100 protein-coding genes, 2 tRNA genes and 4 pseudogenes (2 of these 106 cut by a window edge) are annotated in these 115064 nt (G+C 62.2%); 65 read left to right on the forward strand and 41 right to left on the reverse strand.

The genetic code is table 11. The features are described from left to right. From tolQ to CCR96_RS04480, 10 genes are all read left to right on the forward strand, one after another. On the forward strand, positions 1-243 hold the 3' end of the coding sequence (gene tolQ / locus CCR96_RS04435) for a protein TolQ (RefSeq protein WP_201217828.1). The gene continues 432 nt to the left of window position 1, outside the view; only the last 243 of its 675 coding nucleotides appear in the window; its start codon lies beyond the left edge, outside the window; its stop codon occupies positions 241-243. Between the two features lie 254 nt (positions 244-497). Then, positions 498-950 (forward strand): protein TolR, encoded by a 453-nt coding sequence (tolR, locus tag CCR96_RS04440; protein ID WP_201217829.1) that lies wholly within the window; start codon positions 498-500, stop codon positions 948-950. A gap of 10 nt (positions 951-960) precedes the next feature. Beyond that, a complete protein-coding gene (gene tolA / locus CCR96_RS04445) occupies positions 961-2796 on the forward strand; it encodes a cell envelope integrity protein TolA (protein ID WP_201217831.1) in 1836 nt (611 codons plus the stop codon). Between the two features lie 24 nt (positions 2797-2820). Further along, entirely contained in the window at positions 2821-4128 is a 1308-nt protein-coding gene (gene tolB, locus CCR96_RS04450) for a Tol-Pal system beta propeller repeat protein TolB (protein WP_201217833.1), read from the forward strand. Positions 4129-4242: 114 nt separating this feature from the next. Further along, positions 4243-4767, forward strand: a complete 525-nt coding sequence (gene pal, locus CCR96_RS04455; protein WP_201217836.1) for a peptidoglycan-associated lipoprotein Pal — start codon at positions 4243-4245, stop codon at positions 4765-4767. A 136-nt stretch (positions 4768-4903) separates the two neighbouring features. After that, on the forward strand, positions 4904-5722 hold the full coding sequence (ybgF, locus tag CCR96_RS04460; protein WP_207191855.1) for a tol-pal system protein YbgF: 819 nt from the start codon (positions 4904-4906) through the stop codon (positions 5720-5722). A gap of 88 nt (positions 5723-5810) precedes the next feature. Next, positions 5811-6716: a D-hexose-6-phosphate mutarotase gene (locus CCR96_RS04465; RefSeq protein ID WP_201217837.1), complete on the forward strand. Its 906-nt coding sequence runs from the start codon at positions 5811-5813 to the stop codon at positions 6714-6716. 1 nt (position 6717) lies between these two features. Then, positions 6718-9573 carry a bifunctional [glutamate--ammonia ligase]-adenylyl-L-tyrosine phosphorylase/[glutamate--ammonia-ligase] adenylyltransferase gene (glnE, locus tag CCR96_RS04470; protein WP_201217842.1) on the forward strand — a complete coding sequence of 952 codons (2856 nt, stop codon included), beginning with the start codon at positions 6718-6720 and terminating at the stop codon, positions 9571-9573. Between the two features lie 132 nt (positions 9574-9705). Next, the gene (locus CCR96_RS04475; RefSeq protein ID WP_201218209.1) at positions 9706-10626 is read left to right on the forward strand and encodes a branched-chain amino acid transaminase; all 921 of its coding nucleotides are present in this window, start codon (positions 9706-9708) and stop codon (positions 10624-10626) included. Positions 10627-10654: 28 nt separating this feature from the next. Continuing rightward, positions 10655-10885: a zinc-finger domain-containing protein gene (locus CCR96_RS04480; RefSeq protein WP_201217844.1), complete on the forward strand. Its 231-nt coding sequence runs from the start codon at positions 10655-10657 to the stop codon at positions 10883-10885. 6 nt (positions 10886-10891) lie between these two features. On the opposite strand, the gene CCR96_RS04485 is transcribed toward CCR96_RS04480, so the two are convergent. Next, on the reverse strand, positions 10892-11305 hold the full coding sequence (locus tag CCR96_RS04485) for a DUF2177 family protein (protein ID WP_338035808.1): 414 nt from the start codon (positions 11303-11305) through the stop codon (positions 10892-10894). Between the two features lie 426 nt (positions 11306-11731). Here CCR96_RS04485 and CCR96_RS04490 point away from each other — a divergent pair, with 426 nt between their 5' ends. Further along, positions 11732-12139, forward strand: a complete 408-nt coding sequence (locus CCR96_RS04490; protein WP_201217850.1) for an H-NS family nucleoid-associated regulatory protein — start codon at positions 11732-11734, stop codon at positions 12137-12139. A gap of 12 nt (positions 12140-12151) precedes the next feature. Here CCR96_RS04490 and CCR96_RS04495 read toward each other — a convergent pair whose 3' ends face one another. Continuing rightward, positions 12152-13027, reverse strand: a complete 876-nt coding sequence (locus CCR96_RS04495; protein ID WP_201217852.1) for a sirohydrochlorin chelatase — start codon at positions 13025-13027, stop codon at positions 12152-12154. A gap of 206 nt (positions 13028-13233) precedes the next feature. Next, a complete protein-coding gene (locus tag CCR96_RS04500) occupies positions 13234-13545 on the reverse strand; it encodes a cupin domain-containing protein (RefSeq protein WP_201217855.1) in 312 nt (103 codons plus the stop codon). A gap of 144 nt (positions 13546-13689) precedes the next feature. Here CCR96_RS04500 and CCR96_RS04505 point away from each other — a divergent pair, with 144 nt between their 5' ends. The 3 genes from CCR96_RS04505 to CCR96_RS04515 all read left to right on the forward strand — a co-directional run bounded on the left by CCR96_RS04505 (position 13690) and on the right by CCR96_RS04515 (position 16474). Next, complete coding sequence (locus tag CCR96_RS04505) at positions 13690-14688, forward strand: zinc-dependent alcohol dehydrogenase family protein (RefSeq protein WP_201217857.1); 999 nt, start codon at positions 13690-13692, stop codon at positions 14686-14688. Between the two features lie 7 nt (positions 14689-14695). Then, on the forward strand, positions 14696-15616 hold the full coding sequence (locus CCR96_RS04510) for a PP-loop family protein (protein WP_338035809.1): 921 nt from the start codon (positions 14696-14698) through the stop codon (positions 15614-15616). Positions 15617-15856: 240 nt separating this feature from the next. Continuing rightward, the gene (locus CCR96_RS04515) at positions 15857-16474 is read left to right on the forward strand and encodes a chemotaxis protein CheW (RefSeq protein ID WP_201217860.1); all 618 of its coding nucleotides are present in this window, start codon (positions 15857-15859) and stop codon (positions 16472-16474) included. A gap of 77 nt (positions 16475-16551) precedes the next feature. Here CCR96_RS04515 and CCR96_RS04520 read toward each other — a convergent pair whose 3' ends face one another. Further along, entirely contained in the window at positions 16552-18039 is a 1488-nt protein-coding gene (locus CCR96_RS04520; RefSeq protein ID WP_201217862.1) for a phosphomannomutase, read from the reverse strand. A gap of 193 nt (positions 18040-18232) precedes the next feature. Between CCR96_RS04520 and CCR96_RS04525 the strand changes: the two genes are divergently transcribed. Both CCR96_RS04525 and CCR96_RS04530 read left to right on the forward strand, forming a co-directional pair. Beyond that, on the forward strand, positions 18233-18919 hold the full coding sequence (locus CCR96_RS04525; protein ID WP_201217864.1) for a hypothetical protein: 687 nt from the start codon (positions 18233-18235) through the stop codon (positions 18917-18919). A 129-nt stretch (positions 18920-19048) separates the two neighbouring features. Then, a complete protein-coding gene (locus CCR96_RS04530; protein ID WP_201217866.1) occupies positions 19049-19627 on the forward strand; it encodes a DUF302 domain-containing protein in 579 nt (192 codons plus the stop codon). A 179-nt stretch (positions 19628-19806) separates the two neighbouring features. Here CCR96_RS04530 and yihA read toward each other — a convergent pair whose 3' ends face one another. Both yihA and moaC read right to left on the reverse strand, forming a co-directional pair. Beyond that, on the reverse strand, positions 19807-20475 hold the full coding sequence (gene yihA, locus CCR96_RS04535; RefSeq protein WP_201217868.1) for a ribosome biogenesis GTP-binding protein YihA/YsxC: 669 nt from the start codon (positions 20473-20475) through the stop codon (positions 19807-19809). Further along, entirely contained in the window at positions 20472-20963 is a 492-nt protein-coding gene (gene moaC, locus CCR96_RS04540) for a cyclic pyranopterin monophosphate synthase MoaC (protein WP_201217871.1), read from the reverse strand. The genes yihA and moaC overlap by 4 nt, the downstream gene beginning before the upstream one ends. Before the next feature lie 208 nt (positions 20964-21171). On the opposite strand from moaC, the gene CCR96_RS04545 reads away from it, so the two are divergent. Together CCR96_RS04545 and CCR96_RS04550 are read left to right on the forward strand one after the other, a co-directional pair. Next, on the forward strand, positions 21172-21747 hold the full coding sequence (locus CCR96_RS04545) for a LemA family protein (protein WP_201217873.1): 576 nt from the start codon (positions 21172-21174) through the stop codon (positions 21745-21747). Positions 21748-21798: 51 nt separating this feature from the next. Further along, entirely contained in the window at positions 21799-22725 is a 927-nt protein-coding gene (locus CCR96_RS04550; RefSeq protein ID WP_201217876.1) for a GIDE domain-containing protein, read from the forward strand. A gap of 67 nt (positions 22726-22792) precedes the next feature. Here the strand turns inward: CCR96_RS04550 and CCR96_RS04555 are convergent. After that, positions 22793-22866, reverse strand: a tRNA-Cys gene (locus tag CCR96_RS04555). A 153-nt stretch (positions 22867-23019) separates the two neighbouring features. Between CCR96_RS04555 and CCR96_RS04560 the strand changes: the two genes are divergently transcribed. Together CCR96_RS04560 and CCR96_RS04565 are read left to right on the forward strand one after the other, a co-directional pair. After that, positions 23020-23096: transfer RNA gene (locus tag CCR96_RS04560), tRNA-Arg, on the forward strand. Between the two features lie 158 nt (positions 23097-23254). Continuing rightward, positions 23255-24520 (forward strand): hypothetical protein, encoded by a 1266-nt coding sequence (locus tag CCR96_RS04565; RefSeq protein ID WP_201217878.1) that lies wholly within the window; start codon positions 23255-23257, stop codon positions 24518-24520. A 25-nt stretch (positions 24521-24545) separates the two neighbouring features. On the opposite strand, the gene CCR96_RS04570 is transcribed toward CCR96_RS04565, so the two are convergent. Continuing rightward, the gene (locus CCR96_RS04570; protein ID WP_201217881.1) at positions 24546-25298 is read right to left on the reverse strand and encodes a thiol:disulfide interchange protein DsbA/DsbL; all 753 of its coding nucleotides are present in this window, start codon (positions 25296-25298) and stop codon (positions 24546-24548) included. Between the two features lie 174 nt (positions 25299-25472). Between CCR96_RS04570 and CCR96_RS04575 the strand changes: the two genes are divergently transcribed. From CCR96_RS04575 to CCR96_RS04595, 5 genes are all read left to right on the forward strand, one after another. Then, positions 25473-27809: an ABC transporter substrate binding protein gene (locus tag CCR96_RS04575; protein ID WP_201217883.1), complete on the forward strand. Its 2337-nt coding sequence runs from the start codon at positions 25473-25475 to the stop codon at positions 27807-27809. Between the two features lie 8 nt (positions 27810-27817). Beyond that, positions 27818-29215: an SLC13 family permease gene (locus CCR96_RS04580; RefSeq protein ID WP_201217885.1), complete on the forward strand. Its 1398-nt coding sequence runs from the start codon at positions 27818-27820 to the stop codon at positions 29213-29215. Further along, positions 29212-30279: an ABC transporter substrate-binding protein gene (locus CCR96_RS04585; RefSeq protein WP_201217887.1), complete on the forward strand. Its 1068-nt coding sequence runs from the start codon at positions 29212-29214 to the stop codon at positions 30277-30279. The genes CCR96_RS04580 and CCR96_RS04585 overlap by 4 nt, the downstream gene beginning before the upstream one ends. A 44-nt stretch (positions 30280-30323) precedes the next feature. Next, positions 30324-31163, forward strand: coding sequence for a sulfotransferase family protein (locus CCR96_RS04590; protein ID WP_201217889.1), 840 nt, complete (start codon positions 30324-30326; stop codon positions 31161-31163). Between the two features lie 142 nt (positions 31164-31305). Then, a complete protein-coding gene (locus tag CCR96_RS04595; RefSeq protein WP_201217892.1) occupies positions 31306-31734 on the forward strand; it encodes an ATP-binding protein in 429 nt (142 codons plus the stop codon). 77 nt (positions 31735-31811) lie between these two features. On the opposite strand, the gene CCR96_RS04600 is transcribed toward CCR96_RS04595, so the two are convergent. Beyond that, positions 31812-32144, reverse strand: coding sequence for an anti-sigma factor antagonist (locus CCR96_RS04600; protein ID WP_201217894.1), 333 nt, complete (start codon positions 32142-32144; stop codon positions 31812-31814). 173 nt (positions 32145-32317) lie between these two features. Between CCR96_RS04600 and CCR96_RS04605 the strand changes: the two genes are divergently transcribed. Then, positions 32318-32917: a hypothetical protein gene (locus tag CCR96_RS04605; RefSeq protein ID WP_201217896.1), complete on the forward strand. Its 600-nt coding sequence runs from the start codon at positions 32318-32320 to the stop codon at positions 32915-32917. 62 nt (positions 32918-32979) lie between these two features. Next, positions 32980-33546 (forward strand): hypothetical protein, encoded by a 567-nt coding sequence (locus CCR96_RS04610; RefSeq protein ID WP_201217899.1) that lies wholly within the window; start codon positions 32980-32982, stop codon positions 33544-33546. A gap of 9 nt (positions 33547-33555) precedes the next feature. Here CCR96_RS04610 and CCR96_RS04615 read toward each other — a convergent pair whose 3' ends face one another. Beyond that, positions 33556-35067, reverse strand: a complete 1512-nt coding sequence (locus CCR96_RS04615) for a L,D-transpeptidase (RefSeq protein ID WP_201217906.1) — start codon at positions 35065-35067, stop codon at positions 33556-33558. A gap of 221 nt (positions 35068-35288) precedes the next feature. Between CCR96_RS04615 and CCR96_RS04620 the strand changes: the two genes are divergently transcribed. After that, on the forward strand, positions 35289-36086 hold the full coding sequence (locus CCR96_RS04620) for a DUF4198 domain-containing protein (protein ID WP_201217908.1): 798 nt from the start codon (positions 35289-35291) through the stop codon (positions 36084-36086). Positions 36087-36159: 73 nt separating this feature from the next. On the opposite strand, the gene CCR96_RS04625 is transcribed toward CCR96_RS04620, so the two are convergent. From CCR96_RS04625 to CCR96_RS04635, 3 genes are read right to left on the reverse strand one after another with little or no spacing between them, the layout of a single operon-like run. Continuing rightward, on the reverse strand, positions 36160-37974 hold the full coding sequence (locus CCR96_RS04625; RefSeq protein ID WP_201217910.1) for a DUF4340 domain-containing protein: 1815 nt from the start codon (positions 37972-37974) through the stop codon (positions 36160-36162). Continuing rightward, a complete protein-coding gene (locus tag CCR96_RS04630) occupies positions 37971-40889 on the reverse strand; it encodes a Gldg family protein (protein ID WP_201217913.1) in 2919 nt (972 codons plus the stop codon). The genes CCR96_RS04625 and CCR96_RS04630 overlap by 4 nt, the downstream gene beginning before the upstream one ends. Beyond that, the gene (locus tag CCR96_RS04635) at positions 40882-42255 is read right to left on the reverse strand and encodes an ABC transporter ATP-binding protein (protein ID WP_338035810.1); all 1374 of its coding nucleotides are present in this window, start codon (positions 42253-42255) and stop codon (positions 40882-40884) included. The genes CCR96_RS04630 and CCR96_RS04635 overlap by 8 nt, the downstream gene beginning before the upstream one ends. A gap of 358 nt (positions 42256-42613) precedes the next feature. Here CCR96_RS04635 and CCR96_RS25020 point away from each other — a divergent pair, with 358 nt between their 5' ends. The 9 genes and pseudogenes from CCR96_RS25020 to CCR96_RS04685 all read left to right on the forward strand — a co-directional run. Beyond that, positions 42614-44437, forward strand: coding sequence for a replication-associated recombination protein A (locus CCR96_RS25020; RefSeq protein ID WP_274601068.1), 1824 nt, complete (start codon positions 42614-42616; stop codon positions 44435-44437). A gap of 92 nt (positions 44438-44529) precedes the next feature. Next, complete coding sequence (locus CCR96_RS04650) at positions 44530-47031, forward strand: AMP-binding protein (RefSeq protein ID WP_201217916.1); 2502 nt, start codon at positions 44530-44532, stop codon at positions 47029-47031. 386 nt (positions 47032-47417) lie between these two features. Continuing rightward, entirely contained in the window at positions 47418-49112 is a 1695-nt protein-coding gene (locus CCR96_RS04655) for a c-type cytochrome (RefSeq protein ID WP_338035811.1), read from the forward strand. Between the two features lie 51 nt (positions 49113-49163). Continuing rightward, positions 49164-49541, forward strand: a complete 378-nt coding sequence (gene crcB, locus CCR96_RS04660) for a fluoride efflux transporter CrcB (RefSeq protein WP_242518470.1) — start codon at positions 49164-49166, stop codon at positions 49539-49541. Then, a complete protein-coding gene (locus CCR96_RS04665; RefSeq protein ID WP_201217920.1) occupies positions 49538-49897 on the forward strand; it encodes a DUF190 domain-containing protein in 360 nt (119 codons plus the stop codon). Before crcB ends, CCR96_RS04665 begins: the two co-directional genes overlap by 4 nt. Before the next feature lie 96 nt (positions 49898-49993). Next, on the forward strand, positions 49994-51280 hold the full coding sequence (gene serS, locus CCR96_RS04670) for a serine--tRNA ligase (RefSeq protein ID WP_201217923.1): 1287 nt from the start codon (positions 49994-49996) through the stop codon (positions 51278-51280). Positions 51281-51436: 156 nt separating this feature from the next. Continuing rightward, complete coding sequence (locus CCR96_RS04675; protein ID WP_201217925.1) at positions 51437-51820, forward strand: DUF4870 family protein; 384 nt, start codon at positions 51437-51439, stop codon at positions 51818-51820. Positions 51821-51823: 3 nt separating this feature from the next. Next, a pseudogene (locus CCR96_RS24425) lies at positions 51824-51937 on the forward strand (AAA family ATPase); the annotation flags it as partial. A 62-nt stretch (positions 51938-51999) separates the two neighbouring features. Continuing rightward, positions 52000-52269 (forward strand): annotated as a pseudogene (locus CCR96_RS04685) (PD-(D/E)XK nuclease domain-containing protein); the annotation flags it as partial. A 110-nt stretch (positions 52270-52379) separates the two neighbouring features. Here CCR96_RS04685 and CCR96_RS04690 read toward each other — a convergent pair. Then, complete coding sequence (locus tag CCR96_RS04690; protein ID WP_338035812.1) at positions 52380-52703, reverse strand: helix-turn-helix domain-containing protein; 324 nt, start codon at positions 52701-52703, stop codon at positions 52380-52382. Further along, on the reverse strand, positions 52693-53070 hold the full coding sequence (locus tag CCR96_RS04695; RefSeq protein WP_201217928.1) for a type II toxin-antitoxin system RelE/ParE family toxin: 378 nt from the start codon (positions 53068-53070) through the stop codon (positions 52693-52695). The genes CCR96_RS04690 and CCR96_RS04695 overlap by 11 nt, the downstream gene beginning before the upstream one ends. Before the next feature lie 86 nt (positions 53071-53156). On the opposite strand from CCR96_RS04695, the gene CCR96_RS04700 reads away from it, so the two are divergent. Next, the gene (locus CCR96_RS04700) at positions 53157-54326 is read left to right on the forward strand and encodes an aminotransferase class I/II-fold pyridoxal phosphate-dependent enzyme (protein WP_201217937.1); all 1170 of its coding nucleotides are present in this window, start codon (positions 53157-53159) and stop codon (positions 54324-54326) included. Here CCR96_RS04700 and CCR96_RS04705 read toward each other — a convergent pair. The 9 genes from CCR96_RS04705 to ribBA all read right to left on the reverse strand — a co-directional run bounded on the left by CCR96_RS04705 (position 54323) and on the right by ribBA (position 64108). Further along, positions 54323-55909: a sensor domain-containing diguanylate cyclase gene (locus CCR96_RS04705; RefSeq protein WP_201217939.1), complete on the reverse strand. Its 1587-nt coding sequence runs from the start codon at positions 55907-55909 to the stop codon at positions 54323-54325. The genes CCR96_RS04700 and CCR96_RS04705 overlap by 4 nt on opposite strands. Before the next feature lie 66 nt (positions 55910-55975). After that, a complete protein-coding gene (locus tag CCR96_RS04710) occupies positions 55976-56149 on the reverse strand; it encodes a hypothetical protein (protein ID WP_201217940.1) in 174 nt (57 codons plus the stop codon). After that, the gene (locus tag CCR96_RS04715; protein WP_201217942.1) at positions 56149-57561 is read right to left on the reverse strand and encodes a DegQ family serine endoprotease; all 1413 of its coding nucleotides are present in this window, start codon (positions 57559-57561) and stop codon (positions 56149-56151) included. The genes CCR96_RS04710 and CCR96_RS04715 overlap by 1 nt, the downstream gene beginning before the upstream one ends. A 128-nt stretch (positions 57562-57689) precedes the next feature. Next, positions 57690-59960: a DNA topoisomerase IV subunit A gene (gene parC / locus CCR96_RS04720; protein WP_201217945.1), complete on the reverse strand. Its 2271-nt coding sequence runs from the start codon at positions 59958-59960 to the stop codon at positions 57690-57692. A gap of 204 nt (positions 59961-60164) precedes the next feature. Continuing rightward, complete coding sequence (locus tag CCR96_RS04725; protein WP_201217947.1) at positions 60165-60704, reverse strand: phosphatidylglycerophosphatase A family protein; 540 nt, start codon at positions 60702-60704, stop codon at positions 60165-60167. Between the two features lie 119 nt (positions 60705-60823). After that, positions 60824-61777 (reverse strand): thiamine-phosphate kinase, encoded by a 954-nt coding sequence (gene thiL, locus CCR96_RS04730; RefSeq protein ID WP_201217950.1) that lies wholly within the window; start codon positions 61775-61777, stop codon positions 60824-60826. A 137-nt stretch (positions 61778-61914) separates the two neighbouring features. Continuing rightward, the gene (gene nusB / locus CCR96_RS04735) at positions 61915-62463 is read right to left on the reverse strand and encodes a transcription antitermination factor NusB (RefSeq protein ID WP_201217953.1); all 549 of its coding nucleotides are present in this window, start codon (positions 62461-62463) and stop codon (positions 61915-61917) included. A 1-nt stretch (position 62464) separates the two neighbouring features. Further along, positions 62465-62932, reverse strand: coding sequence for a 6,7-dimethyl-8-ribityllumazine synthase (ribH, locus tag CCR96_RS04740; protein WP_201217956.1), 468 nt, complete (start codon positions 62930-62932; stop codon positions 62465-62467). 60 nt (positions 62933-62992) lie between these two features. Further along, positions 62993-64108: a bifunctional 3,4-dihydroxy-2-butanone-4-phosphate synthase/GTP cyclohydrolase II gene (ribBA, locus tag CCR96_RS04745; protein WP_201217958.1), complete on the reverse strand. Its 1116-nt coding sequence runs from the start codon at positions 64106-64108 to the stop codon at positions 62993-62995. A 150-nt stretch (positions 64109-64258) separates the two neighbouring features. Between ribBA and lipA the strand changes: the two genes are divergently transcribed. The 3 genes from lipA to CCR96_RS04760 all read left to right on the forward strand — a co-directional run bounded on the left by lipA (position 64259) and on the right by CCR96_RS04760 (position 66730). Then, a complete protein-coding gene (gene lipA, locus CCR96_RS04750) occupies positions 64259-65254 on the forward strand; it encodes a lipoyl synthase (protein WP_201217961.1) in 996 nt (331 codons plus the stop codon). A gap of 46 nt (positions 65255-65300) precedes the next feature. Beyond that, on the forward strand, positions 65301-65681 hold the full coding sequence (locus CCR96_RS04755; protein ID WP_201217964.1) for a hypothetical protein: 381 nt from the start codon (positions 65301-65303) through the stop codon (positions 65679-65681). Between the two features lie 392 nt (positions 65682-66073). After that, on the forward strand, positions 66074-66730 hold the full coding sequence (locus CCR96_RS04760) for a riboflavin synthase (RefSeq protein ID WP_201217966.1): 657 nt from the start codon (positions 66074-66076) through the stop codon (positions 66728-66730). A 163-nt stretch (positions 66731-66893) separates the two neighbouring features. Here the strand turns inward: CCR96_RS04760 and CCR96_RS04765 are convergent, their stop codons facing one another. Continuing rightward, the gene (locus CCR96_RS04765) at positions 66894-68294 is read right to left on the reverse strand and encodes a ribonuclease H-like domain-containing protein (protein WP_201217968.1); all 1401 of its coding nucleotides are present in this window, start codon (positions 68292-68294) and stop codon (positions 66894-66896) included. Positions 68295-68434: 140 nt separating this feature from the next. Then, positions 68435-71227, reverse strand: a complete 2793-nt coding sequence (locus tag CCR96_RS24430) for a DEAD/DEAH box helicase (protein WP_242518474.1) — start codon at positions 71225-71227, stop codon at positions 68435-68437. 294 nt (positions 71228-71521) lie between these two features. On the opposite strand from CCR96_RS24430, the gene CCR96_RS04780 reads away from it, so the two are divergent. From CCR96_RS04780 to CCR96_RS04815, 8 genes are all read left to right on the forward strand, one after another. After that, positions 71522-72004 carry a hypothetical protein gene (locus CCR96_RS04780; RefSeq protein ID WP_201217970.1) on the forward strand — a complete coding sequence of 161 codons (483 nt, stop codon included), beginning with the start codon at positions 71522-71524 and terminating at the stop codon, positions 72002-72004. Between the two features lie 571 nt (positions 72005-72575). Continuing rightward, positions 72576-73022, forward strand: a complete 447-nt coding sequence (locus CCR96_RS24215; RefSeq protein ID WP_207191859.1) for a hypothetical protein — start codon at positions 72576-72578, stop codon at positions 73020-73022. A 168-nt stretch (positions 73023-73190) separates the two neighbouring features. After that, a complete protein-coding gene (locus tag CCR96_RS04790) occupies positions 73191-73436 on the forward strand; it encodes a mannan-binding lectin (RefSeq protein WP_201217974.1) in 246 nt (81 codons plus the stop codon). Positions 73437-73599: 163 nt separating this feature from the next. Further along, complete coding sequence (locus CCR96_RS04795) at positions 73600-74040, forward strand: hypothetical protein (protein WP_201217976.1); 441 nt, start codon at positions 73600-73602, stop codon at positions 74038-74040. A 79-nt stretch (positions 74041-74119) separates the two neighbouring features. Beyond that, on the forward strand, positions 74120-75868 hold the full coding sequence (locus tag CCR96_RS04800; RefSeq protein WP_201217978.1) for a tetratricopeptide repeat protein: 1749 nt from the start codon (positions 74120-74122) through the stop codon (positions 75866-75868). 174 nt (positions 75869-76042) lie between these two features. After that, positions 76043-77770, forward strand: coding sequence for a thiol-activated cytolysin family protein (locus CCR96_RS04805; RefSeq protein ID WP_201217980.1), 1728 nt, complete (start codon positions 76043-76045; stop codon positions 77768-77770). Between the two features lie 128 nt (positions 77771-77898). Next, the gene (locus CCR96_RS25295) at positions 77899-78819 is read left to right on the forward strand and encodes a methyltransferase domain-containing protein (RefSeq protein WP_201217982.1); all 921 of its coding nucleotides are present in this window, start codon (positions 77899-77901) and stop codon (positions 78817-78819) included. A gap of 862 nt (positions 78820-79681) precedes the next feature. Further along, the gene (locus CCR96_RS04815) at positions 79682-80953 is read left to right on the forward strand and encodes an MliC family protein (RefSeq protein WP_201217984.1); all 1272 of its coding nucleotides are present in this window, start codon (positions 79682-79684) and stop codon (positions 80951-80953) included. Positions 80954-81571: 618 nt separating this feature from the next. On the opposite strand, the gene CCR96_RS04820 is transcribed toward CCR96_RS04815, so the two are convergent. The 4 genes and pseudogenes from CCR96_RS04820 to CCR96_RS04835 form a co-directional block, all read right to left on the reverse strand. Next, positions 81572-82786, reverse strand: coding sequence for a hypothetical protein (locus CCR96_RS04820; RefSeq protein WP_201217986.1), 1215 nt, complete (start codon positions 82784-82786; stop codon positions 81572-81574). Between the two features lie 184 nt (positions 82787-82970). Next, positions 82971-83207, reverse strand: a pseudogene (locus CCR96_RS04825) (hypothetical protein); the annotation flags it as partial. A 332-nt stretch (positions 83208-83539) separates the two neighbouring features. Beyond that, positions 83540-84028, reverse strand: a complete 489-nt coding sequence (locus CCR96_RS04830) for a hypothetical protein (RefSeq protein WP_201217988.1) — start codon at positions 84026-84028, stop codon at positions 83540-83542. A 17-nt stretch (positions 84029-84045) separates the two neighbouring features. Then, positions 84046-84351, reverse strand: a complete 306-nt coding sequence (locus CCR96_RS04835) for a nucleotidyltransferase domain-containing protein (protein WP_201217990.1) — start codon at positions 84349-84351, stop codon at positions 84046-84048. Between the two features lie 386 nt (positions 84352-84737). On the opposite strand from CCR96_RS04835, the gene mnmA reads away from it, so the two are divergent. Further along, complete coding sequence (mnmA, locus tag CCR96_RS04840) at positions 84738-85835, forward strand: tRNA 2-thiouridine(34) synthase MnmA (RefSeq protein WP_201217992.1); 1098 nt, start codon at positions 84738-84740, stop codon at positions 85833-85835. A gap of 390 nt (positions 85836-86225) precedes the next feature. On the opposite strand, the gene CCR96_RS04845 is transcribed toward mnmA, so the two are convergent. Both CCR96_RS04845 and CCR96_RS04850 read right to left on the reverse strand, forming a co-directional pair. Then, positions 86226-86447 carry a BrnA antitoxin family protein gene (locus tag CCR96_RS04845; RefSeq protein WP_242518476.1) on the reverse strand — a complete coding sequence of 74 codons (222 nt, stop codon included), beginning with the start codon at positions 86445-86447 and terminating at the stop codon, positions 86226-86228. Positions 86448-86517: 70 nt separating this feature from the next. Beyond that, positions 86518-86748, reverse strand: a pseudogene (locus CCR96_RS04850) (BrnT family toxin); the annotation flags it as partial. 462 nt (positions 86749-87210) lie between these two features. Between CCR96_RS04850 and hflD the strand changes: the two are divergent. The 5 genes from hflD (at position 87211) to CCR96_RS04875 (ending at position 94554) form a co-directional block, all read left to right on the forward strand. Further along, a complete protein-coding gene (hflD, locus tag CCR96_RS04855; protein ID WP_201217999.1) occupies positions 87211-87852 on the forward strand; it encodes a high frequency lysogenization protein HflD in 642 nt (213 codons plus the stop codon). A 328-nt stretch (positions 87853-88180) separates the two neighbouring features. After that, the gene (acnA, locus tag CCR96_RS04860; RefSeq protein WP_201218005.1) at positions 88181-90847 is read left to right on the forward strand and encodes an aconitate hydratase AcnA; all 2667 of its coding nucleotides are present in this window, start codon (positions 88181-88183) and stop codon (positions 90845-90847) included. A gap of 18 nt (positions 90848-90865) precedes the next feature. Next, entirely contained in the window at positions 90866-92233 is a 1368-nt protein-coding gene (gene purB, locus CCR96_RS04865) for an adenylosuccinate lyase (protein WP_201218010.1), read from the forward strand. A gap of 84 nt (positions 92234-92317) precedes the next feature. After that, positions 92318-93241, forward strand: a complete 924-nt coding sequence (locus CCR96_RS04870; protein WP_201218014.1) for a DMT family transporter — start codon at positions 92318-92320, stop codon at positions 93239-93241. 104 nt (positions 93242-93345) lie between these two features. After that, complete coding sequence (locus CCR96_RS04875) at positions 93346-94554, forward strand: cupin domain-containing protein (RefSeq protein WP_201218015.1); 1209 nt, start codon at positions 93346-93348, stop codon at positions 94552-94554. 64 nt (positions 94555-94618) lie between these two features. Here the strand turns inward: CCR96_RS04875 and CCR96_RS04880 are convergent, their stop codons facing one another. Both CCR96_RS04880 and CCR96_RS04885 read right to left on the reverse strand, forming a co-directional pair. Beyond that, positions 94619-95188: an OmpA family protein gene (locus CCR96_RS04880; protein WP_201218016.1), complete on the reverse strand. Its 570-nt coding sequence runs from the start codon at positions 95186-95188 to the stop codon at positions 94619-94621. Positions 95189-95332: 144 nt separating this feature from the next. After that, entirely contained in the window at positions 95333-95926 is a 594-nt protein-coding gene (locus CCR96_RS04885) for an OmpA family protein (protein ID WP_201218020.1), read from the reverse strand. 356 nt (positions 95927-96282) lie between these two features. Between CCR96_RS04885 and CCR96_RS04890 the strand changes: the two genes are divergently transcribed. The 7 genes from CCR96_RS04890 to CCR96_RS25025 all read left to right on the forward strand — a co-directional run bounded on the left by CCR96_RS04890 (position 96283) and on the right by CCR96_RS25025 (position 104766). Continuing rightward, the gene (locus CCR96_RS04890; RefSeq protein ID WP_201218025.1) at positions 96283-97005 is read left to right on the forward strand and encodes a uracil-DNA glycosylase family protein; all 723 of its coding nucleotides are present in this window, start codon (positions 96283-96285) and stop codon (positions 97003-97005) included. Between the two features lie 146 nt (positions 97006-97151). Continuing rightward, positions 97152-98726 (forward strand): AAA-like domain-containing protein, encoded by a 1575-nt coding sequence (locus tag CCR96_RS04895; RefSeq protein WP_201218244.1) that lies wholly within the window; start codon positions 97152-97154, stop codon positions 98724-98726. Between the two features lie 151 nt (positions 98727-98877). Beyond that, positions 98878-100689 carry an AAA family ATPase gene (locus CCR96_RS04900; RefSeq protein WP_201218035.1) on the forward strand — a complete coding sequence of 604 codons (1812 nt, stop codon included), beginning with the start codon at positions 98878-98880 and terminating at the stop codon, positions 100687-100689. Positions 100690-100821: 132 nt separating this feature from the next. Beyond that, positions 100822-102396: an AAA-like domain-containing protein gene (locus tag CCR96_RS04905; RefSeq protein ID WP_201218047.1), complete on the forward strand. Its 1575-nt coding sequence runs from the start codon at positions 100822-100824 to the stop codon at positions 102394-102396. A gap of 151 nt (positions 102397-102547) precedes the next feature. Beyond that, positions 102548-104122: an AAA family ATPase gene (locus tag CCR96_RS04910; RefSeq protein WP_201218053.1), complete on the forward strand. Its 1575-nt coding sequence runs from the start codon at positions 102548-102550 to the stop codon at positions 104120-104122. 142 nt (positions 104123-104264) lie between these two features. Beyond that, positions 104265-104477, forward strand: a complete 213-nt coding sequence (locus CCR96_RS04915) for a type II toxin-antitoxin system HicB family antitoxin (RefSeq protein ID WP_201218058.1) — start codon at positions 104265-104267, stop codon at positions 104475-104477. 112 nt (positions 104478-104589) lie between these two features. Further along, positions 104590-104766 (forward strand): type II toxin-antitoxin system HicA family toxin, encoded by a 177-nt coding sequence (locus CCR96_RS25025; RefSeq protein WP_201218062.1) that lies wholly within the window; start codon positions 104590-104592, stop codon positions 104764-104766. Between the two features lie 166 nt (positions 104767-104932). Here the strand turns inward: CCR96_RS25025 and CCR96_RS04925 are convergent, their stop codons facing one another. The 7 genes from CCR96_RS04925 to CCR96_RS04955 form a co-directional block, all read right to left on the reverse strand. Then, a complete protein-coding gene (locus CCR96_RS04925) occupies positions 104933-106768 on the reverse strand; it encodes a V-type ATP synthase subunit A (RefSeq protein WP_201218248.1) in 1836 nt (611 codons plus the stop codon). A gap of 259 nt (positions 106769-107027) precedes the next feature. Then, positions 107028-107771, reverse strand: coding sequence for a DUF2764 family protein (locus CCR96_RS04930; protein WP_201218067.1), 744 nt, complete (start codon positions 107769-107771; stop codon positions 107028-107030). Between the two features lie 89 nt (positions 107772-107860). Then, complete coding sequence (locus CCR96_RS04935) at positions 107861-108601, reverse strand: hypothetical protein (protein WP_242518478.1); 741 nt, start codon at positions 108599-108601, stop codon at positions 107861-107863. A 199-nt stretch (positions 108602-108800) separates the two neighbouring features. Beyond that, positions 108801-109247 carry an ATP synthase subunit C gene (locus CCR96_RS04940; protein WP_201218073.1) on the reverse strand — a complete coding sequence of 149 codons (447 nt, stop codon included), beginning with the start codon at positions 109245-109247 and terminating at the stop codon, positions 108801-108803. Further along, positions 109244-111058: a V-type ATP synthase subunit I gene (locus CCR96_RS04945; RefSeq protein WP_201218077.1), complete on the reverse strand. Its 1815-nt coding sequence runs from the start codon at positions 111056-111058 to the stop codon at positions 109244-109246. Before CCR96_RS04945 ends, CCR96_RS04940 begins: the two co-directional genes overlap by 4 nt. 1 nt (position 111059) lies before the next feature. Next, a complete protein-coding gene (locus CCR96_RS04950; RefSeq protein WP_201218082.1) occupies positions 111060-111665 on the reverse strand; it encodes a V-type ATP synthase subunit D in 606 nt (201 codons plus the stop codon). Positions 111666-111668: 3 nt separating this feature from the next. Next, complete coding sequence (locus CCR96_RS04955) at positions 111669-113030, reverse strand: V-type ATP synthase subunit B (RefSeq protein ID WP_201218094.1); 1362 nt, start codon at positions 113028-113030, stop codon at positions 111669-111671. 262 nt (positions 113031-113292) lie between these two features. Between CCR96_RS04955 and CCR96_RS04960 the strand changes: the two genes are divergently transcribed. From CCR96_RS04960 to CCR96_RS04970, 3 genes are all read left to right on the forward strand, one after another. After that, a complete protein-coding gene (locus CCR96_RS04960; RefSeq protein ID WP_201218099.1) occupies positions 113293-113502 on the forward strand; it encodes a TA system antitoxin ParD family protein in 210 nt (69 codons plus the stop codon). After that, complete coding sequence (locus CCR96_RS04965) at positions 113502-113780, forward strand: type II toxin-antitoxin system RelE/ParE family toxin (protein ID WP_201218101.1); 279 nt, start codon at positions 113502-113504, stop codon at positions 113778-113780. The genes CCR96_RS04960 and CCR96_RS04965 overlap by 1 nt, the downstream gene beginning before the upstream one ends. A gap of 202 nt (positions 113781-113982) precedes the next feature. Next, positions 113983-115064: the 5' portion of a DEAD/DEAH box helicase gene (locus CCR96_RS04970; RefSeq protein WP_242518485.1), read on the forward strand. Its footprint extends 2728 nt past the window's final position; only the first 1082 of its 3810 coding nucleotides appear in the window; the start codon lies at positions 113983-113985; the stop codon falls past the right edge of the window.

Consider the following 115064-nt stretch of genomic DNA (forward strand, 5'->3'; position numbering starts at 1 on the left):
GGCACGGTCTGGGGCACCATGCATGCGTTTCAGGCGCTCGGCAACATGCAGCAGACGACCTTGGCGCTGGTAGGGCCGGGGATGTCTGAGGCGCTGATCACTACCGCTGTCGGGCTGCTTGCGGCAATACCGGCGGTGGTCGCCTACAATCGCTATGCGAGTCAGGTCGAGCGCCTGCACAATCGCTACGAGGAGTTCATGGAGGAATTTTCGATTCTGTTGCAGCGTCAGGGACGAGGCTGAGCCCCTAGTGTTACGTCCAGTGTTGGGTCCAGTGGTGTGTCCAGTTCTGCGTCCAGCGGTGTGTCTAGTTCTGCGTCCAGTTTGCTGGCCGTTTCTGCGCTCAGTACTGCGTCCTCCTGTGCGCTTTTTGCGCTTAGTGGCTGTCTACGTTTTACGTCCCGATGATCGCATGACAGTGATCCTCAAATCGGAAAGACGTTGATGGACCGTTTCTTGGTTCCGCGCCGAACGCTCCGCCTGAACGAGTAAGTAATATGACGAGGAAAGCGCGCCGCCAGCGTCGCGGGCCGATGGCCGAGATCAACGTTGTGCCTTACATCGACGTGATGCTGGTGCTCTTGGTCATCTTTTTGGTCACGGCGCCCTTGATCACACAAGGCGTCAAGGTGGATCTGCCCGAGGCGAATGCGCAACCCCAAGCCGGCGAGGGTGCGCCGCCGGTGATCATCCATATCGATCGCTTCGGTGATACCTATCTCGATTTCGGCGATGCCGACCTTGCACCGGTTGATCAACAGTTGCTCTACGAGCGCTTGCGGGCTGCGCGTGCGGCTGATGCGACGCTTGCTGTGGTCGTGCGTGCTGATGCCAGCGTCGATTATGGCGTTGTCATCGAGGCCATGGTCGCCGCCCAAGCCGCTGGTATCGCGAGTGTGGGCCTGGTGACCCAGCCTCCAGTCGCTGGGATGGATGAGGAGCGCCGCTGACAGGCGTGCCATGTGGGAGATCCTGCAGCGCTTTCCGAGGGCCTATCTGTGGTCAACCCTATTGCACCTGGTGGTGGTTGTGCTGCTGGTGGTGGGTATCGATTGGCGGGAGCAGGATCAGCGTCTCGGTGCGTTCGAGAATATGATCCAAGCGCAGATGGGTCAGTCGGCTGAGATCGCGGCGCGGGTTGCTGCGCTGCAGGCTGGCGCCGATGATGCGCCTGTGACTAAACAAGCGGTGCCTGACTCGTTGCCGCAATCGGAACCCGAGCCTTTGTCGGAGCCGGCGGCCAAGCGCGAGGCTGAGCCAGCGCCTGAGCCAGCGCCTTTACCGCAGCCTGACCCTTTGCCCATCCCGGAGCAGCTGCCACCGGAGCCCGAGCCTGAGCCTGAAAGGGCAGAGCAGCGCCCTCAGTCTGAAGTGGATGCGGCCGCGCAGAGAGCGGCCGAGCGTCTGCAACAAGTTGAGCTTGAGGACCAACGCCGAGCCGAAGAGGCGATGCGGCTTGCGGCTGAACGTGAAGCTGAACGTCAGGCAGAGCGCGAGCGCCAGCGTCAGGCAGAGCGCGAGCGCCAGCGTCAGGCTGAACAGGAGGCACAGCGCCGTGCTGAAGCGGCGGAGCGCCGTGAGGCTGAGCGTCAAGCCCAGCTCGAGCAGCAACGCCAGGCCGAATTAGAGGCCCAGCGTCGTGCTGAGGAGGCAGCGCGCCGAGAAGCGGAACGTCAGGCCAGACAAGAGGCGCAGCGACGGGAGGAGGACGCTGCGCGTCGCGAAGCTGAGCTTGAGCGGCAACGCCAAGCCGAACAAGAGGCGCAGCGGCGTGCCGAGGCGGAAGCGGCCCGCCGAGAGGCTGAGCGTCAGGCGGCGTTGGAGCGTCAGCGTCAAGCCGAGCTGGAGGCGCAGCGGCTTGCGGAAGAGGCCGCGCGTCGCGAAGCTGAGCTTGAGCGGCAACGCCAAGCTGAGCAAGAGGCCCAACGTCGTGCCGAGGAAGCCGAGCGTCAAGCGGAATTGGAGCGCCAGCGCCAGGCAGAGCTAGAGGCGCAGCGGCGTGCTGAGGCGGAAGCGGCCCGCCGAGAGGCTGAGCGCCAGGCAGCGTTAGAGCGTCAGCGTCAAGCCGAGCTAGAGGCGCAGCGGCGTGCTGAGGAAGCGCGTCGAGAGGCTGAACGGCAGGCTGAGCAAGCGCGCCAGCGCCAAGCTGAGCGGGAAGCGGCACAGCGCCGTGCTGAACAAGAGCGCCAGCGCCAAGCCGAGCGGGAGGCGGCACAGCGCCGTGCCGAAGAGGAGGCCCGCCTGGCCGCTGAGCGCCAAGCCGAACGTCAGGCCGAGCTTGAGCGCGAGCGTGAGGAACTGCGCCGCATTCGCGAGGCCGAGCAGGCCGAGGCCCGCCGCCGTGCGGCTGAGGAGGCTGCGCAGGCCGAGCGCGAGGCTGCTGCCAACGCGGCGCGAGAGCGGCAGATGTTGGAGGCGCTGCAGGCCGAGGAGCGGCGCCTGTCAGGCTCTAGTGCTCAGACGGGCGGTCAAACCGGTGGTCAGTCTGGCGTCCAGCCGCGCGCCGCGACACAGGCCCAGATCGCCAGCCGTTGGGTGCCGATGATCACGAATAGGGTGCGCCAGTATTGGGTGCGGCCGCAGGGCGCCAGTGCTGACCTTCGAGCCGTTGTCAATCTGCGCCTCGAGCCTGGCGGCGCGGTGATCCCGGGCAGTGTCCGCATCGTCGAAGGCAGCGGCCAGGCGGGGTTCGATCAATCGGTTGTTGCCGCCATCTATCGGGCCTCGCCGCTGCCGGTGCCCATTGGCGATGAGTTTGAGCTATTCCGCGATTTCAACTTTGTCTTTCGGCCTTAGCGCCGGCGACCTGAGGGAGATGAGATGATGCAACGCTTACGCCTCGCACTGGTTCCGATCCTTGCTTGCCTCTTCGTGCTCGCGAGCGCTCAGGTGCAAGCCAAGCTCACGATCGAGGTCACCGGCGGCGTCGAAGGTGCACAGCCGGTTGCGGTGGTGCCCTTCGGCGACATCGATGGCGCGCGACCGACGGTCGATCTGGCCAAGGTCATCAGCGATGACCTCGCCCGCAGCGGTCGTTTCCGCTCGATGCCGCGCAGCGAAATGTTGAGCATGCCGCATCGGCAGGACGAGGTCGACTTCCGTGAATGGCAGCTATTAGGGATGAACACCCTGGTGATCGGTGAGGTCAGCCCGGCCGAGGGTGGCGGCTACGGCCTGCGCTGGAGCTTGTTCGACGTCTTCACCGGCAACAAGCTGGCATCCGACTCACTGCGCTCCACTGAGCGAGGGCTGCGCAATGCCGCGCACCGGATCAGCGACCAAATCTATTTCACCCTGACCGGAGAGCGCGGGGTCTTTGCGACCCGGCTCGCCTATGTGACCTCTAGGAGCCGCAGTGCCGACGCACGCGTGATACTGCGGGTCTCGGACTCGGATGGCTTTAACCCGCAGACCATCGTCGATTCGGCCGAGCCGATCATGTCTCCGGCCTGGTCGCCGGACGGCCAGCGTCTAGCCTATGTCTCATTCGAGAAGCGTAAGCCAGCCATCTTCATTCAAGAGCTGACGACCGGGCGGCGTGAGCGCGTTGCCAGTTATGACGGCATCAATGGCTCGCCGGCGTTTTCGCCAGATGGGCGCAAGCTGGCGATGACGCTGTCGAAGGATGGCGGCCCCGATATCTATGTGATGGATCTGGCCTCGAAGCAGTTGACGCGTCTGACCGATCATTATGCGATTGACACCGAGCCGGCCTGGTCGCCAGACGGCAGCCATATCATCTTTACCTCGGACCGCGGCGGCCGCCCGCAGATCTATCGGGTTGCGGCGAGCGGAGGACCGGCGCAGCGGGTGACCTTTGAGGGTGACTACAATGCGGCGGCCAGTTACTCACCGGATGGCCGTTCGATGGTCATGGTGACGCGCATTGGTGGCCAGTTCCGCGTCGTCGTCACTGATGCTAATGGCGGCTCGCGGCGCCTGCTGAGCAATGGCGCGCTGGATGAATCACCGAGTTTCGCGCCCAACGGCAGCATGGTAATTTATGCAAGTCAAAACAATGACCGCGGCGTGTTGTCAGTGACTCCAATTGCCGGTGGTTCCGGCCAGCGCTTGTCGCAAGAGTCAGGCGAGGTCCGAGAGCCATCCTGGTCGCCATTAGTACCCTAAGCGCATGGCGCTGCGCCACTCCGGAAAATGCATCGCCTGAGATTCACGTTCATGCACGCACGCATTGGCCATCGTCGTCGATACGAGTCTCTTCACTACTATTGCAGGATCATCATGATCGAACGTCCGCTCCCGTTGCTGCTCGTCGCGGCCTTGGCACTCAGTGCCTGTGCGACAAAAACCGCGCCGCCGACCCCAGACAGGCCGAGCGCGGCTGAGCTGAACGCAATGAACGGCCGCACTGGCGTGGACACAGCTCCGATCAGGCCGGTTGAGCGCTCGCCACTCGATGATCCATCGAGCCCGGTCTACCGCAAGGTGATCTACTTCGATTATGACGCCTCTGAGATCAAGCCGCAGTATGCTGATCTGCTCCGTGCGCATGCCTATTACATCTTTAATACGCCGGGCGTACAGGTGACGCTTGAGGGCCATAGCGATGAGCGCGGGACGCGCGCGTACAACCTGGCCCTGGGGGAGCGGCGCAGCCAAGCGGTGCAGCGTTTCATGGTGGCAGAGGGCGCACCGAGCGAGCGGCTGAGCACCCTGAGCTATGGTGAGGAGCGTCCTGCCGATCCGCGGCGGAGTGAGGGTGCCTGGCAACAGAACCGTCGCGTTGAGCTGGTCTACACAGATTAAGAGGCACGACAGCATGCTGCATTCCCATCATCGCGCGAGGCCGGCCGGATGCGTCATTGGATGCTTGCTGGCACTAGCCGTTTGTTTCATTCCCACGACCTCTGCCCTGGCCGCTGACCCGGCGTTAGAGGCGCGCATGTCCCGGATCGAGCGAATGCTCAACGAGCGTTCGCTCTCCGATCTGGTGCTGCAGATCCAGCAGCTTCAGCAGGAGGTGCAGGATCTGCGCGGACAGGTTGAGACGCAGCAGTATCTACTGCGCCAGAAAGGCATCATGCCGTCTTCCTCGTTGGGCACAGAGGAGGCGATAGGGCGAAGCGGAATCGGCGCTGCGGCCCTCGGTGATGGAGGCGCGTCTTTCGGCACCACTGATCCCTTCAGTGCTCGTATTCGAAACCCAAGCTCACTGTCGTCCAATCCTGCGCTTGAGGAGAGCCTTGGCCGTGATACTGATGCCTCTGGTAACAGCACATTCGTGCTGCCCGGGCAAGCAGCGGACTTGCGGTCGCAGCCGCAAGGCTCGGCCAATGCTGGCATGCTGGCACTTCCCGCCCCCGAGACCGCTGCCGGTGGCGAGCGCGATCTCTACCGCGATGCCTTCGAGCTGCTCAAGGCGCGCGACTACCCAGCCGCGCGCACGGCCTTTAGTGAAATGGTTGAGCGTTATCCGCAGGGGCAGTTTGCCGATAATGGCCGCTACTGGCTGGGTGAGATCGGCTATGTGACCCAGGACTACGCCTCCGCGCAAGTCGAATTTGGCCTCTTGGTCCGCGAGTACCCGTTGAGTCCGAAGGTGCCGTCTGCGATGCTGAAGTTGGGTTATGTCGCCTATGAGCAGGATGAGCTGAGCGACGCCCGCAGCGTGCTCGAGGAGGTGGTGCGCCGGTTCCCAGAGACCACCGAGGCCCGGCTCGCCCAGGGTCGCCTTGATCGCATGCAGCGTGAGAGGCAATGACCCCTAGGTCGACTCCAGCCTTGATGATTGATTTCGAACGCGATCCCCGCTGGGATCGCCTCACTCCGCCGATATCGAGGAGCTTCTGATGGATATCGCTCAAGCCAATGACGAGCTCGGTATCCCGGGCGCGCTTGCGATCTGCGAAGGCAGCGGTGGTCTGCCGCTGATCCATATCGACAATGCCCACGCTAGTGCGTCGATCTCGGTGCATGGGGCGCAGGTGTTGTCGTACTGCCCAGTGACGGCGAAGGATGATCTGCTGTTCGTCAGCCGCCAGGCCTACTTTCAGCCAGACAAGGCGATCAAAGGCGGGATTCCGGTCTGCTGGCCCTGGTTTGGGCCTGATCCAGAGCAGCGAGGACGGCCCGACCACGGTTTCGTGCGCGACCGCAGTTGGCAGCTGTTAGCCACCGAGGCGCGGGTTGACGGTGCCACGCGCGTTCTGCTCGGGCTGCGGGATGACGAGAGCAGTCAGGCCTTGTGGCCAGATCCCTTCTCGCTCGAGCTCGAGATCACTGTCGGCGAGACATTAGAGCTGGCGCTGGTGACGCATAACACGGGCGAGGCATCTTTCACGATCACCCAGGGGCTGCACGCCTATTTTGGCTTGGGTGATGTGCGTAAAGCGCAGGTGCTCGGCCTTGCCGGCCATGATTACATCGATAAGGTCGCGGATGGCACGCGCGCCACCCAGTCTGGGCCGATCAATATCGATGGGCCGGTCAATCGCATCTATCTGGACACCACGGATACCCTGGTCATCGATGATCCAAGCCTCGGACGGAGTATCCATATCGAGCGCGAGGGCAGTCACTCCGCGGTGGTCTGGAATCCCTGGATCGAGCAGTCGCGTGCGATGGGTGACTTTGCTGATGACGAATACTTGCGCATGATCTGCGTCGAGACCACCAACGCCGCTGAGGATGCCGTGACCCTTGGTGCCGGCGAGCGTTATCGACTCAGTTCCAGCTATCGCATCCACCAAGCGTGAGATGCTAGCGCCTCAACAGCGAGCCAACGAGGGTCATTGGCAGCAATGGCTAGACTGGTCCACGGAGCAGGGCATTGCCCTGCCTGCCGATCCGGCCTTCGCCGAGGCACGGGCGCGCGTTTGGGAGGGTAGCGAGTTTGTCGCGCTGACCTGTGCGCGTGATCCGGGCACCTTTGCCGGATTGCTCGAGACGGGTGATCTGAGGCGGTCATTCGGCGCCGGGCGCATCGCGGAACAGCTGCGAGCAGCCCTCGCCGATGTCACCGATGAGGAGACGTTACAGCCTGCGCTGCGCCGCTTCCGACGCCAGCAGATGCTGCGTATTCTGTTCCGCGACCTGGCCGGCTGGGCCGCGCTTGACGAGACCCTCGAAGACCTGACCGCACTCGCTGACAGCTGCATCCGCGAGAGTCTGCGTCTGCTCGAGCAGTGGACCCGTGCCGAGCTCGGTGTGCCGCAGGATGGCCACGCCAGGCCGCAGTCGCTGCTGGTGCTGGGCATGGGCAAGCTGGGTGCGCGTGAGCTGAACCTGTCGTCGGATATCGACCTGATCTTCGCCTTTCCGAGCGCTGGCCGCGTCGAGGGTGGTCCGCGCGAACTGACGGCCGAGCAGTTTTTTAGTCGACTCTGTCAGCGGTTGGTGAAATCGCTCAATGCCAAGACCGTGGATGGCTTCGTCTTCCGCGTCGACACGCGCTTGCGGCCATTCGGCGATGCCGGTCCGCTGGCGATGAGCTTCGATGCGATGGAGGGCTACTACCATTCACAGGCGCGTGAATGGGAACGCTATGCGATGACCAAGGCGCGGGTGGTCGCTGGTGAGCCCGAGGCACGTGCCGAACTCGAGGCCATGCTGAGGCCCTTCGTCTATCGCCGCTATCTCGACTTTGGCGCCATCGCCTCGCTGCGCAACCTCAAGGTGCTGATCGACCGTGAGTTACGGCGCAAAGGCATGGCCGACAACATCAAGCTCGGCCCTGGTGGTATCCGCGAGATCGAGTTTATCGGCCAATCCTTCCAGCTCATTCGCGGTGGACGCGAGCCGGATCTGCAGATCCGGCCCATTCAGCAGGTGTTGGCGCTGCTCGGCCAAAAGGGCTTGCTCGACACCGAGACCGTCAGCGAGCTGACCGAGGCCTATCGTTTCTTGCGCTTGACCGAAAACCGTCTGCAGGCGTGGCGTGATGAGCAGACACATTCATTGCCATCGGCGCCGGCGGCTCGCGAGCGGCTGGCGCGCTCGATGGGCTACCAAGACTGGGACCGCTTTGAAGCGGTCCTGAACGCGCATCGAGCGCGCGTTCAGCAGCATTTTGATGCCGTCTTCGCCGATCCCGATGAGCCGGTCCACACCGCGACCTCAGTCTCCTCGCTATGGGAGCGAGCGCCGGAGCCGGCAGAGGCGATCGCCCTGTTGCAAGCGGCGGGCTTCGACGATGCCGAGGCGGCTTGGCAGCAGCTGCTGGATTTCCGCGATACCGCTGATCGCAAAGGGCTGTCGACCCGCGGCGTCGCTCGCTTGGGGCTGGTGATGCCGCGGCTGCTCGAAGAGGTCGCGACCTGCGGGGCGGCTGATCAGACGCTGAGCCGTGTGCTCAAGGTGCTAGAGGCCGTGCTTGGGCGGACGGCCTACCTCGACCTGCTTGCCGAACATCCGGATGCGCTGCATCAGCTGGTCCGGCTCAGCGCCAAGAGTCCCTGGTTTGGCGAGCGCACCGCGCGCCAGCCGCTGCTGCTCGACGAGCTGCTCGACCCGCGCCGGCTGTTCGAGCCGCTTCGCCGCGCCAATCTGGAGCAGGAGCTTGATCAGCTGCTGTCCGGCGTCGATGCCAGCGACCTCGAGCAGCGTATGGAGCGTTTACGGCAGTTTGCCCAAGGTAACCGGCTACGGGTTGCCGCGGCCGACGTGACCGGCGCCATCCCGCTGATGGTGGTTAGCGATTACCTCACCGAGATCGCTGAGGTAACGACGTCGCGCAGCCTAGAGATCACCTGGCAAGACCTGGTCGAGCGGCACGGCTGTCCGCCTGGGACGGCTCAGGCCTCTTCCGGCTTCAGCGTGATTGGTTATGGCAAGGTCGGCGGTATCGAGCTCGGCTACAACTCCGATCTAGACCTTGTCTTCCTCTACGACGAGGCGACCGCCGGCAAGATGACGGATGGCCCGCGGCCGGTCGTCAGCGAGCAGTTCTATGTTCGGCTCGGCCAACGGCTGATCCACGTGATGACCACGCCGACCTATTCTGGCGTGCTCTATGAGGTCGACATGCGCCTGCGTCCGGATGGCAATAAGGGCATGATTGCGCGCTCGCTGGCCTCATTTGCCGATTATCAGGCCGAGAGTGCCTGGACCTGGGAGCATCAGGCGCTGGTGCGTGCGCGGCCGATTGCGGGGGATCAGGCGCTCGCTGAGCGGTTTAGGCAGGTGCGCGCCGAAGTGCTACAGCGACGGCGTGATCCAGAGCAGTTGCGCGAAGAGGTCCGTTCCATGCGCGCCAAGATGCGGGCCAATTTGGATAAGACCCGGGCGGGCTGGTTCGATCTCAAACAAGGTGCTGGTGGTATTGCTGACATCGAATTTATGGTCCAATACGCGGTTCTCCGCTGGGCCTGCGATCATCCCGACCTGACGACCTGGACCGATAATATCCGGCTGCTTGAAATGTTGATCAAACAGGGGCTGCTGGCAGCGTCGGTCGGCGCCAATCTGACCCTCGCCTATAAGGCCTTGCGTGCGGCCTATCACCGCCATGCCCTGCAAGATACTGCTGGACTGGTCGAAGATACTCAGCTCGGCCCGGAGCGGCAGTCTGTCATTGCTGCCTGGCAGCAGTTGATGGAGTCCAGCGCACGGTGACGTTGGGCTCGGGCTGGATTGACCTAGGGTTGCACCAGCGTTGCACCAGGGTTGCAGTGCCTTCGGCCGATCGTACTCTCACAACGCCTGCGCTGCGCGGGCCTTCGGAACTGGAGTTTCATAACGATGACGATGACGATGCACGATCGTGATGGTCTCATTTGGCATAACGGCGAGGTAGTGCCCTGGCGTGAGGCTCAAGTGCATGTGCTGACCCACACGCTGCACTATGGCATGGGTGTGTTCGAAGGCGTTCGCGCCTATGCGACCGCGCGCGGTCCTGCGATCTTTCGTCTGCGAGATCATACGCAGCGCCTATTCAACTCGGCGCATATCCTCGGCATGCGAATCCCCTATGACCGCGAGACCATTGACGAAGCGCAATGTATTGCCGTGCGCGAGAATGGGCTGAGCTCGGCCTATATACGGCCGATGTGCTTCTACGGGTCTGAGGGCATGGGGCTGCGCGCCGACAATCTGCGTGTTCACTGCATCGTTGCTGCCTGGGATTGGGGCTCGTATCTGGGTGAAGAGAACATGACCAATGGCATCCGCGTGCGCGTCTCTTCCTTTACCCGACATCATGTCAATGCCACCATGTGCCGGGCCAAGGCCAATGGGAATTACATGAACTCGATGATGGCCTTGCAGGAGGCGATCCGCGACGGCTACGACGAAGCCCTGCTGCTCGATGCAGAAGGTTATGTCACCGAGGGCAGCGGCGAAAATGTATTCCTAGTGCGCGATGGCGTGCTCTATACGCCGGAGCTGACCTCGGCGCTGGATGGCATTACCCGGCGCACGATCATGACGTTCGCTGATCAGATCGGCCTGCAAGTGGTGACCAAGCGGATAACGCGCGACGAGGTCTATATCGCCGACGAGGCCTTCTTCACCGGCACCGCAGCCGAGGTCACGCCGATTCGCTCGGTCGACGGCCGTGAGATCGGTGCGGGCATGCGTGGTCCCGTGACTGAGCGCCTGCAGTCGATGTATTTCGATGTGGTGCAGGGCAATAGCGAAGCCCACGCCGACTGGCTCACCTATCTCTGACGACAAGTTGTTAAGCGAGCAAGAACCTATGGACGAGCAAATCGTCGATCCTGCACTCGATACTGCCGATGTCAAGCCGCCGCCACAGGATACCGAGGTGCGCTTGGTGACGCTAAAAGATCTTCCTCTCAGCTGTCCACTCCCCGGGGACGAGGTCTGGAACATGCACCCACGGGTCTATCTGCCGATCGATGACGAACCGAGCGGCGAGCTGACGTGCCCCTATTGTGGAACGCGCTATCGGTTGCAGCGGAACTAATCCCGGTCAATTTCCCCCGGCAACCATCAGTTTCTTCCCGATAAAATGGGCAGCAATGCCCACGAGTGTGCATAGTGTTATTCCCCATAGGATATCGACGAGCACGATCTTTATCGGCCAGTCTGGCAGCGTTGCACGATTGGTAAACTCATAGGTTGCATAGGTAAAAAAGCCAAAACCGGCCGCTGCAACGGCTGTCTTTCGCACCGAATCGGCCGCCAGCCCAGGCAAAACGGCAAACAGCAGGATGCCGGCGATATAGATCAGGTAAAAGATGATTGCCGCTACCCAGTCCACCTGATCAGCGAGCAGATGGCTGAGGTTGCCGTGATAAAAGTCGCGCGCAACAACCCCGAGCCAGAGCATATCGAGCAGAAAAAACAGCGGCACGGTCAGTAGGTAAAGATTGATGTAGAACACAGCGGGCGACCTCATGGTGGATCAACATGGCGGACCAAGAATAGGCAAGTGTTTACCGTCGATTGGTTAGCATAACGGATGCTCGCGCTGGGTTCTGGCTTGACTTTTCCTTATTTGCGTTTAAATTAATATGGGTGACCAAGAGTAAGCCGCTGGAACAGCGTATCCGGCAGCACCAATAACGCCAATAGGCTTGATCAGTCGTCCTGCCATGCTGTTGCCTGACACAAATAGGGTAGTTCGCTGAGCGATCTGCTGAGCGATCTGCTGAGCGATCTCAGGCTGCGCCAGCGCCTGTTTATACAAAAAAGACTTGGCAGCATTTGCCGCTGTTCGAGCTGATCAACAGGGTTACGAGCCGCCCAGCAAGTGTCATGCGCTTGCTGGGCGATGTGTTTTTTGATTCATCCGCCCCGGAGGCGATTAGTGGAATATCAACATCTTTCGGCCGAAGAGCTGAAAACTCAGATCGAGCAGACCAAACAACGAGAGGCCGAGTTACAGAAGGCACTCAACCAACGCTGGCAGGCCGAAAAGTCTGAGCTGGCTCAGGAGGTTCGCGACATCATTGAGTCTCGTGGACACGATGTCGAGGAGATTTTCAGCCATCTGATGCCATCTTCGCGACGCCGTCGCGCTGGCAGCGGAGTCAAGAAGGCGGGTAGCGGAAACTACACGCGCTATGTCGATCCGGAAAACCCGAACAATGTCTACTCCCGTGGTGTGCTACCGCGCTGGATGAAGGAAAAGATGGCAGCCTTGGGTCTGGATTCAGGTAAAAAAGACGACCGCGAGTCCTTCAAGACCAATCATCTTCAGCCTGTTCAGGATTGAGTACAGCGTCGCTTATGCGGCGGAGTGGGGTAGGGATACCCTGCTGCTTGAGTGCAGCGCCAGCTTGGCACGGTCGTACAAGATGTCGATCAACGCCTCATCCTCGCCGACCAATCGGGAAATGCAAATCTCCAGGTTGGGAAATTGCCGCTGAGCCTCCTGACAGATTGAAGCCACATCGCCATGCCTTCCGGCATGGCGTCCTGGCCCAATGAATTGCATGCCAACCACGACTTGGGCCTCAGGCTCTGAGGCGCCAATCGTGGCCAGTGCCTCCTCGAGCAAGGCGCCGTTGAAGGCGTATTCAGGCCCAGGACGTCGCTCCATTGCCGCTTCGCCGAGTCGGTAATCCCCATCTGCTAAACCCTGAAGCTCGGCTGTCAGCCAGCGCCGGACCGCGGTGACCTCTGGAATGGGCGATCCGTGATCGACCACGAGTGCATGGGGTGGTTGCTTGTTCGCAGTTGCCTGGCTCAGCCCGTGGATTGCTGTGCGAATGGCGCGGTCAAGGATCATCGCGAGCCGCGGTTCGCCGTTTGGCAATGGACAGAGTTCGTCGGCGACTGCGACCTGCACCGGATATCCGGCTGCGCTGACCTGTGCGGCTGTTTCCGGGATCAGCTTGGTTAAGGCGCGACTCAGTCCAAAGAATAGCGGCACTGCAAGAAAATCTTTGTGGCCCTCAGCGGCCTTGCGCGTAAGAAAGGTTTCCAAAATATCAGCTGGACGGCCGCCGAGTTGATCTGCTGGCACCTTCGAGGAATGCAACAGTGAGACCGGGTGAACCGGGAATCCGAGCTTGTGTGCGAGCGCCGCGCTGAGGCGTCGCAGGGCGATTGTCGCCTCGGCGCGGCGGGAGCCGTTATCGACAAGCATGATGGTCGTCATTCGGGGGCATTCTCCTGCGGCAGCGTGGATTCGCGGCAGCAGCGAGAGGCTGCCGCAGGCCAGGAAGGTCGCGGCACTCGGCGCGCTCTTCAATGGTGAGGCTGGAATGGAGGCGACAGCATCATGGCGCCAGCATGGTGACGCCGGTGCGCAGGCTCGTCTGACAGACTGGTTTGGGCTAATGTTCGAGGACCAACGCCTTGAGGCTAGGACGCGCGGACGGCGTCGAAGCAGACCACCGGCTCGTCGCCGACGACCTCGGCGGTATGCATCATGTGCTTCGGTATGACGACAACATCACCAGCCTCTAAAACGGCCTCTTGGCCTTGCATGGTGATCCGAAAGCATCCGGATAAGATGGCGTCGATCTTGTCATCGGCGTGATCGTGGGCGGGAAAGAACATGCCCGGCGAGTAGACGTAGCGGCTGACCTTATAGCCGCGCCGCTCGAGCTTATGGCGCAGTGCGAGTTCAGTGAGCGGCCCATCCTGATCAGAGTGCCAATGTTCGATCTGCATGCGATTCTCTCAGTCAGATACCGATGCGGTATCGGCCCAAAGGTTTAAGTGTAGTGTACGCAATAAGGATTGATGAAGGGCTTGATGAAAATCCTGATGAGGCTCGGTCTGAAATGTCTTTCGACGCAACCTTGAGGAGGTCTGATGAAGGCGATCCAGATGCGTGAGCCCGGTGGGCCAGATGTGTTAACACTGGTGGAACTGCCGGCGCCGGAGATCCGCTCGGCAACTGAGGTCTTGGTCCGCCTTGAGGCGGCCGGGGTCAATCCCGTTGATACCAAGATACGCGCGCGCGGTACCCTGGTGCCCGAGACCCTGACGGCGGTGCTGGGTTGTGATGGTGCTGGCGTGGTCGAGGCCGTTGGCGAGGGCGTCACGCGCTTTCAGCCCGGCGATGCGGTTTGGTTCTGTCATGGGGGACTAGGTGGACCGCACGGCAATTATGCCGAGTATATCGTTGTCGACGAGCGTATCGCTCAGCCTAAGCCGGCGTCACTCGATTTCGTCCAAGCCGCTGCCGCCCCGCTCGTTCTGATCACGGCTTGGGAAGCGCTCTATGATCGCGCTGCACTCCATGCGGGACAACGCGTTCTGATCCACGCCGGTGCTGGCGGTGTTGGCCATGTCGCGATTCAGCTCGCCTGCCTGGCTGGGGCTCGGGTTGCAACCACGGTGAGCAGCGCGGAAAAGGCGCGTTTTGTGCAGGATCTCGGCGCCGATTACACGATCAACTACCGGGAAGAGTCGCTCCGCGATGGCCTTGCCGACTGGACCGAGGGCCGCGGTGTAGATGTTGCGTTCGACACCGTTGGGCCGGCCGTCTTCCGCGAGACCATCCCGTTGATGGCGGTTTACGGAGACTTGGTGACGATCCTCGATCCCGGTCCTGATCTCGATCTGAAAGAGGCGCGTAACCGCAACCTGCGCCTCAGCCTCGAGCTGATGTTGACCCCGCAGCTTGGTGGTTTGACGGATGCCCTCGACCATCAAGGCGAGATCCTGCGTCGCTGTGGTGAGCTGTTCGACGCTGGCAAGCTGCGCATTCAGGTTGCCGAGAGTTTCCCGCTCGAGCAAGCGGCCGCTGCACACCGTCGGCTCGAGGCCGGTGGCGCGATGGGCAAATATGTCCTACGCATGAGCTGAGCGACCGATGTCGGAGTCCACCGAGAAGTGGGAGCAAGCCGTGACAGAGCAAGCCGTGACAGAGCAAGCCGTTCTGGAACAAGCCGAGCGAGACCAAGGCCTGCTAGGGCAGTCCTTGCGAGATCAGGCGGTTCCCGAGCAAGCCTCGGCAGACGATGTTTTGCTAAATCCGGCCGCGCGAGATCAGACCGGGCCAGCCCTGCCGCGCCCGCCCAAGTCGCTGCTGCGGCAGGTCGGTCGCGCAATTGCGGACTTCGGCATGATCCGCGACGGCGACCGCATCCTGCTCGGGGTTTCGGGCGGTAAGGATTCGTTGTCTCTGCTTGAGGTGCTGCGGCATCTTCGCAGCTACGCCCCGGTGCGCTTCGAGCTTGCGGTGTTGACCATCGACCCTGAGGTGCCTGGTTTTGATCCCGCGCCCCTCACCGACTGGTACCAGCAGCGCGGCTTGCCCTGGTACTACGAGCGGCAGCCGATCATGGAACAGGCACGCGCGCACATGGACGGCGATTCATTTTGCGCCTACTGCGCCCGGATGAAGCGCGGCATCATGTATCGACTCTGCCGCGCTCACGGCTATAACGTCCTTGCGCTCGGGCAGCACCTCGACGACCTTGCCGAGAGCCTGATGTTGTCGATGTTTCATGGTGGCCAGTTGCGGACCATGAAGGCGCATTACCGCAACGACGCCGGCGACGTCCGGATCATCCGGCCGTTGGTCTATTGCCGCGAGCGGCAGATGCGTGACTTCGCCCTTCATGCCGGGCTGCCAGTGGTGCCCGACAGCTGCCCGGCCTGCTTTCAGATGCCGACCCGACGCGAGCACATGAAGGCGCTGTTGGCGCGCGAAGAAGCCGATCATCCACAGCTGTTTGCCAGCCTGCTTCGCGCCATGCGTCCGCTGCTGCGTGAGGGGCCGGTCGACTGAGCCGGTTTGCCGCTTGCTGTCGCGGCCTCGATTTGCCCGGCTTGTCACAGAATCAGACGGGATGGCGCAGAAAAAAACGAAATTTCGACTAGGCTTAGCGTGAACCAAGCGCTCCATCGTCCTGAGTGGCGAGGCGCTATCTTGAGTCAGCAAATATGATACCGGGGCGCTTGAGTTGAAGCGCGGGCGGCCCGGTCATCAAAGATGGTTGGTCGGCCATCATGGCCCGGAGGCCCAGCAATGATCACTGCCGAGCGTCGTGCGACGCCAATCTCCGAGCCGCCCCGCTTTGAGGTCGCTGAGGAGTGTGTGGTCTTCGCGCTCTGCGCTCAGACCTACGCCGTTGCCGCAGACCGGCTACTGAGCTGCTTGTCCCTGCCGCGCCTGACCGCGCTCGATGATACTCCGCCTTATCTGATGGGCGCCTTCGATCTTCGTGGTGTGCTCGCGCCGGTAGTGAGCCCGGCCGTGCTCGGAGGTGCGCCGTTGCAGCCTGCTGCCAGCAGTGATCTCCTGATCGTGCTTGAGGCAGATGGTGACCCACTCGCATTGCATGCGGATACCCTGCTTGGGATCGAGCCGCTTTGTGCTCAACCCTGGGACCGTCGACCGGTCTCGGCAGGCACCTTGCAGATCAGGTTGAGTGGCGGTCGGGCGCAGTTTATCGATCCATCGCTGATCGAGCTGGTCGCTGACACACAAGGCTCGGCAGATCAGTCCGCCGATGAACGCTTGCTGGATTTTGAGCGCGAGCTTGATGCCAGTGCCCTGGCCTTGCTGGAGAGGCGCGCCGAGCGTTATCGGAGCTTGGCGCGGGTCGTCAGTGGTCACCGCCGATGGGCTAAGCTGAATGCTTAGTGGCTGTCCACTTTCTACTTACCGATGATCGCTCAACACTGGCCATAAAAATCGGGAAGAAGTTGATGGATACTTTCTTAGCTGCGCCAACCCTCTAGGATCGCCAGGCAACGCTGGTTGAGGTTCCGCGCCCGCTCGGGGCTGTCGGCCTCAGTGTAGGCCCGCAGCTCCGGCGCATTGCCGGACGGGCGCAGATGCAGGATATCTCCACTGGCTAGTGTCATACGGATGCCGTCGGTCTGATCGACCTCCACAACCGGCCCAAACTCAGCGCTGAAGACCTGATCGAGGGCGGCACGATCGGCGGCTAGGTTGCCGGTCTGGAAGGCGGCAAAGCGCTCCGCGCTCAGCGTCGTCGGGAACTCTTTGAGGCGATCGCTGTAGGTAAAGCGCTGCGGGAGTGACTTGGCGAGCGCCGACAGCGGTTGCTGGTGAGCGCGCGCGGCGCCGATCAGCGTGACCGCGACGATCACCGCATCCCGTGTTGGCAGCGCTGGCAAGACGCGGCCTTCGCGCTCAAGGTCGGAGTCGGTCAGGAAACCGCCGTTCGCCTCATAACCAACCACCGGAGCGATCCCCCGCGCCGACAATGATTGCATGCCGGCGATCACATAGGGTGAGCCGATGCGGGTGCGCAGTGTCTCGCTGAACCAGCCGCTGGCTTCTAGTGCGGTATTGGAGCTGATCGGCGTTACCACCGCGGCGGCGCCTAGGGCCTGTGCGCAGAGCACTCCAGCGATATCGCCGCGTAGCCACGCGCCCTGCTCGTCGCCGACCAGGGGGCGGTCGCCGTCGCCATCGGTTGAGACCAGCGCCGCGAGCCGCCCGTCTGCGGCCCAGGCGCGGGCGAGGGCGATATCTTCGGCCCGGATCGCTTCGGTGTCGACCGGCAGGAAGGTCTCGGAGAAGCCGAGGCGCTCAACCTCGGCGCCGAGCCCGGTGAGAATCCGAAATAGGGCATCGCGAGCGACGCTGGAGTGTTCGTAGAGGCCAATGCGCAGGCCGGCGAGCCAGTCAGCCGGGAAGAAGTCGAGATAGCGTGCGATATAGTGCTCGAATGCGGCCGGATTCTCCGGCGGCAGGGCACTGTGCTGCGGGTCGGTGAAGGCGCCAGCCGCGTCGAATAGCCCATCGGGTAGCACGATCTGCTGCGCTCGAATGCCTTCCTCATCTGCCTTCAGGATCTCTCCGCTGCGCAGATTGAACTTGATGCCGTTGCGGTCATCGGGGATATGACTGCCGGTCACCATCATCGTCGGCCAACCCTGGGCGATGCCATAGGCCGTGACGGCTGGCGTTGGGATACGGCCGAGGTAATGGGCTTTGCAGCCGCAGTCGCTGACCGCCTTGGCGCAGGCGCCCAGGATGCGCTCTGTGCTAGCGCGAAAATCGCCCGCAAGTCCGATATCGGCGCCTACCGATAAGGCTCCCGTGCCGAGCAGGTGGCGCAAGAAGCCTTGCGCATAGGCGTAACAGACCAGATCGGTCATGTCCTCGACGCGGCCCCGTGCGCCGCTCGTACCGAACTTAACGCCGGTTTCGGCCATCAAGTTGCCAATTTGCATGATGCGCTCTCCCGCGTGCTTCTCTCGTCGCTCGAATTCCGCCATTCTATACGCTTGATGGCGATTGTCTCGGGTCTTCCGTGGTTACTGTGCCCGGCGGCCACTGACGTCGCTTTCTCGCTCCCGGCAACCGTGATATGGTCGCCGCGTCCTTCAATCCCTAAAGCAACCTAAGATGAGGAGTACCACCACGATGTCTAAGAAATACTTTTTTCTGTCGGCCGTATCGGCCATGGCGCTGACCCTGAGTCTTGGCAGCGCTGCGCTGGCCCAAGAGGCTGCGGCCCCGGCGGCCCCAGCAGCGCCTGAGACCGCGCCCAGCGCTGAAACCGCGGCCCCCGAGCAGGCCGCCGCGTCGGAGGCGCCATCTGCCGATGCGATGGAAGCCATGCGTGCCGAGATGCAGCAGCGCTACGAAGCGGCGATGGCGGAACGGGCAAAGCGCGTCGAGGAGATGCGTGCTAAGGCCGAGCAGCGTCGTAAAGAGATGCTCGAGCGCTATGAGGCCTATCGCGAGACCATTGAGGCCATGAGCGAAGAGCAGAAGGAGGCGATTGCGGCCCTCTTTGGTGGTGCGGCTCAGCAGCCTGAGCGGCCGCCGATGCCGCCGATGGGACCTGGCTACGGTCAGCCTCCTCATGGCGGTGGATACGGCTACGGACGCGGCTATCCTGGCCGGGGTTATCCGATGCACCCGCACTGTGGGGAGATGGGCGCTGACTGCCCGCGCATGCACCGGATGCCGCCGATGATGATGCGCGATATGCCTGAGATGCCGGAGATGCCCGCCATGCCGGACATGCCGCCGATGCCAGAGCGTCCGGCCATGCCAGAGATGCCTGCTGCACCGGGCGTTGGTCCAGCAGCTTCGAGCAACTGATCAGCTACCGCTTGGCGGTTTCGAGACCCGACCGACCCAGTGGCGCCGCGGCGTTCTTGCCGAGGTGCGCTTGGGGCGGGTCTCGGGGCTGCCGTCGGTCCCTATCGTTGTCTTTTGTCGGAGTCCGGCATGACCCTGATTCGCAATCTGCTCGCGTTGATCGGCGCGTTGACCTTGGTCGTTCTGCTCGCCGCCGCGATCTGGCTCGGTCCACGGCTCGCCAGTTTTGACCCGAAGTTCCTGCCGACCTACTCCACCTTCGCTGCAAATCTCCTCGCCACCGGCGACCCCGGCGGCGCTATGATGTGGTCGGTGCCGGTCGAAGATGGGCTGAGTGTCGATGAGGTGATCGATTCGCTTAAGAGCCTGGCGACCACGAATAATCTGCTCTTCGTTGGCGAATCGCCCTTTTATCAGCAGGTCGAGGCGGTGACGGGTGAGCCTTATCGCTACGTCAATTTCCTCTCGTTCTGCGATGCGCAAGTCGGCAAGCTGATGCTCGAGTACCGCAACCACTACAGTGGTTTCATGCCCTGTCGGATTGCATTGGTCGAAGACCGCGAGGGCCAGCTCTGGTTGTTCTCGATGAACCTCGATTTCATGATCTACGGCGGCAAGGAACTTCCCGCCGAGCTGAAGCAGGAGGCTATCAGCGTTCGCGATACGTTACGTGGGATGATGGAAGGCGCTGCAGCTGGGGAGTTCTGAAGCCTTTTGCGCGTTCCTCGTAGACGACTGATACGGGCGCTCAAACAGGGTGAGATAGGCCTAAGTGGCTGCCCATGTTGTACTTCTCGAAAATCGCTCACCATGGGCCATCAAATCGGGAAGACGTTGATGGACAGTTACTAAGTGCAGTTCTAAGTGCAGTCACATGCGCTGGGCGGCTAAGTGTTCGGTGTGGTTGCTAGGTCAGCTTCTGCAACGGCTGCGGATGCCTGGGCTGGTAGGCCGAGCCAGTTCATGACCTGGTCTTGTGCTTGGTTTAGGCCAAGCCGGCTGACCGCGGAGAAGGCTATTACCTGAACGGGCACTGGCGCGGCGGAGAGTGCCTTGCGGACCTCGTTGAGGTTGCGCGCAATCCCGCTACGCTTGAGCTTGTCGGCCTTGGTCAGCAGCAGCAGAAGTGGCAATCCGGCGGCGATGCCCCAGTCGATCATCTGCTGGTCGATAGCCGTCAATGGGTGGCGGATATCCATCACCACGACCAGTCCCTTAAGCGAGCTGCGGCGCTCGAGATAGCGCTCCATCAGCTGTTGCCAACGCCGTTTGATCGTGAGTGAGACCTTGGCGAAGCCGTAGCCGGGGAGGTCGACCAGCCGGCGCTCGTCGTCGAGCCGAAAGAACACCAACTGCTGTGTGCGCCCCGGCGTCTTACTCGTGCGCGCGAGGCCGTTTTGATGACAGATCGCGTTGATCGCGCTCGATTTTCCCGCATTCGAGCGGCCTGCGAAGGCGACCTCATAGCCACTGTCATCCGGGGTTGCAGCCAGGTCCGGCGCGGAGCTGAGGAAGACCGCGCGCTGGAAGAGCGGGTTGGTGATCGGCTCGTTCATGCGCTGCGTACCCAATGTCCGCTGCGCCCACCCTGCTTCTCGAGCAGTCGAACCTGATCGATGACCATGCCGCGGTCGACAGCCTTGCACATGTCGTAGATCGTGAGCAGTGCGATCTGCACCGCGCACAGGGCTTCCATCTCAACCCCGGTGCGACCGCGCGTTGCGACCGTCACGCGGCAGAAGACGGCGGCGGTGGTGTTGGCTGTCGGCTGCTGCACTTCAAAGCTGCAATCGACCTTGGTCAAGGCCAATGGATGGCAGAGCGGGATCAGATCCGCGGTGCGCTTGGCGCCCATGATGCTGGCGATGCGGGCGATGCCGAGCACATCGCCCTTGGCATGACCGCCTTGCTCGATCAGACGCAGTGTCTCCGGCTGCATCCGGATGCAGCCCTCAGCTTGCGCGATGCGCTCAGTCTCCGGCTTGGCGCCGACATCGACCATCTGCGCCTCGCCGGCGCGGTTGAAATGCGTCAGTTCGTTCACGTCGCCTGCCAGTTTGATCAGAAGATGGCGAAACCATAGCACGGGCAACTAACGCGTTGGCGTTGATCGACTACTATTAAGCGAGGTGGTCGACTTAGGCGAGGTGGTCGACCGCGTTGCATTGCACTGGCTGCCGATGCGCTGGTCAGCGCTGGTCAGCCCAGGTCCAGCTGCACCGATCTCGCTTTTTCGATCTCTGGAGTGCCGTATGAGCCTGACGCTGATCATCGTCCTGGTTGTGGCCCTGATCATCGGGCTCTACGCGGGTGCCATCTACAACAACTTGGTGCGATTGAAGCATCAGGTCGCCAAGGCCTGGTCGAATATCGATGTCGTGCTCAAGCAGCGTCACGATGAGCTGCCGAATCTGGTCGCGGTCTGCCGTGAGTACATGCGCTACGAGCAAGAGACCTTGCAGCGCGTTGTCGAGGCGCGCTCGGCGGTCTCGTCGGCGCGCCAGCGCGGCGATGTGCGCGGTGTCGGTCAGGCCGAGGATGCTTTGCGGAGTGGGCTCGGTCAGCTCTTCGCGCTGGCGGAGCACTATCCAGACCTCAAGGCCAACGCCAGCTTTCAGCAGCTCTCGCAGCGGATCTCTTATCTCGAAGACAGCATTGCCGACCGTCGCGAGCTCTATAACGATAGCGTCAACGTCAACAACATGCGTATCGAACAGCTTCCGGATCTGTTGATCGCCCGCCTGTTCGCCTTCAAGCCCGTCGAGTTGTTGCAGTTCGCCGAGGCGCGCGAGGCGGTTGATGTGCGAGGCCTGTTTGGACGCCACTGAGCTGGCCGGCTCGATGCGGACAGCTGAACCAGCGGGCTCGGGCGTGAATCGATGCCAGACTGCTTGATCAACCTGGCTCAAAGTGCAGATTCGGGGGGCTTCTGGATAGCCGTTCTATTCGGCCTCGGCGTTGGCGGGCTGCTGCTACATCAAGGCCTCAGCGCCTTCTGGAGACTGCGTCTGATCCACGACACACCCACCGCACGGGTGCGCTCGGCGGCGCAGGGCTACGTTGAGTTGAGTGGACATGCGCGGCCAGTGCGTGCGCTCGTCCCGGCGCACCTGACCGGTATCCCTTGTTGCTGGTATCGCTGGCGGATCGAGCAGCAGCGCGGCAGCGGGCGCAGTCGCAAATGGGTCACCATTGAACAGGGTGAGGCCGAGCATGGCTTCCTGCTTGAGGATGATAGCGGCCGTTGCGTGGTTGAGCCCAAGGGTGCCAGCATCCGCTGTCGGTTGACTGAGCGGTGGTACAGCCGCATCAAAGGTGGCGGCCGCTCGGTAACGTTCGGTCTAGCCGAGGTCATCGGTCTCGGCGGGCGCTACCGGATGGTCGAGGAGCGCGTCGCCGAGGCCGATCCGGTCTATGTGCTCGGTCATCTGGAAACGCCGCGGCGTGGTGGGCGCGAGCGAGAGGCCCTGATCCGCCAGCTACTGCTGCGCTGGAAGCGGGACCCCGTCCGCCGAGCGCAGCTCGATCGCAATGGCGACGGCGAGATCGACATCTCTGAATGGGAGCAAGCACGAGCCTTTGCGGCCTGGCTCGCCAATCAAGCCGAGCGCCGCGTTGCCTTACAGCCGGTGCTGCCGCGCATTGGTGCAACCAAAGAGGCCCGCCAACCGTTCTTGATCTCGACCGCAGGCGAGGAGGCCCTTGTCGGCCATTCCCGCTGGCAGGCGATAGGCGGTACCCTCGGTAGCGCATTGATCGGCGTTGCTGCGTTTGCTGCGATCGCGGCCCGGCTTGGTGCGGAATGACTCGTGGCACCGGATGGCAGTCGGACACAAAAAAGCCGGCGCGAGGCCGGCTAAGTGTTTGAAATCTTGGAGGCTGAGGTCGGAATCGAACCGGCGTCCACGGCTTTGCAGGCCGCTGCATAACCACTCTGCCACTCAGCCAGACCGCCTAGTTTAAGAGGAATCGCCAAGCTTGTCACGCTGGAGATTCGCTTTCGGTTTGGCCGTTAGCCGCCGCTCGCGTTACCATGACGGGTGTCCGCTTTGGCTCTTTGGCTCCTTGAGCGAGCCGTTAAGCGTCCGCCTACCCTCTTCGCCCTCGTAGCTCAGCAGGATAGAGCAACCGCCTCCTAAGCGGTAGGTCACAGGTTCGAATCCTGTCGAGGGCGCCATATGGACTTCCTACCCTAACCACGATCGCCATCGAGCGCTGAGGTTGCTGCGTTTGAGCGGTCCGCGTAAAAGACGACGAAGCGCATCGCTCGCGGAATCACTGGCTAGGCAGCGATACTTTGGGCCGTATAGGTGAGACCGTTACTTCGGTTTGAGCATGAGCACTGTACCAGATCGTATTTCACTGACTGCTCAGGTTGATCGATTGCTGCTAGAGCAGGGCCGGCTAGAGCCGCTGGAGCTATTGTTGGCACTCGACCTGCTGGCCTACGAAGACTACGAGGCGTGGCGCAGCGGTGGCCGTGCTGATCTGCAAGGCGCCTTGCTCGCCGACCCTGACGAGGTGGTCGCAATCCTGCAACTGGCTGCCAGCCACGCCAGCGGTCAGGGCTTGGTGCCTAGCCCGTTGGAGTATCGCGGCTGGAGTGGTCATAACAGCCGGCTGAACCTGGGCTCGAACCAACGGTTGATCCAAGCCTGTGCTGAGGCATTCGCGCCCGCGGAGGATCGCCTTCAACTCGACCTATTCCATGACTCGACTGGGCTGCTCATCGAAAACAGCCTTCGCAATGCGCTCGGTGCGCGGCGCATCGATGACGCGCGCGATCTTATCGGCGAATTGATCCGCCATGATCCCCGACACGCCGGCCTGCAAGGTTATCTGCGGCTGATGCAGGCCGTCGACGATGACATCGATGACATCGATGATGGCGACAATGATGCGGTGCAGGCGGATTCGGCGAAGCTGCAGCCATCAGGCACCCTCGATGCCGCCGACCGGCTCGCGCAGCTCGACGCCTTGGAGTCAACCGCCCGCGATCTTCTTGGCCACCGAGCCCGCGACTTCCTCACCGTCCTCTGGGCTGGGCTCGCGGAAAAGCTCGCTGGCATCGATTACAACCCCGCCTCACCGCGACTGCACGCCAGCCACGCCTGGCTGCGGGCGCAACGCTGGGACGCGGTCCGGAGCGCGATCGAGCAGGAGCCTAACTGGCGTTGGCACCCGGATCTGGTCACGCTGCATGCTGAGGCTGCCTGGCGTCGTCGCGACCCCGTCAGTGCGCGTCAAGACTGGGCCTGGCTCTGCTGGGAACATCCGCACCACGTGGAACCTCAGCTTGTGGCGGCGACGCTGCCGGATCGTCACCTGTGCGAACTCTGGAGCAGGTTCGAAGACATGGATACTGCGCTTGAGGTCGAGGAGTTTCCCGCCTGGCTGCTCCTGCACGATCGCAGCGCAGCCGTCGCCGTACCGCCGGACCGGGCCCCAGATGATGAACGTGGCGCGCTGTACAGCGTGCTGCACCGCCTGGTTAGCGGCGAGGACAACATCGAGCTGCGTCGCCAACTCGACGATATGCACCCCGCTATGTTGCGTCTGTTTCTCGCCAGTCGTCAGACGAGCCAGACGTTGTCAGCCTGAGCCACACTCTGACGCGGATTTGAGCCTAACTCGGCGGCGGCTGATCATGAGCCCATGGCCGCGGATCATGTGCCATGACCGATGACTGGCGCTGACCGCGACGACCGCGACGGGATTGAGGAGCCGTTGCGCCTTCGATCAGCGCGCGGGAGACTTCGACCATTGCCTCCTGAGTGCCCGCGAGCTGTAGGTCGGTCCGGTACTTGCCATCGATGATCAGGGCGGGGACGCCGACGATCTCGAAGCGTTCGGTTAACGCGGCCGCTTGCTGCACCTGATGTTTGACCTCGGGCGAATGGTAGGCCGCTCGAAAGGCGTCGGCATGGATGCCGATCTCGCGTGCAAAGTTGATTAAGTCGGCTTCGGTCATGATCGGGCGGTGCTCGTCCTGCATGGCCCTGGCGAGGGCCTGATGGAAAGGCTCCAGGGCTCCAAGTGACTCCGCAGCGTAGTACGCACGGGCATGGGGCTTCCAGCGCGGCGCCACCGCTGGCATGCGGCGGAAGCTCACCTGCCCATGCGTCTCGTCGATCAAAGGCTTGAGTTGATCCTCGAGCTGACCACAGCTTGGGCAGCCGTACCAGAAGACCTGAATCACCTCGACCGCGTTATCAGCCGCGTTATCAGCGCCCGTCGTCTGTGGGTCGCTCAGGGTCGCGTAACGCTGGCGTTGATCTTCGGAAGACGCAGCTGAGGCGGCAGTTAGGGTGAAGAACAGGGTGAAGAACGGGCCCAGGAACAGGGCCAGCACACGAAAGGCAGGAGGCGAGCGACGCATGGGCACGAACCGTCTGTTTCGGGGAGCATCGCGCGAGTCTAACGCGGTATCCTGACCCGCTGTTAGACCGATTCTCCCGTCCGTGCCGGTGCGCTCGTCTCCTGTTGAGTCGTCGAGAGTCCGGGATTCCTGCCGCAGAGGCCCTCCGTTCAGATGTCTTACTGTGCGCCATCGATGCGAATCAATCGCATCCGACCCTACTGGCTGATGCCCGTCTCACTGTTGCTGCTGTGGGCGCTGCCAGGACTAGCAGGTCAAGCGTTGATGCTTGCGAAGGAGGCCGAGGTCATGCAGGCAGAGGCAGCCAGTCCTGAAAAGCACCGAATCCTAGTGCTAAATTCCTATAATCTAGGCTATTCCTGGACCGATAATGAGGTTGCGGCGATTCAGGACTTCTTTGCTGATGATCCTAGCATCATCTTGCAGATAGAATTCATGGATACGAAAATGACCAATTCGCCTGAGCATTTTTCCAACCTGCTCACACTCTACCAGCACAAGTATCGTGATTCTACCTTCGACGTCATTATCGTGACTGACGATGACGCCCTCGATTTTGTCCGCGATTATGGCGCGAGCTTATTTCCTGATGTGCCTGTTGTCTTTGCCGGCATCAATAATTTTGGGAGCGGCCAGATTGCCGGTATGCATGCGGTGACGGGCGTCAACGAGGAGGCGGACTTTATCGCTAATCTAGAGCTCATTACAAGGCTGCAACCGGATGTGGAAGACATCTATGTCATTACTGATGAACTGACGGCAGGGCTGATGATTCGGCGAGAGTTCGAGGCCGCGGCTGCTGAATTTAAAGATCGTCTGCGGTTCCATTTCTTGAATGATTTAACCCTCGATGAAGTGCTTGCCAAGGTCGCGACCTTGGAGCCAACCGCGGCCGTGTTCTACCTCACCTTCTTCCAAGATGCGACTGGCAAGAGTTTTACCCCATGGGAGGTGCTGCCGCGGATCTCAAGCAGTTCAGCCGTGCCATTGTATGGTCAGGTCGACTATATGTTGGGTAAGGGGGTGCTTGGCGGCAAGGTCAAGACGTCCTATTACCAAGGCCAGGCTGCTGCGGCATTGGCGGCTCGGATCATCGCAGGGGAGCTTGCCGAATGCATCCCAATTGTGATGGAAAGTCCGAACATGTATATGTTCGATTACGAGCAGATGCAGCGGTTCGGTATCCCAAAGCGGGCGCTGCCGAAAGAGCGCATTATCATCAACGAGCCGGAGACCTTTCTTTACCGATATCAAGGTCTTATCGCGATCGTTTCGCTGGTCTTTGTTGTGCTGTTAGGGTTTATCTTTATTCTGCTATTCAATATCCGTAGGCGCAAGCGCGCCCAAAAAGGCTTGCAGGATATCCTGGTCGCGATGTCGTCGGTGCTCGAGTTGGACTCGGCAGCAGAGATCAAAGAAGAACTCATCGAGATCATCAATCGCATCATCTTCCTGGATCACGCGGTCGATCAGGTGCGGATCTGCAACTACCATGGCAACCTGCGTGAGTATGACGCGAGTGCGTTACTCCCAGTTGGTGCCGAGGCGGCCCCGAGCATGTCCCAGCCCGGTGATGACCTGATTCGCACGGCGATTGAACAGGGCAGCAGTATCGTGCGCGGTCGTGAATGCGTGGCCCTGTTCAAAACACAAGGCCTCATGGGCAATGTCGTCTACCTCAAAGGCGACCGGTGCTTTGAGGATATCGATCAGGATCTGCTCGAGATCCTGACCAGCAACGTGTCAATGGCGATTGAAACGTTGGAGAAGAGCAAGATGCAGGAGGCGCTTGAGACCGCGCGCAAGATCCAGCTCAGCATGTTGCCGCATGCCTTCGAATCCGTCGCGGAGCCGTTTGGAGTGGATGTCCATGCGATGTTGCTGGCAGCCAAGGAGGTCGGCGGCGATCTCTACGATGTCTTCGCGATCGATGATGATCATCTGTGTATCGCCGTCGGCGATGTCGCCGATAAGGGTGTGCCAGCGGCCCTGTTCATGGCTGTAGCAAAGACCTTGATTCGCGCCAAGGCGGAACCTGGGTCAATGCCCGAGACCATCCTCGGCAAGGTTAACGCCGAGCTGCTGCGCGACAATGACCAGTGTCTGTTCGTGACCTTGTTCCTGGGGATCTACCAGCGCAGCACGCGAACGCTGAATTACGCCAACGGCGGCCACAATCCGCCATACTTGATCGCCGCCGATGGCACGCCAAGCGAGCTGCCGCTGTTGCCCGGGGTCGCGCTTGGGGTCGTCGAGGGCGTGGTCTATCGGTCCCAGCAGCATCAGTTTGCGCCAGGCGAGGCACTGTTTGCGTACACGGATGGGGTGACAGAGGCGGTGAATACGACCGGTGCCATGTATGGAGAGGAGCGTCTGAAGCATGTGCTCGCTGGTCTCGGTACGGCGGTTGCGACAACCATCGATAGCCGTGTGGTCGATGACGTCGAGCGCTTCTCGCGGGGCGCCGGCCAGGCCGACGACATGACCGTGATGACCCTACGCGTGCAGTAGGGACGGGCATGAGATCACGCTGGGACTGGATTCCGTGGCTGCTGGTGATCTTGATCCCAATCGCGACCTTTTTCCTGATGCAGGCGCAGGGCGTTGGTTGGCGGATCACGATGTTCACGGCGATTGTGCTCACGGCGCTGCTGATGTGGTTTCTGTCCCTGCTGCCGGATTTCGTGCCGGCGCTGATCGCGATGTTGTCGTTCCTGATCTTCGGCTTGGCGCCGGAGTCGGTGGTGCTTTCAGGCTTCTCGTCAAACGCCTTCATGCTGACCCTGAGCATCCTCGGGCTGGGCGTGGTGGTGGTGGAGTCGGGCCTGACGCGGCGCTATACGCTGATGCTGCTGCACCACCTGCCGGCGAATACCTTTGCCCACCAGCTGATGGTGTTCTCGACCGGACTCCTGTTCACGCCAACCGTGCCGACCATCGTCGGTCGGGCGGCGATCGTTGGGCCGGTGGTTGAGCATATCGCCCATGGCTGGGATGCGCGGGCACGGCGTCACTCCTCGACCATGCTGTATACAACGGGGCTGGATTCGATCCACTTCTTGGCGCCCTTGTTCCTGACCGCGGCACCAGGGAATCTGATGGTGTTCGCACTGTTGCCACCGCAGGATCAGCAAGCCTTCGACTTCCTGTTTTGGTTTTTCGCGGCCTCGTTGACGGGCATCGTGCTGCTCTGGTCGTATCTGTTCTGCAGCGCGCTGTTCTTCCGCAGCGCCTATCGGCATGTCGATATCTGCAAGGCCGAGATCGCCCAGGCGCTGGGAGACCTCGGGCCCATGCGAGCGACTGAATGGTGGGCGCTGATCGGTGTCATTCTGCTCGGTTTAGGCATCGCGACCATCAGTTGGCACCACATTGAGGTGCACCTGCTGGCACTGACGGTGCTCTGTTTGATGTTGTTCCTTGGCATGCTCTCGCGCAATGATTTTATTGCCAGGATCGACTGGGCATTCTTATTCTTGCTTGGGAGTATGATCGGCATCGTCGCGACGATGAATCATCTGGGGATCGATCGCTTCATCATGGGCGAGCTGTCCTGGCTGGGTGAGTACATGCGCCAGGACTTTGGCTTATTCGTCTTGGCACTATCGACGGTGTTCCTGCTCGCGCGTCTGTTCATTCCATTGAATCAGGCTATTATCGTCTTTGCCGCGGCGCTGATCCCGATTGCCAGCAATGCGGGCATCTCGCCCTGGGTAGTTGGCTTCGTGCTCCTGATCCTGGCGGAGACGGCGTTCTTTCCGCATCAGTCGCCCTATATCTTCCTTTTCGATCGGCTCACCAGCGAGGTTGATCGCGATATTCGACGGGTACAGTTGTTCCATCTGCTGCTGATCCCCTTCAAGATTACTGCGATCCTGATCGCGATCCCGTTCTGGCACCGCATTGGTGTGTTATGAAGCAGAGTCCCGCAGCGTTGATCCTGAGTCTATTGTTCTTTGTGGGTGTTGCCGCCTTTGCGGTGGTCTTCAATGTGACCAAGCCGCGGGTGATGATCTTACAAAGTTACGACCCGGAATATGCCTGGACACGTGATATCAATGCCGGTATCCGCCGTGTCTCGGACAGCTGGACCAATTACAGTGTCAACTGGCACTACATGAATACCAAACGCTTTTCCGATCCTGACTCGCTGCGCTACGCGGGAATCGTCGCGCGCCGTGCGATCGAGCGTTTCAACCCCAATGTCCTGATTGCTGTCGATGATCTCGCGCAAGGGCTTGCGGCCAGTTTCTTTGTCGATCATCCGCGTATGGAGATCGTATTCACTGGCGTCAACGACACAGTCGAGCCCTATGGCTACGTCGGCGCTGAGAATGTGACCGGTGTTTTCGAACGTAAGCCGCTGCAAGCGGTCAAGGACTTGGTGCTGACCCTTGAGCAAGAGACTGAGCAGGAGGCTGGCGATGCGGCTGCGCCAGCACCTGGAATTCATTATCTCATGGACCCCTCGGAATCGATGGCGCGGGATCGCGATCGGGTCGAGGCCTTTGATTGGTCGCCAGTCCGTTTCGAGGGGACCTTTGTCGCTGAGGATTATCCCTCTTGGCAAGCCTATGTGCGTGCACTGCCCAGTACCGATGGCGAGTATCTGTTGGTCGCCAATTACCGACAGCTGCAGCGCAGCGAGACCACGCCTGAGCCTGTGCCGCCCGATGAGGTGATGCGTTGGACAGAAGCCAACTCGCCCATTCCGATCATTGGGGTCAACGTCTTCAATGTCGAGGATGGGGCCGCCCTGGCGGTGGGTGCCTCGCCGTTCGAGCAAGGTGAGGTTGCGGCCCGATTAGCTGATCAGCTGCTTCGGCAGGATGTGCGAGGAGGTCAGGTTCCCATCGAGACTCCAGCGTACTACGTCGTCGCCATCAATGAGGCCGCCTTGGCGAAGCGTAACCTTGATCTGCCGCAGATCTATGAGGCCTTTGCGCGGACCACCTTTACCTACATCGATGCGGGGCAGTAAGGGGTTAAGAGGTCATGGGGGTGCTCGCACTGAGACGTCGATCCATGGACAGCAGCAACGCGCTCACCAGTGCCAACATTCGATTCCATCTGTTCCGCACGCTGGTGCTGCCGATGTTGCCGGACGAGCCGGCTCAACAGGTTCGGCCGCCGGTGGTGATTGGCGCCCATGGCGGCTCGGGGACCCGCGTGCTGCCACCGGCGTTGCGGCTGGCGGGGTTCTGGATGGGTTCTTGGGTCAATCCCAGAACGGAAGATGCGATGTCGACCCGCTTCTTCCTGCAGCGCTATTTTGAACCGGCGATGATCGATGAGCCGACTCAGCGCGTTGAGCTCGAGCGCCTGTTTCGTGCCCTGATCCGAGGCCACCGTGTCCGCATGCCCGACCCATCTTCGGCCTGGGGCTGGAAAAACCCGCGTTCCATGTGGGTGATTCCGTTCCTGGCTCGCCTCTATCCTGGGATGCGATTCATCCACCTGGTGCGCGATGGTCGTGACGTTGCCCTCAGCAAGAATCTGAACTTGCTTCACAAACATGGGGCTTGGCTGCTGGGTGAGCAGAGCCCAGAGGCTGACCCCGTCAGGGCCCAGCTTCGGCTCTGGGCGCTCGGAAACGCGATCGCTGCCCGCGACGGCAAGCGGTTGCTTGGGGACAATTATCTGCATCTCTCCTATGAGGAGCTGTGCCGGGCGCCGCGCGAGACATTGGCGCGAATGTATGACCATGTCGGCCAGTCGGTGTCGTGCCGCATCCTCGACCGCGCTCAGCAGCTCGTGGTGCCACCGAGCAGCATCAACGCCTGGCGCCACAGCGAGCACGAGTGCCTGCACCGGCCGAACCGCGAGATCACTGATGTCCTGCATCGGTTCGGCTACAGCAGCTAATGCCCATGGCGCCGTGCGACCCCAGCAGATGAAGCGTGCGAGATGCACATGAAGCCGACGAGCTGGGCGAGCCATTGCCATGTGACCAAGATCAGGCGGTTGGTCAGCCAGCCGTTTCGCTCGGTAAACCGGAGGGATGCCCATGAAGTTCAGACTCGATGATCAGGCCGACGCGGTCACACGGCTGGTGGAGCAGATAGAGATGGCGCTGATGGCAGAGGGCGTGCCGATGAAGATCATCTATGCGGTCAACCTGTGCGTCGAGGAGTTGGTGCTCAATAGTGTCAACCATGGCTATGGTGGGGCGGCCGCGGCCGATGTCGAGGTCGATATCGAGCGACAGGAGCAGCGCTTGATCATCGACATCAGCGATGGCGCCGCGGCCTTCGATCCGACGACCGAGGCTGCTGAGCCCGATACCGACGCCGAGATCGACGACCGCCCGATTGGCGGCTTGGGTATCCATCTCGTTAAGCGGCTAACCGACGAGATGAGCTATCGCCGGCTCGATGGACGCAATTACGTCCGCTTGGTCAAGGGGTTCGAGCCAGATGCCGAGGCCGCGGAGTAATTGCCATTTGCGCGACGATTGCGGCAAGTCGTTTGGCGTTATGCGGCTTGTGACCGGAGCTGTTTGCGGTGAGCGGGCTAGAGCATTTGGATGGTCTTACTGATCGTCTTGCCAGCCTTGAACAGGGATAAGAAACCGCACAGATCCAAGACCTCTCGCACATGGGCATTGGCGTGGCAGAGGCCAACACCGCCACCGAGCTTGGCGGTTGCCTTGACCGCCTTCATCATCACCCGTAAGCCCGCGCTCGAGACATAATCGGTGTCGTCGAAGTCGAAGACGATTTTCGATTCGCCGGTTTCGATGCGAGTCGTGAGCTCGCGATCGATCTCTGGCGAGGTCGTGGTGTCGAGTCGCTTGCCGGGCTTGACCACGAGGGCGTCGCCTTGTTTGTAGAATTCTGCGGCCACGCTGGACTCCTCTGGTCGACTGGGTCATGCGCATGAGAGCGCATTGGAGTGACCGGCGAGCGGTCGCTGTGTGCGGTGGGCGTTCCCCCGCGGCTCGCGCGGATTCTGCGCTCCATTTTGAGCTATTCTTGCTCTGCTGCTCATCCATCAAGTCCACCGAGGGCCATCGTCTAGTGACCGACCAAACGACCACCGTGGCCCTCAAAGGCTCTCCGCAGCTTGAGGTGTTCCGAATCATCGACGAGCGGTTGCAGGATGCGGTTCGGCGTGAAGAAGACACCGATTATCGCAGTGCCAAGGCAAACCGTCGCACTCAGACCATCGGTCGCATCTCGGTCGTCACTGTGCTCTTACTCACCCCGCCGGTGTTCTACCTGATCTGGACCCTTGTTGGGGCCATGGGTGTGATCACCGATCGGATGGGCTCGATGCATGAACAAGTCGATCTGATGGAACAAGACTTTGATCAAGTGGCGGCTCGGATGTCCCGCATCAACAGCGCGGTTGGCAACATGAGCAACAACATCGCGGTGATCGAGCCGATGGAGCAGAGGCTGCTCCGCATGCGCGACGATGTCGACCTGATCTCGACATCGATGGGTGGAATTGCCCCGAACGTCCATTCGATTGACCAGGTCCTTGGGGGCATGGAGCAAAATCTCCTGCAGATGAATCACGTGTTTGGCTTTCTGAATCGCGATGTCTTCAGGATGCGCCAAAACGTGAATCAGATGAGCAGCCCGATGCGCATGGTCCCTTTCTTCGGCCAATAGTGCCGCAGTAAGAGCCGGAGTCGAAACCGGCTTCCCGAATCTTGACCAGAGTGGCCGTAGCGATGACCCCAGAAGAACGTGACGAGGCGCAACAGGTTGCCAACCGCTTCATGGACCTGCATGAAGACTTGATGTTCATCTTCAAGCACAACATGGTCCGCAGTACCTCGCGCATCAACAGCATTATTCGCTACGCGATGGTCGGAATGGTGGTGATGATGCTGGCCATGCTGGCGTTGGTCGCGACCTTCACAACGCGCATGGATAGCATCACGAGTTATATGGTCGAGATGGCTGACGACATGCAGAGGATGCGCGATGATTTTGACACCGTGAATGCCATCATGCGCTCCATGGAGCAGTCGGTAGTGGCCATGGATGGTTATGTCGCGCCGATGCCGTCGATCTTTTCGTCGGTCGATGCGATGTCGGTGAATATGTCCCGCATGCGCGAGTATCTCGGCAGCGTCGAAGGCGATATGGACCGCATCCAGGTCCGCATGGTCTCACTCGGCGGCGCGCTACAGGCCATGGATCAAAAGATGATTGATATGAGTGGAGCGATCGGCGGCATTGGCCGTGACGTCAACATCATGTCGCGGCCAATGTCCATCCTGCCGAATAACTGATTCGGGTTGTTAGCCTTGGCCGCCGCTTGACGCTGCACCATCGGCGGAACGGATCTCTGGTGCCTTCGGCGCCACCCTGGCCGGCGGTGCTGACTCCAGGGGTTGTGACGCTGGGCGGGGGATGGTCGCTTGCGGCGTTGCCACTGGTTGTTGGTTAACCGCTGGCGCGGACTCTTCAGCTACCGATGTCTGGCCTTGCACCTGGTCTGCTGGCGCTGCTGCCGGCTCCGGATCGGTGACCTGTCTAGGCGCAGACGCTGGCACTGATGCTGACGCCGGTGCTTGCTCTGGCTCTGACGTCGTTGACTGAGAGCTTTCCTGCACAGTGGTCTGGAGCGACTCTGAACCTGTTGCTTCGTTGCTGGTGCTTGCCGAGCTGGCCTGACTGGGTTGGGCCGGAGCCCTCGTTTGAGGGGCATTGGCCATCTCTGCAGCCGTGTCTTCGGTGCCGGCCTCGGTCCCGCTGGCCCCGGCTAGCGTGCTGCCACCCATGCTGCTGCTACCATTAACATTACCGGTAACATCAGCGGTAACCTCACCGGGGTTGCTGCCACCTTGACCAGAGCCTGTCGGTTCATTGCTTCCGGCTGATGTCACAGCCGCGTCAGCGTTTGCAGTCTTGGAGCCGGAGCTAGCGTTGGTCGCGGTTCGAGTCGGAGACCGTTCGCTCGCGGTTGAGGCGCGCTTGGATGCGCTTGACGCGCTTGTGGTGGACGCCGAACGGGTCCGAGTCGAGGAGCTGCGAGGTTCAGAACTGGCGGTGGCGATGCGGTTCTGCCTTTCTTGTTCGCGCTGACGGCGGATGCGTTCGGCATAGTTACCATAATCCGGTCCGCTCCCGATCACGGTAACCCGCGTGCCAATGTCAGTATGCGCAAACAGGCTCGATGCGACCTCATCCGGAAGGCGGATGCAGCCATGCGAGGCGGGTTGGCCGGGCCTAGGGATGGCGCCTGCGTGCATGCCGATACCGTCATAGGTCATGCGCATGAAGTGGGGCATGCGGGCGCCGACGAACTTGCCCCCGGCAGGTATCGGGTCGCTCGAATGGGCGTTGCGCTTGTGTAAGCCACCGTTGGCGTTGTAGATACGGCCGTAGAGGTTGGAACGCTTCTTCGCCACCTTCTCCATCACCTGGAACTCACCGCTCGGGGTTGGATGCGATGAGACGCCTGATGCGATGGTCGTCCAGCCCACCTGTTCTTTGCCGTCGTAGAAGCGCGCGCGTTGCTCGTTGGTGTCGATCACCACATGCGAAATCTTGCGTCCAGTGCCGTTCCATTCGAAGAGTTGATCCGGCTCTGGGTCTTCCTGCGGCTCGGGGATGGCCTGCGCCGATGCCTCTGCGGTCTCCGTCTCTGGCTCGGACTCGACGTTGACCTCCGCTGGAAGCTGGTCGCTGGAGGGCGTTGAGACGGGGATCTGGGCGCAGCCGCCGAGCAGCATGACGGCGCTGATGATCTGCAGCCAGATCGAGCCTATGGGGTGAATGTTGTTGTGTAGCTTATTCAGGATGCGCATGACTCAGTTGAGGCTCATGGGGTCCGGCAGTTTCTCGTACCTGCATGTTAACGCATTGAGCCGCCTTGGCTCGAAGGGTGAGCGTAAATCTCTGCGCACGAGGGAGTATGCAGAAAGAGGTTGTATGCAAAAGAAATCGTATGCAAAATCTGAAAAATATCTTACTTTGATGGGCCATTGATAGGCCATCTTGCCAAACCAATCGACCGAGGAGGTCTTCAATGGCACCAAGCCATCCCTGTCCGGGCAACCCAGTGCGCGCTAGACGGCATTGGGTGGCCATGCTTGGGCTCATCATGCCATTTGCCGCAGAGGCGCATTTTCTCGAGCTGATTCCATCGACCGAGATTCTGACCGCAGAGACTGGCCCTGTTGTGCTGTTGGATCTGGCCTTCACCCATCCAATGGGACCTGGACCGGCGATGGCCATGGACAAGCCGGTTCGCTTCGGCGTGGTAACGCCCCAAGGTCGTGAGGATCTGACGCAAGGATTAGAGGTCGTTGAGCGGGACGGTAAGCCTGCTTACAAGGCCGAGTACCGGGTTCCGAGCCCGGCTGACTACCTGTTCTTCGTCGAGCCGGCGCCGTACTGGGAGCCGGCTGAGGGGGTGATGATTGTTCATTACACCAAGACAGTCGTTGACGCTTACGGCGCTGAGCAAGGCTGGGACCAACGGGTCGGTTTCCCGGTTGAGATTGAGCCTTTGGTTCGTCCTTACGGGCTTTGGGCGGGCAACCTGTTTACCGGTGTCGTGACTCGGGCCGGCGCGCCGGTGCCGTTTGCCACTGTCGAGGTGGAATGGCGCAACGATGGCTCGGTCGAGCCGCCAGCGGCGCCGTTCGTGACCCAAGTGGTGAAGGCCGATGTCAATGGCGTGTTCAGCTATGCGATGCCACGCGCCGGTTGGTGGGGCTTCGCTGCCTTGCTCGAGGGCGAGGAGACCATGGCCAATCCGTCTGGCGAGCAGGTGCCGGTTGAACTCGGCGCACTGATCTGGGTGCGCACGCGGGAGATGTAAGCGGCGGCTTTGCGAGCGATCGCTGGCGACGGCTGGCGATCGCTGGGCGAAACCCCACGCTGCTCGATGTTGATCAGCGCCAGCTTGGTACCGCTTGCGGCGGTACACCTTGCGGTGGCCAGGCCTGTCCACTGGGTGGCGCATAGCGCTGATAGGGCCACTGAGGCGGTGCGCTGCGAGCGGGAACCGGACGTTGCTGCGGGCGGAAGTCGGGCTCTGGCTGTTCTGCGGGGTTGGCCTCAGCGGCTGATGAATCACCGGCATCACCGGCCGCGCTCGTGTGTTCCTTTGCGCTTTCGGTGCCTAAGTCTAGGTCCGCTGACGGTGCGAGCGACGCAGAGATCGCCGCGCCACCAAGTGCGTCAGTCTGGCGCTCGTCTGTTGGATCGATGTCGCCGTCGGATTCTATGCCTTCGATCGAATCCGTCTCATCGGTTGGATCTTTCTCAACGCCTGCCGCTGATCCGTTGTCCGCGTGCGACCGAATTTTGCCTGCGCTGTCCACTGGATTCAGTTGAGCGTCAGGCTCCAGTTGGTCGCCTGAAACGAGTTCGTCGCTTGGCGTCATCTCGTGGCTGGCTTCGTCTTGGCTCGACGCAGTCGCCTGTTTGGCGAGGAGCTGCTGTGGATCGAACCCGAGCAGCCCATCCAGATCGTACTCTGATAGCTCATAGAGCCAGGGGTCTGTGCCGGTTTGGAGCAGATAGCTACCGTTGCCATCGGCGAATACCGTCCGACTGCGACGGCTGCCGTCATCCAGCGTGATGTCGAGCCGAAGCATGGGCTCGGACGTCAATGCTGCAGCGGTTGCCGGCATCCGAACATCCTCATAGCTGAGGTTGGCGATGCGGCTCAACAGCGCCGCAACCTGAGATGGGTCCAGGTCAGATCGAGCCAGCTCGGGCGCGTTTGGCTTAGTTTGATCCAGACCCGTCGGTTCCAGCCCAGCGCCTTCCAGCGTCTTGTCTTCCCGCCCAGCGTCTTCACGTTCAGCGCCTTCTCGCACGGTGCCTTCTCGCACGGTGCCTTCTCGCACGATGCCTTCTCGCACGATGCCTTCTCGCACGGTGCCTTCTCGCACGGTGCCTTCTTGCTCACGATGGTCCAGTTCCATGCGCTCTAGCTCGGGTGCTGGGGCAGAGGTCGGCGTGCCGGCCGTTTGGTCTGCCAATGCGGCCGTGAGCCGCCAGCTGCCATCCATGCGACTGAGCGTCCAGTTATCGCTGTGAACGCGCTCGATCGCCTCGGCGTCGAGGCGGAGCTGGTCGCGACGCAGCCAGTCGCGACGATCACTGGTCATCAGAACGTTGGCCAGCGGCAGGTCGTAGACCGTCTCTTCGTCGGCCAGACGCGCATAGAGGCGGCGAAAGCCTGGGGAGTCGCCAGTCAAGAGCTGCGTTAGCTCGCCGACATCGCCGACATCGCCAGTATTTCCGGGTTTGCCGTACAGCGTGATACGACACTCGGCGTTGTCGTCGGCGACCTTGAGTCGGTGTTGTGTCTCAGCGCTGGCGCCGACCGGCAACGGCCGCTGCAGGGCTGTCAGCGTGTTCAAGAGCCGATCAACCTTGTCCGCGTCGGCAGGGAAGTCGGCGAGCGCGGGCAGGACCCAGCCCTCGGCAGCGCGCGCGAGCACGACCTCCTCGTCGGCGCTATCGATCTCGATGCGCCTGACCTGATCGCTCGAAAGATCGAGCAAGGGGGCATCGGTGGTGATGCTCGTTTGGATTGCGTTGCCGGCCAGGACCAGCGCCGCGACAAGCTGCGCCACCAGCAGCGCGATCAGGGCGCTGACGGCGGGCGTCTGCAGCGCGCGCCGCCAGCTCGGCTCAAGCCCGCTGAGTGGGTGACGGAAGTGCTGTGCCAGCCCATTCGATCGATCGCTCATGACTTAGCCTCCAAGATCGCGGCCAGGGTCTGTTGGCGGCGGCGATGCAGCCGCTGATGCAGTGCAAAGACCAACGCCAGACCGCCAAGCGCGAGCAGATAGTTCAGCGTTTCGAGCAGGATGCGCTGCTCGCGTCCGATCGGCTCGAGGAGACGGTTGTACTGGCCGCGGCCGCGCAGCGTCAGCAGCCCAGGGTCTTCGAGCGACCAGTCGATGGCGTTCTGGATCAGGGTCAGCGGCGCTAGATAACGGCTCTGGGTGGCCTCGGTGGCGAGGCTGATGGCGGTGTCGGAGAGGAAGGTCGATGAGCCGAGCAGGATCAGTCTTGCCGAGCTCGGCGAGTGCTCGACGACGCTGGAGAGCCGCGGTGACTCAGGCGCGGGCGTCTCGTCGAGCGCGCTTGCAGCGTCCAGGGATGCGCTATCGCGCTGCTGGTCGCTGCGCAAAGGCGATGGCTGGTCGCTGAACGCCGATTCGAAGCGGCCTTCGATCAAGACGCCAAGGAGCTTGCGCCCAGTGTCGTCACCGCGCTCGAAGCCGAGCTCGGGATAGGCCTCCAGATCGGGCTGCACATCGTTGTCGGTGCACGTCCAGGCCGCTGCGGAGGATTCGATCAGCGGTACGACCTGGCGCCCGGCGTTGGCCTCGGCATCGAGGCTGATCGGCGCCGCCCAGGTCATGGTCAGCTGGCCGAGACCAGCGGTGATGCCGGACGCATCGCTCAGCCCATCGTTACGCACATCCGGGAAGTAGGGATAGGGCAACATCTGGATCTCCTCGATCAGGAAGCCGCCGAGCTGCCGCTGCACGGGGATCGGGAAGGGTGTGTTCTGCGGGTCCAGCACCAGTCCTGGCCCGAGCCGCAGACCCAGCCCGGCGAGCCAGTCCTCCAGCCCGGTGGGTTGGTCGACGGCACGGATGCGGCCGCCGCCAAGGTCGACATTGAGCGGGGCGGCGGCCAGGATGACGGTGCCGCCCTGCATCAGGAACTGGTCGATGGCGAAGCGTTGGCGCGCATCGAGATCCTTGGGCGCGATGACCAGGAGCAGATCGGCCTGCGTTGGAACCTGGCCGTCGCGAAGATCAGTCGGGATCAGATTGAAGCTGGATTGCAGCACCTCCGCGAGCAGGCTGTCGTCGGTGTTGCTGCCACCAAAGCCGTCCATTCCCAGCATGCCGGGGCTGGATTCCGGCCGATAAAGGGCGACGCTGCGCAGCACGCCGGGTGTGAAGCGCTTGATTGCCGCGCTCAAGCCGCGGCGCAGGCCGGCGGCATCGAGCGGCTCTGGTAGAGGGACGGCCTGTGCTTGCTCGCCCCGCTTGAGGACCAAGTCGAAGTAGAAGGGCTGCGGGTCGAGCAGGCTGAGCACCAGCGGCTGGAGTCCGTAGCGCTCGGCGATCGCTTGCTCCAGCGTCGGATCGCTGGCCGGATCGATGATCTCCCAGCTGAAGCGTCCCTCGGCGTCTGCCGCGAGCTCGTCGAGCAGGGATTCCAGCTCGGCGCGCAGCGCGGGGAGCGGCTCGGGCAGGACGCTGGGATCGGAGACGAACGCGCGCAGCCGCAGTGGCCGGTTGATGCCGGCAAACAGATCGCCGCCGGCCTGCCAGCCGTAGAGCACCTTCTTGATCGCGCGGGTCAGGTCGTATTCGGGGTTACGCAGGACCACGTCGAGATCGGTCTCGCCTCGCACCTTCAGGTCGATCAGCTCCTGAAAGCCCAGTACCTCATGGCTGTCGCCGTACTTCACCAGGATGTCGAAGTAGGAGTTGACCACGCCGGCCTGGTACTTGCTGGCGGTCTGGAACGCGACCGGCTGGATGCCGTATTGCTCGCCGGCCTCACGCTCGCGCTCGGGGTCGTTGTGCGGATCGATCAGCTCGACGACGACGCGCCCGTTACCGGCGGCCTGATACTCGCGCAAGAGATCGCGCAGTTGCGGCACCAGGGGCGCGAGCAGCGGATGGGTCTCGGCGCTGAAATAGCCGCGGATCAGCAGCGGCTCTTGGAGCTGGTCGAGGTAGGTCCGGGTGGTCTCGGAGAGGCTGTAGATCGCGCCGCGGGTGAGATCCGCGCGCACGTCATCGACTTGATGCAGCCAGAGGTTGGCGGCGAGTAGGTTGGCGACGGCAAGCCCAGTGAGCAGCGACCAGCGATGATGAGCGAGGCGGCGCGGGGGGTCGAGTGCCGGATCGTTGGCCCAGCGCAGGCGCTCCAGGGTGTCGACGCTGAGCAGCAGGAAGGCGCCAACCAGACTGAGGTAATAGTAGAGATCGCGTAGATCGATGACGCCACGGGTGATCGACTCGAAGCGTGAGCCGGAGCCGAGCAGCCGCAGCAGCTCGCCGCCGCCGTACCCGGCCAGGCTGGTCAGCGCCGGCGAGCCGATCAGGTAGAACAGCGCGGCGACGAGCGTCGTGCCGATCAGCGCGACGATCGGGTTATCGGTGCGCGCCGAGACGAACAGGCCGATGGCGATGTAGGCAGCCGCCAGGAGCAGTGTGGCCAGATAGGCGCCGACGACGGGTCCCCAGTCGAGCGGGCCGATCAGCGCGACGGTGAGCGGCAGCGGCAGGGTCAACGCCAAGGCGATGGCCACCAGCGCCCAAGCGGCGAGGAACTTGCCCAGCACCAGGCGCCAGGTCGCTACCGGCAGCGTCGCCAGCAGCTCCAGGGTGCCGGCGCGGCGTTCCTCGCTCCACAGGCGCATGGTCAGCGCGGCAGCGAGGAAGATCAGCAGCAGCGGCATCCAGTCGAACAGCGGCCGGGTGTCGGCGATGTTGCGCGAGAAGAAGGCCTCGACCCAGAAGAACACGAACAGGGTTGCGGCAAGGAAGGCACCGATGAAGAGATAAGCGACCGGCGAGCCGAAGAAGGAGGAGAGTTCTTTACGGGTGATGCGCAGGATGTTAGCCATGGGTTGGGTCCTCTTTGGCCGAGGTCTTCGCCGTTGGCTGTGGCTCCGGGTTGGCCTTTAGCTCCGTTTTTGGCTCCGCTTTTGGCTCGGTTTGTGGAGTAGGTTTCGCCTTTACTTTCGGCCTTGGCGCCGGCTCGGCGTTTGGCGCTGTCTTGGCCCTTGACTCCGACTTGGCTTTTGGCGTCGGTTTGGCCTTTGGCGTCGGTTTAGCCTTCGGTTCTGGTCTTGGCGTTGCTTTTGCCGTTGCTTTTTTGGCCGTTGCCTTTGCCTTTGCCTTTGGTTTTGGGCTTGCTTGTGTTGTTGTTTTCCGCGTTGTCTTTGGCGTTGCGGCTGCCGAGCCTGAGCGCGAGCCTCGGCTCGAGCGTTTGCGAGAAGCCGGCTTTGGCGTGGAGCTTTCAGCAGAGCCCGCGGTCGTTGGGGTCGCAGCCGATGCGCTGGACTGGATCTGATCGCCGCTGGTAACCGCACCAAACAGCGCTTCGAGATCGCGCCGCTCGGGCGTGAGTGTATACAGCGCCCAGCCGCGCTCGGCCGCCATCCGCGCGATCCGCGGTGCGAGCCGCTTGGGATTATCGGTCTTCAGTGCAAAGCACCGATGCGCCCCCTCGTCACCGAGATGCGTCACCGCGCCAACGCCATCGAGCGCGCCCAAGGTCTCGGTGACCTCGGAAATCGGCCGATCGAGTGTGACCAGCAGGCGCGGGTCGGTGCTCAGCGCATCGAGACGGCTATCAACGGCGAGGCGCCCGGCGCGCATGATCAGCACCCGCGAGCAGATCGCCTCGACCTCTTGCAGGATGTGCGTCGAGATGATCACGGTCGCCTGGCGCGCTAACTCGCGGATCAGCGCTCGCATGTGTTGGATCTGGGAGGGGTCGAGGCCGTTGGTCGGCTCGTCGAGAATCAGGATCGGCGGCTCATGCAGGATCGCTTGCGCGACGCCCAGCCGCTGCCGGTAGCCGCGCGAGAGGGTCGCGACCGTTGCCTGCGCCTTGGTGCCGAGCTCGGTGCGATTGATCGCGCGGCGGATGGCCTCGGCGCGATGGCGCCGCGGGATGCCGTGCAAGTTAGCCTGGTATTCGAGGTGCTCGAGCACGCTCAGGTCTGGGTAGAGCGGGCAGTTCTCGGGCAGGTAGCCGATGCGTCGCTGCGCCTCGCGCCGGCGGTTGGCTAAGTCGAGCTGGTCGATGGCGATCTGGCCGGCGCTCGGCTCTAGGAAACCGGTGAGCATCTTCATGATGGTGGTCTTGCCGGCGCCGTTGTGGCCGAGCAGGCCGACGATCTCGCGGCGGCCGATTGTGAACGACACCTGGTCTACCGCCTTCAGGGTGCCGTAACTGCGGCTGATCTCATAAGCCTCAATCATCCGGATACTCCGCTGCGGGTGTTGGCGATGACGAGAATGGGCAACTTTGTAATAACGTGAATCTCGCACGATTCAGCTGCCAGGGTGGTGCGACGCCATGCGAGTGAGGTTGCCGGGCGCAAGCCGCGAGCGCAGAGAGGCGCGGCCGTAGCAGCCAGAAAGCGCACTGTATTGCACTGCACTGGGCGGTTAGGTGCAAGCGGGGGCAGGCTGTGTTGGCAACGGCTGAAGGCAGCTAGCGCAGCCTGAGCGTTCGTCCCGGTGCACGGTGGTCCTGGTCCTGATCATGGTCGGTCGAACCTGGCTGCGTGGTCGCTGTAGGATAGGGTGTTTTATAGCCCGCGTTGAGCTTGCGTGAATGAGCCGACTCGCCAACAAGTCACCGATCTCGCATGTGCCTCTAGCGGAGCGCATGCGTCCGCGGAGCCTCGATGAGGTCGTCGGCCAGTCGCATTTGCTCGCGCCGGGGCGGCCACTGCGCGAAGCGATCACCGCCGATCGCCCGCATTCGGCGATCTTTTGGGGCCCACCCGGTACCGGTAAGACCACCTTGGCGCGGTTGATTGCGGCGGCATCGAACAGCCGATTCTTGAATTTGTCAGCGGTGCTGGCTGGCGTTAAAGACATCCGTGCTGCGGTCGACGAGGCGCGCCTTGTGCGTACGACTGAGCAGCGCGGCACCATCCTGTTCATCGACGAGGTGCACCGGTTCAACAAGGCGCAGCAGGATGCCTTCTTGCCTCACGTTGAGGATGGCACGCTGGTCTTCATCGGTGCCACGACTGAGAACCCTTCATTCGCGCTCAATAATGCGCTGCTGTCGCGGGCGCGTGTCTATTTGCTCAAGCCGTTGGAGCTGGTTGATCTAGAGCAGTTGGTGGATCGTGCCCTCAGTGACCCTAAGCGTGGTTTGGCCGATCCCGAACGCGCTCTCGACAGCGTTCCTGCCCCCGTTTCCACCTCCGCTCTCGCGTGCTCTGCCGCTAGTAGCGTCGCTGGAGGCACAAGCCAACAAAGGAGGATCGGGCCAGAGGATGCTGAAGGGGCAGAAGCGACAAAAAGGGCTGATGGGGCTGATGGGGCTGATGGGACTGATGGGACTGATACTGCTGATAGGGTTGAGGGGGCTGCAGCGGCTGACAGGGCTGACGGGGCTGCAGCGGCTGAGGTTGCGGTATTTGGCAGCAGCGCTCCGGGACGTCTTCTGATCGATGACGAGGCGCGGCGCCTGCTCGCCGAGGCTGCCGATGGCGATGCGCGCCGGCTGCTGAACCTTCTCGAGTTGGCCGCTGATTTGGCCACTCCGGTCGTCGCTGAGCACCAAGCTGAGCCGATCTCGCAATCAGAGCCGAAACCAGAGGTGAAGATGGGGCCAGGGTCAGGGTCAGGGTCAGATTCAGATTCAGATCCAGATCCAGATCTATCTCTCGCATCAAAGCCTCAGCCTGGCCTAAAGCCAGCGACAGCACCTGATGCACCACTAACAGGGCAGTCAGTGCAAGCGTCAGCAGCAGCGCTCGGTCCTTGCCGCCGTATCAGCCTTGAGACCCTGCGCCAGGTCATCGAGGGCAGCGTCCGCCGCTTCGACAAGGGCGGCGACGCCTTTTATGATCAGATCTCCGCGTTGCATAAATCGGTGCGTGGCTCGGCGCCGGATGCCGCGCTCTACTGGCTGGCGCGGATGATCGATGGCGGCTGCGATCCGCTCTACATTGCGCGACGCTTGGTGCGGATGGCCAGCGAGGATATCGGCAATGCCGATCCGCGTGCGCTCACCATTGCCATGGATGCCTGGGACGCGCAGCAGCGTCTCGGCAGCCCAGAGGGTGAGCTGGCGCTAGCGCAGGCGACGGTCTATCTGGCCAGCGCGGCGAAGAGCAATGCCGTCTATCGGGCCTGGAACAGCACGCTTGAAGACGTGCGCAAGCAAGGCTCGCTGGAGGTGCCGGTGCATCTGCGCAACGCGCCGACTCGGCTGATGAAGGAACTTGGTTATGGACATGCCTACCGCTATGCCCATGATGAGCCGGATGCTTACGCCGCCGGCGAGCAGTATTTTCCAGACGCCATGGCGCCGCGGCGCTACTATCAGCCGGTCGACCGCGGCCTCGAGATCCGCATCAAAGAGAAGCTCGAGCGCCTTGCAGCACTGGATCGCGCCGCAGCCGCGAAGCCTCGATAATAGCGGGATCATTGATTCCTATCGGTTTTGCCCCGTTCGCCCGATTCATCGAGCGGCGCTTTGCATTAGCACCTGAGACCACCTCCTCTCCTATGCTCTTACAAGAACATGATGTACCTGCGCTGATCTGGAACGATCAACGCGTTGACTATCGCACGCTGCTGGCGCGTATCGATGCGCTTTCGCGGTCTTTTCCCGGCGTCCCCCGCGACCTTGCCCCCTGCGACGACGCCCATTGTGACAAGGTAGCGATCTTCTCCGAGAATCGGCTGGAGTGGGTCTATGCCTTCTATGCGGGCTTGAAACAGGGCTGCACCCTGGTGCCGATCGACTTCATGAGTTCGGCGGAGGATGTCGCCTATATCCTGCGTGACTGCACGCCGTCGTTGGTGTTCTGCTCTAACAACACGCGTGAGCTCTTGGCTCAGGCCATCGCCGCCTGCGATCAGCAACCATGGGTCTTGGTGCTGGACGATCTGGATTTAGCGGCTGCTGATGATGGTCAGGCCGAACCCGTGCCCGCACCCGCGCCCGACAAGACCTTGCTGCTGATCTACACCTCGGGGACGACCGGCAGCCCCAAGGGGGTGATGCTGAGCTGGGACAACCTGCTCGCCAACATCGAGTCGATCTCCGAGGACGTGCCCATCTACACACCAGGGCAACGGGTGCTCGCGCTCCTGCCGCTGCATCACATCTTTCCATTGCTCGGCGCGCTCGTCACGCCACTGTATACCGGCGGTACCTGTGTGTTTTCTCCCTCCATGGCCGCGGAGGATATGCTGCGGGCGCTGAACGACCATCAGGTCACGATCATCATCGGCGTGCCGCGGCTGTATCGGCTGATCGCCAAGTCGATCAAGGACAAGATCAACGCCAGCCGTTTGACCCGGCTGCTGTTCCAGTTGGCGGCCAAGATCAACTCGCCAGCCTTCTCGAAGCGCCTGTTCGCCAAGGTGCATGCACGTTTCGGTGGCCATGTGCGCTTTCTGGTCAGCGGCGGTGCCAAGCTCGATGAAGAGGTGTTCCGGGATCTGACCACCCTCGGCTTCGAGGTGTTGGAGGGCTTCGGTATGACCGAGGCGGCACCGATGATCACCTTCACCCGCCCCGGCGAGGCCAGGCTCGGTGCTGCCGGTCGCCCGATGCCTTGCAACGAGGTGCGCATTCTCGACGGCGAGATCCTCAACCGCGGTCGCAATGTCATGCAGGGCTATTTCAAGCGCCCGGAAGAAACCGCAGCCGTGGTCAAAGATGGCTGGCTGCATACCGGTGATCTCGGCTATCTCGACGACTCTGGCGCCTTGCACATTACCGGTCGCAAGAAGGAGATCATCGTCTTGCCCAGCGGCAAGAATATCAATCCGGTCGAGATCGAGGATAAGCTGTCTGCGGAAACCGATCTCATCGGTGAGGTCGCTGTGTTCCAACATCAGGACAGTCTGGAGGCGGCGGTGGTGCCGGACTTCCGCAAGGCGCGGGAGCAGGGCATCGCTGACCTGCAGAAAACCCTGAATGAGCAGGTGCTGGCGCCCTATAACCACGGGGTCACACCGTACAAAAAGGTGATGAAGCTGCACCTGCTCACCGAAGAACTCCCCAAGACCCGGCTCGGCAAGCTGAAGCGCTTCTTGCTGCCCGAGATGGTCGCGTCAACGGCGACCCGCAAAGCGGTGCAGGCGGAGCCGGATGATCCTGAATACAAGACGATCCAGCAATTCCTTCAGCAACAGAAGGAATGCGAGGTCTTCGCCGGCGATCACCTGGAGCTGGATTTAGGGCTCGACTCCCTCGACCGCGTCGGACTCCAATCCTTCCTGCAGGCTACCTTCGGTGTCGGCGTGACGGATGAGACCCTGATGGAGCATCCGACGGTAGGTCGTATCGCTGCGTTGATCCGCGACAAGAAGACCAAGATGGCGGTCTCGGTGGTGGACTGGGCGGAGATCCTGAAACAGCGCAGCGAGATCCAGTTGCCGCGCAGCTGGGCCGCACACAATCCACTCCGCCACGGCATGGCCGCGCTGGCGCGTGGTTACTTCCGCTTGAGTGGCTCCGGGATGGAGCATCTACCGTCTGGCCCCTGTATCCTGGCACCGAATCACCAGAGCTTCCTGGATGGTCTGTTTGTCGCTGCCTTCCTGGATAATGCGATGATGAAGCGGACCTATTTCTTCGCCAAGGCGAAGCACGTCAACAGGCCCTGGCTGCGCTTTTTGGCGGCGCGCAACAACGTCATCGTGCTAGATCTGGAACGCGATCTGAAACATGCGTTACAGAACCTCTCGGAGGTGCTGCGCCAAGGCTGTAACCTCATTATCTTCCCGGAGGGCACCCGCAGCAAAGACGGCGTCGTGGGGGCGTTTCGCAAGACCTACGCGATCTTGAGCCGTGAATTGGGCGTGCCGGTGATACCGGTGGCGATCAGCGGCGCCTGGCGAGCATTGCCGAGCGGCTCCTGGCTACCGAAGATCTCGGCACCGATCAGCGTCAGCTTTCTGCCCGCCGTCGTGCCTGGCGAGCGCAGCTATGAGGATTTGAATCAGGCCGTGATGGATCAGGTCGTGGCAGTCGTTAGCGGGTCCGCGAGCTGAACGCTTTGAGCGCCTGCGATCGCCGCCAGCGCATGTCGGCTGTGGCCGCGCTCCAGTTGAGATCTCGATCTAACGCGTAGGGCGCTGCGCTACCCCGGCAGATCAAGCATGAGGGATTCAGGTTAATGCTCGGGCGTTCAGCGTTTCGCGGTTGGCTATTGCATCGGCCATCCGCTATCCCGGCGTCTGATTCGACGACAGGCGCTTCTCGGTTAACCTGATTTTTCGCTTGCACTAGATTTTCACTTCCACGAGTTTTCGCTCCTATTAGGTTGTCAGCCAACATGCAGAATCACGACTGGTCGACTGTTTCGCGCTTTGCTATCGCCGCCTCCCTCCTGCTTTTTGTCCTGTCCTGGGTCGCCGTGCCTAGGGTCTCGGTCGCTGTGGCGACTTCGCCTGACCCCAATCTCGCCGAGGCCTTAGTCATGCAAGGCGATCCGCAGCGCGGCATCGAGCCCTGCGCCAAGTGCCATCAGGCTGATGGCGGCGGCAGCGAGGAGGTGGGCGCGCCGCGCTTGGCGGCTCTGGGGGCAGACTATTTGGCCAATCAGATCCAAAACTTTCGTGATGGCAATCGTCAGCACCCAATCATGGCGCCCTGGGCGAAGTTGCTGACTGAGCAGGAGATCACCGCGCTGAGTGCCTACTTCGCTGCGCTGCCGCCGGCGAGCAACGCACAGGTACCTAAGCATCTGAACCCCAGAGACGGTGCTTGGCTCGCCCTGTATGGCAATTGGGACGGTCGACGGCTGCCGGCCTGCCAGCAGTGCCATGGCCCGCTCGGTATTGGTGTTGGCGAGCATTTTCCGGCGTTGGCGGGGCAGCCCTACAACTACCTGGTCGGTCAGCTTGCGGCCTGGGGCACGGGCGAGCGTCGCGGCGACCACGACGGCATGATGGCGGCGGTTGCGCACCGGTTGACCCTGGCCGAGGCGCAGCATGTCGCGGCCTTCTATGCCGCCTTGCCGGCCGTGCAGGCGGTGGAGACTGCGCGCGAGCTTGATACTGGCACCTGGATGCCGAGCGCTGCCGGGCTGAAGCCGCCCGCCCTTGTCGTTGCCCCGGCAACGGCGCCTCAAGCGCAGACTGAGTCAGAGGCTCAGCCGCCGGCCAAGCCACATTGGTGGTCGTCGATCATGCCGAAGGTGCACAAGGAGGCCTTGTCTCATCAAGGCCGGGTCGCACCCGGTCGCATGCTCACCGATGAGCGCCCTTTCCAGCCGCCGTCGCGCAGCGAGCGGCCAACCGATGAGTTCGGCGAGATGGTCGCGCTGGGCGAGTCTATCTTCAGCCATACCTATAGCCATCAGATCTCGGGCCAGTACGTCGGTAACGATCAGGTCTGCGAGGGCTGCCATCTGGACGGCGGGCGTCTCGCCAATGCGGCGCCGATGTGGGCCGCCTGGGTCGCCTATCCGGCTTATCGCGCCAAGAACAACAAGGTCAATACGCTGACTGAGCGGATTCAAGGCTGTTTTGCCTACTCGATGAATGCGCAGGCGTCCGAGGTCGGCCATCCACCCGCCGCCGATAGCACCACGGTGCTTGCACTGACCAGCTATCTCTACTGGCTGGCCCAGGATGCACCGACCGGTGATCGGCAGATGCCTGGGCGCGGTTTTCCGGCGCTTGCTCAGACCGAGCAAGGCTTTGATCCAGACCGAGGGGAGGTGGTTTACGCCAAGCACTGCGCGGTCTGCCATGGGGAGGAGGGCGAGGGTGGCTACGCTGGCACCGAGATGGTGTTTCCGCCACTCTGGGGTGAGCGCTCCTATAATTGGGGCGCTGGTATGCACCGGATCGACACCGCCGCCGCCTTCATCAAGACCAATATGCCGCTCGGCAATTACCTGGAGCTGAGCGACCAACAGGCCTGGGATGTCGCGGCCTACATCAACAGTCAGGAACGCCCGCAAGATCCGCGTTTTAACGGCGATCTCGCTGAGACCACGGAGCGCTTCCACGGCGGTGAGTTCGACTACTATGGTGTCAGGAAGGCGCGCGATGGCCGTCTGCTTGGATCGAGAGCGATGTCTCCGCCAGCGTCAGCCGCCCAAACCGAGGTTGGCACCGACTGATCCTGCCGATTAGTTCGCAGGTCAAATGAAAGGACGAGCACAGCAAGGCGAATGATGTTGCAGATCTTAGCGATCGCCGGTGGTGGGGCGCTTGGTGCAGTAGCGCGGTTTGGCGTCTCAACCGGCGTCTATCGGCTGTTTGGGCGCGACTTTCCCTGGGGAACCCTGGCCGTGAATGGCCTTGGCTCCTATGCCATGGGTCTGCTGTTTGTGCTCTTCTTGGAGCGCGGCCTGGTGGCACCTGAGCTACGCGCAGCGGTGCTGGTTGGCTTTCTGGGCTCGTTCACCACCTTCTCGACCTTTTCGCTGGAGACGCTGACGCTGGTGGAGCAGGGCGAGACGGTTCGAGCCTTGCTGAACGTTTCCGGTAGCATACTGCTCTGTCTCGGGGCCTGTTGGACCGGTATCATGAGCGCGAGGTTGCTATGACCAAGTTTGACCCAGAGTCTGGGCATGGCCTGATCTTGGCGACCATGGTCCGGGTCTATCTGACGGAATCGGATCACGGCCTGAAGCCGTTGTTGAAATGCCTGCATGATGAGCTTGGCGTGCTGGGTGCGACCGTGACGCGCGGCGTTGCCGGCTTTGGCGCCTCCGGCGTGGTGCACAGTGCGGGCTTGGTCGATCTATCGACCGATCTGCCGCTCGTACTGGAGTTTTTCGATCGGCCAGAGCGCGCACGCATCGCGATCGAGCGCATCAAAGATTTCGTCGATCCCGGTCATGTGGTGTCTTGGAGCGTGCACGTCGAATGTGACGAGGATGTCCAGGTATTACCCGGCTGACGCGACAACGAGCAGAGGCGTTTTGATCTGCTGCCTCATCATTCACTGAGCGTGCATTCGATACCAACGCGCACGCCCTGACCAACAGACATCATCATGCTTGACCCCAAACTCCTCCGCGGCGAGCTCGACCAGGTGGCCGCTCAGCTCGCGCGCCGCGGCTTCCGGCTTGATACCTCCCGCATCGAGGCCCTAGAGACCCGCCGCAAGGCGCTGCAGGGCGAGGTGCAGGAGCTGCAGAACCAGCGCAACGTCAAATCCAAGGCGATCGGCAAGGCCAAGGCCGCCGGCGAGGAGATTGCCCCGATCATGGCCGAGGTCGCCGCCTTCGCCGATCGGCTCAAGGCGATGGATGCCGAACTCGAGGGCCTGCAAGCCGAGCTGCGCGAGATCGCTCTTGGCATCCCCAATCTGCCCGACGCCAGCGTGCCCGATGGCCGCGACGAAACAGCAAACCGCGTCGAGCGCCGCTGGGGCGAGCCACGCGCCTTCGATTTCGAGCCCAAGGACCATGTCGACCTTGGCGTACCGGCCGGCTGGATCGACTTCGACGCCGCCGCCAAGCTCACCGCCTCACGCTTCGCGGTGCTCAATGGCCCGATGGCGCGGCTGCATCGGGCGCTGATCCAGTTCATGCTCGACCTGCACACCGAGGAGCACGGCTACAGCGAGACCTACGTGCCCTATCTGGTCAACGCCGACAGCCTGCGCGGTACCGGTCAACTACCCAAGTTCGAGGAAGACCTGTTCCGGGTGCCGGGGCCGGAGCGCGATTTCTATCTGATCCCGACCGCCGAGGTGCCGGTCACCAATCTGGTGCGCGATCTGATCTGCGACGCCGCCAGCCTGCCGCGCAAATGGGTCGCGCACACGCCCTGCTTCCGCAGCGAGGCGGGCTCCTACGGTAAGGACACCCGCGGCATGATCCGCCAGCATCAGTTCGAGAAGGTCGAGCTGGTGCAGGCGGTGCGCCCGGAAGACGCGTTCGCCGCCCTGGAGCAGCTCACCGGCCATGCCGAGACCGTGCTGCAACGGCTCGGGCTGCCCTATCAGGTGGTGACGCTTTGCACCGGCGATCTCGGCTTCTCGGCGGTCAAGACCTACGATCTCGAGGTCTGGCTGCCCGGTCAACAGCGCTATCGCGAGATCTCCTCCTGCTCCTGCTTCGGCGACTTCCAGGCGCGCCGGCTGCAGGCGCGCTGGCGCAATCCCGAGACCAACAAGCCCGAGCTGCTGCACACGCTAAACGGCTCCGGGCTTGCCGTCGGGCGCACGCTGGTGGCGGTGCTGGAGAACTATCAGCGGGCCGATGGCGGCATCGAGGTGCCCGAGGCATTGCGGCCTTACATGCGTGGCTTGACCGTGCTCGAGCCGGCCGGCTGATGCTCTGGCCTCTGCTGCTGATCCAGCATGTGCGGCCGGTGTTGGCGAATCGCGCTGCCTGCCGTGCCAGATCCTTCACCCTAATGATGCTGGAGCCGAAAGCGCGGGCTGAAGGCCGGCGCTGAATAGGTCCTCATAGTTCACCGGAGTGGCGCCATGAAAGATCCCATCCCACCCTTGCCATCGACATCTCAGTCATCAAACCCTAATCCGTCGACCTCCAACGCCCAGATCATCTACATCCTGTATCTGGTCAGCCTGGTGGTTGGCGTCACCGGCATTGTTGGCGTGATCATGGCCTATGTGTATCGGGACACGGCGCCAGATTGGCTGCGCAGCCATTATCGCTTCCAGATCCGCACCTTCTGGATCGGGCTGCTCTATGTCGTCTCAGGCATGCTGCTCAGTGTGGTGCTGGTCGGTTTCTTGCTGCTCTTGTTCTGGCTGATCTGGCTCATCATCCGTTGCGTCAAGGGCCTGCAGCGGCTCGAGCGTCGTGAGCCGGTGACCGACGTCGAGACTTGGCTGTGGCCGAAATAGTGCTTGTCCGGCAAACAACTGCCCATCGGCATCCAAACCTTCAGCGAGATCCGCGAAGGCGATGGCGACTATGTCGACAAGACCGGTTTCGCGCTGCGGCTGATCGAAGCGGGCAAATACTACTTCCTCTCCCGCCCGCGCCGCTTCGGTAAGACCCTGTTTCTGGATACGTTGGCGGAGCCGCGCTCGGCCTCGACCTGGCCGCCGAAGATGCCACGAGTCACGGCCAGCTCGACCTGCGCCTGCGCTTCAATGGCCAGCTCTGGCTGTTCGAATTCAAGGTCGTCGAGCTCGAGCCGGAAGGCCACGCCCTGCAACAGCTCAAAGACCGCGGCTATGCCGACAAATACCGCGCCGAGGGCCTGCCGATCCTGCGCATCGGCATCGAATTCAGCCGCGAGCGGCGCACGCTGGTCGGGTTTGAGACCGAGATCATCGCCCAACCCTGAATGCTGCACGGCGATGAACAGGATGAACAACCGCGCGAGTCTGTGAGATCGGCGGGCAGCATGAGCGCGTCGATGCGACGTTCCCCAAGCCGCCGAGAAAGCTAGGCAATTCAGATCAGCGCATCCAAGCCCTTTCGCTCGAGTAGATTCAGTAGCTTTTGTGAAGGCCCGCTCGGGTGTTTGTCGCCCTGCTCCCACTGGCGCACGGCAGAGGCGCTGGTATTCAGCAGCGAGGCAAGCACCGTTTGGCTTAACCGATAACGCTCGCGTAACCCTCGGATGCGCTCGGCGTCGTAATCAGGGATCGCCTTGAGGCATAACGCATCGTACTCGCGCATGCGGCGCTGATCGATGAACCCGAGTTGGTGAAGGTCGGCTGCGCTTTCATGCACAGCATTCAGAATGGAGTGATCTTCCTGGGTTTTAGTGCTCACGGCAAATCTCCTCGAGTGCTCCGGTTGCAAGGGCTTGGTCAAGCTCCGCGTTGCTGCGCGCGAGCCAATCCTGAGCGAGCGCCTGTAGCGCCTCTTTTTCCTCTGCACGGATATTGGCGCGCGCCTTTTTCTCGAAACCGAACAGGAACAACCATCGAGTGTCCTTGTTCGTGGCGACCAGGGTTCTGGTGCCTCCGCGCTTACCACGTCCAGGAACGGCGACCCGTTTCTTGAGGACGCCAGCGCCCAGGTCAGCATCAATCAGTCCCTTTTGCATCTCTTGCACCGCCAGACAGAGCAACTCGTCGGTCAAGGCTGTTTTGCGCATCCAGCGACAAAAAAAGCGTGTTTTGAAGACGCGTTGCATCCTGTGAGTGTACCACTTTGTGGTAGGGTTTTCGAGGTATTCAACTGGTGTCTCATGTGAGTAGATCTGTTCCCGGAGTCGCAATGATGACAAGCCGCCTCGCCGAGCGCATGACGCTGATCCAGCCGTTTCATGTGATGGAGGTGCTGGCCAAGGCGCAGGCGCTGGAGCAGGCTGGGCGGGATGTGATCCACCTTGAGATCGGCGAGCCGGATTTTCCGACCCCGGCGCCGATCGTTGCGCGCGCTCAGGCGGCGCTTGAGGCCGGCGAGACCCGCTATACCGCCGCGCTCGGTCTGCCGGAACTGCGCGCGCGGATCGCGGCTCAGTATCCCGCCGCGGCGCAGCCTAGCCTGGAGCGTGTGGCGTTGCTGCCAGGCTCCTCGGCGGCGTTACTGGTGACCTTCGCGTTGCTGCTCAATCCTGGCGATGAGGTACTGCTGGCCGATCCGGGCTATCCGTGCAATGCCAACTTCATCCAGCTCTTCGGCGGAGTGCCGGTGCGGATTCCCTGTGGTCCGCAGACCGGCTATCAGCTCACGCCCGAGCTGATCCGCGCCCATTGGACTGAGTGCACCCGTGCGGTGCTGCTCGGCTCGCCAGCGAATCCGACCGGTGCGGTGATCGCGCCCAAGCCGATGAGCGCGATTGCGGCGACTGTCCGCAAGCTTGGCGGAACCCTGGTCGTGGATGAGATCTACCAAGGGCTGGTCTACGACGGAGCCATGGTCCGCAGTGCGCTGCACGACGGCGATGACCTGTTCGTGATCAACAGCTTCTCGAAGTTCTTCGGCATGACCGGCTGGCGTCTCGGTTGGCTGGTGGCACCGGCGGCCTATGGCGATGCGGTCACCCGGCTGTGTCAGAACCTGTTCATCTCCGCGCCGACCCTCTCGCAGCATGCCGCGCTTGCGGCCTTCGAGCCTGAGACCTTGGCCGAGTTGGAGGGGCGCCGGCAGGCGTTTCAGCAGCGCCGAGACTTCCTCGTCCCAGCGCTGCGCCAGCTTGGCTTTCAGGTGCCGCTGGTGCCGGCCGGCGCCTTCTATGTCTATGCCGATGCGAGCGACCTCGCCGACGACAGCCAGCGGTTCGCCGACCAGGTGCTGGAGCAGACCGGCGTCGCGCTCACCCCCGGACGGGATTTCGGCGACTACCGCCAGCGTGAGCATCTGCGTTTTTCCTACGCAGCGCCGCTAGCGCGGTTGGAAGAGGCGGTGGAGCGCCTGCGCCGATGGCTCGCGTATGGGCAACGCTAACCTAAATCTCGCGCAAGGCTAATCCGATTCTTGCCCTCGCGCTTAGCCCGATACATGGCGTCATCGGCCAGGCGCATCAGCGTCTCTGGATCATCGGCGTCGTCCGGCCAGAGGGCGAGACCGATGCTGGCGCCAACCTGCATCTGGTTCCAGGACAGGGCCGCGATGTGCGTGCGCAGCTTTTCGGCCGCCTTCTCGGCCGCGGCCAGATCCTCAATCTCGGCGAGTAAGACGACAAACTCATCGCCACCCTGGCGGGCGGCAAGATCGGTGGCACGGCAATGGGAGGTCAGCACCTGGGCCACATCGATCAGCACCTGATCGCCGGTCTTGTGGCCATGGCGGTCGTTGATCGCCTTGAAGCCGTCGAGGTCCATGAACAGTAGGGCGAAGCGGCGATCATGGCGCGTTGCGCGTTGCACCTCCTGCAGCAGTCGCTCTTCAAAGGTGGCGCGATTGGCCAGCCCGGTCAGCGGGTCGAAGCGCGCCATGGCCTCGAGATGCGCCCGGTAGCGGCGTCGCTCGGTGGCGATGACCAGCCAAGCCCAGGTGCCGATGGCGAGCAGGACCAGGACGACTACGCCGATGATCACTGCCTGTAAGATCACTTTACCGCGCCAGCTTTTGATGAGCGCCTGCGGCACCTGGGATATCAGCACCCAGCGATATCCCTTGTCGGATAGGCTCTCGGCCCGGAGACCGCGCCGATCGAGGCAGCCTTTGAGGCCATCCAGGGGATAATAATTCTCGAAGGTGAACAGGCCTTCAGGAACGGCGACGGTGCCGCTCGGTTGCTGATTGATCTGAGCCCAGACTGCGGGATAGTGGTGCGCCATGCGATCCTCGGCGTGCTCGGGAAACATAAAGCCCCAGCCCAGCGGCGGGTTCGGCGTTACCAGCCAGTAGCCCTCGTTGTTGACCATCATCGGCTGGCCGACGCTGAGTCCACCGGCGGCCTCGACCTGATCGAGCATCCGCTGCGCCATCAGATTGATCAGCACGATGCCGCGCTTGTCGCCGGCGGCGTCGACCACCGGGGTGCCGACCCGGATCATCGGCTTATAGGGCTGTTCGATCTCGCCGTGCTCAATGTTCAGGTCTAAGGGTGAGACGTAGATCTGTCCCGGCTCGAGCGCCATCGTCTCGCGGAAGTAGTAGCGGTTCGACTTATCTTGCAGCTCCGCGTCAGCAACGATGGCCGGGCGGCCGCCGTTGTGGTTGACCCTGACGATCTCCTGGCCCTGGTCGTTGAGGAAACGGATCTGGTCATAATCGTCGGCGTTGCGCGCGAGCGCGAGGTATTCCGCAGCCATCGCTAGGCGGGCTTGCTGCCGGTCTTCCAGCAACAGATGGCCCAGCTCATTCTGCTGCGCCAGCACGCAGAGGTCGGTCGCAACGGCCTGCAGCCCGGTCTTCACCGCCTCGCGTTGCAGATCGACGGCGAAACGCTCGCTGCGCTCAACCGCCTCCATGCGTGTGGCGATGGACCAGAGCGCGTAACCGCCGAGCACGCCGATCGGAAGCAGCGCTAACAGCGGGAAGATGAGCAGGAATGCGCGCCAGGGCGAGGTCTCTTGTTGCATCTGTGGATGCTAGCCGAAACCCCGCGCGAGCGCCTCTGCTTCAGCGCGCGGTTGAGACCGCACCTGTTACAACCGGATCAGGTGAGCAAGCGCTCTCAGGTTCGCGGTGAGTTGTGTGGCCGGTATCTGTGCCGCTCCCGTGCGCGTCTTATCCGTTGCGATGCGGTTCGGGACCTTGGGGGCGTCGGCATCGATCTTGTCCGGCCCCTCCAGTGCGCCAGGCAGGCGCAGCTGTTGCATCAACGCCGCGCGAGCAGCAGCAGCTGGCCGTTGCGCAGCACCTGTGCGCTATAGAGTCCGTCGGCGGCGCGCAGGGCCTGTGCGACATCGCTAACCTGAGCGATCGCGCGCCCGTTGAGCTGGATGATCAGATCATCCTCGCGCAGCCCGTTCTGCCAGGCGGGGCTGCCGGGGCGGATCGGGCCGACCACCACGACGCGGGTTTGACTGCGGTTGGAGCGCCGCGTCGCCTCGCCGATCAAGGCACCCTCGAGCGCTGGGCTGAGGCTCTCGCCGTGAACGAAATCGGCATAGGGGTCATCGATCTGCGCCTTGAGCCGACGGGTCTTGCCGTCGCGCAGCACCTCCAGCTCGATGCGGGTGCCGGGCGGCAACAGGCCGACCCGGGAGCGCAAATCGTTAGCGCTGTTCACCGCGCGCCCATCGACCCCGGTGATGATGTCGCCTGGCTTGATGCCAGCCCGCAATGCCGGTGAGCCGGGCTCCAACGCGGCGACCACGGCTCCACGAAAACGATCGATCTCCAAGGCGCTGGCGATCTCCGGGGTCAGGTCTTGTACTCCGGCGCCGAACAGGCCGCGACGCACGCTGCCATGCTCGAGGATCTGCTCGACGACGATCTTCACCATGTTGGTCGGGATCGCAAAGCCGATGCCGACGTTGCCGCCGCCGGGGGCAAGGATGGCGGTGTTGATGCCGACCAGCTCACCGCGCAGGTTGACCAAGGGGCCGCCCGAGTTACCCGGATTGATCGAGGCATCGGTCTGGATGAAGCTCTCATAGCCCTCGATGCCGAGCCCAGTGCGCCCGAGCGCGCTGACGATGCCGGAGGTGACCGTATGCGCGAGTCCGAACGGGCTGCCGATGGCGACCACGAAATCGCCGACCAGCAGCGCATCGGAGTCGGCGAGCGGGACCGCGGTCAGCGCATCGGCCTCGACCCGCAGCACGGCGATGTCGGTCTCCGGGTCCGAGCCGACCAGCTTGGCCTCAAGCCGGCGGCCGTCGTCGAAGGTGACGCGGATCGCATCGGCGGCGCGCACCACATGATGGTTGGTGAGGATGATGCCGCGTTTGGCGTCGATCACCACGCCTGATCCCAGGCTCTGGCTCTCGCGATTGCGTTGATGGCCGGGGATGTCGAAGAAGCGCCGGAAGAACGGGTCGCGCAGCAGCGGATGCTCGGTGGCGGCGATCTCGGTGATGGTCGAGACGTTGACCACGCCGGGCACCGTCTTGGCGAGCATCGGCGCCAGTGACGGCAGCGGCTCGCCATCGACTGCGGCGGGCAGTACGGCGAGCGCTAGCGGTGTCGCCAGCGCCAGCCAGGCGGCGAGCAGTGCGGTGCTTAGCGTGCGAAAGAGAGGCTGGGCACTCTGCGAGGTGAATGCTTGAAGGTGAAACACAGGCATTGGTGCTAGCGACAGATTCTGCGGTTGGTCGATTCAATCAAGGCATAGCTGAGTGGCTGTCAATTTTCTACTTCCCGATCATCACTCAACCATGGCTCTCAAATCGGAAAGAAGTTGGTGGACAGTTTCTAAGATGACTCAATCCTTGCAGCAGGCAGCTCCATTCCCTCAACCCGCTGGAACCCGCGTGGTAACAAGGCCCCCCTGCGTCCGCGTTCGGCCTGATAACGTTCGATGTCGGCCGGTTTTAGCGTCAGTTGACGCTTACCGCTGAGGATGCAGAGGTTCGCTCCCGTCGGCAAGGTGCAAATCGCCGCGACTACCTCTTCTCGCGATTTCACGCGGGCACTTGGGATGCCGATCAGCTTGTTGCCTTTGCCGCGCGTCAGCTCTGGCAGCTCAGCGATCGGGAACACCAGTAGATGACCAGCGGTCGTGGCTACTGCGACCCGTGCATCCGCTTCGCTCGACACCAGTACCGGCAGCAGAACCCGTGCCCCTTCGGGCAAGGTCAAGACTGCTTTGCCGCCGCGCGGCTTGGCGATCAAGGCCTCCAGCGGACAGATGAAGCCATAGCCAGCATCCGAGGCCATCAGCAGACGCTGTGTGGGATCGCCGCCAAGCACGCTGATGAAGCTTGCGCCCTTGGGCGGATCAAGTCGGCCCGTCAGGGGCTCGCCCTGTCCACGGGCCGATGGCAGCGAATGCGCTGGCAGCGAATAGCTGCGCCCGGTGCTATCTAAGAAGACGGCTGGCTGATTGCTGCGCAGTCGAGCCGCAGACAAGAACCGATCTCCAGCCTTATACGAGAGACTAGCGCCGTCGATCTCATGGCCTTTGCCCTGGCGTACCCAGCCCTTCTCCGAGATCACCACGGTGACCGGCTCGCTGGGGGTCAGCTCGGTCTCATTCAGCGCGCTGGCCAGTGCCCGTTCGGTCAGCGGTGAGCGGCGCGCATCACCATGCTTCTGCACATCCTGCTCGATCTCGTCGATGATCAGGTCGCGCAGCTTGGTCTCGTCGCCGAGGGTCGCCTGGATGCCGTCGCGCTCTGCTGCCAGCGCATCCTGCTCGGCGCGGATCTTCATCTCTTCGAGCCGCGCCAGCTGCCGCAGCCGGGTATTCAACACATACTCGGCCTGCACCTCGGAGAGGCCGAAGCGTGCGATCAGCACTGGCTTCGGCTCGTCCTCGGTGCGGATGATGCGGATCACCTCATCGATGTTCAGAAAGGCGATCAGTAGGCCGTCCAATAGGTGCAGCCGCTCGAGCACCTTGTCGAGCCGATACTGCAGCCGGCGCCGCAGCGTGCTGCGCCGATAGGTCAGCCATTCGGACAGGATCTCGCGCAGGCTCATCACCCGCGGTCGGCCGTTGAGCGCGATCAGGTTCATGTTGACCCGATAGCTGCGCTCGAGATCGGTGGTGGCGAACAGATGCGACATCAGCCGCGCGACATCGATGCGGTTCGAGCGTGGAACCAGCACTAGGCGCGTCGGGCACTCGTGGTCTGATTCATCACGCAGATCTTCGAGCATCGGCAGCTTCTTCGCCTGCATCTGCGCGGCGATCTGCTCCATCACCCGACTGCCGGAGACTTGATAGGGCAGGGCGGTGATGATGATGTCGCCCTGCTCTAACTCGTAGCAGGCGCGCTGCTTGATCGAGCCGTGGCCGGTCTCGTACATCCGCCGGAGCTCGGCTGGCGGCGTAATGATCTCGGCCGCGGTGGGGAAGTCTGGCCCAGGGATATAGCGCATCAAGGCATCCAGCTCGGCGTTTGGATGCTTGAGCAGGTGGATGCAGGCCTTGGCGACCTCGCGCAGATTGTGCGATGGGATGTCGGTGGCCATGCCGACGGCGATGCCACTGGTCCCGTTCAAGAGCAGATTCGGCAGACGGGCTGGCAGTGTCTTTGGCTCTTCCAGGGTGCCATCGAAGTTCGGTTGCCAGTCGACAGTCCCTTGCGCGACCTCGGCGAGCAACACCTCAGCATAGGCTGTGAGGCGCGACTCGGTGTAGCGCATCGCCGCGAACGACTTGGGATCATCGGGCGAGCCCCAGTTGCCCTGGCCATCGATCAGCGGATAGCGATAGCTGAACGATTGCGCCATCAGCACCATCGCCTCATAGCAGGCGCTGTCGCCATGCGGATGGAACTTACCGAGCACATCACCGACGGTGCGCGCCGATTTTTTGAACTTGGCCGTCGCCGTGAGCCCGAGATCAGACATCGCATAGAGGATGCGACGCTGCACGGGCTTGAGCCCATCGCCGACGTGCGGCAGTGCCCGATCCAGGATCACGTACATCGAGTAATCGAGGTAGGCCTTTTCGCTGAACAGATGCAGCGGCAGGCGTTCGAGGCCTTCGGGGCTATAGATCGGGGTTTCGGTCATGCGGTGGCGGTTGGCCCAGATTGATCGGAGGTGAATGCGGCGAGCGGCAGCCGCTTGGGAGCCATCAGCGCTCAAGCTTGCAGCCTATCTTGTCTATCAAGGGCGCGCGCTGGGGGCATCGACGAGCGATGTGACCAGCGTGGCAAGGATTGAAGGCGGATCAAAAAGATCCGCCAGCCCGTATGAGATGGAGCAGAAGGCGCTTTAGTGTGCGATGGTCGCGACACCATGGCCGAGCGAGGCGCTGACGATCATCGCCATGAAGGTCAACACGACCCAGGTCATGGCACCGGCGACCAGATCATCGGCCATGATGCCGAGCCCGCCCTTGAAGCGCTTCTCGGCCCAGCTGACTGGCCAGGGCTTATAGATATCGAACAGGCGGAATAGCAAGAAGCCCATCAGAATCCAGGCCAGGCTGACCGCTGGGGCTGCGGCCATTGCGACCAGGAAGCCGACGACCTCGTCCCAGACGATGGAGGCTGGATCATCCTCGCCCATCTCAGTGGCGACCTTGTCACAGGCCCAGAGTCCGACGCCGATCAGCACCGCAAGGGCGACCAGGTAGGCTAAGCCGGGCAGATGGGAGAGCACCAGATAGATGGGGATCGCGACCAGGGTGCCCACAGTGCCTGGCGCCATCGGCGAGAGGCCGGCACCAAAGCCATAGGCGATGAGGTGGTCGGGGCGGGTGGGTTGAAAGCTAGGGCTGGCAATGGCGCCAGAGGTTGGGGTCGTGCTCATCGGTTGTCTCCTGGAGCGTTTAAGTGGATATTGGGGTGTTGAGCGAGCGTCGATCAGCGGCTTTTAAAGTTAATTGATGTTTGGCTGATGTTTGGCGCGGCTGATCTGATTGTCCCTGATCATGCTGCAAAATGATCGTAACCAGTGCGCTCGCTGTGCCATTGGTGACCATCAGCGGTCATCCAGCGCAGGCCAGGGCGGGATTCGATCTCGCCGATCTGCGTCAGTGGACAGCCAGCAGCGGCGGCAAGTACTTTCAGTTCAGCAAGATGCGACTTGGGTATGGTAAAGCAGAGCTCATAGTCATCGCCGGCCATGAGTGGTAAAGCCCAATCGTTGCTGGCCGCGACTTCGCCGGCGACCTGGTCGGCGAGTGGCAAATGGTCGAGCTGGATGCGGGCGCCGTAGCCGGAGGCCGTCAGGATATGCCCTAGGTCTGAGGCGAGGCCATCTGACAGGTCAATCGCTGCAGTGGCCACCCCGCGCAGGACCTCACCCAAGGCGACCCGCGGGGTCGGCCGCTCGAGACGCTGGCGAAGATAATCGCCGAGCGGCTCACCGCGCTGCACATGCTGAAGTGCAAGCCCGGCGTCGCCGAGCGCGCCACTGACGCAGACAAGATCGCCGGGCTGTGCGCCCGAGCGGCGCAGCGCGTGGCCCCTGGGCACGAAACCATGCACCTGCACGGAGATGCACAGCGGGCCGCGGGTCAGGTCGCCGCCGACGAGGCGGACGTCTTCATGACGGGCCAGATCGGCAAAGCCGCGCGCAAAGGTCTGTAGCCAGGTCTCATCGGGCTCTGGCAGGCTCAGCGCCAGGGTCGCCCAGGCCGGCTCGGCGCCGACCGCGGCCAGGTCGCTGAGGCCCACCGCGAGTGACTTATGGCCTAGGCCCTCGGGATCGGTCTCCGGCAGGAAGTGAACGCCGGACACCAGGGTATCGATGCTCACCGCCAGCTCGCGATCGGCTGGCACCTGCAGCAGGGCGCAATCGTCGCCGACATCGACGATCACGTCGTTGCGCGCGCTCCCGAGACCGGTCAGGTGGCGTTGGATCAGATCGAATTCAGACATCGCGATGACTCTCAACGGGCGCTGCTGTGTTCGGCTTAGTCACTGTTTAGTTACTGTCGATTGTCTGCTGACCGTTGACTGACGGACAGTGGCACTCGAGTCCGGAAGTCGTTTCTGGATGCTGTCTAACTGTGTGTCTAGGCGTGTGTCTTGCGGGCAAGCTCGTCGGTGCGGGCCGTGCGCGCGACCCGGTCCAGCACCGCGTTGACGTAGCGATGACCCTGCTCGGCGCCAAAGGCCTTGGCGAGTTCGACCGCCTCATTGATGACCACACGGACTGGCAATTCATGGCTGTACAGCAGCTCATAGGCACCAATGCGCAGGATGCTGCGCTCGACTGGGTCGAGGCTCTGCAGCGAGCGATCGAGGTTGCCACGCAAGGCGTCGTCGATCTCATCGGCCTTCTCCGGGACCCCGCGCAGCAGGTTGCTGAAGAGCTGATGATCGTATGGCCGCGCACTCGGCGGTTGCTTGGCCGGCTTGGCGGTCAACTGACCGTTCTTGCCGCTCGACGCGGCAGCCTGCGTCTCGGCGCGATCTTCAGACATGCCCTCGGCAATCGCCTCCATCCAGGACGGGTCGTCGAAGAAATGGCTGGCGATCTCGGCCGGCGTTTGCCCGCTGACCTGCCATTGATAGAGCGCGAGCACGGCATAGCGACGGGCCTCGCTGCGGCGTCCGGCCATCTCAGGACAGCCCGCGCAAGAGGTCAACCATCTCGATCGCCGAGAGTGCGGCCTCAGCGCCCTTGTTGCCGGCCTTGGTTCCGGCCCGTTCAATGGCTTGCTCGATGGTATCGACGGTCAGCACGCCAAAGGTCACCGGCAGCCCATGCTTGAGGCTGACCTGCGCCATGCCCTTCACGCACTCGCCGGCGACGTATTCGAAGTGTGGTGTACCGCCGCGGATCACCGCGCCGAGAGCGATGATGGCGTCGTAGCCGCCCTTGGCCGCGATGCGCTCGATCACGACTGGCATCTCGAAGGCGCCGGGCACCCGCACGATGCTGAGGTCGGCCTCTTCGGCGCCGTGACGCTTGAGGGTGTCGATGGCGCCCTTCTCCAGGCTCTCGACGATGAAGCTGTTCCAGCGCGACACGACTAGGCAGTATCTCGCGTTGCCGGCGCGCAGCGCGCCTTCATAGGTCTTGATCATCTCGGTATGCCCTAATCGATATGCTCTAATGGATATGCTCTAATCGGTATGCTCTAAACGCTAGCCACCGAGGTATTCAACAACCTCGAGGTCGAATCCGGAAATGCCGTGCATGGCCTTCGGCGCGCTCATGACGCGCATCTTGTGCACACCGACATCGGCAAGAATTTGGGCGCCGATCCCATAGGTGCGAAGCTCATTGCGGGTGCTGTGGGTGGATGCTGGCACCGCTGTCTGGTCGCCAGGCTCGGTGATCGCGGCCAGCTTGGCGAGCACATCTTCGCCCTGATCGCGATTGCGAAGCACCACAATGACGCCCTCGCCGGCATCGGCCATCTGCCGCATTACATCATCGAGCGGCCAGCCACAGGCCGGATGCTGGGCGCCGAACAGGTCGCAGACGGTATTTTGCAGATGCACCCGCACCAGGGTTGGTCGTTCGGCATTGATCTCGCCCATCACCAGTGCCAGGTGTATGTCATTGTCGATGGTGTCGCGATAGGCGGTGACCTTGAAGGTTCCGACCGCAGTGGGCAGGCTGCCCTGAGCCTCGCGGATGACGGCCTTCTCATTCGCAACCCGGTAGTGGATGAGGTCGGCGATGGTGCCAATCTTCAGCCCATGCGTCTCGGCGAATGTCTCGAGGTCAGGCCGGCGTGCCATGGTGCCGTCTTCGTTCAAGATCTCGACGATGACGGCGGCTGGCTCGAAGCCGGCGAGCCGGGCCAGGTCACAGCCGGCCTCGGTATGCCCGGCGCGGACCAAGACACCGCCTGGCTGCGCCATGAGTGGGAAGACATGGCCGGGCTGGACCAGATCGCTCGGCTTGGCGTCGGCGGCAACCGCGGCCGCAACCGTGCGGGCGCGATCTGCAGCCGAGATGCCTGTGGTCACCCCGCGTGCAGCCTCGACTGAGACAGTAAATGCCGTCGAATGCGCGGCGGTATTGGCATTGACCATGAGCGGCAGCCGCAGCCGTTCGCAGCGCGCTTTGGTCAAGGTCAGGCAGATCAGGCCGCGGCCATACTTGGCCATGAAGTTGATCGCTTCCGGCGTCACGCTATCGGCAGCAAGCAGCAGATCGCCTTCGTTTTCGCGATCTTCGTCATCCATCATGACGACCATGCGCCCAGCACGGAGTTCGTCGATGATCTCTTCGGTCGAATTCAGGGTCATGGCACGGAAACGTCAGGGCGGGCGGCGCGAGGTCAAGCCGACTAGCATAACGCAGCGCCTGCTAAGCGTCACTCGGTGGCTGCTGCCGTGTCTGGTTCGGCCAATGTTAGACTGGACAGAATCGCTCCGCTGTCGAAGAGTTTCTCGTTAATGCCAAACCCACTGGTAAACATCCCGAATAGCCTCACTGCTCCGTCTCGGTTGAGCCCGGATACGCATCAGCGCGGTCAAGACAAGGTCTCGCGCATCCCCGTCAAGGTCGAGAGGCTGAGCGAGATCCCGCGCAAGCCGGCCTGGATTCGCGCCAAGGCGCCGGTTGGACCGGGCGTCGCGCGGATCAAACGGCTGCTGCGTGAGAATAAGCTCGCGACGGTCTGTGAAGAGGCACAATGTCCGAACCTGGGCGAGTGCTTCAACCATGGCACCGCGACCTTCATGATCCTTGGCGATGTCTGTACTCGGCGCTGTCCGTTCTGTGATGTTGCCCACGGTCGGCCGCAGCCGATCGACGCGGCGGAGCCCGAACTGCTGGCGGAGTCCATCGAACGCATGGGGCTTGGGTATGTTGTGATCACCTCGGTTGATCGGGACGATCTACGTGATGGTGGTGCCGGGCACTTCGCGGCCTGCCTGAAGGCGGTGCGCGCGCGCTGCCCCGCGACCAAGCTCGAGGTCTTGGTGCCGGATTTCCGCGGCCGCGAGGAGCAGGCGCTGGCCGCGTTTGCGGGTGCGGCGACGCCCGATGTGTTCAATCATAATCTGGAAACCGTCCCGGCGCTCTATCGTGAGGCGCGGCCTGGGGCTGACTATGTCGGCTCGCTGCGGCTGCTGGAGCGCTTTAAGGCGCTGCACCCACGCGTGCCGACCAAGTCCGGGCTGATGCTCGGCCTCGGCGAGACCTCGGAGCAGGTGCTGGCAGTGATGGCCGATCTGCGCGCACACGGCTGCGACATGCTCACACTGGGCCAGTATCTGCAGCCGAGCCGAGAGCATCTGCCGGTGCGTCGCTACTGGGCGCCGGCCGAGTTCGAGGCGCTGCGTGAGGCCGGTGAGCGAATGGGGTTCAGCAACGTCGCGAGTGGTCCGATGGTGCGCTCTTCCTATCATGCGGATCAGCAGGCGATTGGTGCGATCGGCCAACCATGATCGACCAAGCCATGATCGGGTGGTGCTTGCATCGACGAGGTAGCGGTTGTCGACGTTGATGTTGTTTCAGCTGGCGCTTGCATTCCTGCTGTTCATGGTGCTTGTCGGCTCCATACACGGCCTCAACCGTGTCGCCTTCGATCGCTATGGCTATGAGCCCTTCGCCCCGCCGAATGCCGCGTTGATGTGCATCCCGAGCTTGCTGTTGCTGTCGGTTGTGTCCGCGCTGCCCTCGCTTGCGGCACTCGGAGCGCCTGACCCCGTGGTGGTCGTCAAGCTGCTCATCTGGGCGCTGTTTCTCGTCTCGATGTTTGTCTTGCTGAGCTGGCGGACAAACCGGTGGATCGCCGGGATTGCGTCACTGATCCTCGCCGTGGCGGCTCCGATCGTGCTGTTGACGGTCCTGTTTCAGCGTTTGTCGCGCTGAACATGCATCGATCAAAGGCAATGTCGAGCCCGAGTGTTAGGGAGTTGCCCACAAGTCGCGGCGCGGCTTGGCCAGTCGGGAACGCCACTGGCGAGCCTCAGCTCCGGATCAGTTGGACCTCAATAAGTTATTGTTCGAAAAGCGTAAATTTTTGGCGGTTAAGGTTTGACCGCTTTAACTCAAGCGTCAAGAAGTCATGCACTTAGCAAGGGTTTCGACAATGTATCCACCGACTTATCCACAGGTTCTGTGGATCACTGCCGAAATGCAAGTCGCGGTAATGGCTTGCATCTGTTTGTGGAATCGGCGGCGAGCTTTGTGGCCCAAATTTGAGACGCTCGCCAGCGCGATCGTTGCCCCAGTCGCAGCGCTCGAGCAGTCTGGAGGTGGCGATGTTCACTGGCATCATTGAGGCGATCGGTCGGGTCGAGGCACTCGAGGATCGCGGCGGCGATCAGCGTATTCGGATCGACGCCGGTGCGCTCGACCTGAGTCAGGTCTCGTTGGGCGATAGCATTGCCGTCAACGGCGTCTGCTTGACTACGGTCGAGCTGACGGCACGCGGATTTGCGGCGGATGTCTCGCGCGAGAGCTTGTCGCTGACCACGCTGGGCAAGCTCAGCGCTGGGGCTCGGGTCAATCTGGAGCAGGCATTGCGACTGTCGACGCCGCTCGGCGGCCATCTGGTGAGCGGCCATGTCGATGGCGTTGGTACCTTGCTCGAGGTCCGCGAGGATGCCCGCTCTTGGCGTCTACAGATTCACGCGCCCGGAGAGCTGGCGCGCTATATCGCCGTCAAGGGCTCGATCTGCATCGACGGCACCAGCCTGACCATCAACAAGGTCAAGGGCGCCGTTTTCGAGCTGAATATCGTCCCTCACACCCTCAGCGCGACCATCATTGGCGATTATCGCGTCGGCACCCAGGTGAACCTTGAGGTCGATCTGATCGCGCGTTACCTGGAGCGCTTGTTGCTCGGTGAGCAAGCGGCTGAGCACAGCGGCGCTGGGCTGACCGAGGAGTTTCTGCGCCGCCATGGGTTCGCTTGAGGTCGAGATGCTGGCGAGCCGCTCGAATTTGCCCACGTCGTTGCTGTGAGCGCGGGGCAGGTGGAGGTTGGACTGGGGCGAGCGCTCGGATTCGTGCTGGCGCAATGAAGGTGGCGGAAGCTGAGTACAGGTGTGCAGCTGGTGTTTTGCGGACTGTGCGAGGTCAGTCTGTAGAAGAGGTGGCTGCAGGTCTTGGGGGCGCGCCAAGAAGCCGCTCAAGGCGCCGTTGCAGTCGCGTGCAACGACGCAGATGCTCGGGCGTCATCGGCAGTTGCCGGGCATAGCGAAGAGCCAGGGTGAGATTGCCACAGACGTGTTCCTGGTATTTCGCCAGCTCAACTAGGGCGTTGATCACGCCTTCGGCAGCGAGCCGCTCCCAGATGCCGACGGCCTCGTTCCAGGCACCGCGTCGCCGCTTCAGTCGCGCGAGCGCCAAGGCTGCTGCGGGCTCAAGATCGCGCGAGGCGGCGTCCAATAACCGCTCTGCCTCTAGCGCTTGACCGCTGCGCTCGAGTTGCCGCGCCAGTGCCGAGAGATCGGCCCCATAGGCCAGCGGCTCGCGTTGGACCTGGCTCAGCGCTGGCAGCAAGGCCGCTAACGACAGCAGATCGAGCCGGTTGTGGCGCAGCACCGCCCCGAGCCGCGCCGGGTTGCCCTCGCGCAGCCAGTCCAGCCAGGCGGCCGGTGCTTCGGCGCCGGGCAGGTCGTCGGCGCGCTCGAAGCCAAGCAGACGTTGCTCGCAGCTCGCCAGGCGGCAGTTGGGCCAGCGCGTCGCGAAGGCACGTCGGATTGGATACAGCAGGTCGAGATGCGGAATGGACTCCGGCAGACCGGGGAGGCCATTCAGGCGTAGCCGGGTCTCGAGCAGCGGGAGGTCAAAAGTCTTGCCGTTGTAGCTGATCAGTGGATTGGCCGCGGCAAGCTCCGGCTGAATGCAGGCCATCATGGCTGGCTCGGCATCCAGCTCGAGCAGCAGATACTGGCGCAGCCGGATCTCGCTGCCCTGAATGCGCCCGATGCCGACGACGAAGGCCCAGGTCCCGGTGCCCCCGGCGAGGCCGCTGGTCTCGGTGTCGATGAAGGTCCATCCGTCCGGCGCTGGAAGCGCCAGGCGGGTGAGGTTGGTCTCTGCCAAGTGGCACTCTAGCCCGTGCGCGGGTTGAAAGCGCCCATGGCGTTGAGTCAAGGGCTGGTGGCGCTCCAGCTGCAGCAGGCCCGGCGCGATGATCTCGGCACCGAGGCTTTCGGCCAGTGCCTCTGCCGTTGGCCGTTCGTAGACGCGCTTGGGACCAGTAGTGGAGAGACGGCGGATGCGCTCGGCGAGGCTCAGTGGCCTTGCTTTGGCGGCGGTCGCGTCAGGCCCAAGCAGTTCGGTTTCAGCAGCTTTATCGACGGGCTGGCCAGGATCGCGGCTGTGTTGATCCTGCGGGTCTCGGTCCGGCTCTTGGCTTCGGGCGTCAGGCGAGATCTCGGCCAGACCGGATCGCGCCGACGGTTGCGGAGCTAGAGGCTGTGTGCCGGTACTCGCGCGCAATCGACGCAAGCGTTCTCGTAGGCTCGACATGAGGAAATCCTAATCGATCACCATAGTTGCTGGCTGACAGAGATGGGGGGCGCTGGTGAATCGGTTGTGGCCAGTCCATGTGGCGCATCGGACGCCGCCCCGTAAACGACTCGGCCGGTTTCGGTTGGTCTCAGGCACGATTACGCAACGCCCCCGTCGAGTAATGCGAGCACGTTGAGAGCGGCCTGCTTCGGCGTCAACGCGCGCGTCTCATCGCCAGCCAAGATCGGCCCGACGCAGGCCGGGCAGCCGGCGCGGCAGGCGCAGCCGCGCACCAAGCCGAGCGCATCCTGTATCAGCACCGTGGCATCATCGAACAACGGCGCCGACAGCCCGACACCGCCGGGGAAGTTGTCGTAGAGAAACAGCGTCGGCTCGAAGCGGTCGCCGGGCGGCTGCTCCAGCGGCTCGTTGCTCGGCCCACGCAACTGTCCGCGGCCGTCGTTCCCGAGCACCGCGGACCAGCTGCCCTGGCTGTCGCCGACCGCGCGTCCGAGATCTCTCACCTCGGCCATCGCCCGCAGCGCGGCGACGTGATGCAGTGCATAGGCGGCGCCGAGGAAGCCCTCGATCGCATGCTCGCGCGCCGGTAACGCCTGCTCGAGCGCCGCGGGCTCGGCCTGCCACCAGACCGCAGTGGTGTGCATCTCTTGGTCGGGCAGATCGATGTGGCCGTAGCCGATATTGTCGTGGCTGTAATAGCGGATCTTCTTGTAGCCGGGATAGCGCCGGACGATGTGGACCTCGCCGTGCGAGGCTGCTGCGAAAGGGCATTCAGCGGCCGTACTGGTGAACGCTGACGGAGAAATCGACGCGAAGTCCTGTGAAACCTTTGGTGTCGCAGTCGCAGGTTGCGCCGGCATCTCGGGCAGGGGCGTGGCGCCTGATGCGGCAGGCTCGGCGGATGCGTTGCCTGCTACCGAGGGGGCTGTGGTCGCGGCGGTTTCGGCCCAGTCCGTTGCGCCCGCGGTGCTCGGCGTTGCTCCTGTCGGCCGACCCAGTGCGCGGCTATCGAACCGATCGAGGATCTTCAGCCGGGTGTAATCGATCGCATCGGTGTAGTAGTCCGCCCGGGTCTGGCGCACGAAGGCCTTGCGCCCGGTCCAGTCGAGGCGCTCGACCTGATAGGGCTGCGACTGCACCATGTAGATCGCGCCCTCGTAGACGGTGCCCGGCGCACTGCTGTAATCGACCTCGGCGATGATGGTCTGCTTGCCGTCGCTGATGTCGATGACGACGAAGTTGCCCTCGGCCACCGAGCGCAAGGAGACGGCATTGGCCGGATAGCTGTCGGCGATCCAGTACCAGCGTCCGCCATTGGGGCCGACTTGGCGCTGCAGCACGCCCTCATCGCGCAGATAGCTGAGCATCTCGCCGAGATCCTCATCGCAGCCGGGACCGCCGAACGGATCGCCGTCTTGGAACGGCAGCTCGAAGGCGGCGCAGCGCACATGGTCCATCAGGATCAGCAGCTGATTGGGATGGATGCGCGCATGCTCGGGCGAGGCGCCAAGGAAGAACTCCGGGTGCTGCACCATGTACTGATCCAGCGGATCGCTGGTCGCGACCAGCACGCCGAGGCAGGGGCGATTGCGCCGGCCGACTCGCCCCAGGCGCTGCCAGGTGGCGGCGATGGTGCCCGGATAGCCGTTCAGCACCGCCACATCGAGCGCCCCGATGTCGACCCCGAGCTCCAGCGCAGAGGTACTGACGACGGTATCGACGCGCCCGGCACGCAATGCCTGCTCGGCCGCGCGTCGTTCGCTCGGCAGATAGCCGCCGCGATAGGCGAGCACCCGCGGCGGCCGGCGCGGGTCGCGATCGAAGACATCTTTGAGGTACTTGGTGATCACCTCGACCATCAGCCGCGAGCGGGCGAAGACGATGTTCTTCAGCCCGCTCTTGGTCGCCATCCGCGCGATGCGGGTGGTCTGCGAGCGTGCCGAGGCGCGGATGCCGAGATCCGGATTGATCACCGGCGGATTCCACAGCAGCAGATGGCGCTCGCCTTGCGGCGCGCCGCTGTCGGTGACCGGCACCACCGGCGCGCCGATCAGCCGCTCGGCCAGCTCGGCCGGATTGGCGATGGTCGCCGAGGCGAAGATGAACTGGGGCTGCACCCCATAGAACCGGCAGATCCGTTGCAGCCGGCGAAAGACGTTGGCGACATGCGAGCCGAACACCCCGCGGTAGCTGTGCAGTTCGTCGACGACGATGAACGCCAGCGACTCGAAGAATTGCGCCCATTTGGTGTGATGCGGCAGGATCGCCTGATGCAGCATGTCCGGGTTGGAGACGACGATATCGCCGCGGGTGCGCACCGCCTTGCGCGCATCGCCCGGGGTGTCGCCGTCGAAGGTGAAGGCCTTGATGCCGAGGGTGACCTGATCCGCGCCGGCGTTAACGCTCATCTTGGTGCCGGAGACGCTGGGCCCGGGTGCTGCGTCTAAGGCGCGAGCGCTGGCGCCTGCCTCGCGGCCTGAGCGCATCGGCGGTCGTCCGGCGCGATTCAGCTCTGCCAGCTCGGCGACCTGATCCTGCGCTAGCGCCTTGGTCGGGAACAGGTAGAGGGCCTTAGCACCGCGGCTCAGTACTGCATCGAGCACCGGCAGGTTGTAGCAGAGGGTCTTGCCAGAGGCGGTCGGAGTGGCTACCACCAGATGCTTGCCTTGCTGCGCCAGATCCCAGGCCGCGCGTTGATGGCTGTACAGGTTAGAGAATCCGCGTGCAGATAAGGCCTCACGAAGCGCCGGATGCATCGACTCCGGAATCGGCGCCTGACGCGCCGCCGTGGCTGGCATGCGCAGCTCGCCGGTGATGCGCGTGCTGTATTTTCGCTGCAGGCGCGACAGCAGCCGCTGCACGCGGTCATTGTCGTCGCCTGGACTGATCGGCGTCGCTTGTTCGGCGGTCTTGATCCGCTCTCTCCCCATGCTCGATCCCCGATTGATGTTCTCGGGTAAGTCTAGCGCCTATAACATTGGCTGAGGGCATGCTCGGTAGTCAGGCGAGCGGCAAAGGGTTCAGGACGGCTGCAGGTTTTGATTGTCGGTGAGGGTGGTCTCGATCGCACAGCTTGCCGCAGTTTGGCCTTGGCCTTGCGCTTGCATTTTGCAGCTGTCCTGGCTTGACAATATCAGGGGTGAAAGCAATGTTCGGCGACCGCGACTTGTGTCACCGTGCGCTTTCGCACGCTACCCGTGCATGCTTTTTATGAGGAGAATCCTATGGTTATTGAGACCATTGCGCGAAGCGCATTGATCGTTGCGGCGCTGTCAATACCGTGTGCGGCACAAGCGGCTGACCCCTTCGGTGTGCAGACGCTTATTTCGGTAGACACGCCCAGCAAGCTCGTCGTTGGAGAGCTGAACAATTCCATCGTTGGGCACCTTGCCCCCTGTATGGTGATGGGAGAATACTGCCCGGCAATCTGGGTCGGCCTCTATGATGGCTCTAAGGCGATCGGCACACTCGTGAAGACGGGACCATCGCATTGGCGCGAATATGCATATGCGCCTCATACAAGAGTCGGCACTGCCCGGTTCAACTTCAGGGAAACCGGGCGCAGTGGCAACGTGATTCAGCTAGACGATTCGTCCCGTGGTGTCCAGCTTGAGATCGACCTAGACGATGGCGTAGTCCGGTATGGCGAAGACGGCGGGCCGAAGCGCGTCCTCTACAAGGCGTCGGCGCTAAAAAAAGGAAGGTAGCGGTTCAGAAAAGCGCCCGTCAGAGGCGCATCCAGCCGATAACAATCCGAATCCGCCAGTCGGGCTTCCATGCAGCTCGCCGAACGATTAGCCGAGGATAGTCTCGCACTTTCGGCCGCGAAGGTGCCAGCGCGCTGCAGGCGGGCAGCGCACGCTGGCTCCTTTCGAGGACAACCAGACTCCGTCTCAAAGTCCACAGGCCGATCGGAAGGAGGACGCCCTTACTTGCAGCATCGATAGCACTGTGATTTACTCAGGATTGACGAATCGCAATGCGAGGCACTTGATGCAGACATTCTGTGGACTCCGTACACGTCGTTCGTGGGCCAATAAGTGCCAGCTTGGTAGGTTCAACGTCTTTCTAATCGTTACCGCCTTAATTGGAGCCGCTCTGCTTGGGTCTGCCTCGGCGGCCGCATCGAGGCTCCCCCCGCAGCGCGACACCTGCCCGGGTGCGGCGCGGGCAGACTCTAGAGGCATAGACAATAAAACCATCACCCGGCTCTGCCGTGGGGCAGAACACAACCCCGCGCCCGCTGACTGTCTTGCACGCGTTCTCAGAGAGGGGGAGGTGAAGGCGTTCGGCCGGCAATACTTAGGTGTGTCTCAGAGCGTCGAGCTATGTGCCGGTACAATTGATGCTTCTGCCCGCATCAATTGCTTTCGGCAGCGGCATCTGCAGCATAGCCAGCCCGTTAAGATGGCCATCGAGGGTTGCTCTCAAGTGGCTCGCGCCCCAGTCACCGTCTCGACTGAACCCATCAGCTATCATTTTAACAATCGCAGCGGAAGGGGCCTGACGCTAGTGCCGATTGGTGGTGAGTACCAAGGGCGCACAATCTATCGCACTCCCGTTATTCTGCAGCCAATGCAACGAAAACAGATTCAGCTTGTGCCGGGTACCGAGGTACAGGTGCTACAAACCTCCGACGGCACCGGTGCGGCACCCCTCTACTCTTTGACAGTCGGTAATTGGGACTACCTGATGCTTACCGATACCGAGGCGCTGTTTGACTGAGTCGCGATAGGGTATGCGGTTGGTGGAGTCGTCAATGGGTGACGCAAACCTGTCCTTGCCTTTAGGCCGGTGAGTGCCCCATCATCCCTGCGCGCGCTAATCACCCGATATATTTCTGTTAACGGCTTTGCGAGAGCCATCAGCATCTATAGTTCAGGAGTTAATGCTATGCCTAAACTTGGGACCTTCGGTCTATTTAGATTGCAGGCGATTGGGTTTCTTTGTTTTGTCGGCATCAGTGCTTGTGTAACGCAACCAGTCGCGGAGAAAAGAGCGATTGAAGCTGGTCCAATCTGGAACCAAGCGGACGCGGAGATAAAATGCCCGAAAGTTGCAAAAGAAAATAACGGCATATGGACGGGGCAGTGGTGGACCACGATTGAAGGGCAAATGTCGGTCTGCCAAATTCAGTGATCTTAAACTTCGGATACCAATCTGCCGTTTGTATCCGAACATAATGCCTCGGCTTGCTGTGTAGAAGACGAACCAACCACGCTGATTGGCAACGTCTGCTCTTGAGGCGATTACCTTGACCCGCGTACTCCTAACCTAGATCACTAAGCAAGACGAGACTTCCATGAAATACCCAACAGCTATTGTCATCGCTTTGGCTTTGCTGCCGACCACGATACTGATGTCGGGCAACGCCGCGGCACGTGAGTGTCACGACTCTCCAGTGTCAGCAGAAGGTTCGTCAGCAGGATCGATAGGGAAGCTTCGAAAGAATCGCGCAAACGAGAACTTTCGGCAAGGGGCTATCGACTTCTGGGTCAAGTACGATCCCCAATGGCTGGCCGATGGAGATCGCCGCACGCTAGTCACCTATTCGAATGGCTACGAGACACTGTTTGAGATCGCCATGGCACCTGCTGGAGACGGCATTTGGTTCTCCAATGGCTCCGGCGATGGCTTCGGAGGGACCCGGGAGCGCTTCAATTCTGTTGCCGCCGATTTCACCGATGGGCGTTTTCACAACGTTGCTGCTGTGGCTCCTCGGGAAGCAGGTCAATGCCTTTAACGCGCTTTTCATCCTGGGTATTGTTTTACTACGATCTGCCACAGGGCCGATTGCTCTGCACTGCTGACGCGCTACATCAATGAACATCTTCCTCCCCTCAACTCTATTACGCTTCCTCCGCGCCGGCACTATAGCAGTTGCTGCCGTCGTGATGCCGACGGTAGCGTTTAGTGCGCTGGATAGCGACTCTGAAGGCGCGCCCGCTTCGGGGGCTCGCACCTTAAAAAAAACGGAACGTGTTCGCGACTTCAATGCCGATCCAGCACTAAGTGACGCCCTGCAGAAGGCCTTGGGGAAGGCAAAGGACCAGGCGCGACTTTATTACAACGAAGGTCAAGCCCTATTCAAAACGGCTGAACAGAGCGAGCGCAGATTAGACTACGAAGCCGCAGCGGCTAAGTTCCATGAGGCCTATCTGTATGACAGTGACCCTGGCCTCCTGCAGTGGGAAGCGTTGTCCTGGCTGAGGGCGCAGAAGTACGATAACGCGGAACGAGCGTTCAGAAAAGTCCTTTCGCATCCGAGGGCGATGAACATTACTAAGCAGGATGCCATAGGCTACCTTGCCCAAATTGAGCAGCAAAAGGCGGACAGCGGCCAGAAGGCCGACGAAAAGATTGCCTACGCAATTAACCTAGGTCTAGATGCACCGAGCGTAGAAGTTGGGAAACTGTTGGTTGATGCTTTTGCTAACGATCCCAAGAGTGAATATGCCTACTTCGCTGCCAAGGCCTATGCCAACGCTGGCGACAAAACGCGTGCGGCCGGTATGTATCGGGAAGCTCTGTCGACTTCTGCGTCAGAAGCGTCTGCGTACAAAAAAGTCGCGGAAAACTGGCTGGAAGCGAACGGCCTCACTGTTGAGCCAAAGTACTCTCACCTCAAAACTGTACGGTCCAATTACACAGAAACACAGCACCCAAGTACCGAATATCTTGAAGAGTTCAAGCCGCAGCATGACGTTTGGGGCGGGCAGATCCGGCCGGCGATTCAAAACTTCCTTGGGTTGGGCACTTTTGAAGGGCGTGACGTCACCGGCGATCGGGAACGCTTTAAGTACCGGACGGTAAGGCCACTAGGCGCGGGCGTAAATCAGAACGATCTGCTGATTCAGGGCGTAAGCTATGTCCTGAGTAAAGCCAATTGGAGTGAAGACAAAAAGAAAGAGGTGCTCGCAAAAGTCGGCCTATCACCGAAAGATTTAGTCAGTAATTGGCCGATCGTCGACGCGATCAAATCAGCAAGCGTGACCTATTTGAAGACGGATGCTGAGCGAGCACCTTATCGGCTCTCAATGACAAACGACGGGATCTTGATGCGGAATGGCAGCGTATTCGATACCAAAGAATTGTCAACCATGTTTTCTGGTCCAGGATGGGCAATCTATGTCATGAGTCCAGATGGCGAGCTCTATTCCGGCGCTCACCGCGTTTCAGCCTTCCACCACTCATCGTTTCTCGCGGGTTCACCAGTCGCAGGGGCTGGCGAGATCAAAGTGGTGGACGGAAAAATTGAAGCGATTAGCAATAAGAGTGGGCACTATCAGCCTGCCGTCGTCCAGCTTGTACAAACCCTCGACGAGATTGCGAGTCGTCTGCCGCCAGATCAACTGCCGGAACTCGAGCGTATCGCCGTTTACGTTGGTGGGCAGACGCTAGCGGGGCAGTTCAAAACAAAGCCCTGGCCGCGACCCGATGGTTCAGGTGACCAGGGCAGCGCGGCCGACTTCTTGGCCCAGTACAACGACGTGGACCGCGAGCGCAAAGCCTTCCTTCAGGTTTGGCGCACAGAGTTGAACTTCGATAACGATCCGTTCGCTGGTGAATAAGCGTGTTCATCTTGCGTTGCCAGTTCGGTAGCGCTCTCACACGCATGGACCGGCCGTATGCGAGATGTCTTGCTGTCGAACTGGTCAACGAAACCTGTGAAGAATCTTTGGCACACCTGCCCGAGGACACGCGGACGGCGCGTGCCTGACACAATCCAACCGTGAGGCCTCATTATGCTTCTGAAAAACCCGCGTTGGTTTGCGGCGCTGAGCTTTGGTTTCTGTGTAGCGACATCGGCCGCTGCGAGCAACTACATAGTGACGCCCAACGCCGCTATTTCCGGGCATAATGTTCGGTCGATAAACGGATTGGCGGCTTGTAAGGCGGAATGTGATCGCGCTGATTGGTGCAAATCCTTTGATTACTATAAGAGAGAAGATAAGTGCGATCTCAGTGATAAGGCGGCGTCAGACGTTGGCGGGTTAAAGACGGATTACCCAAATAACCCGTACGATCACTACGCAAAGAACTTTAGTCAGTACGTCAAAATCCTTGATCCCGATGCGGGCACCGTGACTGAGTTGTTGCGTAGTCTTGAGTATGACCCGCGGCGCCTGCTTGCCGTTGTCGAACCGGGAGCCAGCGAAGTGTTGCCGGCTAAAACCGATGACGAAGAAGATGGTACGACGATTGTCTGCAAGAACAAGAGGCATACAGCCGATGGGCTGGAATTCCAGGAGGTCAGCCTCTTTTCCACGCAAGCCGCAATCTTCCCTGGGTCTGTGATTTGGGCAGACGCCAACCTCGCGGATGGGAACCCGACCCCAATTGGGCTTCCGCTCGGGCAAACACGCCTTACATTATTGCTGGACACACCAACCGGTGCCTCGGAGACCGTCGAAGGGCTGAACGTACAATCGGCTCAGCTAGCGAAAGGCAGGCTGTTAGATGCCTTTTTCAAGGGCAAGAACTTTGGAAAGCCAGCGCGAGTAAAGAGTTTTTTCGACGAGGTTGAGTCGGCCGCGGAAATCAGCATGAAGGCCGGGTTTCGGGCAAAGTGGGGCAACAAGAACGGGTTCTTGAAGACGGATATTGGCGTTAACAAAAACTCATCGACGGTATTCGGCTCTTTTACGCAAGTATATTATTCCATCGCGGCTGATATCCCGGATTTGCGCAACGTCTTTTCCGCGGACGTGACACCAGAGCAACTCGCCAAATTGATCGCGAAAGAAGACGCGCCTCCCGCTTATATCAGCAGGGTCGACTATGGTCGCCAGGTTCTGGTCAAGATGGTAGTGGATGGAACTCATAGCGACTCCCATGTCAAGAGCGCGTTCGAGTACGTAAAGGACAAGTCCTCAAACGCAAGAGGTAAACTAAACGCTGATCTCAAGACGGATCTAGACCACGCGCGATTTGAGGTCTTTGTGTTCGGCGGCCCATCAGCCAAGACGTTCGTCGTGACTGGCTTGGACAACGCAGTCGAGAAGCTTAAGGCCGCACTGAGTGCTGACATCGACTTGGACGAGCAAAGCGGAGCGCTCCCGATCGCTTATTCCGTGAAGTTCCTCGACAGCAATCAGGCAGCTAGAATTGGCCTGACGACGAGCTATATCGAGCACGAGTGCATAGAACATAAGAATGCACGGGCGTATCTGCGGAACGCTTCCGGGTATAGGGTATTTGCATCAGTCTACTACAAGAAGAACGGTAAGAGGATCTATGTGTTCGGAGATGAAGATGATATGAAGCTTATACGGATGGCGACAACAAGAACTGTTGCTACGACCGTACCCCCAGAGTTCTCCGACAAGGTGTTCTATTCCGCTGAGACCGGAGGCGGAGCACTCGCCGCTGAACTTGCGAAAGACGAGCCTCTTGCGCCGAACACTTGTATAGCCTTCAAAGGTCTTAGGTTTGGTGAGTTTATCGAAAAAAGTGAAGGGAGGTGCAAGTGATATCGGCCTTCTATCACTCTATGGCGGTAACAGTACGTTACCGCGCTGCATCGGTGAGGTCGCTTGCCCGACACACAGCCGGCCGGGCCTGCGTTGCGTTCGCGCTCGGCTTTGGAGCGCTTGCGTGCGTGCCGGCTCTTGCCGATGGCGACGTATTGAAGTTTGAGTCGCCAGTCCAAAACGGCGTTGTTCTGACCGCCCGAAGCCTGCTCCTGAACCAACGGGTTTCTATCACCCGGTTGGAGAATGTGTTGTACGCAACGCAGCCTTGGAATTATGGCTCGTTATCGGATGCGTTAGCGTTGACACCGGCTGATCTGCAAGCCATGGACGGCAAGCGCGTACTGGATGTTGGCGGCGGTGCCTCGATTCTGGGCGACGAGCTTGTAACGGTTTTCGGTGCCGAACGGGTGGACGTGGTCGATCTTAATCAGGACGAATACAACCGGCGGATGTCAGCCGCCTGGGCTCAGGATGCGAGTCTCACCAACCGCAACGCAGTCGGCGTGATCTACCAGCAGAATATGGAGCGTCTGGGCTACATTCTCCGCGACGTGGTCAATGACGATGGCTGGATCGACGTTCACCGCCGCCTCGAGGAACGGGCTGCGGCAACGGCAGAGTCTTACTTCACCAGCCCAAAGATCGTGCGCAGAACCGGCGATGCCACTGACCTGCCGTCGGATCTCGGAACGAGTGTTTATGATCTGGTGGTCAGTTCGTGGGTACTGATGTATCTGGACGAAGAACAACGCAAGAATGCCATTGAGGAGGCAATTCGGGTCGCGAGGCCGGGAGCGCAGATTCGGCTGCGTGGTGGCGTGGAGACCGCGGACGGCGGCGTTGCGACTGGCTGGCCCCCTCAGCCGGACGGCACCGTGGACGCGGTCAATGCCGCCCGGTTTCGAGCCTGGTATGGTGACTTTCGCGAAATTCACGGTCACCAGGAGGTATTTGAGTTTATGGACTTGGGGGGCAGCGGCAAAGGCAAATCGGTGCGGATCAATCCGGCCTCCAGCGGTAACCTACTTGTCCTCGACGTCATTTAGCTAGGAAAGCCTGTTGCTTTGGTGGATCTTGTTCAACAGCGCTGTTCCACGTGCGCTGAGGGTCGCCTTCATGACAGTCATGTCTCGCCGACATTGCTCATTCTGACGTCGGATCCTGTCATTGGCTGGGCGATTTTTCAGTATGGCTCTGGTCGCCTGCTTGGTTGCGGCCCTTCCCGAGTTCGGCGAAACCTCGCTGCAGGCCCCGGTGCAACAGACTGTCCAACAGATCAAGGATGGTGAAGAACGAATTGGTGAGGGTTCGCCCGAAGCGGCTGTGTCGGGTCTCCGAAGCCAATCGTTCTGCAGCCTCATTTGGCACGCGGTGGCGATTCGGTGGAAACCTCGGATGAGGGACGGCGCTGGACGCTGGAACTCTAATGAGATCGTATCGTGTTGTTGCGCTGCGTGGACTGTGGCTACGATATCGGGGCGGTGCTCGAGTCCGACCCGGAAAGTCCAGGTAGGGAAGTGCTCGCCTTGACCGGCAGAATCCGACCCAACTCGCCCCGCTTGTGGACAATTTCCCGGCTCGGGACGCTGGGACTTAGGTCGATATTTCCTCGAAAGCAGCGTTGACAGCCGCCAAACGACCGATCGAAACCTGGGCGACCTGGGGAGCAGGGGCTTTGTGATTCCTATACTCATGCGTGAACCGATGCCACTCACCCGTCTTCCGACGATATCGGTGCTTTCCGGCACCGCGCGCCGCTGTCTTTGTCGCGGGAGTTCGCCACCGCTACGGTTCGTCGGGTCGCGGCTGGTAATCGCTGTGTTCGCTGGTGTCGCAGCGATCGCGAGCGCGACTTCGCCCGCAGGTACCGATTCACTCGTAGGTCAGGGAGCGGGTGCGACTCTCCAGTTGGACCAGGATGGTGGGCCGGCACTGACGACAGCGGTGCATCCAGATCGTGGAGCGCCGACAGCACTACCACAGTCACTGGAGCAAACTGTCTACGACTGTGACAGCGGTGCCACGCTCCTCGCTGGCTACGACGGCGAAGCCGATCTGATGTGGGTTCGTTATCAGGATGAGGTGCAGTCGCTGGCATCGGTCATTTCGGCGAGTGGGGCCAAGTTCGGTGGGCATGACGTCCCTTGGGGGTTTTGGAGCAAAGGGGACGAGGGCTTCGTGTTTGCCTACGAGCCTGACGGGAGCGAAGGGGACATCCGCGATCAATGCTGGGTCAGTGAGGCCAGCACGGAAGGGGCAGAGGGATTGGACGATGGGCGCCGCTGGAGCCTGGAGCTTCAAAGCGATTACATCGTGTTGCTCGACTGCATGGATTGTGGCGACGACATCGGTGCAGTCATCGAGTGCCGCGAGCGTGGCGAGCCGGCGCGTCTGAGTATCTTCTGGGCCGCGGTCGATACCGAGGAACCGCTAACCGCATCGCTGACGCTCGAGGTGGCAGGTGAGATCTTCGAGCGGCCGGCTGAGACATCCTATGCCGGGCAGATCGGTCGATTTCCACAGATTCGCGTCGGCCCGGAAGACCCGCTGCTCTCTGCACTCAGAGCTGATGACGAGATGAAGGTGACCTTTGCGGGCATCGAGACTCGGATTGGGCTCAGGGGATTCGCTGCGGCGTTGCAGGCGTTCGATGACGCTTGCCCGTGGCGTCCCGAGGACGCGTTACAACCTGACGAGGGTGCGGACGGCGCTGCAGCGAATGCGGAGGAGCACCCGCCATCGCCCGAGCCGAGCTGGTTGCTGAGCGGTGCCGACGATGCGGACGGCGCTATCAGCACGGCAAGCTTGAGCTATGGTATTGCCGAGACGGATGCTGTGGCCTTTCTCGCTTCTTGTGCTGGGCCGGATCGGAAGGGTTCGGTTGATCTTGTGGCAGTGGTGGACGTTGGCGATAGGATCGAGCACGAGGCTGTCGATCTGGTGGTGACAGCGGACGGATTAGAACTTCGACTGGCGGGTGAAGTTTCGACCGGGCAGACGACATACCCCGGGGTGAGGGCGCAAGTCGGGCACCGTCATCCGCTTTGGGCGGTGTTGCAAATGGATGGACCCGTCTCCCTTCGAGCAGCTGATGGACCAGCCGTAACAGTGTCATCTGCAGGCCTGAGCGGGTACGGACACATCGAGAAGTTTCTGGATATCTGCGCCAATGAGCGCTAGCCGCGATGCTCTTCCTCGGACCTTACGCGGGGTTTGCTAGGAATGCCGTGCAGGGGCATCAGTCATTTCCCGCATGCTACAGTCGGAAGCGTTCGAGGTGCTTTTGCGAGATGCCTGTTCGTTTCGATAAACCGTGAATGTGCGGCGAAGTCAAATCGTTCTCTTTGGCGTTCTTGGCGGCATCGTCGCGTTCCTGATTGGCCTTGCGTTCGTTCCTGAGATCGGCGCAACCTACACGCAGTGTCGCCCACGGCCTTATCAGGCCGACTGCGAATCGCGCGTTCAGAGCTTGTTGACTTGGGCGACGCAATGGGTGGGGACAATGACGGTTGGTACGTTCTTCTCGGCCTTTGCGTTATGGATAGGCCTAGGCAAAGTGCTGGATCGTCTTTCCAAATAGCAAATTGGATGCGACGCCGGTTTTTCCGATCTTTGTGGAAGTATTGTCGTGCGTCGCTGAATTGAAGGGCAGAAAATTGCGTGCGTCATCCCTGGCGTGCCCTCAAACCGCCAATTGGTCACTCGCCGTCCTCGGTTCGTTCTAGGCTTTCCCCACTCGAGTTGTGGCGTCCTCAGGTCCGCCACTGCTTGCTCGTTTGCGTGCCCGGGCCAGATACATCATTGTTCGTCCGCTGTTTGTTGTCTGAGCGTAGAGGCGAGGACAAGGAGTGTCGCGCCGCCCAAAATCCAGAGCGGTAATGGCGCCCATTGCAGGGTGGCTGCCATCGTCGAGTCGGTCTTGGCACCGTCGATCACAAGCAGCACGCGGAGCAGGGCTCCGACCGAGAGGACGGTGAACCAGCTGCCGAGGACGAGTCCCTCCCGGCCGTTGGTCCCAAGACCGAGCGCGACGGTGATGCCGGCAGTGAAAATGGCGCCCCAAGCGCCCCCGGCCAGTAGTTGAGACGCCAGTAGCAGCGCCAGGTTGGGCGCTTTATAGCAGCCGAGTAGTGCGAGAGCGCCGATCAGTGCTGCAGTCGCCATCACGGTGGTGGGGCCGAACCGGCTTGCAGCCGCGGGAACGGCGAGCGCAAAGAGCTTGAAGCCGATCCAGAACACTGGAAGCACCCACAGCAGGTCGGTTGGCTCGACGAACTGGAGGTACTGCGCCTTGCTGTTGATGAACGAGTGGAATTGAAAGCCTAGCGCGAGGAACAGGGAGCCAATGAGGAGTAGAGCAAGGGGGACGGGTCCTGCAGGTTTTTTGTTTGCCTCGTCTCGCGCCTGTGGCGGCAAGCCGGAAACGATGCGTTGAATGCGGGCGAGGCCGAGTGTGGCTGCGGCCAGTGCGACGCTGGACACCACGAACGGCAGATAGGGCGAGCTGCCCTTCAACCAGAGCCCTAAGTAGGGCGAGACCGCCCCACCGAGGGCGAGCCCGAGCAGCGACAATGCGGCCAGTCGAGGGGCCTGCGGTCGCGCGGCGTGCTTCATCAGAAGGACGATAGGCGGGGCCCGCAACACCGATGAGGTGGCAATCCAGATGACCAGCAAGGCGGTGAATACGACCACCGCTGTCTCGTCGGGGAGGTCTGTTGCAAAGGGCATCAGCGCGAGCGCAGCGCAGGAGATCAAGGTTACGGCGATGATCGCGGGCCCAAGGCGGCCGAGGAAGCGCTCAACCCGATCCGATGCATAGCCCATCAGGACGTCAGTGATGGCGAAGATGGCCTGGTCGAGCAGGATGAACCAGATGACGTATTCCTTGCCCAGGCCAATCCGCTCCAAGAGGTCGCCGAGGAAGATGACGTAGATGACCCAGGTGGTCACGAAGAAGAACTGGATCACCGAGAGCTGCAGAGCAGCGATGCGAAGCTGTGATTGAGCGGTCATTATCTCGCTGACGTCGCGCGTGGGCGTTGAAGATGATGTGGGCTGCAGATCCTGCCGTAAGACGGTCAGTACAGCGTTTATAGCATCGCCCGCTGCGTACTGGCTCACTGAGATGGACGAGATGTCGTCACGCGAGACCTCCTAGTCCTTGGGTGGCTTTCATTATCGCTGCGTTGCAGCCGGGACCATCGAACTGATCGCCATCCTGAAACGGCAGCTCGAAGGCGGCGCAGCGCACATGGTCCATCAGGATCAACAGCTGATTGGGATGGATGCGCGCATGCTCCGGCGAGGCGCCGAGGAAGAACTCCGGATGCTGCACCATGTACTGATCGAGCGGATCGCTGGTCGCGACCAGCACGCCGAGGCAAGGGCGGTTGCGTCGGCTGGCCCGCCCGAAGCGCTGCCCTCGCGCCGCCAAGGCCTCGCGCAGCGCTGGATGCATGGATTCCGGGATCGGCGCCTGGCGTGCCGCGGTCGCTGGCATGCGCAGCTCGCCGGTGATGCGGGTGCTGTACTTGCGTTGCAGGCGTGCCAGCAGGCGGTTGACGCGGTCATCGTCCGCGCCTTCATGGGGCCCGTTCATCTCGTCAATGCTCATGCACCCTCGGCTGAGTCACGCGGTCTTGGCTGTTTGGCGCTGTTGTTCGTGGCGAGGGATCTTGCCCGGCTGCGCAACACTGTCTTTCCACTGCGCGATCAGTTAGCGACAGCCGAGTTCCGGGCTCCGTCCATCGTGGATCGCTGCCACGGTCAAGGCGTCGGCGCTGCGGACGTCAGATCCAAGCGCTGCGCGACTAAGTCCAGGATGGCTTTGAGCCTGTCTGAGGCCTCAAAAGCCATATTCAACATACCGGCGTTGCGTTCCGGCTCATCTGGGTACTCGTGCGCGAACTGGTTGCGAATGGCGCGCAGCCGTGGCCAGTCCTCGGCCTGCTCCAGATAACCTAGTTGCTCCAGGCGGTTTAGCTTATCCAGCATGGGCCGGTGCTCGTAAGGCTCTTGCAAATAGCTCAGTACGGCCGGCAGCAGGCGGCTGCCAATGGCATCCTGCAGCTTGCCGAAACGCAGCACGAATTGATCCAGATCTTGCACGGTCTCCGCATCCAGTGTTTCCAGGCTTTCGCCCGTCAACGGTCGCCAAGGCGCGAGGGCGGTCAGCGCGTAAGTCATATAACGACGATGCTGTTGGCACTCGCGCCAGGCCTGCTGCAGGCGCAAACTGGGGATATCGTCGGTCATAAGGGGATGCCGGCCGGTCATAAAGGGATGCCCGTCTGCTCGGCGATGGTGAAGATCGGTGGGTGCAGTCGCCGGTTAGGATAGTCGACCAGGACATCAATGTGCTGCTCTCCAAGTACCTGCTGCAACTGAACCTGGAACGCGATCTCCGCGTTCGCGATCGCGTTGGGCTCGGTGAGCGAGGTGTGAATCAGCAGGTCGATATCGCCGCCGCGTTTGCGATCATCGGTCCGTGATCCGAATAGGCGCACGCTCGCGTTGGGGCCGAAGCAGCTCAGTGCTGCGCTTTTGATTGCTTGGCGTTGGTGGTCGTTCAAGCGCACAGTGCATCTCCTCGTGTTTTAGACGTGCCTCGACGAGGGAGCCGTCCAGGCTAAGAGATCAGGCCCTGCCGCCAGGCCCAGCAACGAGGCCATGAAGTCGGCCCATGAACTCAGCCCGCGATCGTGATATCGACAGCAGGGTTTTGCTCTCGTTCATCAAGACGAGGCGCTCATGTCTCTGACATGCGCAGTCGAGCTTATCCTGCCATGTCGCATCGATCCAGCGATGGCTTGGTTGCCCTCACGAGCATGGTGACGGACCAGCCACCCCGGTTGATGCATTGCACGAGATTCAGGTTAACCTGACTCTCGTGTCTGATCCGGGGAGGCTGGTGTGGCGCCAGCCAGGTGACCCTGAATCGCGCCATTTGTCGGAGGTTAAGAGGATGGCTGAATCCAATGCTGAGCGGGTCATCGTCGGCCTCTCCGGTGGCGTCGACTCGGCCGTTGCCGCACATCTGCTGATCGAGCAGGGCTACCAGGTCGAGGCCCTGTTCATGAAGAACTGGGAGGAGGATGACGAGCCCGGCTACTGCGCGGCGGCCGAGGATCTGGCCGACGCTGAGGCGGTGGCCGAGCGGCTCGGCATCCGGCTGCATCGGGTCAATTTCGCGACCGAATACTGGGACCGGGTGTTCGAGCAGTTCCTGGCCGAGTATCGCGCCTTGCGCACGCCGAACCCGGATGTGCTCTGCAATAAGGAGGTCAAGTTCAAGGCCTTCCTGGATCATGCACTGACCCTTGGTGCCGATGCGATCGCAACCGGCCATTACGCGCGCGTAGAGCACGGCACCGATGGAACGCACTTGCGCCTCGCCGTGGATGCGAACAAGGACCAGACCTACTTTCTGCATCAGCTCAGCCAGGCGCAGCTTGAGCGGGCGCTATTCCCGCTGGCCGACCTGACCAAGACTGAGGTCAGGGCGAGAGCGCGCCAGCTCGGGCTGCCGAACGCCGAGAAGAAGGACAGTACCGGCATCTGCTTCATCGGTGAGCGACGGTTTGCGGACTTCCTCGACCGCTACCTGCCGCGCAATCCGGGGCCGATCATGACCCCCGAGGGCGAGGTCGTCGGCGAGCATCGCGGGCTCGCCTGGTACACCATTGGTCAGCGCCAGGGGCTTGGCATCGGCGGGGTCGCCGCGCATGAGGAGGCGCCTTGGTTCGTGGCGGCCAAGGCGGTCGAGCGTAATGCGCTGATCGTGGTGCAGGGTGGTGATCATCCACTGCTTTATTCGGAACATCTGGTCGGCGAGCAGTTGCACTGGATCGCTGGGCGGCCACCGATGGCCGCGCCGATCAACTGTCTTTGCCGGTTAAGGCACCGGCAACCGCTGCAGCGCTGTACCATCATCGATTTCGATGGCGCGTCATGCCAGGTGCGATTCAATGTGCCACAGCGCGCGATCACGCCAGGCCAGTCGGCGGTGTTCTATCTCGACGATGACTGTCTGGGTGGCTGCGTCGTTCGTCAGGCCGGCTAGGGGCAATCCCTGCCGGCTGGGTCAAAGGTCAAAGGTCAAGCCGCCGTGCCACGGACTCGGCTTCATCGCCTGCATCTAACGGTCCTGAGAGTCGACGTTCTTGCATCGTAGGCCCGTGATGCCTGCGTTGATGTCCACACATCCAACAAGAACAGACGCATGGCGTCGCAACGCAGATGCCCAGCGTTCGTCGACAACTGCCTGCATGATGGTTCCAATACTGGCTACGCTGGCGCTTGAGTCGCGCGATCTGATGGCGCCGCAACGCACGTTTCATGTTTTTCACTTGCACAATCCCGGAACAGGTCATGGTTCCAGGCGGCCGCTCCTTCGAGCGACCACCTGGGTCTGAACCGTGATTTGCAGAACAGGATGCTGAGCTTCATCGCTTCATCTCTCTACTGGGCGCTCTTGTGTGGGTTCGGCGTCAGGTCGATGGGCGTCGCGAAAGGCTCGCAATACAGCATTCATCCGGGTTTGATATCCAGCGCCTTGGGCCTTGAACCAGGCCAAGACGTCATCATCGACGCGCAGCGCGATCTGAGTCTTGCGCGAAGGGACTGGCAAGCCCTTGTGCGCGACCGCGTTGGCCCAGTCTTCCGGAGAAGTCATCGGGGCGTCTTCCGTAGAGACGACCTCTGAATCGGGCAGCGCACGGAGCCTTTCCCAGTTCGTGTGACCTCTAGTGCCCTTTGCGGTATCGCTGTGACCAGGCTCTTGCTTCATGACCCACTGCCTTACGCGCTGAAATGAGATGAGGTTCGTCTGCTGTTTGACCGCGCGGGGTCCACACGACAAACAGGGCGATACCGTAGATCACTCCGATGCTCTGAAATCGGCGTTCGTGGTATGCCTCTCTGGCGTCTTCGCGAGTGAGGAGGTCGCCGTCAAAAAACGGCTCCAAATCGGCGAAGTCGACGCCATGTTAATCCAGATTGATCAGCCGTTTCGATTCATCCCAGGTGATCATGTCGGCGAGTGTAGATGCAGGTGTATATACGCGCAAGCAATCGTTGACGTGGAGACGAGCTCGGTGAACGACTGTTTTGTCGGCAGCGGCATCGCCTAACCGCTGCAGCCCCATGCCGTCGTCGGTTACGATAGCCGGTCTTGCCAGGTTCGATGCAACCTCCCTTGGAGCGCGCTCACGCTAGGCTATGATGCGCTCTTCTCCCTGGGTGATCATCGGATGATCATCGCCTGGGTGTCTGCGTGCTGTTCGATTCGGCGCCTTAAGAGAGCGAGCCCGAGTGATCTTTCAGCGCCACCGATGACCCGCCGTGGAGAGAGGGATGCAGCGGGGAGGAGCAGGATCCATTTTTGCTTTCCGCCAGCCCGACTGGCACGCGCCTTCGAGACCCGAGACCCGAGACTCATGCCCTACAGCGACCAAGACCGCATCATCGCGCTCGCCGGACTCCACCAGGCGGCGCACTGCGTGCTGCGCATCGCCAACCGCGGCAGCGTTGACATCGATCAGATGGCGCCCTGCCTTTACAGTCTGTTCCAGATCGATGCCGATGATGTGCCCGCCGTGTTCGGCGAGCCTGGCGCGGTGGCGACTGGGGCGCGGCAGATCATCGCCCAACTCACCGGCCAGCCGGAGCGCAACATCGAGATGACGCGCTATGTGATCACGCTGCTCAAGCATGAGCGCACCCTGGCTGGGCGTGGTGACATGCTGGCGGCAATCGGCGAAGGCATTGAGGCGGCACGCGAGGCACGCGGCGACGCGCCCTTGATCGATCGCGAGGTGATCGCCCGTTTCGCCAGTCTCTATTCGGCGACCATCAGCAAGCTCGAGCCACGCATCATCGTGCGCGGCAACCCGCTCTATCTGCAGAACGAGGAGAATCAGGAGCGTATCCGCGCCTTGCTGCTGGCCGGCATCCGCTCGGCGATCCTGTGGCGACAGTGTGGCGGGCGGCGCATGCAGATCCTGCTTGGCCGGCGCAAATTGCTCGATGCCGCCCGCGCCTATCTGAGTGCGACCGCGAGCGCGCAGCAGCCCAGTTAAGACGTTCTATCGGCCTTAACGTGAATCTCGCGCGATGCATCTGCTGGGGGTGGCGCGGCGCCATGCGCGTTATGTTCAGGAGAGCGCCGGCTTGGTGCCGGTGGTTGCAGAGCCCGTCGATGGCTTTGCCCTCGATGCGGCACCGGAGTTTCGCCGCGCTTCGCCACCTCGAGCAGACGAAGACGTGGGGAAGGTGGCTCAATGCCACGCTTGTGGTTCTCAGGCAGGGGGCACGCGCCCGCTGATCAGGGTCATAAAGATGTCATTCGGCCGTTGCCTCGCTAGAATCGTCTCAATTCTGCAGTAAACGTATTTTCGGGAGCCCCTCATGCACGACAGCTTCAAGTCCAAGGCCCGTCTCGACGCCGCCGGCAAATCCTATGAGATCTTCCGCGTCGATGCGGTGCCAAACAGTGCGCGGCTGCCGTTCTCGCTCAAGATCCTGCTCGAGAACCTGCTGCGCTATGAGGATGGCGTGACCGTCAAGCGCGCCGATATCGAGGCGCTGGCCAACTGGACCCCGAAGGCGGAGCCGGATCGCGAGATCCAGTACCGCCCGGCGCGGGTGCTGATGCAGGACTTCACCGGCGTGCCGGCGGTGGTCGATCTGGCGGCGATGCGCGATGCGATGAGCGCGCTCGGTGGTGATCCGAACAAGATCAACCCGCTGCAGCCAGCCGAGCTGGTCATCGATCACTCGGTGCAGGTCGATAACTATGGCTCCGACAGCGCGCTCGAGCTGAATGCGCAGCTGGAGTTCTCGCGTAACCGTGAGCGCTACCGCTTCCTGAAGTGGGGCCAGCAGGCGTTCGATGACTTCAAGGTGGTGCCGCCGGATACCGGCATCGTGCATCAGGTGAACGTCGAGTATCTGGCGCGCGTCGTCTTCGGCCGCGAGGTCAATGGCGTGCTCCAGGCCTATCCCGATACTCTGGTCGGCACCGATTCGCATACCACCATGATCAATGGGGTCGGCGTGCTGGGCTGGGGTGTCGGCGGGATCGAGGCCGAGGCCTCGATGCTCGGTCAGCCGGTCTCGATGCTGATCCCGCAGGTGGTCGGCGTGAAGCTGAGTGGGCGATTGCCGGAGGGCGCGACCGCGACCGACCTGGTGCTGACCATCGTCGAGCAACTGCGCCAGCACGGCGTGGTCGGCAAGCTGGTCGAGTTCTATGGCCCGGCGGTGAAGAGCCTGCCGATGGGTGACCGCACCACTATCGCTAACATGGCGCCCGAGTACGGCGCCACCTGCGGCCTGTTCCCGATCGATGATGAGACGCTTGATTTCATGCGCCTCACCGGCCGCTCCGATGAGCAAGTCGCGCTGGTCGAGGCCTATGCCAAGGCCCAGGGCATGTTCGATGCCGATGGCACCTTCGAGGCCGACTTCAGCGAGACCCTGGAGCTGGATATCGGCAGCATCGTGCCGAGCCTCGCCGGCCCCAAGCGCCCGCAGGATCGGGTGCCGCTGACCGAGATCAAGGCCAGCTTCGCCGGCGCGCTGAAGACGCAGAATGCCGAGCGCGGGGTCGATGACCGCCCCGCCGTGACCACCGAGATCGATGGCGAGCAGGTCGCGATCGGCGATGGCGCGGTGGTGATCGCGGCGATTACCTCCTGCACCAATACCTCCAACCCGACCGTGATGCTCGGCGCCGGACTGGTGGCGAAGAAGGCCGCCGCGCGCGGCCTCAAGGTGCCGGCTTGGGTCAAGACCTCGCTCGGGCCGGGCTCGATGGTGGTGACGCGCTATCTGGAGGCCGCTGGGCTGATGGGGCCGCTGAAGCAGCTCGGCTTCCATGTCGTCGGCTACGGCTGCACCACCTGTATCGGCAACTCCGGCCCCTTGCGCCCGGAGGTCTCGAAGGCGATCAGCGACGGCGATCTGACCGTCGCCTCGGTGCTCTCCGGCAACCGCAACTTTGAGGGCCGCGTGCATCCCGAGGTCAGGATGAACTACCTGGCCTCGCCGCCGCTGGTGGTGGTCTACGCGCTCGCCGGCCGCATGGGCTTCGACCCTTACAACGACCCGATCGCCGATGACGCCGACGGCAATCCGGTGTTCATGCGCGACATCTGGCCGACCCAAGGCGAGGTCGCTGACACGGTCGCGAGCTTCCTGGGCCAGGACGATTTCCGCTCGACCTACGCCGATGTCTTCGCTGGCGATGCCCATTGGCAGACGCTCGAAGCGCCCGCCGGCAAGGTCTTCGATTGGGACCCAAGTTCGACCTACATCCAGGAGCCGCCCTATTTCCAGGGTATCCAGATGCAGCCGGAGCCGGTTCGGCCGATCCGCGACGCGCGTTGTCTGGCGGTGCTCGGTGACTCGGTGACCACGGACCACATCTCGCCGGCTGGCAGCATCAAGGCCGACAGCCCGGCCGGGCGTTACCTGATCGAGCAGGGTGTGGCGCCGGGCGACTTCAACTCCTACGGCTCGCGCCGTGGCAACCATCAGGTGATGATGCGCGGCACCTTCGCGAATATCCGGCTGCGCAACCGCATGGCACCCGGGACCGAGGGCGGCGTGACCATTCATCAACCGTCCGGCGATCAGGAGTCGATCTACGACGCGGCGATGCGCTATCAGGCCGAGGGCGTGCCGGTGCTGGTGATCGCTGGCAAGGAATATGGCTCCGGCTCCTCGCGCGATTGGGCCGCGAAGGGGCCGCGGCTGCTCGGCGTGCGCGCGGTGATCGCCGAGAGCTATGAGCGCATCCATCGCACCAACCTGGTGTGCATGGGCATCTTGCCGTTGCAGTTCCAGCCCGGCGAGAGCGCCGAATCGCTTGGCCTGACCGGTACCGAGCTGTTCAGCATCGGTGATCTCGAGGATGGCAACGCCAAGCAGGTCGAGGTCACCGCGAGCCATGCCAATGGCCGTGAGGTCCGCTTCCAGGCCAAGGTCCGGATCGATACCCCGAACGAGGCCGATTACTACCGCAACGGCGGCATCCTGCACTATGTGCTGCGGCGCCTGGCGGCGGCCTGAGCGGAGCGCGTGACCCTCATGGAGTTATCCTCGCTCACCGCCATCTCGCCGATCGATGGCCGCTATGGCGCCAAGACCGCTGATCTGCGCTCGATCTTCAGCGAATTCGGGCTGATCCGGCATCGGGTCGTGGTCGAGATCGCCTGGCTGAAGGCACTCGCCGAGTGTCCCGAGATCGCCGAGGTGCCGGCGTTGTCGAACGATGCCCAGCAACGGCTCGATGCGATCGGCGGCGAGTTCTCGGTCGAGGACGCCGCGCGCATCAAGGCGATCGAGCGCACCACCAATCATGACGTCAAGGCGGTCGAATATTTCCTCAAGGAGCGCGTCGCCGACCAGCCCGAGCTGGCGGCGGTGTCGGAATTCATCCACTTCGCTTGCACCTCCGAGGACATCAACAACCTCGCGCACGGGCTGATGCTCAAGGAGGGGCGTGATCATCTGCTGCTGCCGCGCATGGATGCGCTGATCGAGGCGCTGCGCACGCTGGCGCACTGCCATGCCGAACGGCCGATGCTCTCGCGCACCCATGGCCAGCCGGCCTCGCCGACCACGCTTGGCAAGGAATTGGCGAACATCGTGCATCGGCTGCGGCGGCAGCGCCAGTCCGTCGCCGCCGTCACGCTGCTTGGCAAGATCAACGGCGCGGTGGGTAACTACAATGCCCATCTGGTCGCCTATCCAGCGCTGGATTGGCCGGATTTCGCGCGTCAGTTCGTCGAGTCGCTCGGCCTGGACTGGAATCCCTATACCATCCAGATCGAGCCGCACGACGGCATGGCCGAGCTGTTCGATGCCATCGGTCGCTTCAATACCGTGTTGATCGACGCCTGCCGAGACATCTGGGGCTATATCTCGCTCGGCTACTTCAAGCAGCGCAGGGTTGAGGGCGAGGTCGGCTCATCGACCATGCCGCATAAGGTCAATCCGATCGATTTCGAGAATGCCGAGGGCAATCTCGGCATCGCCAATGCGCTCTTTGATCATCTCTCGGCGAAGCTGCCGATCTCGCGTTGGCAGCGCGATCTGACCGATTCGACCGTGCTGCGCAATCTCGGTGTGGCGATTGCGCATACGCTGATCGCGCTCGATGCGGCGCTCAAGGGGACCGGGAAGCTGGAGGCCAACGCCGCACAGCTGGCGGCCGATCTGGACGCCAACTGGGAGGTGCTCGCCGAGCCGATCCAAACGGTGATGCGCCGCCATGGCGTCGAGCAACCCTATGAGAAGCTCAAGGCGCTGACCCGTGGGCAGCGGATTGGACCAGAGGCGTTGGCGGCCTTCGTCGAGACCCTGGAGATCCCCGAGGCGGCGAAGGCCGAGCTGCGCGCGTTGACGCCGGCGCATTACATCGGCAATGCGGCGGAACAGGCGCGGGCGATCTAGGCCGGGGGCCCGTGGCCTGAATCTCGCGTGCCATCACGATCGGTCAGGCAACCCCATGGCGGTGATCGCCGGCCCCAGCACCTGATGCTGGGAGCGGCCTTCATCGTGCTCGGTGAGTTCTGCTTTGCGTCGATGGGGGTCGGGATTCGTCTTGTCTCGACCGAATTGCCGAACGCAATGGTTGTGTTCGGCCGCAATCTGATCGGCCTGATGTTAATCGCGCCCTGGCTGCTGCGCCATGGCGTTGGCGATGTGAAAACCAGGCTACCTGGCTTGCACCTGCTGCGCGCGGTGGCGGGCATCGGTGCCATGTATTGCTTCTACTTCGCGATTGCCAAACTGCCCTTGGCTGAGGCCATGCTGCTTAAGCTGACGGCGCCGATCTTTATCCCGCTCATCGCCATCGCCTGGCTGCATGAGCGAGTGACCGGCCTGCTTTGGGTGGCGCTTGGGATTGGCTTTGCCGGCGTGATCCTGATCTTGGAGCCCGATCCGGACAGGCATTGGGCTGGAGTGTCGCCGGTGGCGATGATCGGATTGTTGGGTGGGGTACTCGCGGCGGTGGCTAAGGTCACGGTGCGTCGACTCGCGCGCAGCGAGCCCACCGGACGCATCGTCTTTTACTTCGCGCTCATCGGTGTCTCGATCTCGGCGCTACCGCTGTTCTGGAACTGGCAGACGCCGACCCTGATTGCGCTGTTCGGGCTGCTCGGCATCGGCATTGCGGCAACATTAGGTCAGTTGGCGTTGACGCATGGTCTCTCCTTGGCGTCTGCCTCACGCATGGGCGCCTTTGGTTACTTCTCGGTGGTGTTCGGCGCCGTTTATGGCTGGCTGTTCTGGGCTGAGCCGCTAACCTTGACGCTGGTGTTGGGCAGCCTGTTAATCGCCATCGGCGGCCTGCTGGCGAGTCGCTCAGGCGACTTCCGGCCTGACGAGCCAGTGTTCGACTCCGATCCCGCCCTCGCCCCTGAGCATGCAGACTCTGGACATGCAGGCTCCAGGTAGCGATCCGCTGGTGACAGACTCTCCGGGCACTCGATCTCTAGAGCATAATAGCTCGGCGTTTCCAGTCTCCGGGGCGAAAATCCACCCAACAACAAGGCTGTTTCATGAGCGCACTGCCCGATTTCCCTGAGCTTCGGTTTCCGAATGGTATCGACGCGCAGGCCTTTCTCGTCCGTTATTGGCAGCGCCAGCCCTTGCTGATGCGCCAAGCCTTGCCGGACTTCGAGAATCCATTGCCCAGCGACGAACTCGCTGGCCTTGCCTGTGAGCCGGATGTCGAGTCGCGGATCATCCTTGAGCGCGCGGAACAGGGCCCGTGGCAGGTGCAACACGGACCCTTCGACAGCGAGCGCTTTGCCACCTTGCCCCCGAGCCATTGGACGCTGCTGGTGCAGGATGTTGATAAGCATATCCCTGAAATCGGCGCCTTGCTCGAGCGCTTCGATTTTCTGCCACGCTGGCGCATCGACGATCTCATGGTTAGCCATGCTGAGGATCAGGGTTCGGTCGGCCCACATGTCGATGATTACGATGTCTTTCTGATTCAGGCCGAGGGCCGTCGGCGCTGGCGTATCACGACGGCTCCGGAGCAGCCGCTCGATCTGATCCCCGATCTCGAGATCCGCATCCTGCAGCAGTTTCAGGCTAGCCAGGAGTGGCTGCTCGAGCCGGGGGATATTCTCTATCTGCCGCCCGGTGTACCGCACTGGGGCATCGCTGAGGGACCTTGTCAAACCTGGTCGGTGGGACTGCGCGCCCCAGCTTGGCGTGAGCTAGCGGATGATTGGCTTGCTCAGGTCGCAGACCGATTCACGCCACCAGGGCGCTGGCAGGACCGCAGCTTGACGCCACCCTTGGACCCAGCCGAGTTGGATCAGGACAGCATCAAGGCGATGCGCAGCCGAATTGAGTCTGGTATTGCTACTGCTGGAGCTGATGCGTTTGCCGCTTGGCTCGGCTCCTGGCTTACCGAGCCAAAGCTCAATCTGGAGCTGGAGTCGCGTCAGCCATCTTGGGCCGAAGTGGAGGTCATTGCCGCCTTAAAGGCGTCGCAGCGGTTTGAGCGCGACGGGCGCTCCCGTTTACTCTTCGCCGCGCCCGTCGCCGCGGATGCCCAAGCCTCACTGTTCGCCAATGGCCAACATCATTCGCTGTCGGCCGAGCTGTTGCCGCTGCTCTCGCTCTTGGCCAATCGTCAGACGCTGGAGCTTGAACAGGTTGGTAGTTGGTTGCGCGATCCAGCCGCTAGGAGGTTGATCACTGACCTTTTTAATGCCGGCCACTACTGGCTACCAGAAGGGAAGGAACCCTGAGCTAGCCGATTCCAGCGGGCGAGGCAAAGCGAGATCAACCACAGACCGGCGCCCTAATTGGGCGCTAGCGATCGCTCTTGGTGATGACGACGCGGCGTTGCTCGACCGAGAATGGGCTGTAGTTCGAGAGCAACTCGCGTTTGCCTCGGCTCTGCGCCGGCGCAAGTAGGTCCCGTGGATAACCCTCGGCGATGAAATAGTTGCGCACAGCGGTCGCGCGGCGCATGCCAAGCGCCATGTTGTAGGCGTCCGAGCCCCTGGCATCGGTATGGCCGACGATGGTGATATATTCTTGCTCCGGCGAGCGCTTCACCTTGTCGATGTAGCTATCAATGGTCGCCAGCACCGAGCGATTCACCACGGTATCTGGAACCACGTACCTGTCGAACTCGAACAGCAGCTTGACCGTGAGTTGTTCGGGCACCCGCGCTGCACCGCATTCTGGTAGACGCTTGCTGTTTGGGTCTTCCCAGCAATCGCCAAACTCTGGCTCCGGTCCCCAATAGCTTGAGGAGACCGGCGTTGGTGAGTCTTCCGCGGTACCGCTTGAGAATCCCGCGAAGCTGGCGCTGGCAAAGACCAGCATGCTGCAGACAACGAAGGCGGCAATGACTGAGGTGACAAAGACCTTCATGGGAGTGCGGCCGATGGAGCGCAAAAAAGAAGCCGGTTAGACCATGCTAACCGGCTGTTCATCTCTGCCCAAGGCGAAGTTTGCAAGAGCAGGCTCGACATTCTGCGCGGTCGAGCCGTAGCTTCCGCAATGAGAGGCGAGCGGTTATTGGTCGACCTTGGTGATCACAACGCGGCGCTGCTCGACCGAGAACGGGCTGTACTGCGGCAGCAGGTCGCGCTTGCCGAGGCTCTCGGCGGGGGCCAGCAGGCGTGCTGGGTAACCTTCGGCAATGAAGTAGCTGCGAACCGCCTCCGCACGACGCATGCCAAGCGCCATGTTGTAAGCGTCCGAGCCTTTGGCGTCGGTGTGGCCGACGATGGTCACGTATTCTTCGACTGGCGTACCCTGAATCTTGGCAATGTAATCATCGATCACGGCGAGTTCCTCGCGATTTACCACGGTCTCTGGCACCTGGTACTTGTCGAACTCGAACAGCAGCTTCACAGTGATCTCAGCTGGCACGATGATTTCGCGCTCGCAAGGCGGCAGGTTATTCGGGCCGTCAGGATAGGCGCTCTGCCAGCATTCGCCATAGCTGGTTGCCCACAGCTGACCGTCTGGGAAGTTCTTGCCGCCTGCTGCGTACCAGTAGGACTCTTCAAGATCTTGGGCGACAGCGGTGCTGCCGATAAACAGAGCTGCGGCTGCAGTGCAGGCGACCGCCGCGGCGCGGAACGATTTCGTGGTGATGAACATCAGTGGCTCCTATCGAAAGTTTGAGGTGCAGACTCGAGAACGGCCTTAGGAAATTTCAGCAGCTGGCGATGATCTTGCGTCGACGAATCAACTGCTGCCGTGGAACAATGATAGCGCGTTGTCGGTAAAATGAAACAGGAAAAGCGAAAAAACCGCAGTCATGAGCCAACTATACCATAGTAGTGCAGCTTGAACACTAGCTTACCGTCTAGTTGTGGATCTGCAACATCTGTATCAAAGGTCGCGAACTTGCTGCTGTTACTGGTCCTCGGGTTCGCACTGCTTCGAGCTTCCGGCGGAGGTCGGTTGCGTTGGTTCACCATGAAAGTGCTTCGGTTCACCACTCAGGAGTTGTCATGAGCCTGGATGATGCCGCGCAGAGGCTTGCTGCCGAGGTCTCCGCGCTGTCTTTCGCGGCGCCTGTCGCATTAGTCTATAACCCGCTCTGCTATGCCTGGGATGCGCATGCGGCTTACCTTGAACGCTATGGTGCGGGCCGTCGCTCGTTCTTACTGCTGGGGATGAACCCAGGCCCGTTCGGCATGGCCCAGACCGGCGTCCCTTTTGGTGATGTGGAGATGGTGCGCGATTGGCTCGGTATCGAGGCACCGGTGGCGGTACCGCCAGCACAGCATCCAAAGCGCCCAGTGCTCGGTTTCCAATGTCCGCGCCGGGAGGTCAGCGGTCAGCGTCTCTGGGGCTGGGCGCGGGCGCGTTTCGGGACGCCCGAGCGTTTCTTCGCGCAGTTCTTCGTCGCCAACTATTGTCCGTTGGTGTTCATGACCGAGACCGGGCGCAATCTGACGCCTGACGCCTTGCCTGCCGACGAACAAGCGCCGTTGTTTGCGGCCTGTGATCAGGCGCTCAGGGCGACGGTCGACCTGCTGGAGCCTGAATGTCTGGTGGGTATCGGTCGCTTCGCCGAGGATCGGGCACGCGCAGCGTTGGCCGGACATGATGTGAAGATCGGCCGCATCCTGCATCCGAGTCCGGCCAGTCCGGCTGCGAATCGGGATTGGGTAGGCCAGGCCGAGCGAGGTTTGTCGCGGCTTGGCATCCCGCTGCCAGGCAGCTATTGAGACCATCATCTACTTGCCGCTCGGAGTTCAAGAACCCGCATGGATGGACAGCGCATGGGGGGTGACTCGGGCCTGAGCGCAATGACTGTTAGCGGGGATTGCCATGCTTCAGCCCTTGGGATCGCTGAGTGGTGAACTGTTTGACGATGCGCTTTTTCAATACCGAGGGGCCGGTGCGGACCGATCTGCATTACCTACTGCCACCGCTCCAGCGCTGGGATCTGGACGAGGTGCAGGCGCTGATCGAACAGCAGAAGTACTTCCTGCTCCACGCCCCGCGTCAGACCGGCAAGACCTCCTGCTTGCTGGCGTTGATGGCGCATCTGAACCAGGATGGCCGTTACCAAGCAGTGTATGCGAATCTCGAAGGGGCGCAGACCGCGCGCGAGGATGTCGCCCGCGGCATGCGCACGATCTGCGGTACCATCGAGGCCGCCGCCCGTCTCTATCTCGGTGATGAGCGTCTTCACGACTGGACCGAACGTGCCTGGCAAGCGCGTGGCATCGATGGCGTGCTCACTGGCTTGCTCGAAGCCTGGAGCGCCAACAGCCAGACCCCCGTGGTGCTGCTACTCGACGAGGTCGACGCACTGATCGGCGACACCCTTGTCGCCCTGCTGCGCCAACTACGCGCCGGCTATTCGCAGCGTCCGCAAGCCTTCCCCAACACGGTCATCCTGTGCGGCGTGCGCGATCTGCGCGACTATCGCATCCATGCCCGCTCCGAGGCGGCGCCGATCACCGGCGGCAGCGCCTTCAACATCAAGGCTGAGTCCTTGCGCTTGGGCGATTTCTCCGAGGCGGACACGCGGACCTTGCTGCAAGAACATACCCAAGAGACCGGTCAGGTCTTCACCCCGGAGGCGCTGCAGCAGGTCTGGACGCTCACCCAAGGTCAGCCCTGGCTGGTCAACGCACTGGCCTATCAGGCCTGTTTCCGCTCCCGCGAGGGACGCGATCGCACCCGGCCGATCGACGCGGCGATGATCGAGGCGGCCAAGGAGCGTCTGATCCTCAATCGCGTCACCCATCTCGATCAGCTCGCCGACAAGCTGCGCGAGGAGCGGGTACGGCGCATCATCGAACCGATGCTGGCGGGCGAGTCGCTCGACAACGTGCCCTTGGACGATCGCGACTATCTGGTCGATCTCGGCCTGCTGCGCCGTGCGGCTGGCGGTGGCTTGGTGATCGCCAATCCGATCTATCGCGAAGTCTTGCCGCGCATGTTGGCGCTCGGCCCGCAGGATTCCCTGCCCCAGATCAACCCAACCTGGCTCGATGAGCGGGGCCAGCTCGACCCACAGCGGCTGCTCGCCGCCTTCCTCGACTTCTGGCGTCAGCACGGCGAGCCGCTGCTGAAAAGCGCCCCCTATCATGAGGTCGCCCCGCATCTGGTGCTGATGGCCTTTCTGCACCGGGTAGTCAACGGCGGTGGCAGCTTAGAGCGCGAGTACGCCATCGGCGCCGGACGCATGGATCTGTGCCTGCGCCATGGCGCGGTCTCGCTCGGCATCGAGCTGAAGGTCTGGCGTGATGGGCGTCCCGATCCGCTCGCGCAAGGGCTCGAGCAGCTCGATGGCTATCTGGCCGGATTGGGGCTTAAAAGCGGCTGGCTGGTGCTCTTCGATCGCCGCAGTGGACAGCCGCCGATCGAGGAGCGCACCCGCGTTGACGAGGCTGTCAGCCCAGGTGGGCGATGCATTCAGGTGATCAGGGCCTGAGCCCGGTGCCCAAGTCACCAAGGCAACCAGAGCACCAGGGCACCGGGGCACCAGGGCACCGAGTGACCTATCCAGTCCAAGTGCAATGGCCAAACCGTCGATCCGCCGGCTATCCTGAGCAGATGGCATCCGAATCAGAGAACGCCCGCAGATGACCCGCCTCTGCTTCCCTTACGGCATCGCCAACTTCCGCGCTATTCACGACGACGGCGCGCTCTACATCGACCGCACCGACCGCATCGCGACCATGGAGCGCATCGGTCGGCAGCTCCTGCTGCTGCGCCCGCGTCGCTTCGGCAAGTCGTTGTGGCTGTCGACGCTCGAGCACTACTACGATCTCGCCCGTGCCGACGAATTCGAGACGCTGTTTGGCCATCTGGCCATCGGTCGAGCGCCGACCGTGCGACGCAATCGCTACTTCATCATGAAGTGGAACTTCTCCACGGTGGATCCCATGGGCGATGCCGAGGCCATTCGGGGGGCGCTCTACCGGCATATCAATGGGCGAATCGCCACGCTGGTGTCGCGTTATGCTGATCGCTTGCCGCAGCCGGTCGAGATCCAGGGCGATGCCTTGGCCTCTTTCCAGTCCCTGCTCGCCGCCGTGGGTAAGAGCCCGCATCCCCTTTACTTGCTGATCGACGAGTACGACAACTTCGCCAACGAGGTGCTGGTCAGCCGCGATCGCGGCGAGGAGCGCTACAACGCCCTCGTTGGTGGTGAGGGCGCCATCAAGACGGTCTTCAAGGCGGTCAAGGATGCTGCTGAAGGCGGCGCGCTCGACCGGGTCTTCATCACCGGGGTCTCACCAGTGGTGCTGGCGGATATCACCAGCGGCTACAACGTCGCCAAGGACATCACGCTCGAACCCGAGCTGGCGGATCTGTGCGGCTTTCATGAGTCTGAAATCGCGGTCGTCCTTGATCAAATCATCGCCGAGTGCGGACTGCCCGCCGCACAAGCCAAAGAAGCGCTTGACCTGATGCGGGCGTTTTACAACGGCTATAACTTCTCCTTAACACCTGAGGGCGGGCAAATCTATAACCCCACGCTCGCGCTCTATTTCTTTGAGCATCTGGCCGGGTCTTGCCGCTACCCAGAAGAGATGCTCGACAACAATCTGGCGATGGATCGCAACCGCATCGACTATATCGCCCAACTCCCCCATGGCCAATCCGTGGTGACCGCGGCCCTGGATCGCGGTGATCCGCTCAGGGTCGAGAAGCTGGAACGGCGCTTTGGCGTCGAGCGCATGCTGCGCGCGCCCCAGACCGAGCGCTTCCTCGCCTCGCTGCTGTATTTCTTTGGCGTCCTGACCTATGGCGGGCACGGACGCTTGCGGCAATTGCAACTGGTGATCCCCAACCTGGTGGTGCGCAAACTCTATGTCGAGCGCATTCAGGAGTCGCTGCTGCCGGGTTTTCATCTCGACCGCGAACGCCGCGCGGTCTGCAACGGCCTCTATGCCGAGGGCGAGATCGGGCCTGTTTGTGAATTCATTGAGCAGCGTTTTCTGCCGGTCTTCGACAATCGCGATCTGCGCTGGTCGAACGAGCTGGTGGTCAAGACCGCCTTTCTCGTCACGCTGTTCGATGATCTGGGCTACATCATGGACTCAGAAACCGCCATCGGACGCGGTTACTGTGATCTGTCGATGATCGTGCGACCGGATGCGCGCCCCTATGGCTTTCTCGATCATCTGATTGAGTTCAAGCACCTAAAGCTTGCCGACCTGCCCGGCCTCGACAGCGAGACGCTGGCCAAGCTGCCGATCGAGCAACTGCGTGCGCGCCCAGAGATCGCCAGCCGACTCGCCGAGGCCAACGCCCAACTGGCGGTCTATCGCGAGCGGCTGCAGGCCATCTATGGCGCAGCGCTCAAGCTGCAGACCCATGCCGTAGTCTGTATCGGACTGTTGCGCTTCGTTTGGGCATCGGTGCCTGGGCGAGCAACCGCGTCCTGATCGGCTCGCGTCGCCGAGGCGCTCAGCCCGGATAGGCAGCCTGTTGAGGGACTTCGGCTCGGGCGCTACAACGGTTAGCGGGCACTGCTATGCTTGAGCGCTCGACCGCGATCAATCAGGTGCTAGGTGACGATGCGTTTTTTTAATACCGAAGGGCCGGTGCGGGCCGATTTGCATTACCTGCTACCGCCGCTCCAGCGCTGGGATCTGGACGAGGTGCTAGCGCTGATCGAGCAGAAGAAATACTTCCTGCTCCACGCCCCGCGCCAGACCGGCAAGACCTCCTGCTTGCTGGCGTTGATGGCGCATCTGAACCGCGAGGGGCGCTATCGAGCGGTCTACGCCAATCTGGAGGTAGCGCAGACCACCCGCGAGGATGTCGTCCGCGGCATGGCGGCCATCTGTAGCGTGCTGGGACGTTCGATTGCGTTTGACCTCGATGATCCGAGCATCGATGCTTGGAATCAGACCGTTGGATCGAACCTGGCCGCGGAAGATCGTCTGTTGCGGCTCTTGGCGACTTGGGCCAGCGCCGACGCGCGCCCGGCCGTGCTGTTGCTCGACGAGGTCGATGCGCTCGTCGGCGACACCCTCGTCGCCCTGCTACGCCAACTGCGCGCCGGCTATTCGCAGCGTCCGCAAGCCTTCCCCAACACGGTCATCCTCTGCGGCGTGCGCGATCTGCGCGACTATCGCATCCATGCCCGCTCCGAGGCGGCGCCGATCACCGGCGGCAGCGCCTTCAACATCAAGGCTGAGTCCTTGCGCCTGGGCGATTTCTCCGAGGCGGACACGCGGACCTTGCTGCAAGAACATACCCAAGAGACCGGTCAGGTCTTCACGCCGGAGGCGCTGCAACGAGTCTGGACCCTGACCCAAGGTCAGCCCTGGCTGGTCAATGCGCTGGCCTATCAGGCCTGTTTCCGCTCCCGCGAGGGACGCGATCGCACCCGGCCGATCGACGCGGCGATGATCGAGGCGGCCAAGGAGCATCTGATCCTCAATCGCGTCACCCATCTCGATCAGCTTGCCGATAAGCTGCGCGAGGAGCGGGTGCGGCGCATCATTGAGCCGATGCTGGCCGGTGAGTCGCTGGAGCAACTGCCGCTCAGCGATCTTGAGTATCTGATCGATCTCGGGCTGCTGCGCCAGCGCGGTGGTGGTGGCATCGAGATCGCCAATCCGATCTACCGCGAGGTGTTGCCGCGCACCTTGGCCTTGGTGCCTCAGGCCTCGCTACCCCAGATCAGCCCAACCTGGCTCAATGACCAAGGCCAGCTCGACCCGCCGCGACTGCTCACCGCCTTCCTCGCCTTCTGGCGCCAGCACGGCGAGCCGCTGCTGAAAAGCGCCCCCTATCATGAGATCGCCCCGCATCTGGTCCTGATGGCCTTTCTGCACCGAGTGGTCAACGGCGGTGGCAGCTTAGAGCGCGAGTACGCCATCGGCGCCGGCCGCATGGATCTGTGCCTGCGCCATGGCGCGATCACGCTCGGCATTGAACTGAAGGTCTGGCGCGATGGGCGACCTGATCCGCTCGCGCAAGGGCTCGAGCAGCTCGATGGCTATCTGGCCGGATTGGGGCTGGATAGCGGCTGGCTGGTGCTCTTCGATCGTCGCAGCGGACAGCCGCCGATCGAGGAGCGCACCTGCGTTGACGAGGCACTTAGCCCAGATGGCCGTCGGATTCAGGTGATTCGGGCCTGATCGCGACGCTGGAGCGCGCCGGCCGAGCCGCTCAGTCTGGATAGGCAGCGCGTTTGGGTGCTTTGGCCCGGAGGGCTACGACGGTTAGCGGGCACTGCTATGCTTGATCGTTCAGCAGCGTTCAGCAGCGATCAATGAGGGCACTAAGGCCATGCGCTTTTTCAATACCGAAGGGCCGGTGCGGGCCGATCTGCATTACCTGCTACCGCCGCTCCAGCGTTGGCACCTCGATGAGGTCATCGCACTGATTGAGCAAAAGAAATACTTCCTGCTCCACGCCCCACGCCAAACCGGCAAGACCTCCTGCTTGCTGGCGCTGATGGCGCAGCTGAACCGCGAGGGACAGTATCGAGCGGTGTATGCCAACCTGGAAGGCGCGCAGGCCTATCGCGAGCGCATCGAGCCGGCGATGGCGACCATCGTCACCGACATCGCCACCTGGGCCAGCGATGGCGTCGCGGATACCCAAGCCCCAGCCCTGGCCCGCGAGGTGCTCGCAGACACGCCACCTGGCTCGGCGCTGGGAGTCTTTTTGAGCCGCTGGTGCGCGCGCCTAGACGCTCCGCTCGTGCTCCTGCTCGATGAGGTCGATGCCCTGGTCGGCGACACCCTGATCTCGCTGCTGCGTCAGTTACGCGCCGGTTATACCAAGCGCCCAAAGGCCTTCCCCAGCAGCCTGGTGCTGTGCGGCGTGCGCGATCTGCGCGACTATCGCATCCATGCCCGCTCCGAGGCGGCGCCGATCACCGGCGGCAGCGCCTTCAACATCAAGGCCGAATCCTTGCGCCTGGGCGATTTCAGCGAGGCGGACACCCGTACCCTGCTGCAAGAACATACCCAAGAGACCGGTCAGGTCTTCACCCCGGAGGCGCTGCAACAGGTCTGGACCCTGACCCAAGGTCAGCCCTGGCTGGTCAACGCGCTGGCCTATCAGGCCTGTTTCCGCTCCCGCGAGGGACGCGATCGCACCCGACCGATCGATGCGGCGATGATCGAGGCGGCCAAGGAACATCTGATCCTCAATCGCGTCACCCATCTCGATCAGCTTGCCGATAAGCTGCGCGAGGAGCGGGTGCGGCGCATCATCGAACCAATGCTGGCCGGTGAGTCGCTGGAGCAACTGCCGCTCAGCGATCTTGAGTATCTGATCGATCTCGGGCTGTTGCGCCAGCGCGGGGGTGGCGGCATCGAGATCGCGAATCCGATCTACCGCGAGGTCCTACCGCGCACCTTGGCCTTGGTGCCTCAGGCCTCGCTACCCCAGATCAGCCCAACCTGGCTCGATGACCAAGGCCAGCTCGACCCGCCGCGACTGCTCACCGCCTTCCTCGACTTCTGGCGCCAGCACGGCGAGCCGCTGCTGAAAAGCGCCCCCTATCATGAGATCGCCCCGCATCTGGTACTGATGGCCTTTCTGCACCGGGTGGTCAACGGCGGCGGCACTCTAGAGCGTGAATATGCCATCGGCGCCGGCCGCATGGATCTGTGCCTGCGTTATGGCGAAGTGACGCTCGGCATCGAGCTCAAGGTCTGGCGCGATGGCCGGCCCGATCCGCTCGCGCAAGGGCTCGAGCAGCTCGATGGCTATCTGGCCGGATTGGGGCTGGATAGCGGCTGGCTGGTGCTCTTCGATCGTCGCAGCGGACAGCCGCCGATCGAGGAGCGCACCCGCGTTGACGAGGCACTTAGCCCAGGTGGCCGTCGGATTCAGGTGATTCGGGCCTGAGCTCGAGGCTCATGGCGCCATGGCCGCGAAAAGGGGGATTTTCGCAAGAGTGGCGCAGGCCTTCCGCCGTTGGCGATATCCCGGCTTTCGCGTAGCATGCAGAGCTGATACGAAAGCCTAACCCAGCACGCAGTTGCCGCATATGACAACCCTAACTCTGGACAGCGAGCAGGAAGACGATGGACGCTGGCTGGCCGAGGTGCCTGAATTGCCTGGCGTCATGGTCTATGCCGATTCACGCGAAGAGGCCATCACCAAGGCTGAAATTCTGGCATTGCGCGTCCTCGCGGATCGCCTCGAACACGACGAAGCCCAACCCACGAACATCTCCATCATGGTGGCCGCCGCCGCATGAGTGTTTGGCCATCCACGAAGGCTAAGTGGCTGCCCATTTTTTACTTCCCGATAATCGCCCACCACGGGCCCTCAAATCGGGAAGAAGTTGATGGACAGTTGCTAAGCGCGTTTTGGCCGCATTATTGTGCATTGGCTGGCGTGTCAAAAGACAACACTCATCGCACAAAACGCTCGAACGTGATGGCTATCCAGATGTCGTGTTCGCGTTTCACGATCGCGAAGAAATCGGGCCTAGGATGCTGGCCCGAATGGCCAAACACACTGGCTTGAAACCAGAGGATTTATGAACGATCTCGAAACGGCGTCATACTGATCTTTTGAGTGCGCAAAATCTGCGTCCCTTCATTGCCAAGCAGATTAGAAGCGATCGCATCGTGCAACTGACCAAGCCCATGCGAAATTGCAGCAGTCCGGCGCTAGTCGAGGCGGTCAGGCCGGGTTTTCCGCGTTGCTTTAAGCCCTGGTTTCCTCGCCAGAAGTCATCGGCAACGCCATCGCATCCGCCAAGCTAGCCATCTCATGCAGCAGCCGTTTGTACTCCGGACTCTCTGGCGGCGCATAGTTGAAGTTCTTGAACAGCCCGGTCAGCTTGATGAAGAACTCGCGCGCGGCGCCTTTGCCGTCGAAATCATACTCGCGATGCACCAGCTCGTAGACCCGCTCGAAGGTCATCTGCTGCCGCTCGATCGGTACCGAGGCATCGACCTTGTCGAAGGCGTCTTGCTGCAGGAACACCATATCGACGAACAGCGCCTTCTGATAGATCAGATAGTCGGCCAGGGTCACGCCTTCCTCGCCGGTGACCTGCATCATCTGCTGTACGCGGTCGCCTTGGCGCAGTAACTCCTGAATGCGCTTGACCCGCGCGACCCAGCTCGGATCGATGTGCGCGCCATACCAGTCGGCGAGCTGGTCGAGATAGCGTGACCAGGAGATCAGCGGATCGATCGCCGGGTAGAAGCGCTTGTAGGCGCGATCATAAGACAGCCCCAGGAAGGTCTTCACCGTGCTCAGGGTCGACTGGGTGACCGGCTCCTCGAAGTTGCCGCCCGCTGGCGACACCGAGCCGATCATGGTCAGGCTGCCATGGCTGCCGTCGGCGGTGCGAAACACGCCAGCGCGCTCGTAGACGCTGCGGATCGAGGAGTCCAGATAGGCCGGGAAGGCCTCCTCGCCCGGGATCTCCTCGAGCCGACCCGAGGTCTCGCGCATCGCCTGCGCCCAGCGCGAGGTGGAGTCGGCCAGCAGCAGCACCTGATAGCCCATCTGCCGGTAATACTCGCCGAGCGTGATGCCGGTGTAGATCGAGGCCTCGCGCGCCGCGACCGGCATCGATGAGGTATTGCAGACGATGATGGTGCGGTCCATCAGCGAGCCGCCGGTCATCGGATCGGTCAGGCCTGGAAACTCGGTCAGGGTCTCGACCACCTCGCCGGCGCGCTCGCCACAGGCGACGACGATGACGATGTCGACCGACGAATGCTTGGCGATCAGATGCTGCAGCACGGTCTTGCCGGCGCCGAATGGCCCAGGGATGCAGCCGGTGCCGCCGCGCGCGATCGGGAAGAAGGTATCCACCAACCGGATGGTGGTGATCATCGGCTCGGACGGATACAGGCGCTCGATGGCGCGGGTGCGAAGCATGCGCTCGGTGAGCGGGCGGCGTACCGGCCAGCGCCGGGTCAGATCGAGCGAGCGTTCATGGCCATGCTGATCGCGGATGCGCACCACCGGGGTGTCGACGGTGACGCTACCCTCGCGAATCCAGGTCACCTCGACCTCGCCGAGTTGGTCGAAGGGCACCATGATCTTGTGCGAGAAGGTGCCCTCCTGCACGGTGCCGAGCACGCCACCGGCCTTGAGCTTGGCGCCGGCCTGCACACGCGGCACGAACGACCACTTTTTGCCCTGATCCAGCGCCGGCAGCTCGACCCCGCGCGGCAGGAAGGTGCCATGGCGCACGGCCAGACTCTCGAGCGGATTCTGCAGGCCATCGTAGACCTGACCGAGCAGACCTGGACCCAGGGTGACGGACAACAGATCGCCGCTCTGCACCACCGGATCGCCAATCGAGACCCCGGCGGTATCCTCGAACACCTGCACATCGGCGAAGCGACCACGCACCCGCAGCACCTCGGCCTTGAGCCGTTCCTGAACGCCGCTCTCCGACGGACGACGCGGCGCGATATAGACCACCTCGTTCTTCACCAGCGGCAGCGGCGCGCCCTCCTCGCTGCCACCCTCGATGGTGACCAAGGATTCCTGTACCGCGACCACGCGCGTCGGCACCGGCGTTGGGTGCGAGCCCGAGCCTGAGCCGGATGCTGGACCCGAGCCCGATGTCGTGTGCGCGGTCTCCGGCGATGGTTCAACCGCAGCCGCAGCCGCTCTGTGATCAGCCACAATCAGCACCCTCTCAGTGATTCAATCATCTTGGTCCACTCGCCATTCAAGCGTTCCCATCAATCCAAAAGGGCGCTTCATGCTTCGAGGCAGCAAAGCGACATGAATGTGCAAGAACCTCAGCAGCCGCATCGAGCAAGCACACTCATGCAGCGGTCTCGGCAAGCAGCGTCTCAAGCGCTTCGAGTCCAGCCCCGAGCCCGGTTTGGCGCTCAGCAGAGCGCCCCTCATGGAGTCCAGCCTCGACCAAATGATCAAAGCGCTCCAACGCCGCCTCGGCGTCGTAACGGGTCCAGCGCGCGACCAGGTCCCAGCAGGCGACATAGGCCACCACCGCCTCGAAATCGAACGTATGTTCGGCGCCGATGCGCTCGAGATGCGCCCATACGGTGCCGAGCAGCAGGCGCTCCAGCCCCAAGGCATCGTCGCGCTCGAGCAGGCGCTTGGCCTCGGGCAGCCAGGGGAATACCCGCTCCAGGCGAAAATGTGGCTCGCCCCAGTGGCGCCGGATCAGTGGCACCCAACGGCCGAAGCCCCAGCGCCGCCGCTCGGCGGGCGCAAGGCCACCGGCATGCCGATGACGCAGAGCGGCGACCAGGGTGCGCATCTCCAAGCGCCAGATGACCAGTTCGCGGACGAAGCCGTTACGGATCGCCGCAATGCCTTGCTCGGCCTGACGCACCAGGGCATCGTCATCGATCTCGAAACGCTGATCCTTCCAGGCGGTCAGCAACTCATACTGAGCCAGATCCTCGGCGTCCTCGGGCTCGAGCCAGCCTAGCCGCATCTCGAGGCGCAACCGTGACAGCGGCGTCTGCTTGGCGCCGAACAGCGGCCCATGCGCGGGCAGCGAGGTCAGCAGCGTCAGATAACGGTCGCTCGGTGCCATCGACTAGCGGCTCCAGCGTGCCGGCTTGGTCGCAGCGCGCGTCAGGATGCTGGCTGTGCGGGCGCGTCTGTGGGGCCGTGGACTGGCCATCATTTAACGGTCCCTTCCAGGATCGCTCGAAAGCGCGGCTGCAGATGCGCCAGGATCAGCTCGGCGACCTTCTCGTCGCTGAGATCGATCTCGATCTGCTTGTTGCGCAGCCGGATGCGGATACCATGCGCCTCGTCGTCGGAGACCTGGAAATTGACCCCTTCCTCGAGCACCTCGGAGGCCACAGCCAGCACGAAGTGGGAGAGCGAGCCCTCGCGCAGCTCGAGCGGATTGCGGCGCAGTTCCTCGATGCCGATCAGCTCGCGCGGCAGCACGATCTCGACCTGATCGCCGGGCGCGATGCCGGCCTCGTCGCGGCCGCGCCGCGCCACCTCCAGGATCAGCTGCTGCAGGAACTCCTCGCGCTCGAGTTCGGTGGTGATCAGGCGCCGGACCTTCTCGCTGATCGCGCCGGTCAGCACCGCGGTCATCCGCAGTACGGTATCGCGCATGGCCAGGCGCAGCGCGTCTTCACCGGCGGTCTTGAGGGCCGCGGCCTCTTGGCGGGCGTCACTGAGCAGCCGCTCGGCCTCGGCCTCGGCCTCGGCGCGGATGCGCGTGGCTTGCTGGCGCGCCTCCTGCTCGATCCGCGCCGCCTCGGCGCGACCCTTGGCAACGCCCTCATCGCGCAGGCGTTGGATCAGGGCGTCGACCCCGGCCGAGGTGGCGCTCGCCGGGGGTCTCTCGCGGGCGGTGTCGCGGCTCATCTCGCGGGCTGTCTCGCGCTTGGGCTCAGTCATTGAACGCTCCCGGGGGAAACCTTGCCATTCAGGGGGATCGTGCCGCGCGAGGGCGGCAGGACGCACCACTGTAGGGGCGAATGGATTCGCCCCCTTGGGTGTACGGATAGGACGGATGTCGAGGATGTCGCGGCGAATGAATTCGCCCGTACAAGGCTTGCCGCCATGCTGAATGGGAGACTCATGTCCGGAAATCGCCTTAAGCCGGAATGTTGCCAGCAAGCACCAGCGCGAAGACGAACACGAACACCGAGAAGCCCTCGACGATCGCCGCCGGCGCCAGCGACAGGCCAAAGATCTCCGGCTTCACCTTCATCGCCTGGATCGCCGAGGCGCAGGCGCGACCCTGCAGCACGCTGGCATAGAGCAGCGCGATGCCGGCCAGCAGGCCGATGCCGAACAGGCCGGGCGCGGCGGTGTCGGTGACCTCGCGCTGCAGCGTGAACATGATGACGATGCCGTAGATGACGCCGGTCGAGGGCATCACCGAGACGCCGAGATAGCGGCCATGGCCAGATTCGGTATCGACCATGGCACCGATCGCCGCCTGGCCGGCGATGGCGCAGCCGATGATGCTGCCGATGGCGCCCAGTGCCAGGGCGCCGTACATGCCCGCCCAGCCGAGCGCGATAACCAACTCGTTCATTCGATGCTCTCCGTCTTCTTGAAGGGGCGGAAGGGATAGCCCTCGCCGGACAACGCCCAATTGTAGAATTCGATGTAGTTCAGCCGCAGCCCGTGTACCACGCCGCTGACCAGCCCCAATGCTAGATTCAGGCTGTGCCCGATCAGCAATAGCAGGATCTGCAGCAGCAGCCCAAGCCCGGGCACGTCGGCATCGACCCGTACCGCCAGATCATTGAAGGTCAGCGCCAGCGAGGCCGAGGCGAGACCGAGCGCGAACAGCCGCAGATAGGAGAGGGTGTCGCCGAAGATCTTGGTCACCTGGGTCAGCGCCAGCATGCCGTCGAGGCCGCGCCAGAGCAGCGAGCCAAGGCCGTTGATCGGCCGCTCACTGCTGCCGATGAACACCAGCAGCAGGCCGACCGCGATGCCGCCGTAGCCGAGCCATTCGATGGTCGCGACCCGGGCCGCTGGCGCTAGGCTCAGCCCCAGCCAGAGCCCGAACCCGCTGAGCGCCACCAGGCTCCAGCCGATCGGCGTCAGTGCCTGCGGGCGTGGCCAGCGCTTGCCGACCTGGACCAGATTGGCCAGCACCAGATGCAGCACGCCGATGCCGACCGAGAGCCGCATCATGCTGTCGAAGTCCTGGATATCGAGCAGGTGCAGCGGTGCCAGCAGGCTATCGGGCGGTGGCGCGACGCCAAAATAGCTGCCAATCAAGACCCCCCAGGCGAACGAGGTGGCGGTGATGCTGCTCGCCAACACGCGGAAGCGACGGCCCTTGGTCGAGCCGCCGAGCTTGCGCCAGAACAGCAGCAGCCCGAGGCCGAGCAGGGCGGCATAGCCGGCATCCGAGAGGATCATCGCGAAGAACAGCGCGAACGAGAAGAACAGGATGCGGCTCGGATCGAAGCTGTCGTAGGCCGGCATCTGGTAGAAGCCGACCAGATCCTCGCCGGCGCCGAGGCGCTCCGGGTTGGTGAGCAGGGTGGGCGGGGCGTCGCCAGGTTCGGGGTCTTCGATCAGCAGCGCTAGCCCCTGCTCGGCGGCCAACGCCTCCACCGCCGGCACCCGCGGCAGACCGACCCAGCCTTGCACCGCGAACAGGCCATCGGCGTCGCGGGTCAGACTCTGGGCATGGGTCAGCACGGCCTGATCCTCGGCGCGGGCAAAGTGCTTGCTGAGCAGATAGATCCAGCGCGTCAAGGCGCGCCGATCGGCCTCCAGCGCCTCCAGCTCCAGCTCGGCGGCCTCCAGCTGTTGCTCGACCTGGCTCAACGACAGGGCGCCGGTGTGGGTGCGCGGCACCGGTAGCGCGTCGGGGGGCGGCTCCTCCGGCGCGATCACCACCAAGAACGCCTCGCGGTTGTCTTGGTGCACCACCTGCCAGGGCAGAGTCAGGCCCTCGAGTTCCTTCAGACGTCGCAAGGGCACCGTATAGAACCAGAGCTTTTCGCCGGCCAGCGCCTCGCCCGGCGGCAGGCTGAAGTCGCCCCAGGGCGCGAGGGCCTTGGCGCGCTCGGCGAGCGCGTCGCGCCGGTCGAGGGTGGCGCGGATCTGATCCTTATTGGCGAGCACCGAGCGGATGGTCGTGGCCAAGTCGAAGCCGGCTTCGTTATGCACCTGGCGCCGCTTCTCCGGCTCATCGAGGAGATAGCGCAGTGCCTGCCGCGCCTCGACGGCGTGCTCGGGTGGCAACGTCTCCGGCTGCGAGGAGGCCGGCGCCAGTGGCACCAGATGCAGGCAACCGAGCGCCTGTAGCCGGTCCATCACGACCGGCTTTTGCGCTTGGCTGCCGACCAGCGACAGCCGTTTCAGTGGCTCGATGGCCATCTTAGCCTAGCCCCTCCGCGGCGCGTTTCTTCTTGGCGATCTTCGAGCGCACCACCGCCGCGCGCTCGGCATCGGAGAGTGCGATGCGGATGCGCTTGATGTTGGCCCGAGTCCGCGGGATCAGCACCTTGTCGAACAGGTTGACGCGCTGGGTGACGGTGCGCACGGCCTGATCGAGCAGCGCCAAGCGTTGCTCGGCGAGGCGCAGTTGCAGGCGCAGTCGCAGCGCCTCGCGCAGGCTGTCGATCAGCGGTTCGATCCAGTGCGGCTTTGACAGATAGCCGTAGGGGCGCACCGCAATCCTCAGCTCGGCCAAGGTGGGCAGCCAGGTGCCCATGCGGTTCTCGCGGCCCAGCTCGACCTGCTCGACCTGGACCAGGGTGTCGAGGTTGATCTCCTCGTTGGCGAGCATCGGCAGGCGCTCGGCGACCCGCTGTTTGAGCGCCTCCAGCCGCGCCTCCAGCGCCCGTCGCTCGGCCAGCTCGCGCGCCCGCTCGCCCATCAACTGCTTGCGCTTCATGTCCAACGACGGCAGGAACTGCTGATAGCTCTTCAGCTGCTGCGACTGCTGCGACAGCGAGGATTTGCTCAGCGAGACCTTGGCCATGACTTAGCGCCGCGCCGTGGCGTCGGCGATCTCACGCGGAAAATACTTATCGATCAACGGCTGCTTCATCAGCAACTCCTCGGGCTCGAAACACTCGGCCATGGTCTGCCAGCACAGGTCCAGTGCCTGCTCCAGCGGCAGGCTGACATTGATGTCCATGAACCGCTCTCGAAACAGGTCGCCGAAGCGCAGCAGTTTCTGGTCGAAGTCGCTCAGCTCGAAGGCCATCGCCTGCTTCTGCTGCGCATCCTTGGCGCCGGAGTAGAAGCGGATCATGGTGTTCATCACTTGGCCATGATCCTCGCGCGTGACCTTGCCGATCACATGCTGCTTCAGCCGCGACAGGCTGCCGAACGGATCGAGCACGCCATCGTGCAGATAGAACTGGCCCTCGGTGATGTAGCCGGTGTTATCCGGTACCGGATGGGTCACATCGCCACCGGGCATGGTCGTGACGGTGAGGATGGTCAGCGAACCGCCTTCGCGATAGTCGGCGGCCTTCTCGTAGCGGCGCGCCAACTGCGAGTAGAGATCGCCCATGTAGCCGCGGTTGGAGGGTACGGCTTCCATGGCGATGCCGACCTCCTTCATGGCGTCGGCATAGGCGGTCATATCGGTCAGCAGCACCAGCACGCGCTTGCCTTCCTCGAGCGCGAACTTCTCGGCCACCGCCAAGGCCATGTCTGGCACCAGCAGCCGCTCGACCACAGGGTCGGCGGAGAGGTTCACGAACATCACCGTGCGGGCGAAGATGCCGGCATCCTCGAACTGGCGGCGGAAGAAATAGTAGTCGTCGAAGATCAGCCCGAGGCCGCCAAAGACGATGATATCGGCATCGGCCTGCACGCCAATGCGCGCCAGCAGCTGGTTGTAGGGCTCGCCGGCAACCGAGAAGATCGGGATCTTCTGGCTCTCGACCAGGGCGTTGAAGACATCGATCATCGGCACATCGGTGCGGATCATCTTCGACGCCAGCAGCCGCCGCGCCGGGTTCACCGAGGGGCCGCCGGTCGGGATCTTGGGCTCGTCATCCAGCTCGGGGCCGGCATCGAGCAGGCCGCCATCGCCGCGGAACACGCGGCCCAGGATATTCATCGAGTAGGTCGCGCGCATGGCATGGCCGAGGAACTGCACGGTCGAGGCGGTGGAGACGCCCTTGGTGCCGGAGAACACCTGCAGCGAGACCAGATCCTGATCGATCTTGATCACCCGCGCCAGCGAGCGAAAGCCATCGACGCCCTCGACCAGCGCCAGGTCGTCATAGGCGATGGTTGGCGCCTCGGCGCTGGCGCGGGCGACGCGCACCTTGAGCAGATCGCCGACGATCTCGAGGATGTCGGTATAGCGGGTCAGTGTGTGGGCCATGCGATCTCCTCGGATCTCCTTGCGGCTTCGCCAGCGTTCAGAATGTCGATCGGTGCTCGCCGTCGCTTGGTCGCAACATTAGCCCCCAATGAGCTTCGCTGCAATCTTGGTTTGGCCTCTGGATTGGCCAGCCGAGGCGAGTATTCAGAGTGGCACGACAGTCTTGCAAGCGAAAACAGAGTGAAGCGAGCGATGGAGGGTTACTTTTTGGACCTTAATGGCACTATAATGACCTTCCTGAGCCATATTGTGAGAGGTTGCCATGGCCACCAACGTGAAGCTGTCCGAAGCCTTGGTTGAGAGCGCCAGGCGCTATGGCACGATCGAGCATCGCTCCGTGCCCAAGCAGATCGAATATTGGTCGCAGATCGGTAAGATCGCCGCTGAAAATCCTGACCTGCCCTTCAGTGTGATCCGCGAGATCCTGATTGCGGATCAGGAAGATCCCGTCGGCGAGTACCCTTTCGGCTAATGCGCATCCTGGTTACCCGGACCTTCGAGCGCACCCTCAAAAAGCTGCATCCCCAACAAAAGGCGGCGCTCGATGAGGTCGTGCGGACCATTGCCAGCCAGCCGGACGCCGGTGAAGCCAAAGTCGGCGATCTCGCGGGTGTGCTGGTCTACAAATTCCGTATGGGCAAGATGCGATGCCTACTGGCCTACCGGGTGTTGGACGAGAACACACTCAAACTGCTCATGCTGGGTCCGCACGAGAACTTCTACCGCGATCTCAAGCGGCTGGATAGCTGATAGCTGACCGAGAGCGGCAGGCGCCAGAACCTTAGCGTTTCGAGTCCAGTCCGGAAGTGACCAGAAGTGACCAAGGGCGAATGCGCGGTTTGCTGATTGCTGAGCTTTGATCGCCGATCCCGCGGCTGTTTTAGGTCGAGCAACTGCAAGCGCTCGCATGCTGGCGTAACATTCCGATCTCTTTGCGCTGCAGGATTGGACGATGCCGAACGACCCGCTGAATGCCGACATGACCTCTGCGTCGATGCCAGATCCTGATATTGCCGTTTTTGCGGAGACTGCAGCGTCTGGCGAATCAACAGAGCCTGCCGACTCGGGTCAGCAAGCCGATCCGCTGCTGCTCGACAGCGAGCAGATCCAGGCGCTGGCGGAGCCATCGGTGGTGCGTGCTGGGCTTCGGCATTGCAACGAACTGCGGGTGACGGCGCTCGATCGGGCGCCGAACGGGCTTTATGCCCGCGTTGAGGATGCTGAGACTGAGGAACAGCTTGAGGTCGAGATTACCATCGACGCCGCTGATGCCATGGAGGCTCATGCTGTTCCTGGCGCTGCGAGTGCTGCTGATGCTCCAGGCACTCCCGGTGTTGGGAGTGCTGCCGATGCTGCCGATGCTGCGAATGCTGGGAGTGCTGCCGGTACCGCGGATGCGGCCGATGCACTGGATGCCGAAGCTGTTGCAAAGGGCGATGCCAATGCCGCCAGGCGCGCGGTCGGCAGAGGCAACGCCAGGCTGCTCGCCGGCTGCCAATGCGATGGCTGCGACGACGGCGCCTTTTGCGTGCATGCGATCGCCGCGCTCTTCGCCTATGCCAAAGGCCAGGGCCAGGCGCCAACGGACCCGGCGCTGCTCGCCGACGCCCAACGCTCGGCACTGGAGGAGCGGCTTGCCAAGGCCCGCGCCGAGGTTCATGTCGAGCCGCTGTCGGACTCGGCCAAGGCGGCAGGCTATGGGCTGTGGCGGGCGCGCTCGCTGCAATCGGCGACCCACTTCTCGAGTGATTACCGTGTCCATATCCGCGCCTTCGATCGGCGCGCCAACTATTGCACCTGCCCAGATTTCGCGACCAACGAGCTGGGCACCTGCAAGCATGTTGAAGCGGTCCTGCATCGGTTGCGCAAGCGCCGCGACTTCAAGCGCATTGCCCAGCAGCCGCCACCACGCGGCGCGGTGTTCTTGGATTGGGAGGGCGCGCAGGCGCCGAGCATCCGCCTGCATCGCGGCGCCGAGACCGCGACCGACCTGCTGCCGCTGCTCCAAGAGCATTTCGATGCCGATGGCCGGTT

Source organism: Halochromatium roseum, from assembly GCF_016653315.1.
Classification (GTDB): Bacteria; Pseudomonadota; Gammaproteobacteria; order Chromatiales; family Chromatiaceae; genus Lamprobacter; species Lamprobacter roseus.

What these genes read in the sequence shown, in the direction of transcription:
- tolR (WP_201217829.1), top strand. Translation starts at nt 498, where the DNA reads ATGACGAGGAAAGCGCGCCGCCAGCGTCGCGGGCCGATGGCCGAGATC.
- tolA (WP_201217831.1), top strand. Translation starts at nt 961, where the DNA reads ATGTGGGAGATCCTGCAGCGCTTTCCGAGGGCCTATCTGTGGTCAACC.
- tolB (WP_201217833.1), top strand. Translation starts at nt 2,821, where the DNA reads ATGATGCAACGCTTACGCCTCGCACTGGTTCCGATCCTTGCTTGCCTC.
- pal (WP_201217836.1), top strand. Translation starts at nt 4,243, where the DNA reads ATGATCGAACGTCCGCTCCCGTTGCTGCTCGTCGCGGCCTTGGCACTC.
- ybgF (WP_207191855.1), top strand. Translation starts at nt 4,904, where the DNA reads ATGTCCCGGATCGAGCGAATGCTCAACGAGCGTTCGCTCTCCGATCTG.
- CCR96_RS04465 (WP_201217837.1), top strand. Translation starts at nt 5,811, where the DNA reads ATGGATATCGCTCAAGCCAATGACGAGCTCGGTATCCCGGGCGCGCTT.
- glnE (WP_201217842.1), top strand. Translation starts at nt 6,718, where the DNA reads ATGCTAGCGCCTCAACAGCGAGCCAACGAGGGTCATTGGCAGCAATGG.
- CCR96_RS04475 (WP_201218209.1), top strand. Translation starts at nt 9,706, where the DNA reads ATGACGATGCACGATCGTGATGGTCTCATTTGGCATAACGGCGAGGTA.
- CCR96_RS04480 (WP_201217844.1), top strand. Translation starts at nt 10,655, where the DNA reads ATGGACGAGCAAATCGTCGATCCTGCACTCGATACTGCCGATGTCAAG.
- CCR96_RS04495 (WP_201217852.1), bottom strand. Translation starts at nt 13,027, where the DNA reads ATGACGACCATCATGCTTGTCGATAACGGCTCCCGCCGCGCCGAGGCG.
- CCR96_RS04500 (WP_201217855.1), bottom strand. Translation starts at nt 13,545, where the DNA reads ATGCAGATCGAACATTGGCACTCTGATCAGGATGGGCCGCTCACTGAA.
- CCR96_RS04505 (WP_201217857.1), top strand. Translation starts at nt 13,690, where the DNA reads ATGAAGGCGATCCAGATGCGTGAGCCCGGTGGGCCAGATGTGTTAACA.
- CCR96_RS04510 (WP_338035809.1), top strand. Translation starts at nt 14,696, where the DNA reads ATGTCGGAGTCCACCGAGAAGTGGGAGCAAGCCGTGACAGAGCAAGCC.
- CCR96_RS04515 (WP_201217860.1), top strand. Translation starts at nt 15,857, where the DNA reads ATGATCACTGCCGAGCGTCGTGCGACGCCAATCTCCGAGCCGCCCCGC.
- CCR96_RS04520 (WP_201217862.1), bottom strand. Translation starts at nt 18,039, where the DNA reads ATGCAAATTGGCAACTTGATGGCCGAAACCGGCGTTAAGTTCGGTACG.
- CCR96_RS04525 (WP_201217864.1), top strand. Translation starts at nt 18,233, where the DNA reads ATGTCTAAGAAATACTTTTTTCTGTCGGCCGTATCGGCCATGGCGCTG.
- CCR96_RS04530 (WP_201217866.1), top strand. Translation starts at nt 19,049, where the DNA reads ATGACCCTGATTCGCAATCTGCTCGCGTTGATCGGCGCGTTGACCTTG.
- yihA (WP_201217868.1), bottom strand. Translation starts at nt 20,475, where the DNA reads ATGAACGAGCCGATCACCAACCCGCTCTTCCAGCGCGCGGTCTTCCTC.
- CCR96_RS04545 (WP_201217873.1), top strand. Translation starts at nt 21,172, where the DNA reads ATGAGCCTGACGCTGATCATCGTCCTGGTTGTGGCCCTGATCATCGGG.
- CCR96_RS04550 (WP_201217876.1), top strand. Translation starts at nt 21,799, where the DNA reads ATGCCAGACTGCTTGATCAACCTGGCTCAAAGTGCAGATTCGGGGGGC.
- CCR96_RS04565 (WP_201217878.1), top strand. Translation starts at nt 23,255, where the DNA reads ATGAGCACTGTACCAGATCGTATTTCACTGACTGCTCAGGTTGATCGA.
- CCR96_RS04570 (WP_201217881.1), bottom strand. Translation starts at nt 25,298, where the DNA reads ATGCGTCGCTCGCCTCCTGCCTTTCGTGTGCTGGCCCTGTTCCTGGGC.
- CCR96_RS04575 (WP_201217883.1), top strand. Translation starts at nt 25,473, where the DNA reads ATGCGAATCAATCGCATCCGACCCTACTGGCTGATGCCCGTCTCACTG.
- CCR96_RS04580 (WP_201217885.1), top strand. Translation starts at nt 27,818, where the DNA reads ATGAGATCACGCTGGGACTGGATTCCGTGGCTGCTGGTGATCTTGATC.
- CCR96_RS04585 (WP_201217887.1), top strand. Translation starts at nt 29,212, where the DNA reads ATGAAGCAGAGTCCCGCAGCGTTGATCCTGAGTCTATTGTTCTTTGTG.
- CCR96_RS04590 (WP_201217889.1), top strand. Translation starts at nt 30,324, where the DNA reads ATGGACAGCAGCAACGCGCTCACCAGTGCCAACATTCGATTCCATCTG.
- CCR96_RS04595 (WP_201217892.1), top strand. Translation starts at nt 31,306, where the DNA reads ATGAAGTTCAGACTCGATGATCAGGCCGACGCGGTCACACGGCTGGTG.
- CCR96_RS04610 (WP_201217899.1), top strand. Translation starts at nt 32,980, where the DNA reads ATGACCCCAGAAGAACGTGACGAGGCGCAACAGGTTGCCAACCGCTTC.
- CCR96_RS04615 (WP_201217906.1), bottom strand. Translation starts at nt 35,067, where the DNA reads ATGCGCATCCTGAATAAGCTACACAACAACATTCACCCCATAGGCTCG.
- CCR96_RS04620 (WP_201217908.1), top strand. Translation starts at nt 35,289, where the DNA reads ATGGCACCAAGCCATCCCTGTCCGGGCAACCCAGTGCGCGCTAGACGG.
- CCR96_RS04625 (WP_201217910.1), bottom strand. Translation starts at nt 37,974, where the DNA reads ATGAGCGATCGATCGAATGGGCTGGCACAGCACTTCCGTCACCCACTC.
- CCR96_RS04630 (WP_201217913.1), bottom strand. Translation starts at nt 40,889, where the DNA reads ATGGCTAACATCCTGCGCATCACCCGTAAAGAACTCTCCTCCTTCTTC.
- CCR96_RS04635 (WP_338035810.1), bottom strand. Translation starts at nt 42,255, where the DNA reads ATGATTGAGGCTTATGAGATCAGCCGCAGTTACGGCACCCTGAAGGCG.
- CCR96_RS25020 (WP_274601068.1), top strand. Translation starts at nt 42,614, where the DNA reads ATGAGCCGACTCGCCAACAAGTCACCGATCTCGCATGTGCCTCTAGCG.
- CCR96_RS04650 (WP_201217916.1), top strand. Translation starts at nt 44,530, where the DNA reads ATGCTCTTACAAGAACATGATGTACCTGCGCTGATCTGGAACGATCAA.
- crcB (WP_242518470.1), top strand. Translation starts at nt 49,164, where the DNA reads ATGATGTTGCAGATCTTAGCGATCGCCGGTGGTGGGGCGCTTGGTGCA.
- CCR96_RS04665 (WP_201217920.1), top strand. Translation starts at nt 49,538, where the DNA reads ATGACCAAGTTTGACCCAGAGTCTGGGCATGGCCTGATCTTGGCGACC.
- serS (WP_201217923.1), top strand. Translation starts at nt 49,994, where the DNA reads ATGCTTGACCCCAAACTCCTCCGCGGCGAGCTCGACCAGGTGGCCGCT.
- CCR96_RS04675 (WP_201217925.1), top strand. Translation starts at nt 51,437, where the DNA reads ATGAAAGATCCCATCCCACCCTTGCCATCGACATCTCAGTCATCAAAC.
- CCR96_RS04695 (WP_201217928.1), bottom strand. Translation starts at nt 53,070, where the DNA reads ATGCAACGCGTCTTCAAAACACGCTTTTTTTGTCGCTGGATGCGCAAA.
- CCR96_RS04700 (WP_201217937.1), top strand. Translation starts at nt 53,157, where the DNA reads ATGACAAGCCGCCTCGCCGAGCGCATGACGCTGATCCAGCCGTTTCAT.
- CCR96_RS04705 (WP_201217939.1), bottom strand. Translation starts at nt 55,909, where the DNA reads ATGCAACAAGAGACCTCGCCCTGGCGCGCATTCCTGCTCATCTTCCCG.
- CCR96_RS04710 (WP_201217940.1), bottom strand. Translation starts at nt 56,149, where the DNA reads ATGCAACAGCTGCGCCTGCCTGGCGCACTGGAGGGGCCGGACAAGATC.
- CCR96_RS04715 (WP_201217942.1), bottom strand. Translation starts at nt 57,561, where the DNA reads ATGCCTGTGTTTCACCTTCAAGCATTCACCTCGCAGAGTGCCCAGCCT.
- parC (WP_201217945.1), bottom strand. Translation starts at nt 59,960, where the DNA reads ATGACCGAAACCCCGATCTATAGCCCCGAAGGCCTCGAACGCCTGCCG.
- CCR96_RS04725 (WP_201217947.1), bottom strand. Translation starts at nt 60,704, where the DNA reads ATGAGCACGACCCCAACCTCTGGCGCCATTGCCAGCCCTAGCTTTCAA.
- thiL (WP_201217950.1), bottom strand. Translation starts at nt 61,777, where the DNA reads ATGTCTGAATTCGATCTGATCCAACGCCACCTGACCGGTCTCGGGAGC.
- nusB (WP_201217953.1), bottom strand. Translation starts at nt 62,463, where the DNA reads ATGGCCGGACGCCGCAGCGAGGCCCGTCGCTATGCCGTGCTCGCGCTC.
- ribH (WP_201217956.1), bottom strand. Translation starts at nt 62,932, where the DNA reads ATGATCAAGACCTATGAAGGCGCGCTGCGCGCCGGCAACGCGAGATAC.
- ribBA (WP_201217958.1), bottom strand. Translation starts at nt 64,108, where the DNA reads ATGACCCTGAATTCGACCGAAGAGATCATCGACGAACTCCGTGCTGGG.
- lipA (WP_201217961.1), top strand. Translation starts at nt 64,259, where the DNA reads ATGCCAAACCCACTGGTAAACATCCCGAATAGCCTCACTGCTCCGTCT.
- CCR96_RS04760 (WP_201217966.1), top strand. Translation starts at nt 66,074, where the DNA reads ATGTTCACTGGCATCATTGAGGCGATCGGTCGGGTCGAGGCACTCGAG.
- CCR96_RS04765 (WP_201217968.1), bottom strand. Translation starts at nt 68,294, where the DNA reads ATGTCGAGCCTACGAGAACGCTTGCGTCGATTGCGCGCGAGTACCGGC.
- CCR96_RS24430 (WP_242518474.1), bottom strand. Translation starts at nt 71,227, where the DNA reads ATGGGGAGAGAGCGGATCAAGACCGCCGAACAAGCGACGCCGATCAGT.
- CCR96_RS04780 (WP_201217970.1), top strand. Translation starts at nt 71,522, where the DNA reads ATGGTTATTGAGACCATTGCGCGAAGCGCATTGATCGTTGCGGCGCTG.
- CCR96_RS04790 (WP_201217974.1), top strand. Translation starts at nt 73,191, where the DNA reads ATGCCTAAACTTGGGACCTTCGGTCTATTTAGATTGCAGGCGATTGGG.
- CCR96_RS04795 (WP_201217976.1), top strand. Translation starts at nt 73,600, where the DNA reads ATGAAATACCCAACAGCTATTGTCATCGCTTTGGCTTTGCTGCCGACC.
- CCR96_RS04800 (WP_201217978.1), top strand. Translation starts at nt 74,120, where the DNA reads ATGAACATCTTCCTCCCCTCAACTCTATTACGCTTCCTCCGCGCCGGC.
- CCR96_RS04805 (WP_201217980.1), top strand. Translation starts at nt 76,043, where the DNA reads ATGCTTCTGAAAAACCCGCGTTGGTTTGCGGCGCTGAGCTTTGGTTTC.
- CCR96_RS04820 (WP_201217986.1), bottom strand. Translation starts at nt 82,786, where the DNA reads ATGACCGCTCAATCACAGCTTCGCATCGCTGCTCTGCAGCTCTCGGTG.
- CCR96_RS04830 (WP_201217988.1), bottom strand. Translation starts at nt 84,028, where the DNA reads ATGACCGACGATATCCCCAGTTTGCGCCTGCAGCAGGCCTGGCGCGAG.
- mnmA (WP_201217992.1), top strand. Translation starts at nt 84,738, where the DNA reads ATGGCTGAATCCAATGCTGAGCGGGTCATCGTCGGCCTCTCCGGTGGC.
- CCR96_RS04845 (WP_242518476.1), bottom strand. Translation starts at nt 86,447, where the DNA reads ATGACTTCTCCGGAAGACTGGGCCAACGCGGTCGCGCACAAGGGCTTG.
- hflD (WP_201217999.1), top strand. Translation starts at nt 87,211, where the DNA reads ATGCCCTACAGCGACCAAGACCGCATCATCGCGCTCGCCGGACTCCAC.
- acnA (WP_201218005.1), top strand. Translation starts at nt 88,181, where the DNA reads ATGCACGACAGCTTCAAGTCCAAGGCCCGTCTCGACGCCGCCGGCAAA.
- purB (WP_201218010.1), top strand. Translation starts at nt 90,866, where the DNA reads ATGGAGTTATCCTCGCTCACCGCCATCTCGCCGATCGATGGCCGCTAT.
- CCR96_RS04870 (WP_201218014.1), top strand. Translation starts at nt 92,318, where the DNA reads ATGCTGGGAGCGGCCTTCATCGTGCTCGGTGAGTTCTGCTTTGCGTCG.
- CCR96_RS04875 (WP_201218015.1), top strand. Translation starts at nt 93,346, where the DNA reads ATGAGCGCACTGCCCGATTTCCCTGAGCTTCGGTTTCCGAATGGTATC.
- CCR96_RS04880 (WP_201218016.1), bottom strand. Translation starts at nt 95,188, where the DNA reads ATGAAGGTCTTTGTCACCTCAGTCATTGCCGCCTTCGTTGTCTGCAGC.
- CCR96_RS04885 (WP_201218020.1), bottom strand. Translation starts at nt 95,926, where the DNA reads ATGTTCATCACCACGAAATCGTTCCGCGCCGCGGCGGTCGCCTGCACT.
- CCR96_RS04890 (WP_201218025.1), top strand. Translation starts at nt 96,283, where the DNA reads ATGAGCCTGGATGATGCCGCGCAGAGGCTTGCTGCCGAGGTCTCCGCG.
- CCR96_RS04895 (WP_201218244.1), top strand. Translation starts at nt 97,152, where the DNA reads ATGCGCTTTTTCAATACCGAGGGGCCGGTGCGGACCGATCTGCATTAC.
- CCR96_RS04900 (WP_201218035.1), top strand. Translation starts at nt 98,878, where the DNA reads ATGACCCGCCTCTGCTTCCCTTACGGCATCGCCAACTTCCGCGCTATT.
- CCR96_RS04905 (WP_201218047.1), top strand. Translation starts at nt 100,822, where the DNA reads ATGCGTTTTTTTAATACCGAAGGGCCGGTGCGGGCCGATTTGCATTAC.
- CCR96_RS04910 (WP_201218053.1), top strand. Translation starts at nt 102,548, where the DNA reads ATGCGCTTTTTCAATACCGAAGGGCCGGTGCGGGCCGATCTGCATTAC.
- CCR96_RS04915 (WP_201218058.1), top strand. Translation starts at nt 104,265, where the DNA reads ATGACAACCCTAACTCTGGACAGCGAGCAGGAAGACGATGGACGCTGG.
- CCR96_RS04930 (WP_201218067.1), bottom strand. Translation starts at nt 107,771, where the DNA reads ATGGCACCGAGCGACCGTTATCTGACGCTGCTGACCTCGCTGCCCGCG.
- CCR96_RS04935 (WP_242518478.1), bottom strand. Translation starts at nt 108,601, where the DNA reads ATGACTGAGCCCAAGCGCGAGACAGCCCGCGAGATGAGCCGCGACACC.
- CCR96_RS04940 (WP_201218073.1), bottom strand. Translation starts at nt 109,247, where the DNA reads ATGAACGAGTTGGTTATCGCGCTCGGCTGGGCGGGCATGTACGGCGCC.
- CCR96_RS04945 (WP_201218077.1), bottom strand. Translation starts at nt 111,058, where the DNA reads ATGGCCATCGAGCCACTGAAACGGCTGTCGCTGGTCGGCAGCCAAGCG.
- CCR96_RS04950 (WP_201218082.1), bottom strand. Translation starts at nt 111,665, where the DNA reads ATGGCCAAGGTCTCGCTGAGCAAATCCTCGCTGTCGCAGCAGTCGCAG.
- CCR96_RS04955 (WP_201218094.1), bottom strand. Translation starts at nt 113,030, where the DNA reads ATGGCCCACACACTGACCCGCTATACCGACATCCTCGAGATCGTCGGC.
- CCR96_RS04960 (WP_201218099.1), top strand. Translation starts at nt 113,293, where the DNA reads ATGGCCACCAACGTGAAGCTGTCCGAAGCCTTGGTTGAGAGCGCCAGG.
- CCR96_RS04965 (WP_201218101.1), top strand. Translation starts at nt 113,502, where the DNA reads ATGCGCATCCTGGTTACCCGGACCTTCGAGCGCACCCTCAAAAAGCTG.